Consider the following 114477-nt stretch of genomic DNA (forward strand, 5'->3'; position numbering starts at 1 on the left):
TATTCGGACTCATGATCACGGTTCGTGATGCGTCAACTACGAGTATGACTCATAATTGACAGGAGGAATGGGCGATATCTGGTTAATTGCACCGCTCCAGCAGCTGGATCGCGCGCCACCTGGCCACCAACCGGTCGTACGCCGCCGACGCCTCGTCGGTCTCGCCCCGGGAGAGCCCGGCCAGGCCGCCTGCCACCAACTCCGGCGAATCGTCAGCGGCGAGCGTCTCGTCGGAGAGCAACTGCACCAGGCCGCCGTAGTCCAGCTCGACCACGGAGCGGGGATGGAACTCCTCCAGCCAGCGGGCGGCCTCCTCGACCGCCTCGGTGATCGGCGCGGCCCCGACCGACTTCTTGAGCACCGACAGCGCCCGCGAGGCCCGCCGCCGGGCCTTGGAGATCTCCGTGCGGTAGCGCAGCGTCCGCCGCTCCGGCCGGGTGACCAGCTCCCGCTCGCCCGCCTCGACGAGCACGAACCACCGCAGCGGCACGCCCCAGGTCGCGATCTGCTCGTGCAGCCGGGGCACCCCGTGCTCCAGCACCCGGGCGCCGCTGCGCCAGTCCTCCACCACCGTCTTGGCCTGCCCGGCCAGAATCGGTGGGACGAACGCGTCGGCGATCACCGACGGCACCCCCTCCCGGGCGCTCAGGGCCGCCTCGGCCACCCGGACCCGCAGGTTCCACGGGCAGACCAGCAGCGCGTCGTCGACCTCCAGCACGTACGCCTCGTCAGGCAGGTCGGGCAGCCGGGTCCAGCCCGCGCCGAGGGCCGCGATGACCGCGGTCCGTTGCCGGCCCGGCCCCTCCAACGGGGCCACCGCCCGCCCCTCCCGAACGTAGCGTCGCCAGTACGACTGACGGTCCCGGTCGAAGGCGGTCAGCGGCTCGTACACGCGCAGGTAAGAAGCGAAGAGCGACGGCACCGCGCGATCCTTTCACGAAACCCGGTACCGGTGCCGCTGCCGTCGTGCGCGACCGGAACACCCGGCGGGCGGCTCCCGGCCGGCCCGGTGGCGCACGACGTGGACGACGGCCCGGTTCCCGACCGATATTAGGCTGACCAGCGCCGGCAGCATCCCCGCCGGCGACCGGGTCCACGCCCCACAAGGGCGTACACCGACACAGGAGCGAGCCATGGGCGTATTCGTGAGCACCGACGACCCCGGACCGGCCGGCCACGAGCAGGTCGTCTTCTGTCAGGACAGGCAGAGCGGCCTCAAGGCGATCATCGGCATCTACTCGACCGCGCTGGGGCCCGCGCTCGGCGGCACCCGGTTCTACCCGTACGCCAGCGAGGAGGCGGCGCTGGCCGACGTGCTGGACCTGTCGCGCGGGATGGCGTACAAGAACGCACTGGCGGGGCTGGACCTGGGCGGTGGCAAGGCGGTCATCTGGGGCGATCCGAACCAGGTCAAGAGCGAGGCGCTGCTGCGCGCGTACGGACGGTTCGTGCAGTCCCTGGCCGGGCGCTACTACACCGCCTGTGACGTGGGCACCTACGTGGCCGACATGGACGTGATCGCGCGGGAGACCCGGTACGTCACCGGGCGCAGCGTGGAGCACGGCGGGGCGGGCGACTCCTCGGTCCTCACCGCCTGGGGCGTCTTCCAGGGGATGCGGGCCGCCGCCGAGCACGTCTGGGGCACCCCGAGCCTGCGCGGACGCCGGGTCGGGGTGGCCGGGCTGGGCAAGGTCGGCAGGCACCTGACCGGGCACCTGGTCGACGACGGGGCCGAGGTGGTGGCGACCGACGTCGACCCGCGGGCGCTGGAGTGGGCGCGGACCAACCACCCCGGGGTCGCCCTGGTCGCCGACGCCTCCGCGCTGGTCGCCGCCGACATCGACGTGTACGCCCCGTGCGCGCTCGGCGGCGCCCTGAACGACGACACCGTGCCGGCCCTGCGGGCCCGGGTGGTCGCCGGCGCGGCCAACAACCAGCTCGCCCATCCCGGCATCGAGAAGCTCCTCGCCGACCGGGGCATCCTCTATGCCCCCGACTACGTGGTCAACGCCGGTGGGGTCATCCAGGTCGCGGACGAGATCGAGGGCTTCAACTTCGACCGGGCCAAGCTGCGGGCCACCCGGATCTTCGACACCACCCGGCAGATCCTCCGGCTGGCCGACGACGAGGGGGTGCCGCCGGCGGTGGCCGCCGACCGGCTGGCCGAGCGCCGGATGGCCGACGTGGGTCGGCTGCGCGCCATCCACCTGGGCTGAGCCCACGTCCCGGGTGCGGTGACGGTCCGCGCCCGGGACGCGACCACCCGTACCGGCCCGGTTTCCGTGCGGCTGTCGGCCCCGGCGGGTGGACCACGCGCTAGCATGGCGTTTCGCGGCTTTTGGGGCTGCTTGACCGGCGTCATGGGCGGTTCGCCACTGACCCCTTACCGGGTACACTCGGTGACGGGTGGGTGACTGCGACGCGCAGGGCCGGCAGACGGTAACCCGAGGTGCCGAACGGTGGCATCCCCATGTACCGTAAGAGCCACGAGAGATGCCTGACGTCATCGGGGCCCGCCTTCGGGCTGCCCCGCATTCTGTGCGAGGGGGTCGAGCCATGGGGCGCGGCCGTGCTAAGGCCAAGCAGACGAAGGTGGCGCGGGAGTTGAAGTACCACTCCCCGAACACCGACCTCACCGCCTTGCAGCGCGAACTGGCGGGTGCTGGTGGGAAGTCTGAGCAGCACTTCGACGACGACTACAAAGAGTATGTCGACGACGACGATGAGGATCATGCGGACGACGACCCGGACCCCTGGGCTCCTCCGACCCGCTGACCTCCGGTCACACTGAGCACGCGGCAACTTTCCGCGTGCTCACGCATGTGCCCGACCAGAGCAGCGTCACCACCGACGATCAGGGACCCGCCACCCCCGGAACACGCTCCGGCAGGTAGGCGCGGTCCCTGATCGGGGTGGCCGGGGCCCGCCGCCGTACGACGAGGCCGTCACCACCGCTCAGCGCGGCCGGTTGTTCCAGTTGTAGAAGGTCGGGATGTTCTCGAAGTGGTTCCAGGCGCAGACCGCGCCGGCACCCTCCGGGTCCGACACCTCCGCCCGGTGGCGACGCGCGGCCTCGGCCTCGTGGAGCAGGGCGGAGAGCCCCGAAGCGGCCTCCCGCACCCGGTCGGCGACCTGGTCCGGGCCGACCCCGACCCGCTCAGCCGGCTGGTGACTCGTGGTCTCGGGCATGCTCCAACACTCCCTCCAATAGGCGGATCTTGCTGTTGCGGCAGTGCTCGGTCTCCGTACCGTCGAACCGCCCCTGCTCGAAGTAGCGGTTGGCCGCGTGGCCACCGCCGCAGAAGCCGAAGTACGGGCAGGACGACCGGCACGCCTCGACGCCGGTGAGGAACTCACCCACCCAGCCCGTTCCCGCCGCCCCGGCCAGGATCTCGGCCAGCGGGGTGGCCAGCACGTTACCGCTGCTGAAGTCGCCGTACCGGGCGTCGGTGAAGCCGGCCAGCTCGGGGGAGAGCACGGTCACCGAGCCGTCGTGGCCGATCGTCGGGATCGGGTCGAGCTGCCGGGGCAGCAGGTCGCCCTCCGCGCCGGCCAGCACCGCCGCCGCGTACCGCAGCGACCACTCGACCTCACGCAGGTGCACCCTCGGTGCCCGCCGCCAGGCCGCCACCAGCTCCGCCCAGAACGCGGTCACCGCCGCCGCGTCGTGCGCATTGCTGCGGGTGTTGACCCCCTCGGTCTCCTCGATGTTCAGCCCGAGCACGTCGCACCCCAGGTCGAGAAAGTAGTCGTACAGCTCGGTGGCGAGCCCCGGCGTCGGCCGGCTCACCACCGCCAGCGCCGAGAACGGCAGACCGTACCGGCGCAGCGCCGCGACCCCCCGGACGATCCGGTCGTACGCCGGCCGGCCGGCCCGGGTCACCCGGTCGCCGTTGCGGGCGACCGGACCGTCCACGCTCACGCTCACCCGCACCCCGTGCGCGGCGAAGAACGCGCACCAGGCGTCGTCGATCAGGGTGGCGTTGGTCTGCACGTGGTGCTCCACCCCGGCGGGGAACGCGGCGATCAGCGCCGCCAGGTGCTCCCGGCCGGCGGCGAGCGGCTCACCACCGTGCCAGACCACCGAGAACCGCCCCCGCGCCAGCCACGGGGTCACTGCGGCGGCGACCGCCTCGGCCACCGCGAGCGGCATCCGCCGGTCGGCCGACCGGTGCGGCAGATAGCAGTACGCGCAGTCGAGGTTGCACAGCGTCGTCGGCTGCATCACCACGTACGACGGGATCGCCGCGATCCCCTGCATGCCCGTCACGGACCGGCACCGAGCAGCCATCGACCCTCCTCCCCCATGCCCGAAGTGTCCTTCAGGCTAGGCGGCGACGGCCGCTCGGGTGAACCCCCGACCAGGCGTCCGGCCGAGCAGCCCCGCCGGTCAGCCCCGGGTGTGCTGGCCGATCATCTGCACGTTGCCGGTGCCCTCGATGATCTCGCCGGCCTGCCAGGCGTCCACACCCCGGCCGGCCAGGGTGGCCAGCGCGCGGTCGGCGTCCTCGGCGGAGACGATGGCGAACATGCCGACGCCCATGTTGAACGTCGACTCCATCTCCGGGTCGTCGATCCGGCCCTTGGACTGGATCAGGTCGAAGATCGGCTGCGGCTTCCAGGTGGCCCGGTTGACCACCGCGTCGACGTGCTCGGGCAGCACCCGGACCAGGTTGCCGGGGATACCGCCGCCGGTGACGTGGGCGATCGAGCGCACCTCCGCCTCGGTGATCAGCTTCAGGCAGTCCTGCGCGTAGATCTTGGTCGGGGTGAGCAGCTCCTCGCCGAGGGTGCGCTGCCGGCCGAAGTCGTCGATCACCACGTCCAGCCGCATCCGGCCGGCACCGAGCAGCACGTGCCGGACCAGGGAGTAGCCGTTGGAGTGCAGGCCGGACGAGCGCATCGCGATCACCACGTCGCCCACCTCGACCCGGTCCGGGCTGAGGATCTCGCTCTCCTCGACCACACCCACCCCGGTGGCGGAGACGTCGTACTCGTCGGGACGCAGCACACCCGGGTGCTCGGCGGTCTCGCCACCGAGCAGAGCGCAGCCGGCGTACCGGCAGCCGTCGGCGATACCCGCGCCGATCTCGGCGACCCGGTCCGGCACGACCTCGCCGGTGGCGATGTAGTCGAGCAGGAACAGCGGCTCGGCCCCGCACGCCACCAGGTCGTCCACGACCATCGCGACCAGGTCGATGCCGATCGTGTCGTGGATGTCGAGCTGCTGGGCGATGACCAGCTTCGTGCCCACCCCGTCGGTGGAGGACGCCAGGATCGGGTTCTTGTACTTCTTGGTGTCCAGCCGGAACAGGCCGGCGAAGCCGCCCAGGTCACCCATGACCTCCGGCCGCCGGGTCTCCTTCACCTTCGACTTGAGCAGCTCGACCGCCCGGTCGCCCGCCTCGATCGACACCCCGGCGTCGGCGTACGAGACCGAGCGTTTGCGGGTGGTGCGGCCGGTCCCCGCCGTCCAGGGCTGGCGGTCGCCACCGGCACCGCTCGGGCTGCTTCCTGCGCCGCTGCGCTCGGACACGTAGGTCACGGTTCTCCCCTTTGTGGTTCTCGGTGCCGCGCCGACGGTGGCCGGGCGACCCCGGTGTACTACGGGCGGTGGGCGGTCGCGCCGCCCGGAGTGGCGACGAGCGGTGTGTGGTGCTCCGGAGCGTCAGGGGCGTCGGCGACCCGCCGGCCCACCCCTTCGAGCACGTGCTTGCCGATCAGGTTCCCGGCCGGCAGGTCGATCGGGTACTCCCCGTCGAAGCAGGCCCGGCAGAGCCTGCTCCTGGGCTGTTCGGTCGCGGCGATGAGACCGGGGAGCGAGACGTAACCGAGGGTGTCGGCGCCGATCGAGCGTCGGATGCCCTCGTTGTCCAGCCCGTTGGCCAGCAGTTCGGCCCGGGTGGCGAAGTCGATGCCGTAGAAGCACGGCCAGTTCACCGGCGGGGAGGAGATCCGGACGTGGACCTCCAGCGCGCCCGCCTCGCGGAGCATCCGGACGATCGCCCGCTGGGTGTTGCCGCGCACGATCGAGTCGTCGACCACGACCAGCCGCTTGCCCCGCACGTTCTCCCGAAGCGGGTTGAGCTTGAGTCGTACGCCGAGCTGGCGCAGGGTCTGCGACGGCTGGATGAAGGTCCGCCCCACGTACGGGTTCTTCATCAGGCCGGCGCCGTAGGTGATGCCGGACGCCTCGGCGTAACCGATGGCGGCCGGCGTGCCCGATTCGGGCACCGGGATCACCAGGTCGGCCTCGACCGGGTGCTCCTTGGCGAGTTGCCGGCCGATCTGCACCCGCGCGGCGTGCACGTTGCGGCCGGCGATGGTGGCGTCCGGGCGGGCGATGTAGACGTACTCGAAGAGGCAGCCCTTGGGCTCCGGCGCGGCGAACCGGCTGGACCGCAGGCCCTCCTCGTCGATCGCGATCAGCTCGCCCGGCTCGACCTCCCGGACCACGCTCGCGCCGACGATGTCCAGCGCGGCGGTCTCGCTGGCCACCACCCAGCCGCGTTCCAGCCGGCCGAGCACCAGCGGGCGGACGCCGTGCGGGTCGCGGGCGGCGTAGAGGGTCGACTCGTCCATGAAGACGAAGCTGAACGCGCCGCGTAGCTGCGGCAGCACCTCCAGCGCGGCGGCCTCCACCGACAGGTCGGGGCGGCTGGCCAGCAGCATGGTCACCAGGGAGGTGTCGTTGGTGGCCCCGTCGTCGAGCAGGCCGCGCTCGGCGACCTCCTTCTGCAACTCGGCGGTGTTGACCAGGTTGCCGTTGTGCGCCAGGGCGATCGTGGTGCCGGAGGTCGTCGACCGGATGGTCGGCTGGGCATTTTCCCAGGTCGAGCCGCCGGTGGTGGAGTAACGCGCGTGCCCGATCGCCAGGTGGCCGCGCAGGCTCTTCAGGGTCGGCTCGTCGAACACCTGGGCCACCAGGCCCAGGTCCTTGTAGACCACCACACCCGAGCCGTCGCTCACCGCGATGCCGGCGGCCTCCTGGCCCCGGTGCTGGAGTGCGTAGAGACCGAAATAAGTGAGATTGGCGACCTCTTCACCCGGGGCCCAGACGCCGAAGACGCCACACGCGTCCTGGGGGCCGGGTCGCTGGGGGTCAAGGTCGTGGCTCAGCCGGCCATCGCCTCGGGGCACTGCCGCTCCCTCATGCTGGTCTGGACTGGCCTGGCGGAGCCGGGGGCTGCTCCGCGCCTTTCGGCCCTGGACCACTGTCGTCGCCTGACAGTGTACGCGAACACGAGTCGATACAGAAAGTCACGATCCACCTCCACCCCGTCACCTCATCCGGCGGAACGGCGCAGCTAGAGCGGCAGATGGTCGGAGAGATCCGCCCGGTTTCCGCTCACCTGTATGCGACCGTCCGTGACCGCCTGCCCCCACGACAGCCGTCCGGTTGCCAGCGCCAGCCAGGTGTCCGCCGCCATCTCCACCACGTTGGGCGGGGTGCCCCGGGTGTGTCGGGGCCCAGGAACGCATTGAACTGCACCGTAAGGTGGGACACGCACCTCCACCGATCGGCCGGGGGCACGCTCCGCGAGGGCGGTCAGAAGGGTACGGACCGCCTCGCGGTACATCTGACGTTCGGGCGTACGCCCCTCATCGAGCGCCGTCAGCGCCGCCAGCACCACGGCGGACTTAATGTGCGGAGAGGACACGACGGGACGATACGACCCGAGGTCGAAGTGGGTGACGCTGGCCCCTGGGTCGCGCCGATCCGGTCAGACAAGGCATAGTTGCCGACGGCGTATTCGTACCGTGATGATCCCCGGCCCCCGCCGGGGAAGTCAGACCGGAAGGCGGTGGACGTGTCAACACACCGACGTGCCTGGACGCAGCGGGCCGGTGTGGTCGTAGCGCTGGTGGCCGGCGCCCTGCTCACCGTCCCCGCCACACCCGCTTTCGCCGCTCCGAGCGTCAACAACGTGTCGGCGTCCCCGAGTTCCGTCGAAGCAGGGAAGACCACCCAGGTCAACTTCTCGGTCACCGTCAGTGATGATGCTTCGGTTGACATCTCGGTGACCTCCAGCAATGGCAAGCTGCGCTGCGTGAACGGCTGCAACCGCAGCAAGGTCAACCAGAGCGGCAACTTCAGCGCCGGCTTCACCCTCGCCGACGACGCGTCCAACGGCTCCGCCCAAATCACTGTCCGAGCCGTCGATGCCAACGGCGAAGATTCGGGCAGCACCACCGTGACCCTGGTGGCCAAGGCCGCGCCGCAGACCACCCCGCCGCAGGACAAGCCGACTGTGAAGTCGATCTCCGGCAAGGTGGTCGTGGCGGCCACCGGCGACGCGGTGCCCAACGCGGTGGTGGGCCTGGAGGACTCGACAGGCAAGCAGTTCAACACCACCAGCGACGGCAGCGGCAACTTCCGGATCACCGGGTCGAGCGCCAACCCGATCGCGCCCGGCTCGATGGTGCTCGGGGCCAGCAAGGACGGCGTCGTCGCCACCAAGCCGATCAGCGCGGGGGCCGGGCAGAGCCTGAGCAACCAGCGGATCAGCCTGGCGTTGAAGGTCGAGGTGAGCCCGAGCGCCACCCCGTCGACCACCGTCGAGGCGACCCCCTCGGAGGAGACGACCGAGGAGACCACCGAGGAGTCCACCGAACCGACAGGCGGGCAGCAGCAGGCCGCGTCGCAGGACGACGACAGCGGATTCGGCTCCTTCCTGATCATCCTGCTCGGCGGTCTGCTGGTGGCGGCCGGCGTCGGCACCATCGTGCTGCTCTGGATCCGCCGCAAGAACGCCGACGACGACGGCAACGGACCGGTCGGTGCCGCTGCGGCGGGCGACGTCCCCGGCCCCCGGAGCCCACGCGGCACCGACGACCAGACCCGGGTGGTCAACCGGGTCGGCGGCGGCCCCGACCCGACGATGGTCGGCAGTTCCGCGCTCAGCGACGCGCCGACGATGTTGCAGCGGCCGGTCGTCGACGACGTCCCGCCGGACCCGTACGGCGCGCCACCGCAGCCCTACGGCGCACCGCAGGACAACTGGGCCGGCGCCGGCGGCTACGGCGACGAGCCCGGCGGCTACGGCGGCCAGCCGGGCGGCTACGGTGCCGCACCCGCCTCCGGTGGCGGCTACGGTGCGGCCGGCGCGGCGGGTGCCGCCGCAGGCGCGTACGGCGCGGCGAACCCCCCGGCCGGTGGCTACGGCAACGCGCCGTCCTCCGGGAGTGGCTACGGTGCCGCCCCCGCCTCGGGCGGCGGCTTCGACAACGCCCCCGCCTCCGGGGGTGGCTACGGCAACGCGCCCGCGTCGGGCGGCGGTTACGGCAACGCGCCCGCCTCCGGGGGTGGCTACGGCAACGCCCCCGCCTCCGGCGGCGGTTACGGCGGTCGGGACTACGGGGCGACGGCCGGTGCCGGCTACCCGGCGCAGGCGCAGGCCGGCGGCTACGGCGGCGACCAGCGTTACGACGAGCCCACCGGCCGGTACACCGGCGACAGCACCGCGTACGCGCCGGCTGCCGACCCGTACCCGACGAGCACCTACCAGCCGGAGCCCGACGCGTACGGCCAGCCGGGCGCGGGTGGTGGCTACGGCCAATCCGAGCAGGGCGGCTACGGGCGGGGTGCCGAACCGACAGGTGGTTACCCCGGCGGCGGCTACGGTCAGCAGGCCGGTTACGACACCGGCCCGGCCCAGGGTTACGGCGGCGGCCAGCGCGGCGGCTACGACCAGCCGACCGGTGCCCACCAGGGCGGCCAGCACGGTGGCTACGACCAGCCGACCGGGTACGACCAGCCGACGGGCGCCCACCAGGGTGGCTACGACCAGCGCGGCGGCGGGTACGACCAGCGCGGCGGCGCCCACCAGGGCGGGTACGACCAGCAGGGCGGCTACGACCAGCGCGGCGGGGGCTACGACCAGCAGCCCGGCTACGGCTCCCCGCAGGGCGGCGGCTACGGCCAGGCCGGCGGCTACGGTGCCGAGCAGCAGCAGGGCGGCTACGGCCAGGAACCCCCGCAGCAGCGCGGCGGCGGGTACGACCAGCAGGGCTACGACCAGCAGCAGGCCGGCTACTACGGCGAGCAGGGCCAGCCGGGTCGTGACCAGCCGCCGTCAGGTCGGGCCCGGCCGGACGGCCCGCCCCCGGAGCGGGGCGGACGCCGCCTCGACTGGCTGGACGACTGACCCACAGGCGACAACGGTGACAGTGGGCCGCCCCGACACGGATCGGGGCGGCCCACTGTCGTTTCCGGTCGGGGTCAGCCGGCCGAGAAGACACCCTGGCGGAGCACCGGCACCACGGTCGAGACGTCCCGCTGGACGGCCGCCTCGACGTCCCCGGCGAAGCCGCTCTCGATCAGCTCCCGGCCGGAGACGCAGCCACGTACCGCCGCCGGCACGTCCGGGGTGCTGGCCAGGGCGGCGAGCGTCATCGCCGCCTCCACGGACAACCCACCGGGCACCCCGGAGACGGCATCCAGCACACTGGCCGCACCCAGCAGGTCCTCCACCGAGGGGCGCAGGGTGCCGTCCGGCCAGCGTTCACCGGCGGCGATCACCCCGACCGGGGCGTCCGTCGTGCCGTACCCCCGGTGGTGCAGCCACCGTCCGACGGCGCGGGCGTTGCGCAGGCAGGCCGCGACCACCGGTCGGCCGGTGGCGCTGGCGGCGGCGCTGATCGCGGAGCCGTTCGGCGACGGCAGCACCAGGTCGGCGACGGCGGGCGCGCTACCCAGGGCCGCCGGGGACAGCGACCACGGGTGCGCGCTGGTGGTCTGCCGACGGCCCACCGCCGCCACCGCGCCGACCCGTCGCGCGTAGTCGGCCGCCTGCTCGCCCCAGGGGAACGGGTGGACCCGCACCCCCCGGGCGACCGCGACCTCGACGGCGGTGGTGAACGACAGGACGTCCACCACCACCAGTACGGCACAGACCCGGCCGAGTTCCGCCGCCCCGGTCAGCCCCCAGTCGAAGCGGGCACCCGACCCGGGTTGGACGTGGACGGCCGAGGCCACCGCCTCAGCGCTGATCGGGCGTCGGGCGCTGCCCGTCGCCGGCCTCGGAGGTCGCCGCGTCGGCCTGCGGGGTGGACCCGGTCGTCGGGGCGGCGGGAGCGTCCGACGTCGGCGCGGTGCCCGCCGGGGCATCCGGTGCCGGCACGGAGCCCGCGACGTCGTCCGACGAGGCGGCGTCGTCCGCCGGGTCGTCCGACACCGGGTCGGTCGACGTCGGCCCGCCCGACACCGGGGCGTCGGTCGTCGGAGCGGCCACCACCTCGGCGGCCGGGTCGTCCGCGTCCGCCGGCTGCTGCCGCTGCGGCACGTCCACCGGCTGCGTGGCGGTGGCCGGCGCGATCGTGGTGGTGCCCGTGCGGACCGCCTCGACCTGCACCTGGGCCGCCTCCGGGCCGCCGAAGAGCCGGGGCAGGGTCGCGGTGTGCGCCGCCCGCAGCTCGTCCAGGCCGATCCGGAACTGGCCGTGCACGTCCAGGACACCGCCCGCCGGGTCGGTCACGCCGATCTGCTCCCACGGCACGCCCCGCTCGTCGCAGAGGGCGGTGAACGCCTTCTCGTGCCCCCGGGGCACGGTCACCAGCGCCCGGCCGGCCGACTCGCTGAACAGGAAGACGAACGGCAGCGAACCGTCGGCGAACCGCTCCGGCACGCCGATCCGGACCCCGACGCCCCGACGCAGGCTCGACTCGACCAGGCTCTGCGCCAGGCCGCCGTCGGACAGGTCGTGCGCGGAGCTGAGGTGACCCACCCGGGCCGCCTCGGCCATCAGCTCGGCGAGCTGGCGCTCCCGGCCCAGGTCGACCTGCGGCGGCATGCCGCCGAGGTGCTCGTGCGTCACCCAGGCCCACTCCGAGCCGGACAGCTCCACGTGCGTGTCACCGAGCAGGTAGACCTGGTCGTGGTCGCCGTTGGCCCGGGGCACGAAGCCCATCGGCACCCGGTCGGCCACGTTGTCCAGCACACCCAGCACGCCGACCACCGGGGTCGGGTGGATCGCGGCGGCACCTGTCTGGTTGTAGAAGCTGACGTTGCCGCCGGTCACCGGGATACCCAGCTCCAGGCAGCCGTCCGCCAAGCCGCGGACGGCCTCGGCGAACTGCCACATCACGCCCGGGTCCTCCGGGGAGCCGAAGTTGAGGCAGTTGGTCACGGCGATCGGCTTCGCGCCGGTCACCGCCACGTTCCGGTACGCCTCGGCGAGCGCCAGCTTCGTCCCCTGGTAGGGGTCGAGGCGGGCGTACCGGCCGTTGCCGTCGACCGAGAGGGCGACCCCGAGGCCGGTGCTCTCGTCGATCCGGATCACGCCGGAGTCCTCCGGCTGGGCCAGCACGGTGTTGCCCAGCACGTACCTGTCGTACTGCTCGGTGACCCAGGTCTTGTCGGCCAGGTTCGGCGAGGCGATCATGCGCAGCAGGGTCTCCCGCAGCGCGTCGGGGTTGCTCGGCCGGGGCAGCGTCTCGGCCCGGTCGGCCTGGAGCAGGATCAGGTCGGCCGGCTCCCGCATCGGGCGGGCGTAGACCGGGCCGTCGTCGACCAGCGAGCCCGGCGGCACGTCGACCACCACGTGGTCGTTCCAGGTGACCAGCAGCCGGCCCGGCCGGCCGTCGGGCGCGGGCGGGGTGACCTCGCCGATCGCGGTGGCGAGCACGCCCCACTTGTCGGCGGTCTTGAGCACCGCCTCCAGCTTGTCCGGGGTGACCACCAGCAGCATCCGCTCCTGGGACTCGCTGGCCAGGATCTCGTGCGGCTCCATCGACGGCTCGCGCAGCGGGACCCGCTCCAACCAGACCCGCATGCCGGTGCCGGCGGACGCGGCGGTCTCGGTGAGCGCGCAGGTCAGGCCCGCGCCGCCGAGGTCCTGGATGCCGACGACCAGCTCGGCGTCGTACAGCTCCAGGCACGCCTCGATCAGCAGCTTCTCGATGAACGGGTCACCGACCTGCACCGACGGGCGGCGCTGCTCACTGCCCTCGTCGAAGGTGGCGCTGGCCAGCACCGACACGCCGCCGATGCCGTCGCGACCGGTCTTCGCGCCGAGCAGCACCACGACGTTGCCGGGGCCGGCGGCGTCCTTCTTCTGCAACCGGTCGACCGGCAGCACGCCGAGGCAGAGCGCGTTGAGCAGCGGGTTGCCCTGGTAGCAGGGGTCGAAGACCAGCTCACCGCCGATGTTGGGCAGGCCGAGGCAGTTGCCGTAGCCGCCGACGCCGGCGACCACGCCGGGCAGCACCCGGGCGGTGTCCGGGTGGTCGGCCGCGCCGAACCGCAGCGGGTCCATCACCGCGACCGGGCGGGCACCCATCGCGAGGATGTCCCGGACGATGCCACCGACACCGGTCGCCGCGCCCTGGTAGGGCTCGACGAAGCTCGGGTGGTTGTGCGACTCGACCTTGAAGGTGACGGCCAGCGTGTCGGAGACCCGGACGACGCCCGCGTTCTCCCCGATGCCGGCGAGCAGCCGGTCGCTGGGCGGGGCCTTCTCGCCGAACTGGCGCAGGTGCACCTTGCTCGACTTGTAGGAGCAGTGCTCGCTCCACATGATCGAGTACATGGCCAACTCGGCCTGGGTGGGGCGGCGGCCGAGGATGTGCCGGATCCGGTCGTACTCGTCGTCACGCAGGCCCAGCTCGGCGTACGGCTGGAGCTCGTCGCCGGTACCGGCGGCCCGCTGCACGGTGTCCACGCCGTCGGCCCAGTCGGTGGCCGGCGTCGGACCGCTGTGCCGGCCGGCGTCGGCCGGCGGCGCGACGGCCGCGTGCGGTTCCGCCGGGGCGACGCCCGCGGCTGCCCGAACGGCCGGGTCCTGGTGGGTGGTCATGACCTCTCCTCGCTGCGCTCGTACCCGCCGGTGGGGCGGTGGAGCCGACCGATGTTGCCGCCGAGCACCGTCACGCCGGTGTCCCCACCAGGTGCTTGAGCACCGAGGTGAAGAAGCCGAGGCCGTCCAGGGAGGGGCCGGTGAGCGCCTCGACCGCGTGCTCCGGGTGGGGCATGATGCCGACCACGTTGCCGGCGGCGTTGGTGATCGCGGCGATGTCCCGCTGCGAGCCGTTGGGGTTGCCGCCGACGTAGCGGGCGACGATCCGCCCCTCGGCCTCCAGCGCGTCGAGGGTGGCGGTATCGGCCACGTAGCAGCCCTCGCCGTTCTTGACCGGGATGAGGATCTCCTGGCCGGGCTGGAAGGTGTTCGTCCAGGCGGTGCCGACCGACTCGATGCGCAGGACCTGGTCGCGGTTGCGGAAGTGCAGGTGCTGGTTGCGGGTGAGCGCGCCGGGCAGCAGGTGGGCCTCGCAGAGGATCTGGAAGCCGTTGCAGATGCCGAGCACCGGCAGGCCGCCCCGGGCGGCGTCGACCAGGGTCTCCATCACCGGGGCGAACCGGGCGATGGCCCCGCAGCGCAGGTAGTCGCCGTAGGAGAAACCACCGGGGAGGACGACGGCGTCCACCCCGTGCAGCTCGGGGTCACCGTGCCAGAGCCGGACCGGCTCCGCGCCGGCGATCCGCACGGCGCGGGCGGCGTCCCCGTCGTCCAACGAGCCGGGGAAGGTCACCACTCCGACGCGGGCGGTCACGAGTTCGCGTCCGCGGTCTCGTCGGCCTCGACCCGGACCGTGAAGTCCTCGATGACGGGGTTGGCGAGCAGCTTGTCGGCGATCTCCCGGGCCCGGTCCAGGTCCGGTTCGCCGGTGAACTCGATCTCGATCCGCCTGCCGATGCGGACGGAGGCGACGTCACCGACGCCGAGCCGCGGCAGCGCGTTTGCGACGGCCTGGCCCTGAGGATCGAGGATCTCGGGCTTGAGCATGACGTCGACGACGACGCGAGGCACTGGGCACTCCTGACTGTGTACGCAGTTGGGTGCCGGCCCACTACGGGCGAGCGCAGCCAGCGTACCTGGCAGATTCCGGTCCGGACGCACCGGCCGGGCGCAGTTCAGGCAGTGATCGACATTACCGGACGCCGGGACGTGTGGTCGAGATCCGTTCGTTGCCGCTCTGATACGGGATTGTTGCCGATCGTCGTCGCGTCGCCCCGACACACCCTACCTGAGCAGGCAATACGCGGCTCAACGCCAGATTTGCGACCGGTATCCGACAAACAGGGACGAGCACATCCCGGGTCATTCCTGTCACATTGGTCGATCTCGATGACAGTCTTGTGAAGCCGCTCACCGCCCCCTAGCCTCAATCGCCAGATATCGATGCCTGGTCGACGTCAACGAGGGGCCACCCCCGCCCCGACGCCCGACCCCGCCCGGTGATCCCGGGCCCGACCCGAAGGAGTCCCCCCGATGCGTCTCCGCTCCACGCTCGCGGTGCTCACCACCGCCCTCGCCGGCGTCCTCGTCGCCGCCTCCGGGGCCACCGCCGCCCCGGCCGGCCCGCAGCCGATCATCGGCGGCAGCACCGTCTCCTCCGCCCCCTGGGCCGCCGCGGTCTTCAGCAACGGGTCGTTCACCTGCTCCGGCAGCGTCATCTCCGCCCAGTGGGTGCTCACCGCCCGGCACTGCGTCAGCGGCACCATGTCCGTCCGGGTCGGCAGCGTCTACTACGCCTCCGGCGGCACCACCCGCACCGTCAGCGCCTCCTACACCCGCAACGACCTCGCCCTGCTCCGGCTGTCCAGCACCGTCACCAACACCCCGGTCAGCCTGGCCAGCAGCAACCCGCCCGTCGGCTCCACCAACACCATCTACGGCTGGGGCATGACCTGCTACAGCGGCTGCGGGGCGTCCAGCCAGCTCAAGACCGCCTCGGTGCAGGTGACCAGCACCAACGCCACCGACGCGTACGGCGGCCAGGCGATCCGCAGCACCCGGATCAACGGCAACGCCTGGCGCGGCGACTCCGGCGGCCCGCAGTTCTACAACGGCCGGCAGGTCGGCGTCGCCTCCACCGCCGACGGGTCGAGCATCCAGAACTACGGCAGCGTCGCGTACAACCGGGCCTGGATCACCTCCACGGCCGGTGTCTGACGGTTACCACCCCGGGCGGTGCGGATGGCCGGTCGCGTGCCGGCCGTCCGCGCCGACTCGTTTTGCAGCATCCGACCAGGTGCCCACGGCACGCTTCGACACCGCACGGCTACTGACAGCATCGAACCGTGCTGGTCGTGACGACGGATCAACTGCCCGGCTACGAGATCCGCCAGATCCTCGGCGAAGTGGTGTCGTCGATGGCGCGGACCCGGAACCCGTACCGCGAGGGGGTCAAGAACCTGCGCGGCGGCGCGTACGACCCGATGGCCCCGGACAACCTCACCCGCTGGCGTACCGACTCGGTGGCCCGGCTCGGCGAGGAGGCCCTGCGCATCGGTGCGAACGCCGTGGTGGGGATGCGCTTCGACAGCCGGGACTGCGGCGAGATGTGGATGGAGATCTGCGCCTACGGCACGGCGGTGATCGTGGTGCCCAAGGTCCCCGACGTCATGCCGCACGACCAGCCCCTAGTCGCCGCCGAGACCGCCCACGACCCGGGGTTCGCCGAGGCCCCCGGAGGCATCGCCGAACCGGCGAGCGCCCCCAACCTCTCCTCCGCCGCCGAAACCCCCACCCGAGACTCCTGACCCACCCGCTCCACCTCGAGTGTCCCGCGGTCCCCCGCCCCGGCCCGGCCCGGCCCCGGTGATCAAGAGGTTTACGCCAATTCGATCTTCAATGCTGACGCAAACTTCTTGATCACCGGCCAGAGCCGACGGCCGCCCAGGCTGGAGTGACGTGATCAAGAGGTTTGGGGCAGGTTCAGCGCTGGCAGTGACGCAAACCTCTTGATCACCGGTGAGAACACCCGCCCCTCCGGGCTTGGGGGCGTGATCAAGAGGTTTACGCCAATTCGATCTCCAGCGGTGGCGTAAAGCTCTTGATCACCGGGGAGAGGCGACAACCGCCCGGGGCTTGGGGGCGTGATCAAGAGGTTTGGGGCTGGTTGGGCTTGGGTGGTGACGTAAAGCTCTTGATCACGGGAGAGGTCGGGTGGGGGAGGGAGTGGCGGGAGGGGGGAGGGCGGGAGGGGGGGAGGGCGGAAGGGGGGGAGGGCGGAAGGGAGGGGTTAGAGGATGGGGGGTGGGGAGTAGGTGGCGGCTTCGGGGTGGGCGGTGACGACCGTGGTGATGCGTCGGGTGATCGCGTCCACCTGGGCCTGGGCGGCACCGGTGAAGGTGGCGGGATCGGCGACCAGGGTGTCGATCTCGCTGCGGGTGAGGCCGAGGCGGGAGTCGGCGGCCAGCCTGTCGAACAGGTCGTTGTCGGGGGCGCCCTTCTCCCGCATCGCGAGCGCCACGGCGACCGCGTGCTCCTTGATCACCTCGTGGGCGACCTCCCGGCCGACGCCCCGGCGTACCGCAGCGACCAGGATTTTGGTGGTGGCCAGGAAGGGCAGGAAGCGCTCCAGCTCGCGGCTGATCACCGCCGGGTACGCCCCGAACTCGTCGAGCACGGTGAGGAAGGTCTGGAACAGCCCGTCGGCGGCGAAGAAGGCGTCCGGCAGGGCCACCCGGCGGACCACCGAGCAGGAGACGTCCCCCTCGTTCCACTGGTCGCCGGCCAGCTCGCCGACCATCGACAGGTAACCGCGGATGATCACCGCGAAGCCGTTCACCCGCTCCGACGACCGGGTGTTCATCTTGTGCGGCATCGCGCTGGAGCCGACCTGGCCCGGCTTGAAGCCCTCGGTCGCCAGCTCCTGACCGACCATCAGCCGGATCGTGGTGGCCAGCGACGACGGCGCGGCGGCCACCTGCGCGAGCGCGGAGAGCACGTCGAAGTCCAGCGAACGCGGGTAGACCTGCCCGACGCTGTCCAGCACCCGGGCGAAACCGAGGTGACCGGCGACCCGACGCTCCAGCTCGGCGACCTTCTCCGCGTCCCCGTCGAAGAGGTCGAGCTGGTCGGCGGCGGTGCCGACCGGGCCCTTGATGCCGCGCAGCGGGTAGCGGCCGATCAGGTCTTCCAGCCGCTCGTACGCGATGAGCAGTTCCTCGGCCGCCGAGGCGAAGCGCTTGCCCAGCGTGGTGGCCTGCGCGGCGACGTTGTGCGACCGGCCGGTCAGCACCAGGCCGGAGTGCTCGTGGGCGAGCCAGGCCAGCCGGGCCAGCGCGGCGACCACCCGGTCCCGGATCAGCTCCAGCGAGGCGCGCACCTGGAGCTGCTCGACGTTCTCGGTGAGGTCGCGTGAGGTCATCCCCTTGTGCACGTGCTCGTGCCCGGCGAGCGCGCTGAACTCCTCGATCCGGGCCTTCACGTCGTGCCGGGTGACCCGCTCCCGCCCGGCGATCGACGCCAGGTCGACCTGGTCGACCACCCGCTCGTACGCCTCGACCACGCCGTCGGGGACCGCCACGCCGAGGTCCCGCTGGGCGCGGAGCACGGCGAGCCAGAGCCGCCGTTCCATCCGGACCTTCTCCTCCGGGGACCAGAGGGCGACCAGTTCGGGTGAGGCGTACCGGTGGGCGAGCACGTTCGGGATCGTCGTCACGTACCTCATTCTCGCCTACCCGACGACCGTCGACCTGGGCGGGCCGACCAGGGGCGGAGCAGGCCCGCCCGGCGGGGGTCGGCCGGACCGCTCGGGCCACGGAGTTCGGCGTCAGACCTTCGGGATGTCGTGCACCGGGGCGGTGACCACGATCGTCTTCGTCTGCTTGCCGTGCGCGTTGCGCGCCGTCAACGTGTACGTGTGCCGCTGGACGTCACCGTCGCCACCCGAGCACGGGAAGGTGAGCTCCTCACTGCCGGTCGACGGGTAGTCGTCGCGGTAGACGCCAGGGCCGTCGACCGACAGGGCCACCGAGGTCGCGTTGCCGACCTGCCACTCCATCCGCACTCCGCTGCCGGGGATCGGGTTGACGGTGGTGCCGGCCGGACAGCTCGGCTTGCGGGTGACCCGGAAGGAGCTGATGGTGGGGCCGTTCGCCTTCGTACCGGATTTGTCCCCGCCGCTGTCCCCGCCACCGCCGGCCGTGGGGCTGCCGGTGGGGTCGGCCTCCTGGATCCCCACGCCCGGGGCCCCGCCGTCGGTGACCGTGCCGGTGTCGCCGGAGCCGGTCCTCGCGTGGCCGGACCCCGCCGGACCGCCAGCCGTCCCGACCCCCGGGGGTCCCTCGACGCGCGGCGTGGTGGCGGCGCAACCGCCGGCCGCGAGCACGCCGGCAAGGGCAACGGCAGCGGTACGCAGCAGGGCACGACCAGGCATGACACTCCTCCACGGGGCACCGCCACCGGGACGTCCGGGCCGGCTGACACCACCGTAGGAAGCCCCGGCAACACCGCCCTGAGCTGCGCGAGCGCCGAGTGTCCGACCACAGTGGTCAGCAGACGCACGGGCCCTGCGCACGTACCCCGGCGAGTATCGAGGACCGTCAGATACGGAACCCGTAACGAAGCTCGTGCAGATGACTTCCCTTGATCAGCACCGACGCCTCGACGGGCTGTGTGGTCGCGGTACGGACCACCCGCAGTTGGCGCAACACAGGTACGTACGGCGGCAGCGCCAGCCTCTCCACTTCCTCGGAGGTCGGCATGCGGGCCGACACGTGATCGACCACCTCGTACTCCGGATGGCCGAGGTCCGCCAGGACCCGGGCGGCTCCACCGCTGATCTTGCGGCGTTCGGCGAGTTCGGTGCCCCGCGCGATCGAGGCCGGATAGTACGACCAGCACAACTCCGTCGGCTCCCCGCCGTGCAGCATCAGCCGCTGTCGGAGCACCACCGTGTCGTCGCTGTCCAGCGCCAGTAGCCGCACCACCTCCGGGGAGGGCTCCACCTCCTCGACGGCGAGCAGACGGTAGTTGATCCCGCTCGGCCGCGGCACCAGGTACGCCGAAGCCTCCATGACAAGAGGCTGGCGGTCACGTACGTAGACGCCTCTGCCCATCTCACTGCGCACCGATCCCTCCGCCTTCAATGCGGCAAGCGCCCGTTGGACAGTTGCCGTGGCAGCGGCATACCGCGTCGTCAAGGTGGGGATCGACGGCAGTTGAGAGCCGGCAGGAAGATCGCCAGACATGATGCGGGCCCGAAGGTCGGCCGCGATCTGTTCATGCCGAGGACGGCCGTCGCCTTCGCTGGCCATGTGCCGCTCCCTCGATCCGCTATTCGACGATCAGTTCGTACCGTAGGCGCCGGCCCTGCGGCACCATCGTCATGACGCTCAACTCGATAGGCACGCCCTCGGCGGTGCTGAGTAGCCGGGTCAGCCCGAGCACCCACTCTCCGGCCGCCAGCCCGAGGGCGCTCCGCTGGGATTCGGTGGGCTGCCGGGTGTAGACGTCCTCTGTGACCCGCCCGGGACGATAGCCCAGCTCGGCGAGCAGGCTGACCGCTCCTCCCCGAATTTTGCGGGGCTCGCTCAAGGCAGTGCCACGAGCGATCGAGGCCGGGTAGTAAGAGTCGGTCAACTCGACGGGTTGCCCGTCGAACATCATGAGCCGCCGTCGAACGATGACCGGCGTGTCGGCATCCACCAGCAGCGCTTCCGCCACTTCAGCCGCTGGCGGCATCTCCGCCACCTCCAGCAGTTTCTGGGTGCCGAGCCCGCCCTGCTGCGCCGCCTCGGCAGCCCACGCGTCCCCACCTTCGCGCGATCGAGGCGTCACGTAGGGCATCGAGACACTGATCCACTCGGGGTGACTCACCTTCGGCTCCTCTGCACCAGCACTGGCCAAGGGTAGTTCAGCAGAAACGATCCACCCACCCATCCTTGTTGCCTTATTGGATAGGCAGTAAGGTTGTCGACGCCAGTGAAGCTGCCCTGCGTGCATCCGCGAACGACAGGAGTGGAAGTTGGGCGTCTATCGGTCGACGAACAGCCACGTGTGGCACCGAGACGAGGCGGCGGCGGTTGCCGCACACCACATCCTCGACAGCCACGTGCCCGATCCGGACGAACACCTCTGCCTGGTCTGCCTGGTACCAGGGCCGTGTCAACCGGCGAATGCGGCGGCGAACCGTCTGGTCGAGCTGGGGCGGCCGGTGCTGTCGCCCGATCAGCCTCGTCGGCGAGCCGGCTGGCGGGGCTGGTTCGGGCCACCGCGACAGGGCACGCCCCGGCAGGCACCACTACTGACCTTCGCCTGGGTGCTCCGCCTGTGCGCAGCCGCCAATGGGCCGCACTGCTCGGTGTCATCATGACCGCCCGGCCGGTGGTCCCGTTCGGGATCGGCGACGTGGTGACGGTGGCCGAGCAGCACTACTGCTACGGGCTCGGCACCCTGACCCTACGGATCGTGGAGGTGGGCCGCCGGGAAGAACACAGCGACGGCCTGTGGATCCGACTGCGTGGCGTCGAACTACGTCATCCGTCCGGGGCACGGCAGCGGCGGGTGCTCGCCCGCCTGGGGGCGATCCGGATCCTGCCGGTGCCCGCACTGGGTGCTCACGTACCGGCCCGTCCCAGCTGGCAGTGCACCGGATGCGGCGAGCCCTGGCCCTGCCGGGTCCGGCGCGACCGGCTACTCGGCGAGTACGCGGACGATCGCGCCGCCCTCGGCGTCTACCTCGGCCTGCAACTGGTCGAGGCGTTGACGGGCCTGAGCCGGCAGCCGGCGGGCGACCTGCACACCCGATTCCTCGGCTGGCTGCGAACGAGGTGAGCCGGTACGGCAGCGGGCAGCGCCCACTCAGCGTTCCAGGATGGCGGTGACGCCCTGCCCGCCGGCCGCGCAGATCGAGATCAACCCCCGGCCGCTGCCCTTCTCGGCGAGCAGCTTCGCCAGGGTCGCCACGATCCGGCCACCCGTGGCGGCGAACGGGTGCCCGGCGGCCAGCGACGAGCCGGTGACGTTGAGCCGGTCCCGGTCGATCGCGCCCAGCGGGACGTCCCGCCCCAGCCGGTCCTTGCCGAACTCCGGCGACTCCCAGGCCGCCAGGGTGGCCAGTACCTGCGACGCGAACGCCTCGTGGATCTCGTAGAAGTCGAAGTCCTGGAGGGTCAACCCGGCCCGGTCCAGCATCCGGGGCACCGCGTAGGCGGGGGCCATCAGCAGCCCCTCGTCGCCGTGCACGAAGTCGACCGCCGCCGTCTCCGACCAGGAGAACCAGGCCAGTACGGGCAGCTGGTGCTCGCGCGCCCACTGCTCGGAGGCGAGCAGCACGGTGGACGCGCCGTCGGTCAGCGGGGAGGAGTTGCCGGCGGTCATGGTGGCCTGCTCGGCGTCCGGGCCCCGGGTGCCGAAGACCGGCCGCAGCGCGCCGAGCTTGTCCAGGCTGGTGTCGGGGCGGAGGTTCTGGTCCCGGGTCAGCCCCAGGTAGGGCGTCATCAGGTCGTCGAAGAACCCCCGCTCGTACGCGGCGGCGAGGCGCTGGTGCGAGCGCAGCGCCAGCTCGTCCTGGGCCTGCCTGTCGATCTGCCAGCGCAGCGCCGTACGGGCGGCGTGCTCACCCATCGACAGTCCGGTACGGGGCTCGGCGTTGCGCGGCAACTCGGGTCGGAACGGCTGGTGCGGACGGAGCTTGGCGGCGATCTTCAACCGCTCGCCGAGGGTCCGGGCGCTGTTGAGCTTCAGCAGGGTGCGGCGCATGTCCTCGTTGATCGCCAGCGGCGCGTCGGAGGTGGTGTCGACGCCACCGGCGATGCCCACGTCGAGCTGCCCGAGGGCGATCTTGTTGGCGACCAGGATCGCCGCTTCCAGGCCGGTGCCGCAGGCCTGCTGGATGTCGTACGCGGGGGTGTGCGGGTCGAGCTTCGAGCCGAGCACCACCTCCCGGGTCAGGTTGAAGTCCTTCGCGTGCTTGAGCACCGCCCCGGCCACCACCTCGCCGACCCGCTGCCCGGCCAGCCCGAACCGGGCGACCAGCCCGTCCAGCGCCGCGCCGAGCAGGTCGGCGTTGGATGCGCTGGCGTAGCGGGAGTTGGACCGGGCGAAGGGGATGCGGTTGCCGCCGATGACCGCGACCCGCCGGATGCTCTGCACGATCCCGCCTCCGTTTCAGGACTTGCCCACAACCTACTGACCAGTAGGCTACGCCCATGACCGACAGGTACGCGAGCTTCGTCCAATCGGGGGCCGGCCGCGCGCTGGTCAAGCGCCTCGGGCTGCCCGACCCGCCGCGACTGCGCCGGCACACCCCCGGCGACCCGTTGCTGCCCGGCCCGGTCCTGCTCGGCGCGGCCACCGGCGGACGGCTCACCGAGCCGGTCACCGCCATCCTCACCGCCGCCGGGGTCGACGTGCGCACCGGCACCGGCACCACGCCACCCACCGCCGGGCACGACGACGCCGCAGCCGACGGACCCGCCGGCCGGAACGAGCGGGCGGGGAACGGCGGCGCACCGGCCGGCCGGTTCGGCGCGCTGGTCTACGACGCCACCGGCATCACCGACTCCACCGGCCTGCGTCAGCTCTACGACTTCTTCCACCCGCAGGCCCGCTCGGTGCTGCCCAGCGGTCGGGTGATCGTGCTGGGCACCCCGCCGGCCGGGTGCGGCTCGCCCCGGGAGGCCACCGCCCAGCGGGCCCTGGAGGGGTTGACCCGCAGCATCGGCAAGGAGTTCGGTCGCGGCGTCACCGCCCAACTGGTGTACGTCACCCCGGACGGGGACGCCGGCACCCCGACCAGCCTGGAGGCGACCCTGCGGTTCCTGCTCTCCGGCCGTTCCGCGTACGTCTCGGGGCAGGTGGTCCGGGTCGGCACCGGGCCGGCCGCCGTACCGGCGGACTGGGACCGGCCGCTGGCCGGGCAGGTGGTGCTGGTCACCGGCGCAGCCCGGGGCATCGGCGCGGCGGTGGCCCGGGTGCTGGCCCGCGACGGCGCGCAGGTCGTCGCGCTGGACGTCCCGGCGGCCGGCGACGCCCTCGCGGCGGTCGCCAACGAGATCGGCGGCACCGCCGTACAGCTCGACCTGACCGGCGCGGACGCCCCCACCCGGCTCGCCGACCACCTGGCCGACCGGCACGGCCGGGTCGACGTGGTGGTGCACAACGCCGGCATCACCCGGGACCGGACGCTGGGTCGGATGGACGCCGACCGGTGGGACGCGGTGCTCGACGTCAACCTCTCCAGCCAGGAACGGATCAACGACGTGCTGCTGGAGCGGGGGCTGATCCCCGGGGGCGGACGGCTGGTCGCCGTCTCGTCGATCGCCGGGATCGCCGGTAACCGGGGGCAGACCAACTACGCGACCAGCAAGGCCGGGGTGATCGGCTTGGTCGACGCGCTCGCCCCGGCGCTGGCCGGGCGGGGAATCAGCGTCAACGCGGTCGCCCCCGGGTTCATCGAGACCCGGCTGACCGCCCGCATTCCGCTGGTGATCCGGGAGGCGGGCCGCCGGATGAACAGCCTCGCGCAGGGCGGCCTGCCGGTGGACGTCGCCGAGACGATCGGCTGGTTGGCCTGGCCGGCCTCGGCGGCGGTCAGCGGTAACGTGGTCCGGGTTTGCGGCCAGAGTCTGCTGGGGGCGTGATGGCACGGCGCAGGAACCGACCCGGGGACCCCGACGACGGCGAGCTGTCGGTCAACGACCTGATCGACGGGCCGACCGAGGTCATCTCACCGGCCGCGCTGGCCGCCGCCCGCGCCGCCGGCCCGGACCGCAGCGTCGACGAGACCCACGACCTGTCGGCGTACGCCACCGGAGGGCCGGGGGCGTCCGAGGATCCGCCGTCAGCCGCCACCACCGACCTGTCGGCGTACGCCACCGGGGGTCCGGCGGGCCCGACCGGCGGGGACCCGGCGGCGCGGACCGGGCGGGCCCGGGTGGAGTTGCCCGGTCTGCCCAGGCCCGGCGTGCTCTACCGGCGGGCGTTGCGCGACGCGCTGCCCGGCATCGGCCGGTCCCGCCGGCCGGACGCCGCACCCCCGGTCGAGCTGGCCGTCGCCGGCGTCGCCGTCGATCGGGCCCACCTGGCCGAGTACGACCGGGTGTGTGGTTTCCGGTTGGCCGACGCGCTGCCGGCGACCTACCCGCACGTGCTGGGGTTCCCACTGGCGTTGCGGTTGATGACCCTGCCGGAGTTCCCGTTCCCGCTGGCCGGGGTGGTGCACGTGGGCAACCGGATCACCGTGCGCCGGCCGGTTCCGGCCGACGTGCCGTGGGACTTCGTCGCGTACGCCGAGAATCTGCGGCCGCACGCCCGGGGTCGGCAGGTCGACGTCGTCCTGGTCGGCTCGGTCGGCGGTGCGGAGGTGTGGCGCGGGGTGTCGACGTACCTGGGTCGGGAGCGCGGGGCCGGAGGCGTCGGGCGGGATCCGGGTGAGCGGCCCGCGCCGCCGGCCGCCACCGCGCACTGGCGGCTCACCCCCCGGGTGGGTACGGACTACGCCCGGGTCTCCGGGGACCACAACCCGATCCACACCTCCCGGTGGGGGGCGCGGCTGTTCGGGTTCCCCCGGCCGATCGCGCACGGCATGTGGAGCAAGGCCCGTTGTCTGGCCGCGGTGGAGAGCCGGCTGCCGGAGGCGTACACGGTGGAGGTGGCGTTCAAGCTGCCGGTGCCGTTGCCCTCGACGGTGGCGTTCAGCGCCGTCCCGGGCTGGGACTTCGCCCTGCACGATGCCCGGACCGGCCGCCCGCACCTGGTGGGCACCGTCCGCTGAACGACGCACGGCGGTTGCCCACCGCCGCTTCGTGGGCTAAGTTGTTCTCAGATCGAGTAATTCTCAACCTGAGAGGGACGCCGTGAACGAGCAGGAATTCCTCGCCGGATACGACCCCAGCGCCTACCCCGCGACCGCGATCACCGTGGACGTGGTGGCGCTGACCATCCGCGAGGGCGCGCTGCACCTGCTGCTGATCCGGCGTGCCCAGCCCCCCTTCCAGGGGCACTGGGCGCTGCCCGGCGGGTTCGTCCAGCCCGACGAGGACCTCGCCACCGGGGCCCGCCGCGAGCTCGCCGAGGAGACCGGCCTCGGCGGCGACCGGCTGCGCCGCGTCCACCTGGAACAGCTCGCCAGCTACGGCGCGCCGGAGCGGGACCCCCGGATGCGGATCGTCTCCGTCGCCCACCTCGCCTTCGCCCCCGACCTACCCGACCCGGTCGCCGACAGCGACGCCGACGAGGCCGGCTGGCTGCCGGTCACCGCCCTGCCCAGCCGGCAGCTCGCCTTCGACCACGCCCGGATCGTCGACGACGGGCTGGAACGGGCCCGCTCCAAGCTGGAGTACACCCCGCTGGCCACCCGCTTCCTCGGCCCCGAGTTCACCATCGCCGAGCTGCGCGGCGTCTACGAGACGGTCTGGGGCCACCCGCTGCACGCCGGCAACTTCCACCGCAAGGTGCTCTCCGTCCCCGGCTTCGTCGAGAGCACCGGCGTCAACACCGAACGCGGCGGTGCCCGGGGCGGTCCGCGCGCCCGGCTCTACCGGGCCGGCGACGCCCGGCTGCTGCACCCGGCGCTGCTGCGCCCCGCCCGGGAGGAGACCATCAGGTGAGGACCGACGAGGCGATCCGACTGGTCGCCGCAGCCCGCACCGACGCCGACCTGTTCGGCGTCGACACCCCGGCCCGGCGCTACCGCGAGCTGGTCGCGGCCCTGCACCCCGACCGGCTGGGCACGCTCGACCATCGGGTACGCGCCGCCGCCACCGACGCGTTCGTCCAGGTCACCACCCGCTGGCAGGCCACCCGTACCCCCACCCCCGGCGACCCGACGACCACCGCCGGTCGGCCGGCACCGGACGGCGGCACCGACCCCGCCACCGTCGTGCTCGGCGGGTACCGGCTCGGGGCGCTCGCCCACGCCGGTGACCTCGCCGACCTCTACGACGTCGGGGCGGACCGGCTGCTCAAGCTGCCCCGCGACCCGGCCGACAACGACCTGATGGCCCGCGAGGCGTACGCGCTGCGGCAGATCGAGGACCGGGGCGACCCGCGCCACCTGCCGTACGTGCCCCGGCTGGTGGACAGCTTCCGGCACCGCGACGCCGTCAGCGGGGCGGAACGTCGGATCAGCGTGCTCGCCGCCGTACCCGGGCTGCACGACCTCGACGCGGTACGCCGGGCGTACCCCGACGGGTTGGACGCCCGGGACGCGGCCTGGATGTGGCGGCGGCTGCTGGTCGCCCTCGGCCTGGCCCACCGGGCCGGCGTGGTGCACGGCGCGGTGCTCCCCCGGCACGTGCTGATCGAGCCGGACGCGCACGGCGTGGTGCTCGTCGACTGGTGCTTCTCCGCCGTCGACGGCGGCACCGTGCCGGCGCTGGTCCCCGGCCACGAGGACTGGTACCCGCCGGAGGTCACCGCGCGGCGACCCGCCGGCCCCGGCACCGACCTGGCGATGGCCGCGACGTGCATGAGCTGGCTGATGGGCGACCGTGCCCCCCGTGAACTGCGCGCCTTCGCCGACGGCTGCCGCCGCCCGGCGCTGGCCGCCCGACCCGACGACGCCTGGCGACTGCTCGGCGAACTCGACGAGGTGCTCGACCGGCTCTACGGGCCGCGCACCTTCCGACCGTTCACCCTCAACCCCTAGGAGGCTGCCATGGGCAGCGGAATCTGGTCCACCGACGTGTACGACGCCGCCGACCGCTACCGGAAGAAGAAGGGCAAGAGCGCGTTCTCCTACAGCGACAGCGGGGCGCGGACCGTGCACCCGGCGCTCGACCCGCGCGGCGCGGTGCGGGAGAGCCGGGACTCGGCCGAGCACCCGCAGTCGACACCCATCGCGGTGCTGTTCGACGTGACCGGCTCGATGGGGCACGTGCCCCGCACCCTCCAGGCCAAGCTGCCGCAACTGCTCGGGCTGCTGCTGCGCCAGGGCTACGCCCGCGACCCGCAGGTGCTGTTCGGCGCGATCGGCGACGCCACCTGCGACCGGGTGCCGTTGCAGGTGGGGCAGTTCGAGTCGGACAACCGGATGGACGACGACCTCGGCCGGATCGTGCTGGAGGGCGGCGGCGGCGGTCAGATGACCGAGTCGTACGAGCTGGCGATGTACTTCATGGCCCGGCACACGGTCACCGACAGCTGGGAGAAGCGCGGGCGGCGCGGCTACCTGTTCATCATCGGCGACGAGCTGGCGTACCCCCGGGTGAACCGGCGGGAGGTGAGCCGGCTGATCGGCGACGACCTCGGCGAGGACGTGCCGCTGCGGCAGATCGTCGACGAGGTGACCCGCCGCTGGGACACCTACTACCTGCTCCCCGCCGGCAGCCACTACGCCGGCAACGCCACGGTGCTCGACTTCTGGCGGGACCTGCTCGGGCAGCGCGCCGTCGTGCTCGACGACCTGGACGCGGTCTGCGAGACCATCGCGCTCACCGTCGGCCTCGGCGAGCAGGCCATCGACCTGGACGAGGGGCTGCGCGACCTGGACCGGGCCGGTTCCACCGCCGGCCGTACCGTGTCCAAGGCGCTGGCCCCGCTGGGCGGCGGCCGGCGGGCCGAGGTCTCCACGCTGCCGGCCACGTCGCGCCGGGCCGGTGGGGTGACCCGGCTGTGACCGCCCTCCCCGACCCCGGACAGGCCGGCCGGCACGTGATCGTGGTCGACCTCGGTTACGGCGACGCCGGCAAGGGCACCGTCGTGGACTGGCTCTGCGCGACCCGCCACGTGCACACCGTGGTGCGGTTCAACGGGGGTGCGCAGGCCGCCCACAACGTGCTGCTGCCCGACGGCAGGCACCACACGTTCGCCCAGTTCGGGGCGGGGACGTTCCGTCCGGGGGTGCGTACCCACCTGGCCCGGCAGCAGGTGGTGGACCCGCTGGCGCTGGCCGCCGAGGCCGACCACCTCGCCTCGGTCGGGGTGCCCGACGCCCTCGACCGGCTGACCGTCGACGGGGAGGCGCTGCTGGCCACGCCGTACCACCGGGCCGCGAACCGGCTCCGGGAGATCGCCCGGGGGGCCGCCCGGCACGGCTCCTGCGGGCTGGGGGTGGGCGAGTCCGTCCGGTACGGGCTCGCCCACCCCGACGAGGCCCCCCGGGTGGCCGACTGCCGGGACCGGGAGCTGCTGCGCCGCCGGCTCACCGCGCTGCGGGACCGGTTGACCGCCGAACTCGGCCCGCTGGACGCCCCACCGGTGGCGGACTGCCTGCCGGCGTTCACCGGCTTCGCCGACCGGGTGGCGATCGTCGACCGGTCGTACCTGGCCGGGGTGTTGCGGGCGGGGACCTGCGTCTTCGAGGGGGCGCAGGGGGTGCTGCTGGACGAGTGGCACGGCTTCCACCCGTACACCACGTGGAGCACCACCACCTTCGCCAACGCCGAGACGCTGCTCGCCGGGGCGGGGGCGGCCGGGTCGGCGTACCGGCTGGGGGTGGTGCGGACGGTGACCACCCGGCACGGGCCCGGTCCGCTGGTCACCGAGGACCGGACGCTGCCGTTGACCGACCCGCGCAACCCGACCAACCCGTGGCAGGGCCGGTTCCGGTTCGGCCACTTCGACGCCGTCGCCCACCGGTACGCCCTGGACGTGGCCGGCGGGGTGGACGGCCTCGCCCTCACCCACCTCGACCTGACCCGCCCCGACCCGGCCCGACCGGCGCTGAAGCTGTGCCGCCGCTACGAGGGCGTCGACCGGTTGCGTCCCGGCCCACCCGGTGACCTGGACCGGCAGGCGGCCCTCACCGCCCGCCTGCTGACCACCCGGCCGGTGTACGACGCCCCGCCGACCGACTGGCCGGCGGCGGTGTCCGAGGCGCTGGCCGCCCCGGTGGTGCTCACCTCGCACGGCCCCACCGCCGCCGACAAGCGGGAGCACCGCCGGTCGGCCGCCGGTCCGCTGCCGGTTCCCCGGCGGGTGGCCTGATCCGGCGACTGGGCCCCCCGCCGGGGGCCCAGCGTCGAGCATGAGGGCATGCAGTCGGTGCTCGACCTGCTCCACCACACCGTCACCTCGCCCTGGGTGTACCTGGTGATCTTCGTGGTGACCGCGGTCGACGCGTTCTTCCCGGCGGTGCCGGGCGAAACCGTCCTGATCACCGCCGGGGTGTTCGCGGCCAGCGGCCACCCGAACCTGGTGGCCGTGATCGCGGTGGCGGCCCTCGGCGCGCTCGCCGGCGACCACGTGTCGTACGGCATCGGCCGGGGCGGCGGCGCGGAGCGGCTGGCCCGGCTGCCCGACGGCAGCCGCCGCCGCAGCGGCTCGGACTGGGCCCGGCGGGCGGTGGACCGGCGGGGCGGCTCGATCCTCACCACCTCCCGCTTCGTGCCCGGCGGCCGGACCGCCGTCACCCTGACCATGGGTGCCGTCCGGTATCCGCTCCTGCGCTTCCTGGTGTTCGACGCGGTCGCCGCCACCGTCTGGAGCCTGTACTGCGGGCTGCTCGGCTACTTCGGTGGGCTGGCCTTCGAACGCGATCCGCTCCGGGGGCTGCTCGTCGGCGTCGGGCTCTCGCTGGCCGTCACCGGGGTGTTGGAGCTGGTCCGCTGGTGGCGTCTGCGGGCCCGTCGCCGCGCCGCCGCCCACCGCTGACCCCTCGGAGCCGGGACCGGCGGGCGGGGGCGGTCAGTCCGCCGGGGGTCGCCAGGTGACGCCGTCGAGGAGCTGGGCCGCGCCGAGCCAGGCGACGTTCATCATCCGGGTGGCGGTTTTCTCCGGCTCGGCCTCCGGGTGGTCGGCGAGCCAGTCGGCCAGCGACTCGCTCGCGCCGACCAGGGCGTACGCGACGACCTCCAGTTCGGTGCCGGCGACCTCCCGGCCCCGGGCGCGCAGCGCGTGGTCGAGCATCCCGGCGACGACGTCGACGAGCCGGGCGCGCATCGCGGCCAGCTCGGCGGCGAACGGTTGGGAGCCCCGGGCCTGCCGGTAGAGCACGGCCCAGCCGTCGCGGTGCGCCCCGACGAAGCCGAAGAAGGCCCGCAGGCCACGCCAGAGCCGCTGGTCGGGTGGGAGGTCGGGGGCGGCGGCCCCGGCGATGGCCAGCATCATCCGGGCGGTCTCCCGGTGCAGGCAGGCGACGAAGAGTTCCTCCTTGGTGCCGAGGTAGGCGTAGACCATCGGCTTGGAGATGCCCGCGTCCTCGGCGATCTCGTCCATGCTGGCGGCGTGGAAGCCGCGTCGGGAGAAGACCTTGACCGCCGCGTCGAGCATCTGCTGCTCGCGTACGGCCCGGGGGAGGCGCTTGAAGCTCGGCGTGCTGGACACCCTTGCGAGCATACCTACTCGTGCGTAGGGTTACGCGGGAGTAACCAGAACCGGCCCGTCCCGAGAGGTGCAACTTCCATGACTGACTTCGACCCGGCCAACTTCGCCAACTACGGCCCGAAGGAGTTCGCCCAGCTGGTCAAGTCCACCCCGGATGACAAGATCGCCGAGGTGATGTCCGGAGACCTGCGCGGCAAGGTGCTCAGCGAGGTCTTCGGTCGGATGCCGCAGATCTTCCGCGCCGACCGCGCCGGTGCCACCAGCGCCGTCATCCACTGGAACATCACCGGCCGGCCCGACGGTGGCAGCGACACCTACGAGATCGTCATCGAGAACGGCACCTGCACCGTCTCGGAGACCCCCACCCGCGACCCGAAGCTCGCCCTCACCATGGGCCCGGTCGAGTTCCTGAGGATCGTCTCCGGCGGGGCCAACCCGGTGATGATGTTCATGACCGGCAAGCTCAAGGCCAAGGGCGACCTGGGCCTGGCCGCCAACATCGCCAACCTGTTCGACATCCCCAAGGCCTGACGATGGCCGAGTTCTCGCTCGACCTGAACGAGGAACAGCGGGACCTGCGGGACTGGGTGCACGGCTTCGCCGCCGAGGTCGTGCGCCCGGCCGCCGCCGAGTGGGACGCCCGGGAGGAGACCCCCTGGCCGGTCATCCAGGAGGCGGCGAAGATCGGCCTGTACGGCTTCGAGTTCCTCGCCACCTGCTGGGCCGACCCCACCGGGCTGTCCCTGCCGATCGCCAGTGAGGAACTCTTCTGGGGCGACGCCGGCATCGGGCTCAGCATCTTCGGCAGCTCCCTCGCCGTCGCCGCCATCTACGGCACCGGCACCCCCGACCAGATGGTCGAATGGGTGCCGCAGTGCTTCGGCACGGCCGACGAACCCGCAGTCGCCGCGTTCTGCACCACCGAACCGGAGGCCGGCTCCGACGTCTCGGCCATGCGCAGCAGAGCCGTCTACGACGAGGCCACCGACGAGTGGGTGCTGCGCGGGCAGAAGGCGTACGCCACCAACGGCGGGATCGCCGGCGTGCACGTGGTCACCGCCTCCGTCGACCCCGAACTGGGCTCCCGTGGGCAGGCCGCGTTCGTCGTACCGCCGGGGACGGCCGGGCTGCACGCGACCCGCAAGCTGAAGAAACTCGGACTGCGCGCCTCGCACACCGCCGACGTCTTCCTCGACGACGTCCGGGTGCCCGGACGCTGCCTGCTCGGCGGCAAGGACGCGCTGGACGAGCGGCTGGCCCGCGCCCGGTCCGGGCAACGGGCCAGCGGCCAGGCCGCGATGCGCACCTTCGAGCTGTCCCGGCCGACCGTCGGCGCACAGGCGCTCGGCGTCGCCCGCGCCGCCTACGAGTACGCCCTCGACTACGCCAAGGACCGGGTCCAGTTCGGCCGGCCGATCATCGAAAACCAGGCCGTCGCGTTCGCCCTGGCCGACATGAAGATGGAGATCGACGCCGCCCGGCTGCTGGTCTGGCGGGCCGCCTGGATGGGCCGCAACAACCGGCCGTTCACCGCCGGCGAGGGCTCGATGTCCAAGCTCAAGGCGGGCGAGGTGGCCGTCGCGGTGACCGACCGCGCCGTGCAGCTCCTCGGCGGGGCCGGCTTCCTGCGCGACCACCCGGTCGAACGCTGGTACCGGGACGCCAAGATCTACACCATCTTCGAGGGCACCTCCGAGATCCAACGGCTGGTCATCTCCCGCGCCATCTCCGGCGTCCAGATCCGCTGACCGTCGCCACCGGTCGACCGCCCGGTCACCGCCCGTCCATCACGGGCGACGTCGACTGGGCGGACGGCCGGCGACAGCGCATGATCGGAAAGGAATCCCTGGTGAGGGCCCCGGCTGGGCCCCACGTCGTACCCCGAAGGAGGTCGCCGGATGGACCTGCCGTTCATCGTGGCCACACTGACCAGGCGGGGACTGCTCACCCCCGGACGCCCCGTCCGGGTCGCCTCGCAACTCGCCGCGCTGCGCCGGTGGGGCTGGGGCATGGCCGGCGAACTGCGGCAGGCCGCCGCCCGGGACCCGGGTCGCATCGCCGTCGTCGACGAACACGGCCACGAACTCACCTACCGGCAACTGCTCGACCGGGCCGAACGGCTCGCCCGGTCGATGCGCAGCGTGCTCGGCGTACAGACCGGGGACCGGGTCGGGCTGCTGTGCCGCAACCACCACGGGCTCGTCGAGGGCATCGTCGCCGCCACCCTGATCGGCGCCGACGCGGTGCTGGTCAACGCCGGACTGTCCACCGCACAACTCGCCACCGTCGCCGAGGAGCAACGGCTGCGGGTGCTGGTGCACGACACCGAGTTCGCCGAGCGGGTCCTCGGCGTCCCCGCCGAGGTGCAGCGGGTCGACGAACCCGGCCTCGACGCCCTGATCGCCGCCGCGCTCCCCGCCGACCGGCTCACCCCGCCCGCCCACGACGGCCGGACCATCGTGCTGACCTCCGGCACCACCGGCACACCCAAGGGCGCCCGCCGGCCCGTCCCGAACGGTTTCGGCCCACTGGTGTCCATCATCGACCGCATCCCGCTGCACACCCACGACACCGTGCTGATCGCCGCCCCGATCTTCCACACCTGGGGATACGCGGCACTCCAGGTCGCCTTCGCGCTGCGCGCCACGATCGTGCTGCACCGCCGGTTCGACCCGGCCGCCACGCTGGACGCGCTCGTGACCCACCGGTGTCAGGCGCTGTTCGCCGTACCGGTGATGGTGCAGCGCCTGCTCGACGTGCCGCCGCCGGAGCCCCGACCACCGCTGAAGGTGGTCGCGGTCAGCGGCTCGGCGCTGCCCGGCGGCCTCACCACCCGGTTCATGGACACCTACGGCGACGTCCTCTACAACCTGTACGGCTCCACGGAGGTCTCCTGGGCCGCCATCGCCGGCCCCGCCGAGCTGCGCCAGGCCCCCACCACCGCCGGTCGCCCCCCGCACGGCACCCGCCTGGAGATCGTCGACGACGACGGGAAGCCGGTGCCGGCCGGGCGGGTCGGCCGGATCCTCGTCGGCAACGAGATGCTGTTCGAGGGCTACACCTCGGGGGCCCGCCGGGAGACCCACGACGGGCTGCTCGACACCGGTGACCTCGGCCGGGTCAACGCCGACGGGCTGCTCTTCGTCGACGGCCGGGCCGACGACATGATCGTCTCGGGTGGGGAGAACGTGTTCCCGTCCGAGCTGGAGGACCTGCTCGCCCGGCTGCCGCAGGTCCGCGAGGCCGCCGTGCTCGGCGTGCCCGACCCACAGTACGGGCAACGGCTCGCCGCGTTCCTCGCCCTGCACCCCGGCGAGACCCTCGACCCCGAGGCGGTACGCGAGTACGTCCGGCGCTACCTGGCCCGGTTCTCCGTACCCAGGGATGTGATCTTCGTGAAGTACCTGCCGCGCAACGCCACAGGCAAGGTGCTCACCCGCGAACTCCGCCGCTACTACGGCTGACCTGTGCCTGACCGTGTCGGGCGACGGTCCGCGGTGGGCCGACCACTGCGCCGGGAACGATCCGCCGCGCTCAGCGTCGGTGACTCCCCGGCCATTACACCGACGGCGGTCAGTCCGGAACGGTGATCCGGCCGTCGATCGCGGTGGCGGCGATGTCGTTGCGGTGGTGCGAACCGGCCAGCTCGATGCCGCGTACCAGGGCGTAGGCGGCGTCGCGGGCGGCGGTGAGGTCCGGGCCGGTGGCCGTACCGCAGAGCACCCGGCCGCCGGCGGAGAGCAACGCGCCGTCGGCGGTCCGGCGGGCGGTGCCGGAGTGGATGACACCCGGGTGATCGGCGCCGGTGATCACGTCACCGGTACGCGGAGTGGCCGGGTAGCCCTCGGCGGCGACCACGACGGTCACCGCCGCGCCGTCGCGCCAGCGCAGCGGCGGGTGCGCGGCCAGCGTGCCGGTCGCGGCGGCGTGCAGCAGCCCGGCCAACGGGGTCTCCAGCAGCGCCAGCACCACCTGGGTCTCCGGGTCGCCGAAGCGGGCATTGAACTCGATCACCCGGGGGCCGGCGGCGGTGAGCGCCAGCCCGACGTAGAGCAACCCGGAGAACGGGGTGCCCCGGCGGCGCATCTCGACCAGCGTCGGGTGGACCACGTCGGCCAGCACCTCGTCGACCAGGCCCGGCGGCGCCCACGGCAGCGGCGCGTACGCCCCCATGCCGCCGGTGTTCGGGCCGCTGTCGCCGTCGCCGGCCCGCTTGAAGTCCTGCGCCGGCAGCAGCGGCAGGGCCGCCTCACCGTCGGTCACCACGAACAGGGACACCTCGGGGCCGGACAGGTACTCCTCGATCACCACCCGGCCGCACTCCTGCGCGTGCCGCAGCGCGACGTCCCGGTCGTCGGTGACCACCACACCCTTGCCGGCGGCCAGCCCGTCGTTCTTCACCACGTACGGCGTGCCGAACTCGTCCAACGCCCGCCCGACACTGTCGGCATCGGTGCAGGTGTACGCGCGGGCGGTCGGCACCCCGGCCGCCGTCATGACCTCCTTGGCGAAGGTCTTGGAACCCTCCAGCCGGGCCGCCGCGGCCGACGGGCCGAAGACGGGGACGCCCTTGGCGCGTACCGCGTCGGCGACCCCGGCGACCAGCGGCGCCTCCGGCCCGATCACCACCAGGTCGGCACCAACCTCCACGGCCAGGCCGGCGACCCCGGCCGGATCGACCGGATCGACCTGCCGCAGCTCCGCCACACCCGCGATCCCCGGGTTACCGGGCGCCGCGAACAGGACCTCGACAGCCGGATCCTCGACCAACCCCAGCGCGAGCGCATGCTCCCGCCCGCCACCACCCAGAAGAAGTACGCGCACGGCGACGAATCCTACCCACCACCCCGCCCCCGCCCCCGCGCCGTCCCGCCCTGCCCCGCCCCGCCCCGCCCCGCCCTGCCCCGCCTCGCCCTGCCCCGCCCTGCCCCGCTGATCAAGAGGTTTGCGTCACGTTGAAGATCGACTTTGACGCAAACCTCTTGATCAGCTGACGCAAACCTCTTGATCACCGTCCGAGGGGTCAGGGGTCAGGGGTGAGGCGAGGTGGAGGCGGGTTGAGCTGGGGCGGGGCGGCATGCCGGGGCGGTGCCGGGCCGGGCTATGCCGAGACGGGGTAGAGCGGGATGGGATGGGGCAATGCCGAGACGGAGCGGTGCCGGGACGGGGCGGTGCCGGGACGGGGCGGGGCGGGGCGGGCCTAGGGGCGGGAGCGGCCGAAGGCCATCGCCTGACGGACGGTGTGCGGGATGTAGTCCGGGCGCAGGGCGTCGGACCAGGTGAACCGGAGCACCCGCCAACCCGCGTTGACCAGGCGATTCTGCCGGCGTCGGTCGGCGAACAACGCCTCCGGGGTGCCGTGTGGGCCGACCCCGTCGGCCTCGGCGATCAACCGTGCCGCCCGCCACCCGAGGTCACCGATGCCGAGCAGGTGACCGTCCCCGTCCCGGACCTCCTGTTGGAGCACGTCGGGCGGGACACCGCCGTCGACGCAGCGCAACCGCGACCAGGTCTCCAGCGGTGACTGGGCGCGACCGTCAACTTCGGCGAGGTGGCTGCGGGCCGCGGGGGCACCCCGGCGACCTCGGACGAGCGACGGCACGGTGGCCAGGTCTTCCGGGGTGACGAGCCCCCGGTTCAACGCCGAGTCGAGCACGGACACCGCCGGGTACCGGTCGAGCCGGAGAATCATGTCCGTCACGGTGCGCAAGGGTGAGGTCGTGGGGATGCCTGCCACGTCGACGAGGTCACCCGGGGCGACGGTGAACTGGTGGACGACGAGCGTGGGGTCGGTGTGCCGTTGCGGCCGGGGCTGGTCCACCGGCACCGACACGTGGACGGCGGGTCGGCGCGGCCCGGCGATGTCGTGCAGCGCGAGGGCGCTGTCGAGGACGGCGAAGGCTCCGGTGCCGAGGCTCGTCACCGTCGCCCGGATGCGGGCCCGCCAGGCGACCGGGTCCGGTTGTTGCCCGGCGGGGGCGTAGCAGCCACGGGACAGTCGCGTCCACCGCCCGGAGCGGCAGAGTTGCCGGACATGGTCCCGGGTCAGCCCGGCCGCGAGGGCCTGCGTCATGGTGACCATGCCGTCCTGCCCGAGGGCGATCCGACGGAGAATGTCGAGCGGCATCACCCCACCACCCTCACGCCCCACCCACTCCCACTTCCACCCCTGTGGATAACCCTGTGGACAACCCTCGGGTTTCCACAGCTGATCAAGAGGTTTGCGTCACCGGAAGGCGAATCCGTGACGCAAACCTCTTGATCACCGGGGCACAGCGGGACCGGGCACAGCGGGACCGCGCGCAGCGCAGCGCGGGGCAGCGCGGGGAAGCGGGGACCGTCAGGGGAGGAGGGGGTGGCGGACGACGTTCTCCTCGCGGCCGGGGCCCACACCGACCACGCTGACCCGGGTACCGGTGATCTCCTCGATGCGGGCGATGTAGCGGCGGGCGTTCTCCGGCAGCTCGTCCTCGGTGCGGGCCTTGCTGATGTCCTCCCACCAACCGTCGTGCTCTTCGTAGATCGGGGTGGCGTGGTGGAAGTCGGTCTGCGTCATCGGCATGTCGTCGAAGCGCTCACCGTTGATCTCGTACCCGATGCAAAGCGGGACCTTGGGCAGGCCGGTGAGCACGTCCAGCTTGGTGATGACCAGGTCGGTGACGCCGTTGAGCCGGCAGGCGTACCGGGCCACCACGGCGTCGAACCAGCCGCAGCGGCGTTCCCGGCCGGTGGTGGTGCCGTACTCGTGGCCGACCTTGCGCAGGTGCTGGCCGTTGTCGTCGAACAGCTCGGTCGGGAACGGGCCCGACCCGACCCGGGTGGTGTACGCCTTGCTCACCGCGATCACCTTGTTGATCGCGGTGGGCGGGATGCCGGCACCCACGCACGCCCCACCGGCCGTCGGGTTCGACGAGGTCACGAAGGGGTACGTGCCGTGGTCCATGTCGAGCATGGTGGCCTGGGCGCCCTCCAGCAGCACCGTCTCGCCCCGGTCCAGGGCGTCCCAGAGCATCACCCGGGTCTCGGCGATGTACGGCCGCAGCCGCTCCGCGTACCGCAGGTACTCCTCGACGGTCTCCTCGACGTCGATCGCCTTGCGGTTGTAGACCTTGAACAGCAGCTGGTTCTTCTCGCGCAGCGCGAGTTCCAGCTTCTTACGCAGGATGCCCGGGTCGAGCAGGTCCTGGAGCCGGATGCCCATCCGGGCGACCTTGTCGCCGTACGCCGGGCCGATGCCGCGCCCGGTGGTGCCGATCCGGGCCGAGCCGAGGTAGCGCTCCACCACCCGGTCCAGCGCCCGGTGGTGCGGCATGATCAGGTGCGCGTCGCCGGAGATCCGCAGCCGGGACACGTCCACCCCGCGCTCGGCGAGCCCGTCGATCTCGGCGAGCAGCACCTTCGGGTCGACCACCACCCCGTTGCCGATGACGATCATCGCGCTCGGGGAGAGCGCGCCTGACGGCATCAGGTGCAGCGCGTACTTCTGCCCGTCCGGCGTGATCACCGTGTGGCCGGCGTTGTTGCCGCCGGAGTAGCGCACGACGTAGTCGACCCGCTCACCCAGCAGGTCGGTAACCTTGCCCTTGCCCTCGTCGCCCCACTGAGCACCGATGAGCACGATCGCTGGCATCTTGTCCGCCTCCAGAAGGCTCGGGTGCCAGGTGGCGACCGGTTGGCGAGCCCGGGGTGTCAGGCTAACAAGTAGAAACGGCGTGGCCGGCAGGGGTTCACGTCGCAAGGCAGGAGGCCCGGAGTGTACGACGTGGTGCTGCTCACCCTCGGCTCCGAGCGGGACGCTCCCGGCGGGGGCTGCGGCAGCGGCGACGCCTGCTGCGGCGGTGCTCCGGAGGCCACCGGGAAACCGGCCGCGCCGCCGGACGGACAGCGCTGCGAGACGCCGCGCGTACCGGTGCTGGCCTGCGCGGACGCGCTGACCGCGCGGGGTGCCCGGGTGGAGACCGTCGTCGCCCGCTCCGACGCCGAGGTCGACGAGGTGCTGGTCCGGCTGGACGCCCCGGCCCGCCCCGACGGCCTCGCCTGGCCCGATCCGGACAGCAAGACCAGGCTGGTCGTCGCCGTCGCCAGCGACGCCCAGTTGCGCGCCGTCGTGCGTCGGCTCGTCCGCCGGTACGCCCCACCGCCGAGCCGTCGTCCCGCCGAGTTGGCCGGCAACCGTACGGTGCCCGACCTGCCGCCGATCGGCGTACTCCCGCTCGATCCGGCCCGGGGTGGCCCGCACCGGGACCTGGCCGCGCAACTCGGCCTGCCCCGGGACCCGGCGGCGGTGGCTGCGGCCGTGCTCGACGACGGGGTACGCCGGCTCGACCTGCTGCGCAACGACGGTGGTTCGGTGACCCTGGACGGGGCGCTGCTCGGTGCCACCGACGAGGCGGGCCGGCCGCTGCACTGGCGGGGCCGGGTCGAGGTGGACGACGCGGTGCTCTCCGACGGTGCGGACCCGATCCTGGCCTGCGCGATCGGCAACGCCGGCGGTTACGCCACCCTCGACTCGCTGCCGCTGCTCACCGCCGGCGACCCGGCCGACGGTCGGGTGGAGGTCGCGGTGGCCGTTCCCGTGCCGACCCGCCCGACGTTGGGTAGGAAGAAGAAGATCCGGTACGAGGTCCGACGGGCCCGGGGCCGGGCGGTGGCGGTGATCCCCCGGGACGAGCGGGTGCCCTTCCTCGACGACGGCGTCGAGGGTGAGCTGAGCCGCAAGCGGTCCTGGTGGACCGAGCCCGGGGCCTGGGCGGTCTTCACCGGCTGACTGTTCCCCGCATCCGTCACCCGGCGTAACGGGAACGGGACGGCCTATCCTCGGCGGGAGGAGTGGGGAGGATCCGTGGTGGACGACAACACCGGCCGGGCCGGACAGCCAGGCCAACAGCCGGGGCCGGAGCGGGACGTCGAACCTCTCTGGCCGCCCGACCCCCCGGTGCCGCACTGGGCCGCCGAGCCCACACCTGTCTACCCGCCGACGGCGTACCCGTCGCTCGCGGCGGAGGTCGCGCCGCTGCCGACCGACGGCGGCTGGGCCCCGACGGGTGACGGCTGGGTGCCCGACCTGCCCGAGCCGACCCTCCCGACCGGTCTCCCTCCGAGGGACGACGGTTTCCCGGAGTACAACGGCTCCCCCGGTTACGACCCCCTGCCCGGCTATCCCGCTGCCGGGGACGCCGTCCCGGCGGATCGTGGCGGTACGCGTCGGCCGCCAGCACCGGCCGGTGGAGCAGGTCCGGGCCGGACCGGACGGGTGGATCTCGACCTGCCCTTCACGTTGGACCCGTCGCTCGCCGGTCCACCGGCCTCCGTCGAACCGCCGACCCCTGTCGCTCCACCGACCTATGTCGCACCGCCGACCTATGTCGCAGCGCCGACCGGGGCCGGTCACGGGGCCGGACCGTCCACGTCGGCTGCTGCGACGCCCCCGCCGAACAGCCCGTCCCACCCCGCCCCACCGTCCCCGCCGCGCAACGGGAGCGTCGTGGCGCACGGAGACGACCCGACCGAGTTGAATCTCGGAAAGTTCGGGCCCTCCGGGGGGCCGAAATCCTCCAAGATCCAGGAGGTCGGCCCGGCAGTCGTGGCGGCGGTGCCGGCACAGTCCACGGGGCGGGGCGATTCACCCTGGGCGTTGCCGCCCCAGCGGCTCTCGACCGTAACCGACGAGCCCGACCGGGCCACCGGTCCGATGCACGGGGTCTCCCACCCACAGGCAGCCGCACCCGGACCCGGCGGGCCGGAGCACCCGCCCAGCGGGTCAGGGCACGTGCCCGACGGGCAGCAGGTGCCTGTGGACCGCGCCACCGTCGGCCCGCAGCCGCCCCCGCAGCATCCGACCGCAGCCGACGGGGCTCCCCACCCGGCCCCTGCCGGACCGCCACCGTTCCCGCCCGCCGTCACCGACCCCGCTGTCACCGGAGAGTTCCGGCCCGCCACCGGGGACAGCGGCCCGGACCGGCCGGACCCCACTGCGAGCTGGACCGAGTCGCGGGAAGCCGGCCCGCCACCGCCCGAACAGCCGACGCCCCAGCTCTCACGGTCCGAACCGCCGGATCCGCCGGAGCCCGGGCTGTCGCTGCCCCAGCCGTGGAACCCTGACCTGCCGCTGCCCGAGCAACAGGTGCACGGGTACCGGGCACCGGGGCTGCAACCCGGGCCGGACCAGCCGTCCCCCGAACCCCAGCCGGTCGTGGGGCAGCAGGCCGGACCACACCAGACGCCTGGGCAGCAGACCGGACCACAGCAGACGCCGGAACAGCACGCCGTAGCGCACCAGACGCCGGGGCAGTCGGTTCCGGGGCCGCAGCCGGCGGCGGAGCAGCCCGTACCAGGGCAGCAGGTGACCGGCGGGTGGTATCGGCCGTCCTGGCCGGAGCCGTCGACCTCCGGCGGGACGCTCCCGGCGGTCCCGTCCGCGCCGGCCTATCCCGACCCGCTCTCCCCGGCCGGCTACCCCGAGATGGGGTGGTCGCCGGAGAGCGGGATCGCGCCGACCGCCGAGGACTTCGCCCGTCGTCGGCAGATCCGGCCGGCCGAGCCGATCGCCACGATGGGCGTCCGGGCCATGGTCAACAGGATCGGCCTGGTGAAGCTCCCACCGGGACAGCACGAGCAGGAGGTGAAGCGGGACATCGAGATGGTGCGCCGCAACTTCGGCGGGCTGCGCCAGGTGACAGTGGTCAATCCCAAGGGTGGGGCCGGCAAGACGGTGGCCATCCTGCTGCTCGCGATGACCTTCGGGCAGAAGCGTGGGGGTTACGTGCTGGCCTGGGACAACAACGAGACCCAGGGCACCCTCGGGATGCGGGCGCAGCAGGACTTCCACTCCCGTACGGTGCGCGACATGCTGCGGGACCTGGGGCAGTTCCAGGGCCCGCACGGCCGGATCGGCGACCTGTCGCAGTACGTCCGCTCGCAGGGCGAGGGGATGTTCGACGTGCTCGCCTCGGACGAGTCGGCCACCGGGGGCGAGATGCTGACGGCGGCGGCGTTCGCCGAGATCCGCGAGGTGGTGAGCCGGTTCTACAAGTTGATCTTCGTGGACACCGGGAACAACGTCCGGGCGCAGAACTGGCAGGCCGCGATGGACGCCACCGACCAGTTGGTGGTCACCATGTCGGCCCGTAACGACTCGGCGGAGACGGCCGCCCGGATGCTCGACCACCTGGAGCAGAGCGGCCGGCACCGGCTGGTCCGGCAGGCCGTCACGGTGGTGTCGATGCCCCCGTCGCGCAAGGAGATCGACCTGCCCGCCATCCAGGAGCACTTCGCCGCCCGGACGAGGGCGGTGCTGCTCGCGCCGTACGAGCGGCTGATCGACACCGGCGAGCCGATCCGGTACGGCGGGCTCTCCTCGGCCACCCGGGACGCCTGGCTGAAGATCGCAGCGGCGGTCGCCGAAGGGCTCTGACCGGCGCAGGAAACGGCGACGCGGGAAACGGCGACGCAGGGAACGGCGACGCAGGGAACGGCGACGCAGGGAATGGCGACGCAGGGAATGGCGACGCAGGGAATGGCGACGCCGGCCCACCCGTACGAACTGTCGGGGCGGGCCGGCGTCGACCGGCCGGTCAGGCGCTGGCGAGGGCGTCCCCGGCCGCCGGGTCGCAGTCGCGCAGGAACTGGGCGCAGCGGGCGGCCTCGTCCGCCTCGCCGATCTCCCCGGCTGCCCGGGACAGTACATAGAGGCAGCGCAGGAAGCCCCGGTTCGGGGTGTGCGACCAGGGGACCGGGCCGTGCCCCTTCCAGCCGTTGCGCCGCAGCTGGTCCAGGCCGCGGTGGTAGCCGGTGCGGGCGTACGCGTACGCCGCGACCACCTGGCCATCGTCCAGGGCCCGGGTGGCCAGCGCCGCCCAGGCCGCGCTGTGGGTCGGGAAGCGGGCCGCGACCTCGGCGTACGCCTCGTCGGTGCCCTGTTCTGCGGCGGCGGCCAGCGCGGCGTCCGCGTCGTCGTGCGCGGGCAGGAGGGTGGCCGGAGGCTCAGGCAACAGGTTCTGCATCGCCCCATTCAACCCGCTTCGCCCTGCGGGGCGCGAGGGGGTCGGGTGGGTACGCTGGCTGAACGGTGGAGGTCTACGTCACGTCGGGACCCTACCGGGTGAACCGTCGGCCCCGTCGGGTGAACCCTCGGCCGACCGTACCGGCCCTGCGGCCCATGCCACCCGAAGATATTTTCCACTACAACTATTGGTCCGGAGCCTCCCCAGGACCCGGTTACGCAGGAGCCCGGCGGCCTCGGTCGCCGGGCTCCTGTCGTCGGTACCCCTGCCCCGGCGCGCGGTGGCGGGGTGGGGGCAGGATGGCGGGGTGCCCACCCCACCTCCCGCGGACGTCATCGCGCCGCACGACACCAGTCATGACGAGATCGAGACCCGTGCCGAGTTCGACAGGCACCTCGCCGCCGACAGCCTCGCCGGGCTGACCGTGCAGGGGCTCCGCCTCGACCTCGACCCCGTCCCCGACCTGACCGCCACCGACGTGGCCGGCACCCTCTTCGTCGGCTGCCGGTTCGCCGGCCGGGAGGTCGGCGCGGACCTGGTCCGGCGCGGCGCGAACGTGGTGCCGCCCTTCTCCGGCCTGCCGTACCCGACCCAGCCGGCCCATCTCTACACCCCGACCGACCTGGCCGAGGGGTTCGCCGATGCCGGGTTCGCCGGGATGTACGATACCCGGGTCTACGACCACTTCCGCACCCACGGTGGCGCGCTGCCGGACGTGAAGGAGGCACTCGGCCAGCGGCTGCACGACCACGGGGTGGACAACGCCCTGGCCGACGCCACCCGGACCTGGCTCGCCACCCACGGGCCACAGTCGGTGGTGGGGGTGATGGGCGGGCACGCGGTGCCGCGCGGCAGTGTGCCGTACCGGATGGCGGCGGTGCTGGGCTGGGAGCTGGCGCGGGCCGACCGGCTGGTGGTGACCGGCGGCGGTCCCGGGGTGATGGAGGCGGCCAACCTGGGCGCGTTCCTGTCCGCCTGGCCGGTGCAGGAGCTGAACACGGCGATCGACCTGCTGGCGGTGGCCCCCGACTTCACCGACCACGACCGGTACACGGCCGCCGCGCTGACCGTGCGGGACCGCTACACGGCGACCGTGCCGCAGCAGCGCGGCCCCGGGCTGGACTGGGCCCGTTCCGGTGGGCTGGCCATCCCCACCTGGCTGTACGGGCACGAACCGGCGAACCTGTTCGCCGGGCGGATCGCCAAGTACTTCTCCAACGCCATCCGGGAGGACACCATCCTGCGGCTGGCCCGGGGTGGGATCGTCTTCGCACCCGGCCGGGCCGGCACCGTGCAGGAGGTGTTCCAGGCGGCGACGAAGACGTACTACGGCACGGACGGGGCGAGCGGGGCGTACGTCTTCCTCGACCGGGCGTACTGGACCCGGGAGTTGCCGATCGAGTCGCTGCTGCGGCCGTTGTTCGCCGGGTCGCCGGCCGGTGACCTGTCCGGCAGCATCCACCTCACCGACGACGTACGGGAGGCCGTCCGGGTGCTCACCGCGACCGCCTGACGTGCGGCCCGGCTGGCCGGGCTCCGACGGCGACGGCCGGCCCCCGGGTGGGGAGCCGGCCGTCGACGGGGTACGTCAGGGTCACTTCATCCGGGTACCGGTGGAGCGCAGGTGCTCGCACGCCTCGACGACCCGGGCGGCGAGACCGGCCTCGGCCAGCTTGCCCCAGGCACGCGGGTCGTACTGCTTCTTGTTGCCGACCTCGCCGTCGATCTTGAGGACGCCGTCGTAGTTGCGGAGCATGTGGTCCGCGACCGGCCGGGTGAAGGCGTACTGGGTGTCGGTGTCGATGTTCATCTTCACCACGCCGTAGTCGAGCGCCTCCCGGATCTCCTCCAGCAGCGAGCCGGACCCGCCGTGGAAGACCAGGCTGAGCGGCTTGTCCTTGCCGTACTTGGCGCCGACCGCCTCCTGGATCTGGTTGAGGATCTCCGGCTTGAGCTTGACGTTGCCCGGCTTGTAGACGCCGTGCACGTTGCCGAAGGTCAGCGCCGCCATGTAGCGGCCCTTCTCGCCCAGGCCGAGCGCCTCGACCATGGCCAGGCCGTCCTCGACGGTGGTGTAGAGCTTGTCGTTGATGGCGTTCTCGACGCCGTCCTCCTCGCCACCGACGACGCCGACCTCGATCTCCAGGACGATCTTGCCCTTGGCGGCCTCGTCGAGCAGCTGCGCGGCGATCTGCAGGTTCTCCGCCACCGGCACGGCCGAGCCGTCCCACATGTGCGACTGGAACAGCGGCTCCTGGCCGCCCTTGACCCGCTCCTGGGAGATGGCCATCAGCGGCCGGACGAAGCCGTCCAGCTTGTCCTTCGGGCAGTGGTCGGTGTGCAGCGCGATGTTGACCGGGTACTTCTTGGCCACCTCGTGCGCGTACGCGGCGAACGCCACCGCACCGGTCACCATGTCCTTGACGGACGGCCCGGACAGGTACTCGGCACCACCGGTGGAGACCTGGATGATGCCGTCGCTCTCCGCGTCGGCGAAGCCCTTCAGCGCCGCGTTCAGGGTCTGCGACGAGGTCACGTTGATCGCGGGGTACGCGTACCGGCCGGCCTTGGCCCGGTCCAGCATCTCCGCGTAAGCCTCGGGGGAAGCGATGGGCATGTGAAACGCTCCTTACTTACCGCTCTCGGCCGCGCTGGCCGCTGTCTTCCATGGGTGCGCCGGACCGCGCTGTCCACCGTCGGCAGTATCCCGTAGGAGGCGACGGCGGACACAACCGCCCCGGTGACCGTCCACCCGTCGGCCTCACCGACGCTCCCACCGGTCCGGTACGGCGACGCTGATCAACCAGGTGACCACGGCCATCACGATGGCCCCCCAGAAGGCGGCCCAGAAACCGTCCACCCGGAACGGCAGGTCGACCGCCCGCGCGAGCCAATCGGTCAGCATGAACAGCAGGGCGTTCACCACCAGCGCGAACAACCCGAGGGTGAGCAGGTAGAACACGCAGCCGACCACCTTGATCACCGGTTTGAGGACCGCGTTGACCACACCGAAGATCAACGCCACCAGCAGCAGGGTGAGAGCGGTGTTCGCGCCGTTGCGCCCGGTGACGTCGACCCCGGGCACGACCAGCGTGGTGACCCACAGCGCGATCGCCGTGATCACCAGTCGGATCAGGAAGCCCACCGATCCATCCTGACACCGGCGGTCGTCCCGGGAGGGGCGTTCCCACGTTCCCGCGCCCACCGGGCGACCCGCGCCACCAGCCCGTACGGTGGGGTGGACAGGCCGCCGCAACCAGGGAGGGACGATGGGTCAGCCCGACGAGGACTTCACCCCGAGCGACCACCTCGACCCGCAGGAACGCGACCTGGAGGCCGAGCCGGCCGACGCGGTCGAGCAGGCCGCCGTGATCGGCCCGGACGAGACCGACGCCGAGCCGCACCGGGGCCTGGAGGTCGCCGACTGGGACGCCATGGAGCAGGCCCGGGTGGTCACCGCCGACGAGGACGACTACCGCTGACGGTGCGGTCCGAGCGACCACGTCCCGGCGCGGCGGGGCGACGCGGAACGCGGTCAGCGTGAGAGGCTGACCACGCTCCGTCACCCGCCGGAAGGTAGTCCTCATGCTTCGGCACCACCTGCGGCGCTGGTTCGCCTCATCCGTCGCCGTCGGCGCGTTCGTCGGCACCGCCGCCGCACCCGCCGTGGCCGCTGGCGCGTTCGTCCCCACCGCCGCCGCGCCGGCCGCAGCCGGCGGGGTGAGGATCGAGGCGCGGGACCTGCTGGTCGCCCCCGGGCACAGCACCTCGGGCCAGGTCCGCATCGACATCTCTCACATCGCCGAGGGCGAGCCGTTCCACCTCGACATGGACCTGTCCGAGCTGGACAAGGTCGGCCGCCTCACCACCTCGGGCGACGGCTGGAGTTGCGCCCAACCCGCCAGGCACCTGAGCTGCACCGCCAAAAGAGGCAAGGCGGCCATGTCGAACGAGTTCCCCACCCTGTTCTTCCAGATCGACGCCCGGTCGGACGCGCCGTTGGACACCCGGGTCGAGCTTCGCTTCCACGTGACGTCGCCCGAGGCCGACGGCACCCGGACCACCACGGTGACCGTCGTCGAGGGAGTCGACCTGCAGACCGCACCGAAGGCGGAGCTGAGCGTCGAGCCCGGCGATCTGCTCGACGTCACCGGCACCGTGCGCAACGCCGGCCCCGGGCCCGAACGCGGTGTCGTGCTCACCATGGATCCGGACTGGCTGTTGACGTACCGCGACAACTTCCGGAACTGCCGATGGCAGGAGGGCACCCCGCTCGTCTGCCACTTCGACACGGAACTCGAACCGGGCGTCACCTACCGCCTCTCGGATCCGCTGCCGTTCAGGGTGAACAGGATCGCCCGCAGCGGCCTGGTGGTGACCAACCGGCTGCATTGGTGGACCACCGACGACTGGGCGCTGGTCGAGAAGGACCCGACTGCACCGAAACCACCCGACACTCCCGGCAACGGCATCGAGCTGCGCCTGGTCGCCCAGCCGTCCACAGCGCGGACCGATCCCACCGTCCGCAACAACTGGACCGACGTCCGGGTGACCATCACCGGTGACCGGAAGGCGGACGCCGCCGCCGTGGGCGACGAGGCCCGGGTGCGGGTCGGTGACCGGGTGAGGATGACGATCGGCTTCCGCAACCTGGGGCCGACGATCGTGGAGACGTGGCGGGAACAACCCCTGATACAGGTCGATATCCCGGACGGCATGACGGTGGTCGACATCGTCGACAACTGCTACCCGGTCACCGACGGGAAGTGGAACGGCGGCGCCCCAGGCGAGCCCGGTGCCCGGTCCTACGGGTGCGGTGGTCCCGGAGACCTCGCCAGCCCCGGGGAGACCTTCTCGTACGAACTGACGCTACGCGTCGACCGGCTGACCCGGCGGACCGCCGGGACGGTGACCACCGCCCTCGACGGTGACACCGATCACCGCAACGACCGGGCGGAGATCGTGTTCCTGCCGGCCGCCGACGGCACCGGTGGTGGGGAACCGGACGGGGACGGTTCACTGCCGATCACCGGCAGCGCCGCCGCATCTCTCGCCGCGCTGGGTGGAGGGCTGCTCGTTGCCGGCCTCGGCGGCTACCTGGTGGCCCGCCGTCACAGGACCCGCTTCGTCGCCTGATCCTCCTCCACCATCCGAGTCCCGTCGGCGACCCGGTCCGGCTGGTCGTGGCAACCGTCGACGGACCCGACCCGGCCGTTGTGTCGGTTCAGCCGGCCGTTCGGCCCATCTCTGGGCCCACGCGGCAGCACGGGCAGCACGGGAAGCGCGAGATCCATAGGATTCGCAGGCTTCGCTGCTCATCCACGGGAGGAAATCCATGATGCTCAAGCACTCGACCCGGCGCTGGCTCGCCGGGCTGAGCGTGGCCGGAGCATTCGTCGCCGCCTCGGCCACCCCGGCATCGGCCGAGAGCGCAAAGGTCGATCTTGGCATCTACTTCGATGACACGACCGTCGCACTCGGCTCCGAAGGCAAGACGAACTCGCCCACGCTGCACAGCTCCGTGCCGGTCGTCCTGCGCGGCCTGAGCGTGCGTTACGACTTCGCCGGGCTGAGCGGCAAGGTGACGGTCAAGCCGGAGAGCGGGGCGAGCGGTGACTGCACCTCCCCGCAGCAGGGCGTCCTGGTCTGCACCGACCCGTTCGAGGTCGAGCTGGCCGAGTGGGGCATCGGCGGCTACTTCAGCGTCGTCATCGCACCGACCGCTGACGCGCAGGACGGCGACAGCGGCGAACTGAAGGTGACGGTCAGCGCGGACGGTGCCAAGTCGGCCAGCCACACCGCCAAGGTCCGGGTCGGCGAGGGTGTCGACCTCGCCGGCGGCACCGAGGTGACGCGGTCCACCGCCCCCGGTGGGAGTTTCACCGCCCCGCTGACGGTGCAGAACGTCGGGCAGAGCACCGTCAAGGGTGCCGTGGCGGTCTTCGACCACGACCGGGCCATCCGCCCCGGCAAGAAGTACCGCAACTGCACCTACGAGGGTGACCAGCTGCGCACGTGCAGCTTCACCGACCTGGTCGCGGCTCCCGGTGAGAGCTGGACCGCTGACGTCCCGTACCTGCTCGGCAAGGACGCCTACGCCCCGGGCCGCAGCTACGGCTACCACAACTGGATGACGGTGGCGGAGTTCGAGGACTTCACGACGTACCTGACGCATCTGGGCATCTCGATCGGCAAGCCCGGCGACGGCGGTGACCTCAGCCTGGGCAAGGGTGGCAACCGGCGGGGTCTCCAGTCCGACACCGACCCGTACAACAACTGGTCCGGCGTGGTGGTCAAGGCCACCGGCACGAACGGGACGGACCTGGCCGCGCTCGGCGATTCGGTGAAGGGCAAGGCCGGTGCGGTGGTCGGGGCCACCGTCGGCGTCCGTAACGACGGACCGGCGTCGCTGGACTTCAGCCGTAGCGGCAGCCCCGTCACGAAGGTGGACGTCGTCGTGCCGACCGGCACCACCGCCGTCGAGGTGCCCGACACCTGCGTGCCCTTCGACGACGGCGACGCGGACTGGTCGGAGGCCGGCACGCCTGGCGCCAAGGCGTACCGCTGCCTCCCGGACATCTACCTCGCCGTGGACGAGAAGCAGACCTTCCCGTTCGGCCTGCGGATCGACAAGGTCGTCCCGGACGCCGCAGGCAGCGTGACCATCAACGCCAAGTGCGAGTGCGACGGCTTCACCGAGGACACCAACGCGGCCAACGACGTCACGAAGCTGCTCGTCAACGCGACCGGCACCGACGGCGGCACGGACGGCCCCGGCGGGGGTGACGGTGGCACGGGCGCCGGTGACGGTGGCCCGCTCCCGATCACCGGTAGCTCGACGGCCCTGGTCGGTGGGGTCGGCGCACTGTTGCTCGTCGCCGGTGCCGCCGGCTACCTGGTGGCCCGCCGCCGCCGGACCCGCTTCGTGGCCTGATCACCGCCGCATCTCCGACGCCCCGCCGACCCGCCCGGGTCGGCGGGGCGTCGCGTTGCACCGCCCGCGCACCCGGACCGCTGAGGCCCCGAGGTGCGGCGGCACCGGGGGAGAAATGAGGACGACGCCGGATCGACCACGCTGGGATCATGGGCGCGTGCTGCTCACCCTGACCACCACCCACGAACCGGCGACCGACCTCGGTTACCTGCTGGTCAAGCACCCCGACCGGGTGCAGGAGTTCGACCTGCCCACAGGTACCGCGCACGTGTTCTACCCGGAGGCGACGGAGCGTCGGTGCACGGCCGCCCTGCTGGTCGAGGTCGATCCGCAGCGCCTCGGGGTGGGCCGGCGGCGGGCGGCGTCCACCCCGGAGACCTTCACCCTCGGGCAGTACGTCAACGACCGTGCCTACGCCGCGTCGAGTCTGCTCTCCTCGGCGCTGTCCACGGTGTTCCGTTCCGCGCTGCGCGGGGTGTCCCGGGACCGCCCGGAGCTGGCCGGCGTGGCGATCCCGCTGAGCGTCCGGGTGCCGGTGCTGCGCTGCCGGGGCGGCGCGGAGCTGGCGGTACGGCTGTTCGCCCCGCTCGGCTGGGTGGTGACCGCAGCCCCGCTCCCGCTCGACGAGCAGCACCCCGAATGGGGTGACAGCCGGTACGTCGACCTCCGCCTGACCGGCACGGTCCGGCTCGCCGACGCCCTCAACCACCTGTACGTCCTGCTGCCGGTGCTGGACGACGCCAAGCACTACTGGGTCGCCCCGGACGAGATCGACAAGTTGCTGCGGGCCGGGGCGGGCTGGTTGGCCGACCACCCGGAACGGGCGTTGATCACCCGCCGCTACCTGGCGCACCGGCGGGCGCTGGCCGGGCGGGCGATGGCCCGGCTGGCCGAGTTGCGGCTGGCCGACGTACCCGTGCCGGACGACAGTGTCGACGAGGCCACCGGCCCGGCGGAAGGCGCGGCGGCGGCCGATCCCCGGCGGGCGTCCCTGGCGGCCCGACGGCGCGAGGCGGTGCTCGCCGCGCTGGCGGCCAGCGGCGCGAGGCGGGTGGTGGATCTGGGGTGTGGCGGCGGCGCGCTGCTCACCGGGCTGCTCGTCGACCGGCGTTACACCGAGGTGGTGGGGGTGGACGTCTCCGCGCAGGCGCTGACGACGGCCGCCCGCCGGCTGCGGCTGGACCGGCTGCCCCAGCGGCAGCAGGACCGGGTCCGGCTGTGGCAGTCGGCGTTGACCTACCGGGACGACCGGTTGCGTGGCTTCGACGCGGCAGTGCTGATGGAGGTCGTCGAGCACCTGGACCCGGCCCGGCTGCCCGCGTTGGAGGACGCCGTGCTGGGTCACGCCCGGCCGGGCACACTCGTGGTGACCACCCCGAACGCGGAGTACAACGTGCGGTACGAGGGGCTGCCGGCGGGGCGGTTCCGGCATCCCGACCACCGGTTCGAGTGGACCCGTGCCGAGTTCGCGGCGTGGGTCGACCGGGTGGCCGCCGAGCACGGCTACACGGCCACCGTCAGCGGGGTCGGCGACCACGACCCCGAGCTGGGCCATCCCACCCAGCTCGCCGTCCTCACCGCCGTGGCCAGCCGGGAGACGACCCGATGAGCATTCTCGACATTCCCGAACTCGCCCTGGTGGCGCTGGTCGGCGTCTCCGGCTCGGGCAAGTCCACCTTCGCCGCCCGGCACTTCGCGCCCAGTCAGGTGCTCGCCTCGGACGCGTTCCGGGCGATGGTCGCCGACGACGAGAACGACCAGTCCGCCTCCGCCGACGCGTTCGGGGCGCTGCACCACGTGGCGGGGGTCCGGCTGCGGCGGGGCCGGCTCACCGTGGTCGACGCGACGAACCTCCAGCCGCACGCCCGCGCCGGGCTGGTCAGGGTGGCCCGGGAGCACGACGTGCTCCCGGTGGCGATCGTGCTGGACGTGCCGGAGGCGTTGGCCTGGGAACGGACCCTGTCCCGCGCCGACCGCACACACGGCCGGCAGGTGCTGGCCCGGATGCAGCGGGACCTGCGCCGGTCGTACGGGCAGTTGGCCCGGGAGGGGTTCCGCAAGGTGCACGTGTTGCGCGGGGTCGAGGAGATCGACGCCGCGCGGATCCGGCTGGAGAAGCTGTTCAACGACCGGCGGGAGCTGACCGGGCCGTTCGACATCGTCGGTGACGTGCACGGGTGCCGGGCGGAACTGGAGGAGCTGCTGGGGCGGCTGGGTTTCGTGCTGCACCGCGACGACGCGGGTCGCCCGGTGGACGCGGTGCACCCGGCTGGTCGTACCGCGGTCTTCGTGGGTGACCTGGTGGACCGCGGCCCGGACTCGCCCGGCGTGCTGCGCCTGGTGATGGGCATGGTGGCGGCCGGGCACGCGATCTGCGTGCCGGGCAACCACGAGCACAAGCTGCTGCGCAAGCTGCGTGGCCAGGACGTCAAGCTCACCCACGGCCTGGCCGAGACGATGGCACAGCTCGACGCGGAGGACCCGGCGTTCGTGGCCGGGGTGGCGACCTTCATCGACGGCCTGGTCAGCCACTTCGTGCTCGACGGCGGCCGGCTGGTGGTGGCGCACGCCGGCCTGAAGGAGGCGTACCACGGCCGCGCGTCGGGCCGGGTCCGTTCGTTCGCGCTCTGGGGCGAGACCACCGGCGAAACCGACGAGTACGGCCTGCCGGTGCGCTACCCGTGGGCGCGCGACTACCGGGGTGCGGCGACGGTCGTGTACGGGCACACCCCGACGCCGGTGCCGGAGTGGATCAACAACACGATCTGCGTCGACACCGGTTGCGTCTTCGGCGGGAAGCTCACCGCGCTGCGCTACCCCGAGCGGGAGCTGGTCGCGGTCGACGCCCGGCGGGAGTGGTACGCCCCGGCCCGGTCGCTGTTCGCCCCGACCCGCCCGGACACGGTGCTCGACCTAGCCGATGTGACCGGGCGGCGGCACCTGGAGCACGCCTACGGCACGCTGACCGTGCCGGCGGAGAACGCCGCCGCCGCGCTGGAGGTGATGAGCCGGTTCGCGGTGGACCCGGGCCGGCTGGTCTGGTTGCCGCCGACCATGGCCCCGTGTTCGACGTCGACCGTGCCGGGGTTCCTGGAGCACCCGACGCAGGCGTTCGAGGACTACCGGTCGGCCGGCGTGCAGCGGGTGGTGTGCCAGGAGAAGCACATGGGTTCCCGGGCGGTGGTGCTGGTCGAGCGGGAACCCGGCCGGTTCGGCGGTGGGGTGGTGCACACCCGGACCGGTCGGCCGTTCTTCGGCCCGCCGCTGGACGGGGAGCTGCTGGACCGGGTCCGGGCGGCGGTCGGCGCGGCCGGGCTGTGGGAGGAGTTGGGCACCGACCGGCTGCTGCTGGACTGTGAGCTGCTGCCCTGGTCGGCAAAGGCGGACGGGTTGATCCGCGAGCAGTACGCCGGGGTCGGGGCGGCCGGGCGGGCGGCGCTGCCGGCGGCTCTCGCCGCGCTGGACTCGGCGGCGGCCCGGGGACTGCCGGTGGCCGCGCTGCGGGAGCGGATGGCGGCCCGTCGGGCGGAGGTCGACGGCTACTCGGCGGCCTACCGGGCGTACGTGGCACCCACCGAAGGGCTGCGCGGGGTGACCCTGGCGCCGTTCGCGGTGCTGGCCGGGGCGACGGTGACCTTCACCGACCGGGACCACGGCTGGCACCTGGCGTTGGCCGACCGGCTCTGCGCCGCCGATCCGGAGTTCTTCACCCCGACCCGACGACAGGTGGTGGAGCTGTCCGACGAGGCGGCGGTGGCGGCGGCCACCGAGTGGTGGTCGGCGCTGACCGGGGCCGGCGGCGAGGGGATGGTGGTCAAGCCGTACGACGGCCCGGCGGCCCGCTCGGCCCGGGGCTCGCTGCTCCAGCCGGGGATCAAGTGCCGGGGCCGGGAGTACCTGCGGATCATCTACGGTCCCGGCTACACCGACCCGGCCCAGCTCGCCGCGCTGCGTCGCCGCTCGCTGGGCCGCAAGCGGGGGCTGGCGCTGCGTGAACACGCGCTCGGCCTGGCCGCCCTGGACGGGTACGCCGCCGACGTCCCGCTGTGGCGGCGGCACGAGCTGGTCTTCGCGATCCTCGCCTGCGAGTCCGAGCCGGTCGACCCCCGGCTCTGACCCTCCCCGGGGTGGGGCGGTCCACGGCGGCCCGGGTGGGTGGGGTGGGCCGTCCGGGGGGATTCGTCGGCTGTTCGGCCCATTCTGTCGCCACCCGTCGGCGCGGGGCACTCGGACGGGGACGAACTCCCTAGGCTGCGACGACCGTCGTAGCACCTCCTCAGGACAGGATCCGCTGATGCGCAAGCACGCGACGCGTCGTTGGCTGGCCGGACTTGCGGTGGTGGGCGCGTGTGTCGCCGCCTCCGCCACTCCCGCCCCGGCCGCCCCCGCGAACCCCGGGGCCTCCCCCGGCCAGGTGGTGACGGCCGGGTTCACCACGTCCGCCAACAACGTCACCCTGGCTCCGGGTGGGCCCGGTAGGACGGTGGTGCTCCGGGTGCCGGGCGAGAAACTCCAGGACAGCTACACCATCACCGTCGACTACGGCGCGGTCGACGCCTTCGTCGAGGTGAGCGGTTCCGCCGCCTCGGCCTGCACCCGTACCGGCACCGTGCTGACCTGCCTGGCCTACCAGGAGGACGCACCGGACCTGCTCTCGTTGTCGGTACGCCCGCGCGCGGGTGCAACGGTGGGTCGACAGGGTCTGCTCCGGTTCACCGTCACCACCGGCAGGTCGGGTACGAGCACCACCACGTCGACGGTCCTCGTCGGCGAGGGGGTCGACCTGGTGGCGGGTCCCGCGGTGACGCTGACCGGCGGCCCCGGTGCCACGGTGCCGGTGGGCCTGTCGGTCGCCAACCGGGGGCAGGAGACCGTGCGGGGCGTGGTGCTCCTCGTCTCGGCCGCGTACGGGCTCACCCCGTCGAAGCGCTACCGGAACTGCCGATACGGCAGCAAGGGTGGGTTGGTGCACTTCACGCCGAACCTGTTCGCCTGCACCTTCGACGACGAGATCGCGCCGGGCCGGGCGTTCCGGGTCGACGGCGGCTTCGGTGTCACCGTGCCCCGGGACGTCTCGGCACCGAACGTCCAGCCCGGCACCGCCACCTGGTTCACCCCGCAGGACTGGGCGGACGCGCAGCCCAGCTACACGCTCGACCAGCAGGGCAGCGGCGGTGTGCTGCGGCTGGAGCAGGTCGGCACCCGACTGCCCGGCGGCACGTCCCGGGCGGCGCAGACCGACGTCAGGCCGAACGACAACGAAACGCCCGTCGAGTTGACCGTCACCGGCAACCAGCGGGCCGACCTGGCGGCCGACGAGGTACGCATCACCGCCAAGGTGGGCGAGACCGTGCCGGTCACGATCGGTTACACCAACCGGGGGCCGGCCTCGTCGTCCAACGGCGGCCGCGACTTCTACACGATCGTCGAGATGACCGTGCCGAAGGGCGTCACCGCCGTCAAGGTGCCCAAGAACTGCCTCGACGCCGACATCCAGGACGAGGAGGGCGGCCGGCCGGGTGCCCGCGCCTACCTCTGCTACCAGTACGACGTCATCCACAAGGGCGGGAGGGTCGCCCTGCCGTTCTCGTTCCGCATCGATCGGGCAGGCCCCCTGACGGGCACGGTCCAGCTGAGAAGCGGCCCGGTGGGCACGAAGGACCTCGACCCGAGCAACGACACCGCGAAGATCCTGGTGAATCACGCCTCGGGCGGTCAGGGCGGCGACGACGGCTCGTTGCCGATCACCGGTTCCCCGTCCGGCCTGGTGGCCACCGTCGGCGGCCTGCTCCTGGCGGCCGGGATCGGCAGCTACCTGGCGGCCCGCCGCCGCCGGTCGCACTTCGTGGCCTGATCGGGCCCGCCCGGCCGGGCCATGGAGCGCGGGGCCGGGCGGGCCCGGACCCGCCCGGCCCCGCGCCCGGCGGTCCGGCCGGGCGGGTCCGGTGGGGTGAGTTGCCGGTCGGAGGGACGCGTGCCGCGACCGTGCGTTCGTGGGCTCGGTATGGTGTGTGGCCGTGGACACAGGTGAGAAGACGCGGGTGGTCGCGGAGACGGTCGCGCTGAACCCGCTCGACCCCAAGGATCTGCTCCAGACCTTCGGGCTGGTCGGCGTGTGGGTGATCCTCTTCGCCGAGACCGGCCTGCTGGTGGGGTTCTTCTTCCCCGGCGACTCGTTGCTGTTCCTGGCCGGGGTGGCCGCGTCGCCGGTGGCCGACGCGATCTTCGGCAGCGGCACCCGGCTCTCCCTGGCCGGGCTGCTGATCGGCGGTCCGCTCTGCGCGATCGCCGGTGCCCAGCTCGGGCACTGGCTCGGCGCCCGGTACGGCCGCAAGATGTTCGAGCGCCCCAACTCCCGGCTCTTCAAGAAGGAGTACGTGGAGAAGGCGGAGTTCTACTTCCAGAAGTTCGGCCCGGCCAAGGCCGTGGTGCTGGCCCGGTTCATCCCGATCGTGCGGACGTTCCTCAACCCGGTGGCGGGCGCGCTCGGCATGCCGGCGAAGCAGTTCCTCCTCTGGAACGTCGTCGGCGCGGTCCTCTGGGTGGACGGCATCCTGCTGATCGGCTACCTGCTCGCCGACCAGATCTACAGCGCCATCGGCGACAAGATCGACAGGTACATCCTGCCGGTGGTCGCACTGATCATCCTGATCTCGGTGCTGCCGATCTTCTTCGAGTTCCTCCGCGACCGTAAGGCACGTCGGCGCGGTGAGGCCGTCGCCGTGATCGCCGCCGCGAGCGCGGTCGGGGCGGTCGAGGCCGTCCGGGACGCCGTCGAGCACCACCACCACGACCAGCCCCCGCAGCCGCACCCCGGGCAGCCCGCAGGCGGCGCGCAGCCGTACGGCGGGCAGCCCGGCCCCGACCAGCGGTTCCCCCCGCAGACGTACGGGCAGCGCCCACCGTCGGACGGCGGGCGGTACCCGGAACACGGGCAGGGCCACTGACCGGCGGACGACCAACGGCCGGCCCTCGGGGAGAGGACCGGCCGTTGCGTACGCGTACGCCACCGCGGGCACGGTGGTGGATCAGCAAACTGACCGGTGACGGGCAGCCGTCACCACCCGATGACGCCACCCCTGGTCCGTCATCGGACGTCGCCCCTGGACGGGACGAACGGGTTCAGTCAGCGGGCCTTCTTGGTGGCCCGCTTGCGCGGCGGCGTGAGCAGGTCGGCGATCGTGGCGATCGCCGACGGCACCAGCCGGTAGTAGGCCCACACACCACGCTTCTCCCGCTCCAGCAAGCCGGCCTCGGTGAGGATGCGGAGGTGGTGGCTGACCGTCGGCTGCGAGAGGCCGAGCGGCGCGGTGAGGTCACACACGCACGCTTCGCCCTCGGGCGCCGACTGGATCAGGCTGAGCAGCCGCAGCCGGGCGGGGTCGGCGAGGGCCTTGAGGACCCCCGCCAGCCGCTCGGCGTCGGCACGTTCGATCGGCTCGCCGGCAAGCGGCGAGATCTGAGGCATGGTCATTTCAGCCAACGCAGTTCCCACGTATTCCATCCTTCCACCAGCAGCATCGATCCGCCTGCATATCAGCAGATCCGAATCGGCAAATTTTTACGCCACAAGGCCGAGGTCAGCCAACGTATAGGCCGCCCGATACGGCAGTCCGGCGGCACGTACCACGTCGCTGGCGCCACGGTCGACGATCACCGCCACGCCCACGACCTCCGCCCCGGCCTCGCGTAGAGCTTCGACGGCCGTCAACACGCTGCCGCCCGTCGTCGAGGTGTCCTCCACCGCCAGTACCCGCCGGCCGGCCACCTCAGGACCCTCGATCCGCCGTTGGAGACCGTGCGCCTTGCCGGCCTTGCGGACGACGAAGGCGTCCAGGGGTCGATCGGTCTCTGCGGCGGCGTGCAACATCGAGATGCCGATCGGATCGGCACCCAGGGTCAACCCACCGACCGCGTCGTAATTCCAGTCGGCGGTCAGCTCCCGCATCACCCGACCGACCAGGGGAGCGGCCCGGTGATGGAGAGTCACGCGACGCAGATCGACGTACCACTCCGCCTCCCGCCCCGAGGAGAGCACGACCCGGCCATGGACCACAGCCAGGTCAGTGATGAATTTACGCAGGTCGTCGTGGTCCCCCATGGCGATAGAGGGTACTGCTCAAGTCTGTGGGTCGTGTGTGCGGCCCACCCGGAGCGGCCATCCGGGTGCTCGATGACTGGCGATGGACGGCTACGCTGCGCGACCACACCGGTAGGGTTTCGCTGCCACGCCAGGCCACCGGCGGGTCGACCGGCACCGCCTGTCGGTCACTGCCCGGCCGGGTCGGCCTGCCCGCGCCGGTCCCGGAAGGCACCGCGCAGCAGCCGACGCGGCACGTGCCGCAAGCTCGCCACGGCCAGCTTGTACTTCCAGTCGGGCACGCTCACGGTTTTGCCTTTTCGCAGGTCACGCAGGGCCTCGGCAACCACGTCGTCGGCTTCGAGCCAGATCCACCGCGGCATTCCTGACATGTCGATGCCGGTACGTTCGTGGTAGCCGGTACGGGTGTAGCCGGGGCAGAGCGCCATCACGTGCACCCCGGCTGAGCGGGCCGTCTGCCCGATCGATTCACTGAAGCTGGTCACCCATGCCTTGCTGGCCGGATAGGTGGAGCCGGGCATCACCGGGCCGAAGCCAGCGACCGAAGAGACATTTATCACTGTCCCATTACCGCGCCTCGTCATGGGCCCGAGCGCCGCATGGGTGAGGCGCAGCACCGCGTGCACGTTCAACCGGAGCAACCGTGTCTCGTCGGCGACGGTGGATCGCATAAACGGCTGGTTCAGGCTCAGTCCGGCATTGTTGACCAGCAAATCCACCGGGTCACCGGTGGCCAGTCGCCGTTCCACCAGCGCGCAACCGTCGTCGGTGGACAGGTCGGCGGAGACGACCTCCGTCCGGTTGCCGTACCGGCCGGTCAGCTCGGCGGCGGCGGCGTCGAGCCGGGCGGTGTCCCGGGCCACCAGGACCAGGTCCCAGCCCTCGGCGGCGAGTTGCCTGGCGAACGCCGCGCCGATCCCTGCGGTGGCACCCGTGATCAACGCGCACCGGCCGGACCCGGATCGGTCGACTGTCACGGTTGCTCCTCGGTGGGACGTCGGATCACGTCGGGCCCGGACGCGGACCCGGGCTCAGGCTGGGGCGGTACCGGTGTGGCGGCGGCGGGGCCGGGCTTCGGCGCGGACACCGGGGACTGGTAGGGCGCGGCGGTGAACGAGGAGGGCCCGTATCCGGGTCGCACCGGCCACCTGCCGGTGAACCAACTGTTCGCCGGCCGCAGGGCCAGCAGCACGGCCACCACGAGGTAGCCGAGGCCCTGGGCCACCGAGACGCCCGCGTTCACCGGCACCCACCACGAGGGATAGGCGTCGTCCAGGGTGGCGAAGAGGTCGGCCACCCCCTGGTCACCGCTGCCCAGCCGCAGTGGCCTGACCCGCTGGCCGACCAGCACGGCCAGGGCGCACCCTCCGGCGAGCAGACCCAGCCCGCAGACCACCCAGACGCCGACCCGGGCCCCCCGACGCCTGGCGAGCAGCCCACCGGCGAGGCCGACCAGCAGCAGCGCCACCAGCACCGTCACCACCGCCGAGCCGATCGTGCTGAGCCGCAGCAGCCGGACCACCCCGTCGACGTCGCCCGGGTCGGCTGCGGTGTCGGCGGCGGCCCCCCGGAACCTGTCGACCGTGCCGCCCAGGGCGAGCAGGCTGGTGACGGCGTAGACCCCGGCGGCGAGCGCCATCAGCCCGAGCAGCGCCGCCGCCACGGTGACGACCGGCGGGCGGCGGTCCGGCACCTGATCCGGGTACGACACGACGATTCCCTCCGGTAGGCGTCGGTGTGCAACCTACTCGGAGGGAATCGTCGGTGTCGCTGTTACGCGCCCGTCAGCTGCCGGCGGGACGCTGCGGGTCGTCCGGGCCGCTGCCTCCGGTGGGCCGGTCGGGCTCGCCGCCCGACGGCGGCGACCAGGACGGGCCGTCGGACGACTGCGGCTGGTCCGGCACGCCGGGGGCGGCCGGCGACGGGCCGGGCTGGCCCGGGGTCGACGACGGGCCGGGGGCACCGGGTTGCAGGTAGTCCGGGGTGGCCGGGTAGCCGGGGGTGGGCGGGTAGCCGGGCGCGGCCGGGTAGGTGGCACCCGGAACCGGCGGCTCCCAGCCCGCCTTGGGCTTGCGGAAGAACTCGTTGGACTGCGGCAGGGCGAGCAGGATCAGCGCCGCCAGCAGGGCGAGCAGGCTGACCACCCCGAGCAGGGTGCTGACCGGGTTGTACCAGGACGGCAGCACGGCGTTCATGCTGCGTTCCAGTTCCTCGGCGCTCGGCGCGTCCCCGGAGGTGGAGCCGGTGGAGCCGCTGAACCCGGCGGCACCGTTGATCAGCCCGCCGCCGACGCAGCAGACCATGATGCCGCCGACCACCCAGGTGGCGATCCGGCTGCCGTTCTTGCCCCGGTTGTTGAAGATCGCCAGGACGACGAGGGCGAGCGCGATCAGCAGCAGGACGGCGGACGCGCCGACGGCGAAGACCACGACGGCGGTGCCGAGGCCCTCGACCTCGCTCGCGGTCCCCTCGAAGGCGTCCTCGAACGCCTGACGCAGCTTCCCGCTGATCGCGAGGGTCAGGATCAGCCCGATCAGTTGGAGCACCGCGAAGAACATCAGCAGGTAGCTGGAGAGCGTCACCAGACCCGGACGGGTCCGGGCGGGCGTGCTGTGGGAATCGACCATGATTCTCCTTCCTAGATCACCGCACCACGGTAACGTCCGCAGTCCCGTCGCACCGGGTACGACGGAGCCGTACCCGCTGGTCGAACCGCCGAATCACCGGCCGCGGTCACGACTGGCGGACCAGTCGGCGGTGTTCGGCGGTCACCACGGCGAGCAGGAGCAGGTCCACCGCGAGCCCGGTCACCGCGTCGAACTGGTTGACCGTGAAGTTGAAGATCTGCCCGAACAGCAGGTCGACCAGGAGCGCCAGCTTGAACAGCCGGAACGCGGCCCGCCGGTCGTTGCGGAGCAGGAACGCGGCGCGGATGCTCAGCACCCCGGCGACCACCGCCGAGGCGGACACCCCGAGCACCGCCCCCCACTCACCGAGCTGGTCCAACTCGCCGGTCACCCCCTCGGTGGTCACCACCACCACCGTCGCCACCGGCTCGACGACCAGGTAGGCCACCACCAGCAGGACCACCCAGCGCTGGGCGGTCAGCCGGACCAACGCGTCGCGCAGCCGGGCCACCCAGGGCTGCCAGAACCGTCGCGGCGGTGGCTCCCGGCGCGGCACCACGTCCAGCAGCGCGGACACCCCCGACTCGACCTCCGGCCCGGCACCCCGGACCAGCCGCAGGGTGGCCGCCCGCTGCCGGTCGGTGAGCCCCCGGCCGACACCGCCGACGATCACGTCCAACGCGTTGGCCACCCGTTCGCCGGGGGTCGGGCGCAGCCGTTCGCGCAACGCCTGGGTGATCACCACCAGCAGGGCGAAGACCGCGTAGATGATGCCGGCGGCGGGCCGGTAGAAGTAGTCGGTGCCGGCGGTGACGAACTTGCCCACCTCGTCGATGAAGAGCCCGAAGCCGATCCCGGCGAGCACCGCGCCGGTCATCCGGGCAGCCCCGCCGAGGAACACCAGCGCCACACCCAGCCCGACGGTCATCAGCAGGCCGCCCCAGAGCACGTGCGCGATGTGCAGGCCGCCGCCGCCGAGCTGCGGGTAGCCGGTGGCGTGCAGGAACGCCCGGGTGACCAGCACCGTCGCCACCCCGGACAGCACGAACGCCTGGAGGTACGCGGCAGCGTCCACCGCGCGCGGTGGCAGCCGGCGGCGCAGCGACGGTGACATCGCCTCCGAGGCTAGTAGCCGCGCCACTCGCTGCGGGCGTAGTCGAGCACCCTGGGCCGCAACAGGGTGGAGGCGGGCACGTCGAGGCGGCCCCGGTCGGCGGGGAAGGCCGCCGCCGCCCGCAGCACCGCCGGGTCGAGGAAACGCAGCCGGGGCGCGTCGGCCGGCAACTCCAGCGGCGGCGGGGTCCCGCTCGGGGCGGCGAGCACGAAGCCCCAGTCACCGAACGAGGGCACGTCGACGTGGTACGGCACGGTGGCGAAGCCGGCCTCCCGTACCGACGCCTCGATCGACCAGTACGACCGGGGCGCGAAGTACGGCGACCCGGACTGCACCACCAGCCGGGCCCCCTCGGCGAGCACCGAACGGATCAACGCGTAGAACTCGACGGTGTAGAGCTTGGCGGTGGCCGTCTCGTCCGGGTCGGGCAGGTCGGCGACGACCACGTCGAAGCGTTCGCCGGCGGTCCGCAACCAGCCGAAGGCGTCGGTGTTGAGCACCCGGACCCGGGGGTCGTCGAGGGAGCCGCCGTTGAGCGCGCGCAGCTGCGGCTCGGAGCGGGCCAGCGCCACCACCGCCGGGTCGAGGTCGACCACGGTCACCCGGCGCACGTCCGGATAACGCAGGATCTCGCGGACGGCGAGACCGTCGCCGGCACCGAGGACCAGCACCTCACCGCGCGGGCCGCGCATCGCCGGGTGCACCAGCGCCTCGTGGTAGCGGTACTCGTCGATCGAGCTGAACTGGAGGTCGCCGTTGAGGAACAGCCGCAGATCGGTGTCGGGGTGGCCGATCTCGCGTACCGACCTGGTCAGCACGATCTCCTGGTAGCGGGAGCGTTCGGCGTGCACCACCGGGTCCCGGTAGAGCTGCTGGCGGCTGGTCACCTCGAAGTCGGCGGCGGTGACCCAGGCGTACCCCAGGCAGAGGGCGACCACGACGGAGCCGACGCCCAGCACGAGCCGGGCCCGGCGGCTCAGCTCGGCGCGGAACACCGTGCAGACCAGGGCCAGGCCGGCCACCGCGTTCACCGCGCCGACCACCAGCGCGCCCTTGAGCTGGCCGAAGACGGGGATCAGCAGGAACGGGAAGGCCAGCCCGCCGAGCAGCGCCCCGACGTAGTCGGCGGCGAACAGGTCGGCGACCGCGCTGCCGGCCGCCTGCTCGCGGATACGTTGCAGCATCACCATCAGCAGCGGGATCTCCGCGCCGATCAGCAGACCCAGCACGAACGCGGTGCCGACCAGCGCCGGGCCGTACAGGTCGAGCCAGGCGAACGCGGCGTAGAGGCCGAGCACCGACAGGCCACCGAGCAGGGCCAGGGTCAACTCGATCACCGCGAACGCGGCGGCGGCCCGGGGCTGCAACGGTTTGGCGACCAGCGCGCCGACCCCCATCGCGAAGACCATCACGCCGAGCACGATCGACGCCTGCCCGACCGTGTCACCGATCAGGTAGCTGCCGAGCGCGACCAGGGCCAGTTCGTACACCAGGCCGCAGGCGGCGCAGACGAAGACCGCGAGCAGCACCGACGCGCGGGCCCACCGCCAGCGCGGCCCGACCGCCGGGGTGTCGTCGACAGTGGTCACCGTGTCCCCCGGGGACGCCCGGCCGACGCCGCCGCCCGCTGCCGGCCACGCTGGACGAACCCGACGGTGATCAGCAGCACGGCGACCAGCAGCAGGCCGGCGGCGGCCAGCACCGTACCCCAGCGGTCCCGCCAGAAGTCGCTGCCGGTGTCCGGCAGCGGGGCCACCGCCGCGCCGGGGTCGGCGGTCGGGGTGGCCGCCGGTGGTGCCGCACCCGTCTCGGCGACCAGCAGCGGCAACGCCACGGCGGCGCGGCAGATCGCCCAGCCCGGGTCGTCCACGAACACGTCCTCGTGCAGGCCGAACCGGGTCAGGCCGGTATCGACGGCGTAGAGGTCGGCGCGGGAGAAGTCGCCCGAGCCGGAGACGGTGACCGTCGCCCAGTCGTTGCTCTCACTGCTCTCCGCGGTGTACATGACCCGGGCCCGGACCTCCACCCACCGGGGGCAGCGGGCGTCCTCGGTCACCGGCACCCCGTCGCCGAGGTTGGAGCCGACGCTCACCTCCGCGCCGGACGACCTCTCCAGCCGCCAGCCGTAGCAGATGCCCTGGCTGTCGGCCGCCTGCACGAGCAGCGGCACGGTGTCGGCGCGCTCGTCGGCCGCCGGGGCGGGCACGGTGGTGCCCCCGGAGTCCCGGTTGAAGATGCTGCTGCCCACGCAGACCACCACGACCAGGCCGAGGACGATCCAGACGACCCAGGCGCCCGCGTTCTGTTTCGGCTTCGCCGGCTGCTTCGCCGTGGTCATCAGCTGATGGCGGCGGCGATGATCGCGCCGGTGGCGAGGTGCACCACCGCCGACACCCAGACCGCCGGATGCGGCTGCGGGTCGACCAGCAGCGTGCCCAACTTGCCCGGGGTCAGCGCGTCGAGCAGCACGAACGCCAGGGCCATGATGACCAGACCGACGATCCCGTACGCGGCGGCACCGACCAGGCCGAGCAGGAAGTCGTCCTCGCTCGCGGCGATGGCGGCCACCACGATGGTGCCGACGCCGGCCAGGTTCGAGGCGAGCAGCAGCGCGGCGTTACGGTTGCGTTCGGTCCAGATCAGCTCGTGGAGCTTGCCCGGGGTGGCCACGTCGACCAGCACGTAGCCGACGGCCATCAGGACGACGCCGACCACCCCGTAGGCGAGGGTGACCAGCAGATCGGTGACCAGGTTCTGCACAGCGTGCTCCAGGGGTTCGTTCGGTCGGGGTCGGTACGCGTCACTTGCCGGAGCCGGGGCCGCCGCCGCGTACCGTGCTGCCCCGCCCCCAGCCCCAGTGGTTGCCCACCGTCGAGTGGTAACGCGGGTACGCGGTGCGCATCCGTTCCAGCAGGATCACCGAGCCGGCGGCGATCGGCAGGATCACCAGCGAGTCGTCGTCGTAGCGCAGGTAGACGCCGCTACCGTCGACGTACTGGTCGGCCGGCTTCCAGGCGCCGGTGACGTCGTCCGCCACCTGGCTCGGGGTCCGGTTCGAGGTGTACGCGATGGCGTCCCGCCCGATGTCCCGGCTCGCCGCCCGGGTGTAGCGGTCCTCGATGTAGCCCCGGGGCGAGAAGTTGCCGTAGAAGATCGCGAAGGCGGCGACCAACGCGCCGACGACCGCGAAGGCCACCCCCACCACGAACCAGCGCCGGTACGTCACTGTGTCTCCTTAGCTCGCGGCTGCGGGGCTCGCGGAAGGGCCACCGCCGTCTCGGTCAGGACCAGTTCGTTGGTCTGCGGGTACGCGTGCCAGGTACGCCAGCGCACCGACCCGCCCGGCGCGTCGGGGCGGACGGCCAGCGCGGTGACCGCGTCCGGGTCCCCGGGAAAGACCCCCACCAGGGCGTACGGGTCGTCGGCCAGGTCGGCGCGGAGCGCGGCGATCCGGGTGTGCAGCTCCCCCTCGGCGGGGCGCAGCACGGTGGCGGTGAACCGGTAGCCGCCCGCCTCGTCGTGCAGGTCACCGGGTAGGTGCGGGGGCCGGCCGGGCAGGCAGGCAACCGTCTCGACCAGCCCGCCAGCCCCGCCGGACCGGTCGGGGGCGGGCGCGTCGGCACCGGCGGCCGGGACGGTGAGGACGACCTGGTGGGACGCACCGAGCAGGCGTAGCCGCAGCCGGACGCCACCGGGCAGGGTCAGGTCACGGACGTGCAGGGCGGGACGTTCCGGTCCGCCGAGCGCCAGGCTCAGGTCGGCGGCGCAGGTGTCGACGTACGGGGTGTTCAGGCTGACCAGCACGATCAGGACCCCACCGGGCCGGACTGCGGATACACCATCACGTCCGTACGGTGCAGCCGCTCGCCCCGGCCCACCTCCCAGCCGGCATCCCCGTACGCCTCGAAGGAGAGCCGCTCACCGCCCTGCCCCCGGTAGTCCTGGTAGCGGACGGTGCCGTACGGGTCGAGGCCGGTGCTGCCGGTGGCCGAGTAGCGGGCCTGGCCGGACTCCTCCCAGGAGTAGCGGCGGCCGGCGAAGTCGAGGGTGGGTGCGCCGGGGGTGACCGTCGCGGCCGGCTCGGCCGTCCAGAGCACCAGTTCCAGGTCCGGGTCCTCCTCGACGGAGAGCCAGCGCTTGTCGCCCTCGACGGTGTCCAGCAGATGTTCGGCCCAGCTCCAGCCGCCCTCGACCAGGTGCACCGAGCCGCGGACCGCGTACGACACGCCACGGATCTCGACGATGTCGCCGGGCTTGAGCTTGCGGGGGTCACCGCGCAGGGCGTCGGAGTCGGTGTCACGGAACGGGTCCTTTACCGGCGTCGGCCGGGCCGGTTTGCGGCTCCGACTGAAAGCCACCGCCGCCACCACGATCCCGGCGACCCCGATCAGACATCCCAACGCCGCCACGACGTACGCGACTGAACCATTCACCCCGACCACCTCCCCAAGTGCGTCGGCGGAGACGGTAACAACCCCGCGCACCCCACGCACCTGGGGAAACTCAGCGAATTCTGAGTGAGTGGTCAGCTACCGAGCGTCGTCGTCGGTGCGGTTGCCGGCCAGCCGGTCGGCCGCGTACCCACGCAGCGTGGTGGCGCCCATCGTGCAGCCGGCGAACGTGGTGAACTCGGCGTCGTCGTCGACCAGCGCCGTCCAGGCCGCCCGGGCCGCCGCCGGGTCGACCTGCTCCAGCAGCGTCGCCGCGTACGCCCGGCCGGCCGGCGACCCGTGCCGCAGCAGCCAGTCGACCTGCTCGCGGGCCTGCCGGGGGCGCTGCGCGAACGCCTCCCCGACCCGCCGGTACGCCTCGGTCGCCGGCAGCAGCGTGCCGGCGAACCCCACCCCGCCGAAGGCGACGGTGTCCGCCCCGGCGAGTTCCCGCACGGCGGCGTCCAGCTCCGGATCGCCACTCTTCTTCCGCATCCCGAACATGCCCCTCTCCTTTCCCCGCCCCGCCCCTAACCACCCACCGCACCCCCACTCAACCCCCGCCAACCGCCCCACCACTGCCCCACCGACCGCCCCGCCGACCGCCCCGGTGACGGCCCCGGTGATCAAGAGGTTTGCGTCGCCGGGAGCGCTCTCCGATGACGTAAACCTCTTGATCACGGGGCGGAAAGTGCCCGCGCGGGGTCGATCAAGAGCTTTGCGTCACGGGGAGTGCTGTCCGGTGACGCCAACCTCTTGATCGCCGGGCGCGGTAGGGCCCGCGCGGGGTCGATCAAGAGGTTTGCGGACGGGGAAAGCGCTCTCGTGACGTAAACCTCTTGATCACCGCGGCGGTCTCCCGGGGGCCGTCGCCCGGGGCGGTCGCCGGGGGCGGTCGGCGGGGCCGTCGGTCGGGCGGTCGGCAGGGCAGCGGGGGACGGGCCGATCCCGCCGGGGGTGGCGGGATCGGCCCGTCGGGGTCAGGAGGCGGTTACGGTGAGGGCGTTCTTGTCGTCGGACAGGTCGACCCGGACCGTGTCGCCGTCCCGGACCACGCCGCCCAGCAGGGCCTTGGCGAGTTGGTCGCCGATGGCCGACTGGACCAGCCGGCGCAGCGGCCGGGCACCGTAGATCGGGTCGTATCCGTGCTCGGCGAGCCAGGTCCGGGCGGTTTCGCTGACGTCCAGCGCCAACCGGCGGTCGCCGAGCCGACGACGTAGCCGGTCGAGCTGGATGTCGACGATCGACCGCAGGTCGTCCCCGCGCAGCGCGGCGAAGACCACGATGTCGTCGAGCCGGTTGAGGAACTCCGGCTTGAAGTGCGAGCGGACCACCGCGAGCACCCCCTCGCGGCGCTGCTCGTCGGCGAGCGTCAGATCGCTGATCACCGACGACCCCAGGTTGGAGGTCAGGATCAGGATCGCGTTGCGGAAGTCGACGGTACGCCCCTGGCCGTCGGTGAGCCGACCGTCGTCGAGCACCTGGAGCAGGATGTCGAAGACGTCCGGGTGGGCCTTCTCCACCTCGTCGAGCAGGATCACCGAGTAGGGGCGGCGACGCACCGCCTCGGTGAGCTGACCGCCCTCCTCGTAGCCGACGTAGCCGGGCGGGGCACCGACCAGGCGGGCGACGGAGTGCTTCTCGCCGTACTCGCTCATGTCGATGCGGACCATGGCCCGCTCGTCGTCGAAGAGGAACTCGGCGAGCGCCTTGGCCAGCTCGGTCTTGCCGACGCCGGTGGGGCCGAGGAACAGGAAGCTGCCGGTGGGGCGGTCCGGGTCGGCGACGCCGGCCCGCGCCCGGCGTACCGCGTCGGAGACGGCGCCGACGGCCTCGGCCTGGCCGACGACCCGGCCGCCCAGCGACTCCTCCATCCGCAGCAGCTTGGCCGTCTCGCCCTCCAGCAGCCGGCCGGCCGGGATGCCCGTCCAGGAGGCGACGACGGCGGCGATGTCGTCCGCGCCGACCTCCTCCTTGAGCATCGCGCCGTCGGCCTGGAGCCGGGCCAGTTCCTCCTCCGCCGTCGCCAGGTCGGCCTTGAGCGCCGGAATCCGGCCGTAGCGCAGCTCGGCGGCGCGTTCCAGCTCGCCGTCGCGTTCGGCCCGCTCGGCCTCACCGCCGAGGCGTTCCAGCTCCTCCTTGGCGGTGGAGAGCTTGGTGATGTGGCTCTTCTCGGTCTGCCAGCGCTCGGACAGCGCGGTGAGCTGCTCGCGCTTGTCGGCCAACTCCTTGCGCAGCCGCTCCAGCCGCTCGGCGGAGGCGGCGTCGGGCTCCTTGGCCAGCGCCATCTCCTCGATCTCCAGCCGGCGTACCGCCCGCTCAATCTCGTCCACCTCGACCGGCCGGGAGTCGATCTCCATCCGGAGCCGGGACGCGGACTCGTCGACCAGGTCGATCGCCTTGTCCGGCAGGAACCGGTCGGTGATGTACCGGTCGGACAGCGACGCGGCGGCGACCAGGGCGGCGTCGGTGATCCGGACGCCGTGGTGCACCTCGTAGCGTTCCTTGAGGCCGCGCAGGATGCCGATGGTGTCCTCGATGGTCGGCTCGCCGACCAGCACCGGCTGGAAGCGACGCTCCAGCGCCGGGTCCTTCTCGATGTGCTCGCGGTACTCGTCGAGCGTCGTCGCGCCGACCATCCGCAGCTCACCGCGCGCCAGCATCGGCTTGAGCATGTTGCCGGCGTCCATCGAGCCTTCGCCCTTGCCCGCGCCGACCACGGTGTGCAGCTCATCGAGGAAGGTGATGACCTGGCCGTTCGAGTTCTTGATCTCCTCCAGGACGGACTTGAGCCGCTCCTCGAACTGGCCCCGGTACTGCGCCCCGGCGACCATCGCACCGAGGTCGAGCGAGACCAGCTTCTTGTCCCGCAGCGACTCGGGCACGTCGCCGGCCACGATCCGCTGGGCCAGGCCCTCGACGATCGCGGTCTTGCCGACGCCGGGCTCGCCGATCAGCACCGGGTTGTTCTTGGTACGCCGGGAGAGCACCTGGATCACCCGACGGATCTCCGAATCCCGGCCGATCACCGGGTCGATCTTGCCGTCCCGGGCGCTGGCGGTGAGGTCGACGCCGTACTTGGCCAGCGCCTGGTAGGTCTGCTCCGGGTCGGCGGTGGTGACCCGCCGGTCGCCGCCGCGCACCGTCGGGAACGCGGCGACCAGGTTCTCCTCGGTGGCCCCGGCGGTCTTCAGCGCGTTGGACACCGCGCCGCCCACCCGGGCCAGGCCGGCGAGCAGGTGCTCGGTGGAGGTGTACTCATCGCCGAGCGGCCGGGCGATCTGCTCGGCGGCGCCGATGGCGTTGACGAACTCGCGGGCCAGGGTGGGCTCGGCAATGCTGGAACCCCGGGCGGCGGGCAGCGCGTCGACCGAGCGCTGCGCGACCCGGCGCAGCTCGGCGGGGTCGGCACCCACGGCGCGCAGCAGGCCGGCGGCGGTGGAGCCGTCGGTGTCGAGCAGGGCCAGCAGCAGGTGCCAGGGTTCCACGGTGGCGTGACCACGCTGGTTGGCCAGCGCGACCGCACCGGTGATGGTTTCGCGGCTCTTGGTGGTGAGTCGTTCCGTGTTCATGGGCTCCCCCGGGATCGGCGTGTCCACTAGTAAGAGACACCATCAGAGTTGAGCCTATTCCACTCAACTCTGCCAACGTGGCGTGGGTCACATCCAGCCGGACCGGACACGCCGACCCGGCCCGGCGAAGTACCCAAGGAAACTAATAAACTAAATAATCTGCTTCTTCATTAGGCACTTTCCGGGAGTCTGCCGTGCTCAGCTTCGCCGACCTGGACCGTTGCATCGGTCATGTTCCCGGCCCGGTCGTAACGGCACTCGGCACGGTGGACGTCGGCCGAGGATCGGAGGATCTCTACCGCGACCAGCTACCTGGGCTGCTCAAGCAGTTGGCCGACCGCGCCCGGGTAGCGAGCATCACCGCCTCGTCGGCCATCGAGGGGATCGTCGTCAACGACAGCGCCCGGGCTGATCGCATCCTCGCCGGACGGGTAACCAACCTGAGAAGTCGCAGCGAGCAGGAGTTGGCCGGCTACCGGGACGCGCAGGACTACCTCTTCCAGGGTGCCTGGCGACCGCTGAATCCCGGCCTCCTGCTCCATCTGCACAAGTTGCTCTTCGCCCACACCGCCGCGCCAGGCGGTCAGTTCAAAACTGAGGACAACGTCGTCGTCGACCGCACCGCCACCGGCGAAGTGACTGTCCGCATCCGCCCCGTACGAGCGTCGGACACGCCCTACTTCGTGGCCGAACTGATCGAGCGTTACACCGCCGAGAGGACAGCGCGACGTCACCATCCGGTGCTCCTCGTCGGCCTCTTCGTGCTCGATCTCCTCGTCGTGCACCCCTTCGAGGACGGCAACGGCCGGGTGACCCGGGCACTCACCAACGCGCTGCTGATGGATGCCGGCTACTCGGTGTCGAGGTACGTCAGCCTGGAGCACCAGATCGCCGTGAGCGCGGACGGCTACTACCAGGCACTGCTGGACTCGACCCACGGCTGGCATGACGGCGAGGCCGATCCCTGGCCGTGGCTCACCTACTTCGTCAACATCCTGGCGAACGCCTACCGCACGTTCGCCGAACGAGCTGCATCGGATCGGGCGGACGGTTCGAAGCAGGACCGGGTGCTCGACTACGTGCTCCACCACGCTCCGCGCATCTTCCGGGTCGCCGACATCCGCACGGCGCTGCCCGGCATCAGTGATCCGACGATCCGCGTCGTGCTGGACCGCCTACGTCGTGAGGGCGCGATCGCTTCGGAGGGGCTGGGCCGGGCGGCAGCTTGGCGGCGCCTGCCGTCCTGATACGGCGGAAGGCGCCCGCCGGTCGAGAGGCAGACAGGGGCTCACAGTCAGCTCAGGTCAACGGGGCGGGCGGGCGGCGTTCGGTGGCCAACGGGGCAGGCGAGAGGTGCAGGGGGTCTCGTGGTCGGCCCGGAGCACGCACCGCCGACCACTGTCCAGCCGGTTGTCGCAGAAGACGCGGTGGCGTACCCCCTGATCGTCCTCGGCGGAGACGGTGGTCTCGCCGGGGTCGACGTGGGCGAGGAAGGCCAGCGAGCGGGCCGCCGTCCGGGCCAGCACCTTGGCCCGCGCCAGGTCCGCAGCGACCACCGGCAGGTGTACGACATACCGCCCGGTCATGCCTCCCCACCCGCCCGACCCGGCTCACGCCACCCCGGACGGGCCGAAGCAATATCGGCCCAATGGCGGTATAGCGATGGCTCGGACACCGCACTATCGCCCCAACTGAGTTGACCATGGTCGAGCTTCGACGGTGGGTGCGGCGACTCGTACGCCATGGCGCTCCTTCGCTGGACAGTTCGGTGTCGCGGTGCTGGATGGGCAGCCCGGCCGCGCTGTCGGCTCGGCCGGACTGCCCGCCCTGCCGCCGTCGCAGCCCACTTCGGCATTACGACGACAGGGCCGCTTTCGCATGGACGCCGCCGACGCGGCCCATGTCGATCTCAGGGCTGGCACGACTGACGCATCTTCTGGCCCAGTCGTGCCAGCCCACGGAGCCAACCGGAGGCCGGTTTGCCTACCAGGCTTTCCGCCGAAGGACCCGCCGAAGCAACATACAATGCAAAGCATCGGAAGACAACTACTCACCATGCAAAGCACGCGAAGTGTTGGCGGGTCGCGTGCCGCCATGGGAGGATCTTGGGGCCTACCAGGAGTTGCCGCCATGCCCCGAGTTTCCGACCGTCAGCGCATCGCCCAGGACATCCGCGACAAGATCGCCTCCGGCGAGTACTCGCCGGGCGACAAGTTGCCATCCCTACGTGAGTTGATCGCGCACTACGAGGTTTCCGCCGAACCCGTGCGCTCCGCACTGCTGATCCTTCAGGCGGAGGGCCTCATCGAAGGCCACCAGGGCAAGGGAACCTACGTCACACCGCGCCGAACCTCCCCCTGATCCCTCAGCGCGGGTCGGGGTTACCGACCGGCGAGCCGGCGACCACAGGCGGTGCCGGCCGGAAAGCGCTCACCAGCAGCACAGACGTCCAGCAGGCCCAGCTTGGGCGCAGGGTATAGCCTCTCGTCCGTGCGAGTACGTGTCGAACAGACCGCCCTTCCGGGAATCGGCGTCCGTCATGACCTGATGACGGAGTCCGGCCGCCGGCTCGGTGTGGTCTCCCACCGCAATGGCCGCCGCGACCTGGTCCTCTACGACCCGGACGACCCCGACTCCTGTCAGCACGACATCCCGCTGACCGACGACGAGGCCGAGGCGCTTGCCGACATCCTCGGCGCGTCGCTGATGCTGGGTCAGCTCTCCGGTCTGCGCGAGCAGGCGGCCGGGCTGCTCACCGAGCAGATCGCCATCCCGGCGGGGTCGAAGTACGTCAACAAGCGGCTCGGTGACACCAAGGCACGCACCCGGACCAGCGCCTCGATCGTGGCGGTGCTGCGGCAGGGCGAGGTCAACGTCTCGCCCGATCCCACCTTCCGCTTCGCGGCCGGTGACGTGGTGGTCGTGGTCGGCACCCGGCAGGGTCTCGACGGGGTGACCGCCATTCTCGCCGACAGTGACCCGGACGGCTGAGGCGGATGCACGAAACCACAACTCTACTGGTCGAGGTCGGCGCTCTCCTGCTGCTGCTCGGGCTGCTCGGTCGGCTCAGCCGCCGGTTCGGTGTCTCCCCCATCCCGCTCTACCTGCTCGCCGGCCTCGCGTTCGGCCACGGCGGTCTGCTGCCGCTGGCCGCGAGCGAGGAGTTCTTCGCCGTCGGCGCCGAGATCGGCGTCATCCTGCTGCTGGTCATGCTCGGCCTGGAATACAGCGCAAACGAGCTGGTCGGCAACCTGCGCTCGGCGGCCCCGGCCGGCCTGATCGACGCGGTCCTCAACGCCCTGCCCGGGTTCGGCTTCGCGCTGCTGCTCGGCTGGGGCTGGGTGGCGGCCGTGGTGCTCGGCGGCATCACCTGGATCTCGTCCTCCGGGGTGATCGCCAAGGTGCTCGGCGACCTTGGCCGGGTCGGTAACCGGGAAACCCCGGTCATCCTCTCCGTGCTGGTCATCGAGGATCTCGCGATGGCGCTCTACCTGCCGCTGGTGACCGCGCTGCTGGCCGGCGTGGGCCTGGTCAAGGGCGGCGTGGCGCTGGGCATCGCGGTGCTCACCGTGGTGGTCGTGCTGGTCGTCGCCATCCGCTTCGGTCACCTGATCTCCGCCGCCCTGTCGGCGAAGGACCCGGAGGCGCTGCTGCTCGGGGTGCTCGGCCTGACCCTGCTGGTGGCCGGGATCGCCGCCCGGCTCCAGGTCTCCGCCGCCGTCGGGGCGTTCCTGGTCGGCATCGCCCTGTCCGGGCCGGTGGCGCACCACGCCACCGAACTGCTCTCCCCGCTGCGGGACCTGTTCGCCGCCGTCTTCTTCGTCTTCTTCGGCCTGGTCACCGACCCCCGGGACATGCCGCCGGTGCTGCTGCCCGCGTTGCTGCTGGCCGTGGTCACCATGGGGACGAAGCTGGTCACCGGCTACCTGGCGGCCCGGCGGGCCGGGATCGCCGAGCCCGGCCGGTGGCGGGCCGGTTTCGCCCTGATGCCCCGTGGTGAGTTCTCCATCGTCATCGCCGGTCTGGCGGTCGCCGCCGGCACCGTCGAACCCAAGCTGGCCGCGCTCGCCACGGCGTACGTGCTGATCACCGTGGTCACCGGCCCGATGCTCGCCCGGCTGCCCGACATGCCCTGGTTCAAGCAGCGGGTCCGGCGGCGGATCGCCGCCCGCCAGGCCCGGCCGGTGCCGGCCACGGACTGAGTTTCGCCTGGCCAGGTCGACCGCGCGGGTCGGCCTGGCCAGGGCGTCCGTTGCCGAATTGCTTCCCGGCAGGTCTTCCGCCGGCCGGGGGCGGCGGCTAGCGTTGCGCCCCAGCAGGCCAGGGGCTCGTGGGCGGACGGAGGCATCCCGCGGGCGTGAGCGGGAAGGTTGCCGGGTGAGCGCGCACGGTCCGACGTTCCGCGGCTTCGCCAACCCTGTCGACCCGTCACCGGCGGAGTTGCGGGCCTGGGCGTACCAGCCCGACTCGGTGCCGTTGACCTCACTGCCCCAGGACTGGGACCTGCTGGTGGCGGGTGACCACCTGGTGCTCACCCTCTTCGAGCTGGCCCGGGACCCGGCCTGCCCGGCCCGCCGGTTCGCCCTGCACTGCCTCTACATCTACGCCGCCGACGGAATCCGGACGAAGTTCCGCGCCCACCCCCGGCGTCGGTTCCGCAAGCTGGTCGAGCAGGCCGAACGCGACGGCGACGAGTTGGTACGCAACTGGGCGCACAACAGCCGGATGCTGCTGGCCCGGGAGGAACTCTTCACCTACCACGACTGGTGCGAGGGCGGCCTGGTCCGGGACAACCGCCGCCTCGGCTGACGTCGCGGTCCGCCGGGCCCGACCCGCCCGTACGGCGAACGGGCCGGGACCCCCCGTGGGTCCCGGCCCGCACGTCGGCGGATCGTCAGTGTTGCGATCCGCCCTGGTCACGGCGTTTCGGCCCGGCCTTTTCCCGGTCCTTGCCGGGGGCGGGCCGGTCATCGAACCTGCCGTTCTTCACCGTGTCGGAGAACTTGCCCTGGGTGACCCGGTCGAACTTCTCCCGTACGTTCTCGGCCACCCGGTTGAGCCGTTCCTCCGCCTGCCGGGCCACCTTCTTCGCCGATTCCGCCACGATTCCCCCGCCGTCGGAGTCCGGATTGACCTGGTTGGGACTGATCACAGGCTAGCCGGAACGACAACCCCGCCGCCGGAAAACCCCGACCCCCGACCGGCGATCACCGCCGACCGTGAGGGAAACCCCTGCCCGGAGGGCCAGGCGGGGCGGGCCGGGCAGGCCGGGCCCGCCCCGAGCGACGGGACGGAACGGAAGGGATCAGCGGCCGGGGGCACGGCGGGGACGCCAGACCACCAGCGCCGTCGAGGTGCGGTTCGTGGGCACCAGGTCGCCCCGGGAGAACCCGCTGGCCAGCGTCTCCAGCTCGGCGATCCGCCGGTACGCGGCATCCAGTTCCGCCTCCAGCCGGGCCACCCGCTGCTGGGCCTGCTCCACCAGGCGTTCCAACCCGATGATCCGCTTCACCCCGGCCAGGTTGACGCCCTCGTCCTGGCTGAGCCGCTGCACCTCGCGCAGCAGGACGACGTCCCGCACGCTGTAGCGGCGACCGCCACCGGCCGCCCGGCCGGCCTGCACCAGGCCGAGCCGGTCGTACTGGCGCAGCGTCTGCGGGTGCATCCCCGCCATCCGTGCCGCAACCGAGATCATCAGCACCTTGGCCTCGTAGGCAGGGTCACCCGAACCGACGAACCCGTCCGACATCCCACTCACCTCCGCACCCGTCCACCGGTCAACCGACCCGACGCACCCGCGCGTCGAGATGTTCCCGGGCCGCCGGCGGCGTCGCCCCGGCGAACGACTCCAGCGCCGCCCGGGCCTCGTCCGACACCGTCGCCGGCACCACCACGTCCAGCGTGACCAGCAGGTCGCCGGCCCGCCCGTCCCGTCGTACGACACCCTTGCCCCGGGCCCGCAGCACCCGCCCGGACGGGGTGCCCGGCGGGACGCGCAGGGTCACCGCGCCGTCCAGCGTGGGTACCCGCAGGTCGGTGCCGAGCACCGCCTCGGCGAAGGTGATCGGCACGGCCAGCGTCAGGTCGTCACCGGTACGCCCGAACAGGTCGTCGGGGCGGACCTTCACCTGCACGAACAGGTCGCCCGCCGGCCCGCCGCGCTGCCCCGGCTCGCCCCGCCCGGCCAGTCTGATCCGCTGGCCGTCGGCCACCCCGGCGGGGAACCGGACGTTGAGCGTGCGGGCCTTGGTGACCCCGCCGGTGCCCTGGCACTCGGGGCACTTCTCCTCGACGACCGTCCCGACACCCTGGCAGTTGCGGCACGGCTCGGAGAAGCTGAACGAGCCCTGGTCCCGGGTGGTCACCCCGGCACCGTGGCAGACCGGGCAGGCGGTCGGCTGGGTGCCCGGCTTCGCGCCGTTGCCGTGGCAGGTGTCGCAGACCCCCGGCGCGCGCAACGTCAACGGCAGGGTGACACCCCGGACGGCGTCGCCGAAGTCGAGGGCAACCTCGGTCTCCACGTCCCGGCCCCGGGCCGGACCACGCGCCCGGGTCGGGCCGGCACCACCGCCACCGCCGGAGAAGATCGAACTGAACAGGTCGGTGAAGCCGCCGCCACCGAACCGGTTGTCCCCGCCACCGCCGCCGAACAGGTCGGAGACGTCGAACGGGGCCCCGCCGGGCTGACCCGGGCCGCGCGCGCCCCGCCGGAACGCGCCCGAGCCGAACAGCGAGCGCATCTCGTCGTACTCGCGGCGTTTGGCGTCGTCGCCGAGCACCGCGTACGCCTCGGAGACGCCCTTGAACCGTTCCTCGGCCCTGGGGTCACCGGGGTTGTGGTCCGGGTGCGACTCCCGGGCCAGTTTCCGGTACGACTTCTTGATCTCGTCCGAGGAGGCGGACTTCTCCACGCCCAACGTGGCGTAGAAGTCCTTCTCGATCCAGTCCTTGGAACTCACCGGTCCACCCCCTTCCGTGAGATGTGGCCCGGTCGCCCCGTCCACCGTTGGGGGTGGGCGGGGCGACCGGATGGCCGTGCACTATTCCGGGTCGGCGACCGCGACCATGGCCGGCCGCAGCAGCCGCTCACCGAGCAGGTAACCCCGACGCATCACCTGCACGCAGGTGGGCTCGTCGACGTCCGGTGAGGTCTGGTGCGCGACCGCCTCGTGCCGGGTCGGGTCGAACGGGTCGCCCTGCTCACCGAAGGGCGTCAGGCCGAACTTGCCGAGCGCCGTGGTGAGCTGCTCGGCCACCGTGCCGAACGGCCCGACCAGGTCACCGTGTTCCCGGGCCCGGTCCAGGTCGTCCAGGATGGGCAGCAGCGCGGCGAGCACCGAGCCGGTCGCCTGCTCCTGGACCACGCCCCGGTCCCGGTCCACCCGCTTGCGGTAGTTGGCGTACTCCGCCGACACCCGTTGCAGGTCCCGGGTCCGCTCGTCCAGCTCGGCCCGGAGGGCTTCCAACTCGGCGCCGAGCGGGGAACCGGTCGGGCTGCCGTCGACCGGCTGCGCGGGGGCGTCCACCACCGGCGGACCGGTCGGTGCCGGGCCGTCGAGGGCGGTGGCCTCGGCCTCGATCTCGTCGACCACCACCTCGGACTCCTCGACCAGCCCCTCGGCCGGGACGTCGGCCCCGGCGTCGGCGGCGGCGGGCGTCTCCTCGGTCCTGCCGAGCTTGCGGTTGTCCCGGATGACGACCCGCGGCCCGTCGTCGGTGGGCGCGGAGCCACCCGGCGTCGACCCGGAGGTGCCCGGGTCGGCGGCTCGTGGCTTCTCCGTCATACGACTACCTCGTTCCCTGTGCGGTGGCGTGGACCGTCACTTCTTGTCCTCGTCCACGATCTCCGCGTCGACCACGTCGTCCGGGCCGCCCGCCTTCGGTGCACCGGCGGCACCGGCGGCACCGGCACCCGCACCGGCCGCGCCCGGCTGCTCAGCCTGCTCGGCCTGCTGCGCGTAGAGCAGCGAACCAGCCTGCTGGGAGACCTGGGCGAGCTTCTCGTGGGCCGCCTTGATCTTGTCGATGTCCTGGCCGCCGAGCGCGCCACGCAGCTCGCCCAGGGCCTCGTTGAGCTGCTCCCGGTTTTCCGTGGGCAGCTTGTCGCCGCTCTCGGCGAGGAACTTCTCGGTCTGCCACTGGAGCGCCTCGGCCACGTTGCGGGCCTCGGCCTCCTCCCGGCGACGCTTGTCGTCGTCGGCGTGCTCCTCGGCGTCGCGGCGCATCCGCTCGATGTCGTCCTTCGGCAGCGAGGAGCCGCCGGTGATCGTCATCTTCTGTTCCTTGCCGGTGCCCAGGTCCTTGGCGTGCACGTTGACGATGCCGTTGGCGTCGATGTCGAAGGTGACCTCGACCTGCGGCACGCCGCGCGGCGCCGGCGGGAGGCCGGTCAGCTCGAAGGTGCCGAGCTTCTTGTTGTACGCCGCGATCTCCCGCTCGCCCTGGAACACCTGGATCAGCACCGACGGCTGGTTGTCGTCGGCCGTGGTGAAGACCTCGGAGCGCTTGGTCGGGATGGTGGTGTTGCGCTCGATGAGCTTGGTGAAGATGCCGCCCTTGGTCTCGATGCCCAGGCTCAGCGGGGTCACGTCGAGCAGCAGGACGTCCTTGACCTCGCCCTTGAGCACACCGGCCTGCAGGGCCGCGCCGACGGCGACGACCTCGTCCGGGTTGACGCCCTTGTTCGGGTCGCGGCCGGTGAGCTGCTTGACCAGGTCGGTCACGGCCGGCATCCGGGTGGAGCCGCCGACCAGGATCACGTGGTCGACGTCGGCGACCTTGATGCCGGCGTCCTTCACGGCCTGCTCGAACGGGCCCTTGCAGCGGTCCAGCAGGTCCTGCGTCATCCGCTGGAACTCGGCGCGGCTGAGCGTCACGTCCAGGTGCAGCGGGCCGGCCGAACCGGCGGTGATGTACGGCAGGTTGATGTTGGTGGTGGTGGCCGCCGACAGCTCGATCTTGGCCTTCTCGGCCGCCTCGCGGAGCCGCTGGAGCGCCATCTTGTCCTGGCCCAGGTCGATGCCGTGCTCGCCCCGGAACGTCTTCACCAGGTGGTCGATGATGCGCTGGTCCCAGTCGTCGCCGCCGAGCTGGTTGTCACCGCTGGTCGACTTGACCTCGACGACGCCCTCGGCCAGCTCCAGCAGGGACACGTCGAAGGTGCCGCCACCGAGGTCGAAGACCAGGACGGTCTGCTCCTTGGAGCCCTTGTCCAGCCCGTACGCCAGGGCCGCCGCGGTCGGCTCGTTGACGATCCGCAGCACGTTGAAGCCGGCGATCTCGCCGGCCTCCTTGGTGGCCTGGCGCTGGCCGTCGTTGAAGTAGGCGGGCACGGTGATCACCGCGTCGGTGATCTGCTCACCCAGGTAGGCCTCGGCGTCCCGCTTGAGCTTCATCAGCGTGCGCGCCGAGATCTCCTGCGGGGTGTACTTCTTGCCGTCGATGTCGACGGTCCAGTTGGTGCCGATCTCCCGCTTGACCGAGCGTATGGTCCGGTCCGGGTTGGTCACCGCCTGGCGCTTGGCGACCTCACCGACGAGCACCTCGCCGTTGCGGGCGAACGCGACGATCGACGGGGTCGTCCGCGAGCCCTCAGCGTTGGCGATGACGGTGGGCTCACCGCCCTCCAGAACGCTGACGCAGGAGTTCGTCGTGCCGAGGTCGATACCGACCGCACGTGCCATCTTCGCTTCCTCGCTTCGTAACGGGTGGGCAGGTCAGAGGGCCTGCCCGGTGGGCCGCCCGCAGCGACCACACCACAAGTTGAGTGAACTTGACTCAATAGTGCCACGCGATCGCCAAAGCGCAAGTCGAGTTGAGCCGACCCGACGCAACCTGACCGTTACTACCCTCCGGTTGTCTCTGTTGCATCGGTCGGGCACGCTTTAGCGGTGACGACGCACGGCGATCCCGCCACCCGGTCCGGCGCGCCCACCGTCGCCGCCCGCACCGGGTCGTCGGAGACCGACGAGACGCCGCCCGGCCCCACCGGGGACGGCCTGCCCGCCGCCCTCACCGGCCTGCGGGCCGCGATCGGCGCGGCCCGGTTCCCGCTGGCGCTGCCCTCGGCCGAGCCGGCACGGCACACCGGCCGGGCGCTGACCGACCAGCTCGACGACTACCTGCTGCCCCGGCTGGCCCGGCTCGACGCCCCGCTGCTCGTGGTCGTCGGCGGCTCCACCGGCGCGGGCAAGTCCACACTGGTCAACAGCCTGGTCCAGGCCCGGGTGAGCGCCGCCGGGGTGCTGCGCCCCACCACCCGTTCCCCGGTGCTGGTCTGCAACCCCGCCGACGCCGCCTGGTTCCGTCAGGGCGACCTGCTGCCCGGCCTGACCCGCACCAACGAGCCCAGCGAGGACCCGGGCACCCTGCACCTGGTCACCGCCCCCGCGCTCGCACCGGGGCTGGCCTTCCTCGACGCCCCCGACATCGACTCGGTGGTCGACGCCAACCGCGCCCTCGCCGGCCAGTTGCTTGCCGCCGCCGACCTCTGGCTCTTCGTCACCACCGCCGCCCGGTACGCCGACGCCGTCCCGTGGGAGCTGCTGCGCTCCGCCCGCTCCCGGGGGGCCTCGATCGCCATGGTGCTCGACCGGGTGCCCCCCGAGGCCGCCGACGAGATCGCCGCCCACCTGTCCGAGATGCTCGCCGCCCAGGAGCTGGGCGCGGCGCCGCTGTTCGTCCTGCCCGAGACCTGGGTCGACGGCCAGGGCCTGCTGCCCGACCGGGTGACCGCGCCGCTGGGTGGCTGGTTCGCCCGGCTCGCCGCCGACGCCGAGGCCCGCGCCGCCGTGGTCCGGCAGACCCTGGACGGCGCGCTCGCCTCGCTGCACCCCACGGTCGAGGCCCTCGCCGACGCCGCCGACGAGCAGGTGGCCGCCGCCGACGCGCTGGACGACCGGGTCCGGGCCGCCTACCAGGGCGCGCACCGCACCGTGAGCGAGGGGCTGAAGGACGGCCGGCTGCTGCGCGGCGAGGTGCTCGCCCGCTGGCAGGAGTTCGTCGGCACCGGGGAGTTCTTCCGGACGCTGGAGGCCCGGATCGGCCGGCTGCGCGACCGGCTCGTCGCCGCGGTCACCGGCCGGCCCGCCACGCCCGCCACCGACCTGCGCAACGCCATCGAGTCGCAACTGGTCACCCTGCTACGCGGGGTCGCCGCCGAGGCGGCGGAGCACACGTACACCGCCTGGAAGGCGCACCCGGCCGGGGCCGCACTGCTCGAACCGCCGCTGGCGCACGCCGCGACCGACCTGCCCGAACGGGCCGAACGGCTGGTCCGGGACTGGCAGCGGGCCGTGCTGGAGCTGGTCCGCGACGAGGGCGGCGACAGGCGGTTCGTGGCCCGTACGGCCGCGTACGCGGTCAACGCCACCGGGCTGGCCGTGATGATCGCCGTCTTCGCCTCCACCGCGTTCATCCCCACCGGTCTGGAGGTGGCCACCGGGGCGGGCACCACCGTCGCCGCGCAGGCCGTGCTCCAGGCGATCTTCGGCGACCAGGCGGTGCGTACCCTCGCCGCGAAGGCCCGCGGCGACCTGCTGGAGCGGGTCCGCGCGCTGCTCGACGAGGAGGCGGCCCGCTACCTGGGCCGCACCGACGCCGCCCGGCCCGGCCCGGAGGCCGCCGCCGGCCTGCGCCGGGCCGCCGCCCGGGTCGAGGTGGCCCGGCACCGCAGCGGGCTCGCCGACCAGGCCGGCCCGGCGCTACCGACCCCGACCCCGACCCCCGAGGACGGCATCCGGTGACCAACATCGTCGGCCGGATGCGCGAGGCGCTCCGGGGTGACAAGCGTGTCGACGCCGACGCCCTGGTGGCCCGGCTCGACGCGGTGCGCCGCTTCCTCGACGCGGTCGACGGCGAGGTGCCCGACACCCGGCTGGTCGGCGCGCACACCCTGGTCGAGCGGGCCGGCACCCGGTTGTCGCTGTCCCGGGACCACACCGTGGTCGCGCTGGCCGGGGCCACCGGCAGCGGCAAGTCCAGCCTGTTCAACGCCCTGGCCCAGTTGGAGCTCTCCCCGGTCGGGGTGCGCCGGCCCACCACCGGCGTCGCGCACGCCTGCGTGTGGGGGCCACTGGACGGCGGCACCCGGCTGCTCGACTGGGTCGGCGTCCTGCCCCGGCACCGGTTCGTCCGGGAGAGCGCGCTCGACGGCGACGACGAGTCCGCCCTGCACGGGTTGATCCTGCTCGACCTGCCCGACTTCGACTCGGTGCAGCGGTCCCACCGGCTGGAGGTGGACCGCCTGCTCGGCCTGGTCGACCTGGTGGTCTGGGTGGTCGACCCGCAGAAGTACGCCGACCGGGTGATCCACACCAGCTACCTGCGCGAGTTCCACAGGCACCGGGACGTGACGGTGGTGGTGCTCAACCAGGCCGACCGGCTGCCCCCGGCCGAGCTGCCCCGGGTGCTGGCCGACCTGCGTCGGCTGCTCGACGTCGACGGGCTCGACGGGGTGCCGCTGCTGGCCACCACGGCGGTCGAGCCGAACGGGATGACCGGGCTGCGGGAGGCGTTGGAACGGGCCGTGTCGGACCGGCAGGCCGCGCTGCGCCGGCTCTGGGGTGACGCCGACACGGTGACGGCCGCGCTGGGGGAACTGGTCGCCGTCGAGGCCCCCGGGCACACCCCGGACGCGGCGACGATCCGCACCCTGGACCGCGCGCTGGCCGACGCGGCCGGGGTGCCCACCGTGACGGGCGCGGTCGAGGGGGCGTACCGGCAGCGGGCCGGTGCCGCGACGGGCTGGCCGCTGGTCCGCGGCTGGCGGCGGCTGCGCCCCGACCCGCTGCGCCGGCTGCACCTGCCCGGTCCGGCGGCCGACCCGCAGCAGCCGGTGCCGGCCCCGCTCGCGGCGACCTCGGTGCCCGAACCGACGGCCGCCCAGCAGTCCGCCCTCGGGCTGGCCATCCGCGCGGTCGGCGACCGCTCCGGCGATGGCCTGCCCGCCCCCTGGCCGGCCGCGGTGACCGCCGCCGCCCGGTCCCGCCTGGCCGACCTGCCGGACGCGCTGGACGCGGCGGTCGCCGGCACCGACCTGGGCATGGAACGCCGGCCGCTGTGGTGGCGGCTGGTGGGCGGCGTCCAGTGGCTGGTCACCCTCGCCGCCGTGGTCGGGCTGGGTTGGCTGGTGCTCGGGTACGCGCTGCGCGCCCTCGGGCTGCCCGCGCTCGACTACCCCCGGGTGGGCCAGACACCGTTGCCCACCGTGCTGCTGCTCGGCGGGTTGCTCGCCGGCCTGCTGGTTGCGGCGGTGACCGGGCCGGTGATCAGATGGGCGGCCCGGCGGGCCCGGCAGCGGGCCGAGGGGCGGCTCACCGAGGAGGTCGCCCGGGTCGGCGCGGAGTACGTCCTCACCCCCGTGCGCGATCTCGTCGACCGGTACGCCCTGGCCCGCCGGGCCTGGCAGGACGCCGCCGGCTGAATCCCGGCGGGGAAGGCCCGGCGTCCATCGACGGACGCCCGGGCCCCGGCCGGTGAACGCGGACGTCGGCACGGGTGTCCGGGGCGGCGCGGCGGCGTAGGGTCGTGCCATGGCCACGCCACAGACCCCCTACGACGCGGTGCTGTCCGCCGCCCGCGACGTGACCAGGCTGGACTGCGCGCTCGACGCCGAGATGCTCGGCACGGCGCTGCTGGGCAGCGTCTACGCGATCGCCGAGACCGACCGGGAAACGGCGGTCCGGGAATTCGTCTCCGGTTTCCTCGCCGCCACCTCCCGCCGCCGCACGGCCGCCGCCACCACCATCCGGCAGGTCTTCGCCGCGCTGGTCCCGACCGCCGAGGGCGCGGCGAAGGTCCGCCCCGGCGCGCAGGCGCCGGCCTGGGCCGGCCAGCTCGGCCGGGTCCACCTCACCGGCACCTGGTCCTACGGCGACGTGTACGGCGACCAGACCTCCTACCTGGCCACCTTCGCCTACGACGACGAGTCGGGTGGCCCGGAGCACGCCCTGGTCGCGCTGGTCGACCACAACATCGGCATCACCAAGGACGTCTTCGTCGGCGGTCCGGCCGAACGCATCCTCGCGCAGGTTCGGCAGATGTGCGCCGACGACGACCTGACCTGGTTCCGGGAGGAGGACCCGGCCCGGATGCGCGGCGAGGTGGGCCGTCACCTGGAGATCACCGACGACCTCGGCGACCTGCCGGCCGAGGGTTCACTCGCCACCGACCGGGCGCTGGTCGGGGCGCGGTTGGCGGTGTTGCCGCAGGCGGGCGTCGACACCACCGGCTGGCCCGCCGAACCGCTCTCCAGCGACGAACGTACCGAGCTGGTCCGGGCCTTCCTCGCCGCCCCCGAGGCGGCCCGGTACGGCCTGAACACCCTCGACGGCGACGCCGAGTTGGCCTCGCTGCACTTCTGCCTCGGCCTGCTCTTCGACCACGCGGCGAGTTTCCCGGACGCCGACCCGCTGCGCTGGAGCCCGGCGGTGGCCGGGCTGTTCCTGCTCGACTGGGTGCACCGGCGGGCCGTGCTGGACATGGACGACGCGGCGCTGCTGCCCCGGGTGCTGCGCGCCTGGACGGCGTTCGCGGCCCGGCGACGCGGGCTGCCCGAGCGGGCCGTCACCCAGACCGACGAGGCGATCGAGGAACTGGTGCCGGAGTTCGCCAGGCTCTACTCGACTGGTGAGCGGCGCAGCCCGGCGACGGCGGCGGTGGCCCAGTTGATGGCCGACGGCGTCGACCCGGACGACCCGGTCGCGTTGGACGCCTGGATCGAGGCCAACCGGCAGCGCCTCGGCGACGACACCCCCTGACCGGCCGGACCACCGGTCAGGGTTCGACCAGGGCCAGCCGGCCCGGGGCGACGTCGAGGCGGATGCGCTGACCCCAGCGCAACGTCAACCGGTCGGTCTCCAGGCCGTCGGCAAAGGCCACCAGGCCGTCGGACTCGGCGGTCAGCTCCAGCGTGCCGGTGCCGTCGAGTCGGCCGGCGACCAGGTCGGCCCCGGTGACCGGGGACGGCCACGCCTCCCGGACGAACCAGCACAGCGCCGGCTCCTGCGGAGCGGGGAGCACGACGGCGGCCGGTCGGCCCCGGGCGATCGAGGCGCACCAGCCGGTGGCCCCGGTGCCGGTGCCGACGACCACCCCGGAGGACGACTGCCGTTCCCGGCGGGGTCGGCCGTCGGAGGTCACGTCGAGCAGGTAGCGGGCCGACTGGTGGGAGGGGTGCCCGACGTACACCTCGTTGAGGCCGACCAGTTCCTGACCGTCGTCGAGGGTGGCCCGGACCATGGCCCGGTGCCGCAGCGGCGCGGTTCCGGCCACCACCGCCGGCAGCAGGGCGGCCACCTGGTCGCCGGTGCACCGGACCAGCACCCCGGCGTTGCGGCCCGGCTCCGGGTCGACGCCGAGGACGGGTTGCCCGTCGAGGTACTTCGCCACGTTGGCGACCAGTCCGTCCGGCCCGACGGCGACGACGATGTCCTCCGGCCCGAACAGGAACCGGGGCAGATCGTCCCGGTTCACCGTGCCGCGTCGCCAGTCGGCAGGGACGGCGGCCCCGACGGCGGTCAGCGCCGCCTGGAGTGCCTCGTGCCGGTCCACCACCTCGGCCAGGTCCCGCCCCCGGGCGCGCAGGTACCACTGGGCCGCCGCCCGGGTGCCGTGCCGGGCGAGCAGTTCGTCCAGCTCGCTGGGGCGGCGGACGACCACCACCCGGGGGGCCAGGGTGGCGCTCACCGGTCGACCGTCCCGGTCGGGCCGGTGGGCGTCCCGGTCGGGCCGGTGAGTCGGCCGAGCAGGTCGGCGAGCAGGTCCGGGGTGACCGTGAGCTGGCCGATCGGGGGGAGCTGACCGGCGAGTTCCCGCACGGTGAGGGCCTGGAGCACCGCCGGCGGCAGTTCGGCGTACGTGGTCAGCTTCGCCGCCTCCGCCTCGGCCTCGGCGGCCCCGACGGCGCGTACCGTCTCGGCCTTGGCCAGGGCGAGCACCCGTTCCTTGTCGGCGGCGCCGGCGGCGAGCAGGCGTTCCTTCTCGGCCTCGGCGGTGGCGAGCACCCGGGCCCGGTCAGCGGCGGCGGTGTTGGCGACCTGTTCCCGTTCCGCCTTGCCGTGGGCGGCGGCCAGTTCGGCGGCGGCGTCGAGTTCGGCCCGGCGACGGGCGTTCGCGCCGTGCTGCTCGACGAGCTGCTGTTCCCGGCGGGCCAGCTCGATCTTGTTCTGGAGTTCGTTCTCGGCGATGCCGCGTTCCTGCTCGACGGCCTGGGCCCGGCGGGCGTACGTGGCCCGGTCGGCCTGCACCTGCACGGCCTCCCGGGTGGGGGTCTGCAGGGCGCGTTCCAGTTCGGGTTCGGGTCGGACGGCGACCACCCGGGCGCTGACCACGGCGACGCCGATGTCGGCGAGCCGGGGTTCGGCACCGAGCGCTGCGGAGACCGCCTCCCGTACGGGTGCCACGGTGGTCAGCGCCTCGGCCAGCGGGACCCGGGCGAGCAGGTCGAGGGCGGGTTGCTGGGCCAGCTCGGCCAGCAGCGTGGCGACCTGGTCGAGGGGGCGGGAGCGGGCCCGGCCGGTGCGCGGGTCGACCGAGAAGTCGAGCCGGGCGGCGGCCAGCGCCGGGTCGGCCACCCGGTAGGTCACGGTGGCCTGGACGGTGATGTCGGCGAAGTCGCCGGTACGGGCGTGGAAGAGCAGCGGCAGTTCCCTGTCGTCCACCGGCACCTCGCTCAGGACGGCGGTCAGCGGCCGGTACCAGAACGACTGGCCGGTGCCCTCCCGCCGGACCCGCCCGGCGACGTGCAGCCGCACCCAGTTGGTAGGTGTCCCGCGCAGGTGGCGCAGGAAGAGTCGTCGTGTCACGTCGGCCATGGCTTCACCCCCCCCTTTTTCGTCTTCTCGACGATAACCACTCTGCTATCTTATCGTCAAGGTGGTGATAAAAACGTGACCGACTACCCGTCCATCGCCGTGACCGTCGACCTGGTGGTGCTCACCGTGCGTGCCGACGCGCTGCACCTGCTGCTCGTCCGCCGGGGCATCCCGCCGGACCGGGGCCGGTGGGCGCTGCCGGGCGGCTTCGTCGGCGTCGACGAGGACCTGCCCGACGCCGCCGCCCGGGAACTGACCGAGGAGACCGGGCTGCCGGAGCCGGTCGGTCACCTGGAACAGCTCGGCACGTACGGCCGGCCCGGCCGGGACCCGCGCGGGCGGGTGGTCACCGTGGCCTGGCTGGCGCTGCTACCCGACCTGCCCACCCCGGTCGCCGGGTCGGACGCCGCCTCGGCCGAGTGGGTGCCGGTCACCCGGCTCGCCCCCGGCCAGCTCGCCTTCGACCACGACCTGATCGTCACCGACGGCCTGGAGCGGGCCCGCGCGAAGCTGGAGTACACCCCGCTGGCCGGGGCGTTCTGCCCACCCGAGTTCACCGTGGCGCAACTGCGGGCGGTCTACGAGACGGTCTGGGGGACCCGGCTGGACCCGCGCAACTTCCACCGCAAGGTCACCGGCACCCCCGGCTTCGTCAGCCCCGTCGGCCGCGCCACCGAGGGCGACCGGGGGCGACCCGCCCAACTGTTCCGCCGGGGCCCGGCGACCCGGCTCCACCCGCCCATGCTCCGCCCCGGGTCCTGACCGCCCCCGCCGGCCGGGGGTCAGGAGAGTGCCGCGAAGACCAGCCCGGCCACCAGGGCACCCACCAGCCCGCCGGCCACGACCTGCGCGACGGTGTGGTCGCGCAGCCGGACCCGGGACCAGCCGACCAGGCCGAGCAGCGCAACGGCCGGTAGCAGCCGGGGGCCGAAGGTGAGCACCAGCACCACGAGCGTGCCGGCGGCCACCGCCGAGTGGATCGACATCTTCCACAGGTGGCTGACCGACACCGCCACCACCAGGCCGACCACCCCGGTGGCGACCAGGGCCAGCACCGGACGCGGCGCACCGAGCGCCGCGAGCAGGGCCAGCCCGGCGGCGGCCGACACCAACCCGAACAACAGCGGCACCCGGCGCTGCTCGCGCCGCCCGATGTGGTGGTCGGTGAGCCGGCCCCGCCGCACCCCGCGCAGGACGTACACGAACGGGATGCCGGCGGCGAAGACCGTGGCGAGCAACCCCCAGGCCAGCCCCCGGACGCCACCCGCGCCGTGCCAGCCGATCACCACGGTCAGCCCGGTGACCAGCACGGCCGGTGCGGTCACCTCGGTCACCCACCGGGCCACCCGGGTCGCCGCCCCCGCCGGCCCGACGGGGACCGGGTCGGGGCGGGGCGGGGCGTCGCGGGTCGGGGAGGGTCCGGGGTCGCCCGCCGACCGGTCACCCTCGTCGCGCGTACTCAGCGTTCCGCCCCCGCAGGTCGTGCCGGCCGGTCCGTCGCGCCGGGGTGATCGGCCGGCGGTGTCCGCACCGTGGGCGGTTCAGCTGGCGTCGTTCGTCACCGTACCGTCCGGATCGGTGCCGTCGTGGCTGGTCAGCGCGGGTACCGCGGGCGTCTGCGGCGCGGGGGCCGGGGTCGTCGACGGGCGGGCGGCCGACACCCGGGCGGGGGCCGGCCCGACGCGCGGCACCGGGCGGGCGTCGTCGCGCAGCCGGGCGGGACGGGGGGCGCGGGTCGGGATGGCCGTCACGGTGGGCCGGGGGCGCGGGGTGGGGACCACGGTGACCGTGACGGTGGGGCACGGTCCGACCGTGGGCCCCGGCGTCGGGTCGGGTTCCAGGGTCGCCGTCGGGCCGGGGGTCGGCTCGGGCGTGGGTACCGGCGTGGGGGTGTCCGAGGGGGCCGACGTCGGTGACGGGTCCGGCGGCGGTTCGGAGAAGGTGGCCGTCGGCTCGGCGCTCGGTTCGGCGCTCGGGCTTGGTTCCGCGCTCGGGCTCGGCGCGGTACTCGGGCTCGACGAGGTGGGGGTGGGGTGGGCCGGGGCGGCCGGCGCGTGCGTCCGGGGAACGGGACGGGGGGTCCCGGCGGGGGCCGCCGGGGGCGGCGCGGGACGGTGGGTGGCACCGGTGCCGCCGGTGCCCGCGACGGGGGCCGGCGTGGCTGGCGGGGGTGCGTCGGTCGGGGCGGTCGGCGGCAGGGCCGGTTGGCCGGTGGCGGGCACCGGAACGACGACCGGGCCGACCGACGGGGTGGGCAGGAACGGGGTACCGCCGTCCGGCAGCGCGGTGCTGCCCACGGTGGCGGAGCCGGCGCTGATCGCGGCGAGGACCGGCATGGAGGCGGCCCCGGCGAGCAGGGCGACGGTGAACAGGTAGCCCCGGTGCTGCCCGCCCGGGCCCGGGGCCCGGTGGACGCCGATCATCCGCCGGTAGCTGCCGCCCCCGGCCCGGTGCCGCCCGAGCAGGGGGATCGGAGGACCGTCACCTGGCTCGGACACCGCACACCCCCTCGTCGACCTGCACGTGTTCGTCGGCGGACAGCACGGAGCAGAACGGACATTATTCTCCAAACGCCCACCGGTACCGGTCAGCTTGACCCAGTGACGCCCAGTTCACCAGGCACCACCGCGTGTCGACACACAAAAAGTCCGTCACCCGACCGGTCCGGCGACGACAGTCCGGTGGCAGCGCGGGCGATGCAGGCCCGGTGCCGCGCGGCACCGGGCCGCGCCGCGCGCGGCGACAAAAAAGTCCACGGGTCACCAAGCGGACATGCCACCACCGATGGGAGGGCCATACTGTGGGGCCGCTCACCTCCTCTGCAATCATTCAGGCACGACGGCAACGCAGCCGCCCCTCCGCGCACCCCGTGGCAGGCGTGGCTGGTGGCCGACGCTCCCGAACCGGGTTCGACCCATGGATCCGGCTCAGGTCGTGCGGCAACCCCTACCGGGGCTAGGCACGACAGCCAGGAACCAGTCCGGCAACAGCCGGGCCGGCGCACGTTGTGCGCGGACGGGTGACCCCCCGGCTCGGGCACAGACACGACAGGGAGAGACGGATGGCAAAGGGCGACCCTGCGGTCTCCAGCCGCGGCCGGCGAGCCGCACCCCGGTCCCGACGGGCCGCGACCGGCGAGCCGGAACTCGTACAGCTGCTCACCCCGGCCGGCGAGCGGATCGAGAGCGCGACCGGCCCGGACGGCACCGAGTACCGCGTCGACTTCACCGACGACGAGTACCGCGGCCTCTACCGCGACCTGGTGCTGGTCCGCAAGCTCGACGCCGAGGCGACCGCGTTGCAGCGGCAGGGCGAGCTGGGCCTGTGGGCCTCGCTGCTCGGCCAGGAGGCCGCCCAGGTCGGCTCCGGACGGGCGCTGCGCAGCCAGGACATGGCCTTCCCGACCTACCGGGAACACGGCGTCCTCTACTGCCGGGGCATCGACCCGATCATGCCGCTCGGCCTGTTCCGCGGCGTCGACCAGGGCGGCTGGGACCCGAACGAGTTCAAGTTCAACATGTACACGATCGTCATCGGGGCGCAGACCCTGCACGCCACCGGGTACGCCATGGGCGTCCACATGGACGGCAAGACCGGCACCGAGGACGGCGAGGCGGTGATCGCCTACTTCGGCGACGGCGCCACCAGCCAGGGCGACGTCAACGAGGCTTTCGTCTGGGCCAGCGTCTTCAACGCCCCCCTGGTCTTCTTCTGCCAGAACAACCAGTACGCCATCTCCGAGCCGCTGGAACGCCAGACCCGGGTCCCGCTCTACCGGCGGGCCGGCGGTTTCGGCTTCCCCGGCGTCCGGGTCGACGGCAACGACGTGCTCGCCTCGTACGCGGTGACCCGGCACGCGCTGGACAACGCCCGGCTCGGCCAGGGGCCCAGCCTGATCGAGGCGTACACCTACCGGATGGGCGCGCACACCACCTCCGACGACCCGACCCGTTACCGGATCGCCAGCGAGGTCGAGGCCTGGCAGGCCAAGGACCCGATCGCCCGGATGAAGGCGTTCCTCGAACGGCAGCAGCTCGCCGACGCCGACTTCTTCGCCGAGGTCGACGAGCAGGCCCGCACCGAGGCGGTGCACCTGCGCGAACGGGTGCTGAACATGCCCGACCCGCAGCCGGTCAGCATGTTCGACCACGTATACCCGCACGGCTCGCCCGAGTTGGACGCCCAGCGGGACCAGTTCAGCAGGTACTCGGAGTCGTTCGAGGGGAGCGCGCACTGATGGCCACGGAGACGCTCACCCTCGGCAAGGCCCTCAACACCGGCCTGCGCCGGGCCCTGGAGAACGACCCGAAGGTCGTCATCATGGGCGAGGACGTCGGCAAGCTCGGCGGCGTCTTCCGGATCACCGACGGGTTGCAGAAGGACTTCGGCGACCAGCGGGTGATCGACACCCCGCTGGCCGAGTCCGGCATCATCGGCACCGCCGTCGGCCTGGCCATCCGGGGCTTCCGGCCGATCTGCGAGATCCAGTTCGACGGCTTCGTCTACCCGGCGTACGACCAGATCGTGTCGCAGGTGGCCAAGATGCACTACCGCTCGCAGGGCAAGGTCACCATCCCGATGGTGATCCGGATCCCCTACGGCGGCGGCATCGGTGCGGTGGAGCACCACTCCGAGTCGCCGGAGGCGTACTTCGCGCACACCGCCGGGCTGAAGGTGGTGACCTGCGCCAACCCGCAGGACGCGTACGTGATGATCCAGCAGGCGATCGCCTCGGACGACCCGATCGTCTTCCTGGAGCCCAAGCGCCGCTACTGGGAGAAGGGTCCGGTCGACCTGGACGCCCCGCTGTCCGGGGCGTACCCGTTGCACGCCGCCCGGGTGGTGCGGCCGGGCACCGATGCGACAGTGCTGGCGTACGGCCCGATGGTGCGCACCGCGCTGGACGCGGCGACCGCCGCCGCCGAGGACGGCCGGGAGCTGGAGGTCGTCGACCTGCGTACGCTCTCCCCGCTGGACCTGACCGCCGTCTACGAGTCGGTGCGGCGCACCGGCCGGTGCGTGGTCGTCCACGAGGCCCCGGGCAACCTGGGGCTGGGCTCGGAGATCGCGGCCCGGGTCACCGAGGAGTGCTTCTACTCCCTGGAGTCCCCGGTGCTGCGGGTCACCGGCTTCGACACCCCCTACCCGGCCAGCCGGGTGGAGGAGGAGTACCTGCCCGACCTCGACCGGGTGCTCGACGCCGTCGACCGCACCTTCGGCTGGTGAGCGCGATGTCCCGGATCAAGGAGTTCAACCTGCCCGACCTGGGCGAGGGCCTGACCGAGGGCGAGATCCTCGCCTGGCTGGTCAAGGTGGGTGACGTCATCGAGCTGAACCAGCCGATCGTCGAGGTGGAGACAGCCAAGGCGGCCGTGGAGATCCCGGCGAAGTGGGCCGGTGAGGTGCGCTCGATCTTCCACCCGGAGGGCAGCACCGTCGAGGTCGGCACCCCGATCATCGCGATCGACACCGACCCCGGCGCCGGCCCGGTGCCGGAGTCGACGACCTCCGCCGCCACGTCCGACCTGCCCACCCCCTCGCCCGCCTCCCTGGCCGCAGTCCAGATAGCCCCGCCCGAGGGCATGGTCGAACCCGGCCTGATCGGCGGCGTAACCCCGAGCGGCCGCACCGCCGTCCTCGTCGGCTACGGCCCCCGCACCACCCCCGCCAAACGCCGCCCCCGCCGCCCCCCCACCCCCACCCCCACCCCCACCCCCGCTCCCGCCGATCATGGAGTTGTGGTGGGGGGCAAAAGCGCCCCTGTAGCCACAAATCCGGCACCACGAGTCCATGATCGACCGAGCACGGGTGGTCCGGTGCTGGCGAAGCCGCCGGTACGCAAGCTCGCCAAGGATCTCGGGGTCGATCTGGGTGCGCTGGTGGGGTCGGGGCCGCTGGGGTCGATCACCCGGGAGGACGTCCAGCGGGCGGTGGTGGCGAGCACCGTGGTGGCCGAGCCGCTGACGGTGACCTCGCCGGCCACCTCGGCCGCGAGCTTCGGCGCGGACCGCGAGCAGCGCATCCCGGTCAAGGGGGTCCGCAAGCTCACCGCCGAGAACATGTCCCGTTCGGCGTTCACCGCCCCGCACGTCACGGAGTTCCTGACCGTGGACGTGACCCGGACGATGAAGGCGCTGGACCGGCTGCGCGAACGGCGGGACTGGCGCGACGTGCGGGTCTCGCCGTTGCTGCTGGTCGCCAAGGCGGTGCTGTTGGCGGTCCGGCGGCACCCGATGGTCAACTCGACCTGGGCCGGCGACGAGATCGTCGTCAAGGAGTACGTCAACCTGGGCATCGCGGCGGCCACCGAGCGGGGCCTGATCGTGCCGAACATCAAGGACGCGGGCCGGCTCACGCTGCGTGAGCTGGCGGATGCGCTGACCGGTCTGGTGCAGACGGCCAAGGCGGGGAAGACCTCCCCGGCGGACATGTCCGGCGGCACCCTGACGATCACCAACGTCGGGGTGTTCGGGGTGGACACCGGCACCCCGATCCTGCCGCCCGGCGAGTCGGCGATCCTGGCCTTCGGCGCGGTCCGTGAGCTGCCGTGGGTCCACAAGGGCAAGGTCAGGCCGCGTCAGGTGACCACCCTGGGGCTCTCCTTCGACCACCGGATCATCGACGGCGAGCTGGGGTCGAAGTTCCTGCGGGACATCGGGGACTTCCTCGCCGACCCGGAGGCGGCGTTGCTCGCCTGGACCTGACCTGTGACGTCCGGCGACGGCCGGTGTGCCCTGGGTGAACGCCCGGCACACCGGCCGTTGCCGTTGAGGGAAGAAAGAGTGGCCCAGATCGCTCTTTGACCTACGATCCTTAGGCCCGTGTTGCAGCTCACCTAATAATCGATGGCGATCGCCGCCCGATGGGTGTTGAATGGAGTCATCAAGGGGCTGACAACCGAATAGCCGGAGGAGAGACCACCATGAGCATGATCGAGCGAATCCGCACCCGTCGTGACGCCAACCGTCGGGCCCGTGCCATCGAGCACGCGCTGCGCTCCGCCAACTCGCCGGCGGTCCGCGAGGAGATCCTCGCGATCGCCCAGCGTCACATGAGCTGACCCGGCACCTACTTTCCTCTCCCTCCTCCAGATCGATGACCCGCCCGGGCCCCGGGCGGGTCATCGGCGTTCCGGACCCGTTGAGACCGGGATTCCACCCCGCCACGACGCCCGGTACGGTGGTTCCGGTCGCCACCCGCCGACCCGGACACCGATCGCGCCCAAGGGAAGCTGATCGACACCGTCCGATGACGCGGAGTGACGGCCGGTGCTGCATGGGGGCCGCGCGCGCGTACCGGATACCGTGCGGGGAGACCGCACGGCCGAACCGCCGGGCACCGGCGACACGGCCGACCGGACGGACGGCATCGGCGGCCGACATGTGATGGAGGAGGCGCACCCATGACGTCCGAGGGCCAGCACCGTCCCGGCCAGGAGCCGGGCGAGGCGCCGCCGGGCTCCGGTGGACCGGCGCCGTACGGCGACCGGCAACCGCAGCAGGATCCGGGGTACGGCGTCCCCGCCACCCCCGACCTCGGCTGGGCCCCACCACCCCCCACCGGCCGGGCCAACCCGCCCGGTCCGTCCTGGTCGGCACCCGATCAGCCGGCGGCCTGGGGCGGCGCACAGGTTCCGCAGCAGTCCGAGCCGACCGAGGCGTGGACCCCGCCGCCCGGCGCGGCACCGTCCACCGAGGCGTGGAACCCGCCGGCCGGCCCGCCGCAGCCCGCCTGGGCCGGGCAGCCCGAGCAGCCGGCCTGGGCCACCGCGCCGGCCGCCGGGAAGCCCGACGCCGCGCCGCAGCCCGGCTGGACGCCGTCGCGCGAGCCCGGCTGGCCGCAGGCCGAGCAACCCGCACCCGCCTGGGCGCAACCCGAGGCCGGTGCCCGGGGTGCCGCCCGCGTCCCGCAGCCTGACAACCCGGCCGGCGGCGGTTGGTCCCCGCCGGCCGACCCCGCGCCGACCTCCCCCGCCGGTTGGTCCGGTCAGGACCCGCCGGCCCGGGAAACCGCGCCGGGCGCCAACGGCTGGGGCACCGCCCCCACTCCACAGCAGCAGGACGAGCCGACCCGTTCCGCCGGCTGGCCGGCCGACGACCGGGCCGGGGCGGATCCGGCCCGGGGTGGCTGGCCGGCCAACCCCCAGGACGCCCCGGGCACCTCCGGCGGATGGGCGGCCGGGCAGCCCCGCGCCGACGAGGCGCCCCGCCCCGCCGGCCGCGCCTCGGTGCCCGTACCGGCCCCGGCGGAGCCCACGAACCAGACGGCGGCGTGGCCGCAGCCGGAGGCCGGCCGCCCCGGCGCACCCGTGTCGCCGGCCCCCACCCCGGGAGCCGAGGGCTGGTCCACCGAGGACGATCCGGCCCGCTCGGGTGGCTGGGCCGCCAACCGCCCCGGCCCGGACGATTCCGGCCGGTCCGCCGACCGGCCGAACGGCGCGCCGGGCGACCGGCAGCCACAGTGGGGGGCACCGGACGAGCCTGCCACCGCCCGCTGGGAGGGTCAGCGCGAGCAGGCCACCCCGGACGGCTGGCCGGGCGGCGCGCCCGCCCGGGCCGACCAGTCGCGTCAGGACGACCCGGCGTCGGGTCAGGAGTGGCCGGCACCGGCCGCGCAGCGGGGTGCGGCCTCCGTACCGGCGCCGGAGCGCCCGGAGTCCGGGGCCGGCTGGGCGGCACCGGAGCAGCCCGCGCGCTCGTCCGCACCGGACGGTCCGCCCGCCTGGGCCGGTAACGACCACCAGCAGCCGCCGTGGGCCGGTGCCGAACGCCCGGTCGTGCCGGAGGGCGAGCCGTGGGCACCCGAGCAGGCGTGGGGTCGCGCCGAACCCGCCGGTCAGCCGGCCGAGGGCGGCTGGGAGCCCCGGCGTGGCGACGACCAGCCGATCTACCAGCCGGGGCCGGCTCCCGGCATCTCCCCGGCCAACATGGTCCCGCTCCCGCCGCAAGAGCAGCGCGTTCCGGGGGCCAGCCTGGCCGCTGCGCCGCCGGCCGACTACGTCCCGCCGGCCCCGTTCGGTGGCCCCGGCGAGCAGCAGCCGCACGGCCGGGAGGCGGCCGGTTGGGGCGCGCCGGAGCAGCCGCAGTTGCCGGCCGGCCCGGCACTGCCCGCGCCTCGGCTCTCGCCCGAGTCCGAGGGTGCCGGCCGCGCACCGGTACCGACGGCCGATGCCGGGGAGCCGGGTGCGGTCGGCCGCGCCTCGGCCAGCGCGTCGGTGCCGACGGCCAGCCGGGTCGCCCCCCCGAGCGACCAGGGGGCACATCCGGGTGGCCCGGTCGTCCCGCAACCCCGGGTGTACGGCCGACCGGCCCGTCCGGAGCCGCCGGAGGAGGCCGACGAGCCCGACTCCCGCCGGCCCGAGCACCACGACGCCCGGTTCGCCGACCAGGACCGTGCCCGGTTCGACGGCCCCGAGCAGCCCCGCTTCGACGAGCCGGAGCGGCAACGCTTCGACGACCAGGACCGGACCCGGTTCGACGGTCCCCGCTTCGACGAGCCGGAGCGGCAACACGGCTTCGGCGGTGACGCACCGTCGTCCGCCCCGCCGGCCGCGCCCCCCGCGTTCGGCGGCGGCATCCCCGCCTTCGCCGACCCGGCGGGCAGCAACCGGCCGATGAACGGCACCCGTCCGCACGGGCCGACGGACCGGCCGGCCGAGCCGTTCGGTGCCGGCCCGACCAGCGGCGCGCCGGCCGGTGCGGCACCGGTGCCGGGGTACGGCCACCCGGCGCACGACCCGGCCCACGGTGGGTACGCCTCACCGTTCCCGCCCGCCGGTCAGCAGTACGGGCCGGGCGGTCAGCAGTTCGGGCCGGGTGGCCAGCCGTCCGGTTCCACCGGTTGGCCGGGTGAGCCGGAGCAGGAGCAGGGGCGGTTCGAGGCGTTCAAGCCGGAGGCTGAGCCGGAGCAGAAGGCCGAGCAGCCCACCCCGAAGGTACGCAACGGGCGGGTGTTGGCGCTGGTGCTGATCGTGGCGGTGCTGATCCTGGCCGTCCCGCTGGGCCTGCTGATGCTCCTCGGCAAGATCGGCTCGGACGATGCCGAGCCGGCCTCCTTCAACCCGGCCGTCGGTTCCTGCGTCAAGCAGTCCGGCACCGGCGCGAGCGCGGCGAGCTGCGACGAGCAGGGCGCCTTCACTGTCGTCTCCAAGGTGGACGCCAAGGAGAAGTGCACCGACCCGACCCAGCCGCATGTGGTGTTGCAGGGCGGCGGGGTGGACCGGGTGCTCTGCCTGAAGCCGGCCGGCCAGTAACGACGTACCGACGGCGGGGGCCCGGGTGGACCGGGTCCCCGCCGTCGGTGTTTCGGGCCGTACGGACTGGGCAGTCTATGGGGACATTGACGTAGCCCGAGGAGGTCACCCCATGGCAGGCAACGAGAACGAGGTCAACCGCAGCGCCCGCAGCGGCCGTTTCGTCACGGAGGGCACCACCGAGCGGGACCCCCGGCACACGACCACCGAGCAGGTGGGCGGCGGCGGGGACCAGGAGGTCCACCGCAGCGCGAGCACCGGCCGTTTCGTCACCGGGACCACCGCCGAGCTGCACCCGTCGACGACCGAGACCCAGCACGTCTGACCGACCTGCCGACCACTGCCCTCCGCACCGGCGCGGGGGGCAGTGTCATGTCCGGGCCCCGAGCTGCACGCAGGGGGTACGCGCGCTGGCCAGGACGCTGCTGTTGTCGGCCGCGGTGATGTCGACGGTGACCGACACGCAGCCCTTCGTGGTCCGCAGCACGTTGCCGAACACGCTGTACACCTGACTTTTGATCATGAACGGATAGTCGAACCGGCTGGATGCGCCGTCGGCGGGGCGGGTGGCCGCCAGCCGGATGGTCGCCCCGGTCGGCACCCGCTCGGTGGAGACGAACAGTGGCCAGGCCGCCTGGCAGCGCGGGGAGTAGCGCAGGGTCAGGTTGCCGTAGGAGGGCTGCGTCGGGTCGGGGTCGGGCACCGGGACGGTTTCCGCGCTGACCGCGTCGACCTGGCAGCGTTCCTCCTGCGGGTCCGCCCCGTCGGCGGCCGGCGTGCCGGCGGTGGGTGCGGCGGCGTCGGGTGCCGGGCCGGAGGCGTCGACCGCCCGGTCCGCCGGACGGTTCGTCCGGGTTTCCCGGTCGGCGATCATCGGTACGACCGAGCCGGCGACGACCACGGTGAGCCCGGCTGCGGCGACCAGTGCCCAGCGGGGCACCGGTGGGCGTCGGGCCGGTGACCGCAGGACCTCCGCTGTGGACCGTTGCGGTGGTTCGGCTGCCGGTCCGCCGGGGGCCGGTCCGCTGGCCTGGTCCGGTGCGGCCTCCCGGTGCCACCGGTCCCGCCAGGCCGCCTCGTCGCCGCCGCAGGCCCGGACGAAGGCCAGGGTCAGCTCCAGCGACGGCAGGCGGGTGCCGGAGAGCACCCCCGCCAGCGCGGTGTGTGAGTAGTGGGCGGTCGCCGACATCCTGCGCAGCGACGGTTGCCCGGCATCGCGCCGGAGCCGGGCGAGATCAGCGATGAATTCGTGGTGCCGGGCATCGCCGGCAGCCTGCTCGCCGACTCGTCCGCTTCGACCCGTCATGGACCCTCCCCCTGCGTGTAAACCCTGGTGTCAACGCACGTCAAGCCAGTGCTTTACAGGCGGGTGCCACGACAGGATCGACCCCGGAGCAGCCACCCGCCGGATAGGTGCCGGTGAATATGATCTCACGGCGAGTGTCGGGCCTGACACGCATCCGTTCGGCTCGAAATCGACATTCGCCCCGGGGATACCGCATCGCACGGACCACCGTCCGACGGGTACGCCGCACCACTTCCGGTGCGGCGCCGACCTCTCGACAGGAGAACCGCGTGTACCAGCCGAACGGCTCGAACCCCCCGGGCCGCACACCCCGCCGAGCACTGCCGAGGTTCGTCATACGGGTCCTCGCCGCCTGCGGCGTCACGGCGATGGTCCTGGTGGGCACGGCCGCACCGTCGTTCGCCGGCATCTCCGGCTACAGCGTCGCCGGCACGGGCGGCGCCGGCCTGATGGTGCGCACCAGCCCCTACGACGCCAACGCCGGCTCGGTGGCGCTCCTTGCCGACGGCACCGGGTTCGTCGCCGAGTGCGCGGTACGCGGGCGCAACATCTCCGGCAACTCCGTCTGGCACCGGATCAGCTCCCCGGCCAGCGGCTGGATCAGCGACTACTACACCAACACGCCGGGGTTCAACCAGTACCTGCCCAACGAGCCGGAGTGCTCCACCACCCCGCCGCCCACCGGCACCCGCGAGGACCGGGCGATGGCCTGGGCCCGGTCGGTCATCGGCCAGGCGTACACCAACGGGGACCTGGGTGACTCCAACCACCAGTGGGACGGCTGGTGCGACAACTTCGTCGGGCACGCCTACGGCCGGGCCGCCAGCGGTTACGCCTCGGCGATCGTGCACTACAACGCGCTGCTGTCGCGCGGCATGATCCGCACCACGGGCACCCCGCCGGCCGGTGCGCTGGTCTTCTACGCCGCCGCGTCGATCAACGGCTACTACGGCCACGTGATGCTCTCCGAGGGCAACGGCAACTACATCACCTCGGCGGCCACCGTCCGCCGCGTCTCGCAGACCTGGCCGGGTGCGCCGTACCTCGGCTGGTCCTACGCCGACCCGGAGTGGACCGGGCGCTGACGCCCCCACCCTGCCCGGCTCCCCTCCCGGTCGTCCGTTGAAAGGATCCTGATGCGTCTCCCCCTTCCCACCCGCGCGGCCCGGCGTGCCCTGCGCCTGGCCCTCGGCCTGACGCTGGTCGCCGCCGTCGGCGTCGGTGTCATGCCCACCCCCGCCACCGCAGCACCCGCCACCACCGGCCCGGCCGCCCACGCCGCGTCGGCCCCCCGCCCGGCCGACCAGGCCAGGCCGGCCAGTGTCGGTGGCCCCGCCATCGGCGCGAAGGCGAACCGGGTCGGCGTCAACGCGGTCGGTATCGACCTGTGCGCCCAGGTGGCGTACGCCGCCGGCTTCCGCAACAACCCGCTGGTCACCGCCGTGGCCGTGGCGATGGCCGAGTCCTCCTGCAACCCGTCGGCGGTCGGCAGCAACGGCCCCACCGCCGGTTGCTCGAACGGTTCGCTGGACCGGGGGCTGTGGCAGATCAACAACTGCTACCACCCCACCGTCACCGACAGTTGCGCCTACAACGCCCAGTGCAACGCCAACGCCGCCTACAGCATCTCCAGCGGCGGCAGCAACTGGCAGCCCTGGTCGACGTACAACAACGGGGCGTACGCCGCGTACCTGTCTGCCGCGCAGGCGGCGGTGGCCCGCCTGGGTGGCACCGGCGACCCGCCGGCGGTGACGGGCACGATCCTGGCCAACCCGTCGCTCAACATCCGCACCGGGCCGGGCACCACCTACGGCATCGCCGGCTCCGTCGCCTACGGCACCACCGTGCGGATCGCCTGCTACACCTTCGGCGAGTACGTCAGTGGCGGCTACTGGCCGTCGTCCACCTGGGACCGGATCACCAACCCGGCGACGGGCGTGACCGGCTACGTGGCCGACACCTGGGTCAACACCACCTACGACGTGAAGACGATGGTCGGTCGCTGCTGACCGTCCCGTCCGGGGGCCGCGCGGGTGGGGTTCGTACCCTGCCCGCGCGGCTCAGCCGTGACCGCCCTCTTGCCCTTCCCGCTGGCGTGGCGGCGGCACCCCGCCGGGCGTGGCGGCGGCGACCCATGCCTCACCTGGAGACCGGTATTCCTGACAGGCATAGATATGACTGACAGGCATACCGGTGTACGCCGGTATCACTCCCCCCGGCCCCTGCGGCGGCCGGCAATCGCGGCCCGCACTCACGTTCGGCGGGACCGGGCAGTGTTACGGTCGGCGTGAAGCTTTCATGTCGACCGATGGAGGGCCCGAATGGGTCGCGGATCGTTTCCTTCGGGACTGGCGCGGTCGTTCAACGCGCGGATCATGGCGCTGCGGTCGTCGCCACGCTGGGGGCGGTTCCTCCGGCGGCACCTGGCCGTGGTCACCTACACCGGTCGCCGTTCCGGGCGGACGTTCAGCACGCCCGTCGCCTACCGGCAGACCGGCGACGCGGTGGTCATCCAGGTCGCGATGCCCGACGCCAAGCAGTGGTGGCGGAACTTCCTGGGCGAGGGCGGCCCGATCTCGCTGAACCTCGACGGGGCCGACCGGGCCGGGCACGCGGTGGCCCGCCGCGACGACCGGGGCCGGGTCACCGTCACCGTCGACCTGAACCGCTGACGCTGGCGGCCGTCGTCCGGGTCACGATGCCCGGTCGGCCAGGGCGACGTGTGGCCGGTCGATCAGACTCGATCAGGGACTCGGGCGACGAATGCCCGCCAAGCTTCGGGAGTGAAGGCGAGAGCAGGGCCGTTCGGGTCCTTGCTGTCCCGTACGCCGACCACAACGCGCAGATTGTCGGCCACCTCGACGCAGTTGCCGCCGTTGGTGCCGGACCTCGTGGACTTGCGCCATCGCGCGCCGGTCATGTCCATTTCTCCGCCATTTCCTTGATCAGACTCAGAGACGGCCTACGGGGAAGCGCATCCCGCAGAACCGCCTCCCAGGTCTTCTGGAGCGTAGCAATCTCGGTTTTTCCGCTGACGGTCTGCGATCTCACCTGATGATCGATGTGGCCGACGGTGGTCTCATCAGGCATCGTGGCGAGGATGAAGCCGCCTTGCAAGCCAGGGTAGAGCCCGGCATCGTCCGCGACGATGTGAATTTGGACGTGCGGGAGTTCGGCGACAGAAGCAAGGTGATCAACTTGCTCGCGCATCAGGGGCCGGTCGCCGTTGACCGTCCGGCGAAGCACAGCCACGTCAAGAACGACCACCACGTGCGGCGGGTCCTCCCTACTCAGGATCGACTGGCGCTCCATCCTGGACCGGACTCGGTGAGAGACTTCCTCAGCGCCGAGTAGGCCGCTGGCCCGAAGCGTCGCCTGCGCGTACGTCTCCGTCTGAAGGATGCCGGGGACGAATGCTGGCTCGTACCATCGCAGGGCCTTGGCCTGATCTTCGAAGTTGATCCACTCACGTAGCCATACCGGAGCCATGTCGAGCGCTGCGAGTCTTTCCAGAAGTCGCCCGAACATGCCACCCGTCCTGAGCGCCTTGTCGATCGCCGCCACGTAGTGCTCTGTGGGCGGACGAGTGCCCGTCTCTACCGCGCTGACGTGTGTGCCCGAGTAGCGGATGAACTTGCCGAACTCACCTTGGTTCATTCCCCGCGACGTCCGAGCATGGCGCAACTCGTCGAGCAGGATCTCCGCCGCCGACATGCTCACATTCCCCAAGCCTCCCCCAATACCCGACGGACTTACGTCAATCGGCCTTCAGTAGCGGTGTCGCATCCTGTCGGTGGCTCTCCATGTTGGCCGATTTGCTTCCGAGACTAGGGCTTCGCCGACGAGAGTTCCACCAACGAAACCGCTGTTGACGCCCGCTGCGACGAAACGGTTTCGGCGGAGGGGGGCACTGGCCTCCTCCCATTGACATCGGACAGAGGGGACCACCGTGCCGACGGACGACAAGCCGAAGCCCGCTCCGAAGCCCCAACCCCAACCAACCCCGCCGCCCCCACCACCACCGCCCGCGCCACCGATCGTCCCCGGCCCGATCGGGCCGTTCATCCCGCCCTACCGGGGACCGGGCCGGATGACGAACGTCGTCTTGGCGGGTCGCTGGACGGAGAGCCGGAACCGAGGGCCGGGGCGATGAGGGAACCGAGACTAAGGGGCGGCGACCTGGTCCACCTGACCCGCGAGGCCAGCCCGCAGTTCGTCAGGCCGATCACGGTGCGGGTGATCCGCGAGCTGACCGACCGCCACACGTACGACGGCTGGACCTGGATCGAGGCGTACGAGCTGGGGCCGGACGGCCTGGCCCGACGACGGCGCGAGCTGTACGTCCGCCGCGCCGGGGTGCGTTGGCTTCCCTCCCCGCCTCCGGCAGCGGCCCGGCCGCCCGCCCCACGGGCAGCGACCAGGTCGGCAGCTCGCGGCTCGGCGGTGCCGGCGTGACGCCGCTCGACGGGCTCGCCCATCGGCCGCTGCGCCCGATCTGGCTGTGCCGCCTCGACGCGAACCCGTGGCCGTGCGGGGAGGCGAAACTCGCCCTGCTCACCGTGTTCGCCGACGACCGGCCGGCTCTGCTGGCCCTGCTGTCGACGCTGCAACGGGAGGCGGAGGATCACCTCACCCAGCTCGACAGCGGCCGGTCGAACAATCTCACCGACCGTTTCCTGTCCTGGGCACAGCCACCCGACCACTGAGCCCTTCGTGCGACTCTTCGGCAGGCGGTGCGGCACGATGGGGGCATGAGCGCACGGGTACGGGCACCAGAGTTGCGTGGTCGGGGTTGGTTGAACACCGGTGGGCGGGAGCTGAGGCTCGCCGACCTGCGGGGAAAGATCGCCTTGTTAGATTTTTGGACCTTCTGCTGCATCAACTGCCTGCACGTGCTCGACGAGTTGCGCCCGCTGGAGGAGAAGTACGCCGACGTGCTGGTCGTCGTCGGGGTGCACTCGCCGAAGTTCGAGCACGAGAAGGATCCGGCCGCGTTGGCCGCCGCCGTCGAACGGTACGGCGTGCACCACCCGGTGCTCGACGACCCCGAGCTGGACATGTGGCAGCAGTACGCGGCGAAGGCATGGCCCACCCTGGCGGTGGTCGACCCGGAGGGTTACGTGGTCGCCACGATGGCCGGCGAGGGGCACGCCGAGGGGCTGATCCGGCTGGTCGACGACCTGATCGCCACCCACGAGGCCAAGGGCACCCTGCACCGGGGCGACGGGCCGTACGTGCCGCCGACGCCACCCGAGACGACGCTGCGCTTCCCCGGCAAGGCCGTGCTGCTCGACGGCGGCAACCTGCTGGTCTCCGACTCGGCCCGGCACAGCCTGGTCGAGCTGGCCCCGGACGGCGAGACGCTGATCCGGCGGATCGGTTCCGGTGAGCGGGGTCGGGTCGACGGCCCCGCCGGGTCGGCCAGTTTCGCCGAGCCGCAGGGGCTCTGCCTGCTGCCCGCGCACGTCGCCGAGGTCGCCGGCTACGACCTGCTGGTCGCCGACACCGTCAACCACCTGCTGCGCGGCGTACGCCTGGACACCGGCGAGGTGACCACGGTGGCCGGCACCGGCCGGCAGTGGCGCTCCACTGTCGACGACCACGCCCACGACGCGCGCTCCGTCGACCTCTCCTCCCCCTGGGACCTGGCCTGGTACGACGACACGGTCATCGTGGCGATGGCCGGCATCCACCAGCTCTGGTGGTTCGACCCGGTCAAGCGGACCGCCGGCATGTGGGCGGGCACCACGGTCGAGGCGCTGCGCGACGGTCCACTGACCGAGGCGTGGCTGGCCCAGCCGTCCGGCCTGTCCGTCTCGGCCGACGGCGCGCGGCTGTGGGTGGCCGACAGTGAGACCAGCGCCATCCGGTACGTGCAGAACGGCGTGCTCGGCACCGCCGTCGGGCAGGGGCTGTTCGACTTCGGGCACGTGGACGGGCCGGCCGACCGGGCGTTGCTCCAGCATCCGTTGGGGGTGTGTGCGCTGCCCGACGGCTCGGTGCTGATCGCCGACACCTACAACGGCGCGGTCCGCCGCTTCGACCCGGCGACCGGCCTGGTCGCCACGGTGGCCGACGGGCTGGCCGAGCCGAGTGACCTGGTGCTCACCGCCGACGGCGGGGTGCTGGTGGTGGAGTCGGCGGCGCACCGGTTGACCCGGCTCGCCCCGGGCGCGTTGACCGCTGCCGGGGCGGACACCGTGGACGGTCCCCGGCACCGGCTGGAGCGTAAACCCACCGACGTCGCGGCCGGCGAGGTGACCCTGGAGGTGATCTTCACGCCGGCGCCGGGGCAGAAGCTGGATGAGACGTACGGGCCGTCGACCCGGCTGGTCGTCTCGGCCTCACCGCCGGAGCTGCTCATTGAGGGGGCGGGCACCGGCACCGAGCTGTCCCGCCGGCTGGTGGTCGACCCGGCCGTGCCGCAGGGGGTGCTCCAGGTGACCGCGCAGGCCGCCACCTGCGACGCCGACGTCGAGCACGCCGCCTGCCACCTGACCCGCCAGGACTGGGGCGTCCCGGTACGGGTCGTCGACGACGGCGCGACCCGCGTCCCGTTGGTGCTGCGCGGCCTGGACACCTGAACGGGGACGGTCAGGCGAACGGGGTCGGGGTGACCCCGGCGTCGATCAACGCGGCCCGCACCAGGGCGGCCGAGGCGACCGCGCCGGGGCTGTCCCCGTGCAGGCAGATCGAGGCGACCGGGCAGGGCACCACGGTCCCGTCGACCGCCACCACGGTGTGCTCGGTGGCCATCCGGACCGCCCGCAGCGCCACCTCCTCCGGGTCGGTGACCAGCGCGCCAGGCGCGGTACGCGGCACCAGCGCCCCGGTGGGCAGGTAGCCCCGGTCGGCGAAGCCCTCGGCGACCACCCGCAGTCCCGCGCCGACGGCGAGCTGGGCGAGGGTGGAGCCGGGGGCGCACAGGATCGGCAGCTCGTGGTCGTACCCGGTGACGGCGGCGACCACGGCGGCGGCCTGCACCTCGTCGGTGGCCGCCGCGTGGTAGAGCGCGCCGTGCGGCTTGAGGTAGCGCACCCGGGTCCGGTACGGCCGGCAGAACGCGTCGAGCGCCCCGATCTGGTAGGTGACGTCGTCGCGCAGCTCGTCGAAGCTGTACGCGATGTGCCGGCGGCCGAAGCCGGCCAGGTCCCGGTAGCCGACCTGCGCGCCGACGGTGACACCGCGTTCGGCGGCGGCGGCGCAGACCCGTCGCATGGTCGACGGGTCGCCGCCGTGGAAGCCGCACGCCACGTTGGCGGAGGTGACCAGGTCGAGCAGCGCCTCGTCGTCGCCGAGCCGCCAGATGCCGAATCCCTCGCCGAGGTCAGCGTTGAGGTCCATGGAACCTCACCGTAGTCCCCGGCCGGGCCTGCGCGAGCCCGGTCACGTCGTCCACCACGCCGATCACCGGGTAGCCGCCGGTGGTCGGATGGTCGGCCAGGAAGATCAACGGTTGGCCGTCGGCGGGCACCTGCACCGCCCCGAGCACCACGCCCTCGCTGGGCAGTTCCCCGGCCACCACGCGGGGCAGCGCCGCGCCGACCAGTCGCGTACCGACCCGGTCACTGACCGGGCTCACCGCGTACGCCGTGCCGAGCAGCAGCGCCATCGCCCCGGCGGTGAACCAGTCGGCACGCGGGCCGGGGCGCAGGGTCAGCCACAACTCCGCCGGCACCGGTCGGCCGACGGTGAAGTCCACCGGTGCGGGCGGCCCGGCCGGTCGGCCGAGCGGGAGCAGGTCGCCGTCGCGGACCGGGGGCGGGCCGAGGCCGGCGAGGGTGTCGGTGGACCGGCTGCCGAGCACGGGCGGGACGGCGATCCCGCCGTCGACCGCCAGCCAGTTGCGCAGCCCGTTCCGGGGCGTGCCGATCCGCAGCACCGCGCCCGCCGGCACCGCCAGCGGCCGGCCCACGTCACCGGGCCGACCGTCGACCCGGACGTCGACGTCGGCCCCGGTCACCGCCACCGTGCCGGCCCGGGTCAGCCGCAGCTCACCACCGCCGAGGGTCAGCTCCAGACCGGCGGCGTCCGCCTGGTTGCCGACCAGCCGGTTCGCCAGCGCCAGCGCCGCCGGATCCAACGCCCCCGACCGGGGTACGCCGAGATGCGCCCACCCGGGCCGCCCCAGGTCCTGCACGGTGGTACGCGCTCCCGCCCGCCGCACCTCGATCGCGCCTGCGGTTTTCTGCGGTGCGGTCATCCGGTCACCAGCCGGACCCGGGTGCCGGGGGTGAGGGTGGCCGGCGGATCGGCGGACACGTCGAACAGGGTCAGCATGGTCCGCCCCACCAGCAGCCAGCCGCCCGGCGACGCGGTCGGGTAGATCCCCGCGTACGGCCCGGCCAGGGCCACCGAGCCGGCCGGCACCCGGGGGCGCGGGGTGGGCAGTCGGGGCACCGCGTACTGCGGGGGCAGCCCGGTCAGGTAGGCGAAGCCGGGGGCGAACCCGCAGAACGCCACCCGGAACTCGGTGTCCGCCAGGCGGCGCACCACCTGGGGCACGGTCAGCTTCCAGTGCTCGGCGACCCGGGGGAGGTCGTCCCCGTCGTACACGGTGGGCACCTCGACCAGGCGGGCGGCGGCCGTGGTGGTGGCCGGGCCGGGGGTCCAGCGGGTGATCCGGGCGGCTGTCGACTCCGGGTCGGGCACCCCGTCGAGCAGGACGGTGCCGGCGGCCGGGACGATCTCGGCGGCGCTCAGCTCGCCGGCTTCCCGGCGTCGCCACAGCTCGGCCCGCCACTGCTCCACCTGGGCGGGGTCGTCGCAGTCGAGCAGGAGGGCGTGCCGGCCCACGGGTCGGATCCGCATTCCGCCATACTCTCCGATCGATGGGCCGTCCAGGGCAGGTGGACCCGATCCGGGTCGTGACGGGTCGCACTACCTAGAAGTAACCTACGGTGCCGTAACCTGTTTGCGTGACCACCTCCGCACCGCTTCGACTCAAGCCTGTCGACATCGGTAAGCCCCGGATGCGCGGCTGGCTGCACACCTACGCGTTCTTCGTCGCGCTCGTCTGCGGCATCGTGCTCAGTGCGATCGCGGCCACCCGACCCGGCTGGACACCCCTGGTCAGCTGCCTGATCTACAGCGTCACGGTCTGCGGGCTGTTCGGCACCAGCGCCCTCTACCACCGCCGGGTGTGGTCGGAGCGCGGCTACCAGATCATGCGCCGGATGGACCACTCGATGATCTTCGTGTTCATCGCCGGGACGTACACCCCGCTCTGTGTCCTGCTGCTCGACCGGCGTACGGCCGTCCTGATGCTCGCCCTGGTCTGGGGTGGGGCGTTGGCCGGCGTCGCCGTCAAGCTGATCTGGCCGCACGCCCCGCGCTGGGTCTCCGCGCCGCTCTACCTGGCCCTCGGCTGGGTGTCGGTGGCGATCCTCCCGCAGATCCTGCGCCAGGGCGGGGTCACCGTGCTGGTCCTGCTCGCCGCAGGTGGGGCGGTCTACAGCATCGGGGCGGTCTTCTACGCGCTGCGCCGGCCGAACCCGTGGCCCACCGTCTTCGGCCACCACGAGTTCTTCCACGCCTGCACCCTGATCGCCGCCCTCTGTCACCACATCGCGATCTACTTCGCCCTCTTCGCCTGACAGCGGAGAGGAACCGCAGACAGTTCGAGGGCCCCGCGCCGTTGCGGGGCCCTCGAGATCGTGGGGTGCGGGACGCTCAGACCGGGTAACCCGAGCCGCGCGTCTCGCGGTACTCCTCGCGCACCACCTGGCCGCCCTGCACCGGCGCGACCCGGTCGGCGACGACCTGGTCCTGCCGCACCGCGGTGGTGACGACGGCCCGGCGGCGGCCGTTCCAGAAGTAGAGGGTGGTCAGCAGCCCGACGACACCGGCGAGCATCAGCACCCAGCCGACCACGTCGAGGTTGAGCCATCCCAGATTGGCGTCGACGGCGAACGCGAAGATCGCGCCCACCGCGATGAGGAAGATGCTGGCACCGATGCCCATGACGTCGCCTCCTTGGCTGTCAGCTGGCGTTACCCACCCGGCCACGGCCATCGAGGGCATCGATGAGCGAGTGGCATCCATCGACTTACCCAGGCGGCACCCGCGCCAATCAGGCAAGCTGGTGCAATGACGGACGGCGAGGCCGCGACACGGACCCTGGTGCTGCTCCGGCACGCCAAGGCCGAACAGCCCACCACCGGCCCGGACGTGGAGCGCAGGCTGACCGCCCGGGGGCACGCGGACGCCGCCGCCGCCGGTGCGTGGCTCGCCCGGCAGGGTCTGCTCCCCGACGTGGTGATCTGTTCGGCGGCCCGCCGGACCAGGCAGACCTGGCACGACGTGGCGCTGGGCATGACCGGGTCCCCGCCGGAGGGTGGCCCGGCGGGGACGGCTCCGGTGGTGCGGTACGCCGCCGCCGCGTACGAAGCGCACCCGGACGACCTGCTCGACCTGGTGCGGACGGTCGAACCGGAGGCGGGCACGGTGCTGCTCGTCGCACACAATCCGGGTGTCTCGCTGCTGTCGGCGCTACTCGACCCGCAACGGGCCGACCGGGAGGGGCTGCGCACCACCGACCTGGTGGTGCACCGGGTGGCGACGCCGTGGGCGGAGCTGACCCCCGGCGACGCCCCGATCACCGCCCGGCACACCGCCCGCGGCTGACCCTCCCAGCCAGCCACCGGGACGGCCGCGCGGTCAGGACGGAGGTGCGGTGGGCGGCGGCGGGTCGGGCGGCGGCGGCATCATCGCGGTCGGGTGGGAGAGCCGGTTCTCCTCCACGATGAGCGTGCGGGCCCGCTTGCGCCGGTCCTGCCAGAACCACAGCGTGGTGAGCAGTATGGCCAGCCCGGCCAGGATGAACACCCAGCCGACTGCGCGCAGGTCGATCCACCAGACGTTGGCCCGGATCGCGAACGTCATGATCGCGCCGAGCGCGATGAGAAAGATGGCGCTACCAATACCCATGTGCGCTGCACTCCCCCGTGCGGTGGCCGTTGGGCGTGCCCTGACGACGTGGTCCGCGCGGCTTACCCGCCCAGCCCCCCGCCTACCGGGATGGGGGCGGGCAATCCGGGGGGCGGTCAGCGCAGAAAGGCCGATGTTGCGGTATCCGGACGATCGGATACCGCAACATCGGCCCATGCTGAATCAGCTCGGCGGGATCAGAACGCCTCCTCCGGGAGGTCCATGATGTCCAGGTCGGCGCCCTCGATGATCCGCCGGTCGGCGCCGATGCGGGGCAGCACCTCACGGGCGAAGAACCGGGCGGCGGCCACCTTGCCGGTGTAGAACGCCCGGTCGGTGGCGGAAACCTCACCGGCCAGCGCCTTGAGGGCCACGTCGGCCTGCTTCTGGAGCAGCCAGCCGACCACCAGGTCGCCCAGGGCGAGCAGGAAGCGGCGGCTGCTCAGACCGACCTTGTAGAGGCTGCGCGCGTCGCCGCCCTGGGCCTCGCCGAGCCAGCCGGTCAGCACGCCGATGATGTTCTGGATCTCGCCGAGCGCCCGGCCGAGCGCCAGCCGCTCCTCCTTGAGCTGCCCGTTGCCGGCCTCGCTGGTGATGAACTCCTGGATCTCACCGGCGACGGCGGTCAGCGCCCGGCCGTTGTCCCGGACGATCTTGCGGAAGATCAGGTCGAGGCTCTGGATCGCGGTGGTGCCCTCGTACAGGGTGTCGATCTTGGCGTCCCGGACGTACTGCTCCAGCGGGTAGTCCTGGAGGAAGCCCGAGCCGCCGTAGGTCTGGAGCGACTCGTGGCCGAGCAGCTCGTACGCCCGCTCCGAGCCGACGCCCTTGACCAGCGGCAGGAGCAGGTCGTTGACCCGCTTGGCCAGCTTGGTCGCCTTCTCGTCGCCGGCCGCCTCGGCGACGGCGACCCGGTCCTGCCAGCCGGCGGTGTAGCAGACCAGCGCGCGCAGGCCCTCGGCGTACGACTTCTGCATCAGCAGCGAACGGCGCACGTCCGGGTGGTGGGTGATGGTGATCCGGGGGGCGGTCTTGTCGGCCTGCTGGATCAGATCGGCCCCCTGCACCCGGTTCTTCGCGTACTCCAGGGCGTTGAGGTAGCCGGTGGACAGGGTGGCGATCGCCTTGGTGCCGACCATCATCCGGGCGTACTCAATGATCATGAACATCTGCCGGATGCCGTCGTGCCTGTCGCCCAGCAGCCAGCCCTTGGCCGGTACGCCGTGCTCGCCGAAGGTCAGCTCGCAGGTGTTGGAGACCTTGATGCCCATCTTGTGCTCGACGTTGGTGGCGTAGACGCCGTTGCGCTCGCCCAGCTCACCGGTCTCGGCGTCGAAGTGGAACTTCGGCACGACGAACAGCGACAGCCCCTTGGTGCCGGGCCCACCGACGCCCTCCACACCGACCGGGCGGGCCAGCACGTAGTGCACGATGTTCTCGCTCAGGTCGTGCTCACCGGAGGTGATGAAGCGCTTCACGCCCTCGATGTGCCAGGAGCCGTCCGGCTGCGGGATCGCGCGGGCGCGGCCGGCCCCGACGTCCGAGCCGGCGTCCGGCTCGGTCAGCACCATCGTGGAGGCCCACTGCTTGTCGATGAAGAGCTTGGCCCACTTCTGCTGCTCCTCGGTGCCCTCGACGTGCAGCACGTGGGCGAAGGACGGACCGGAGGCGTACATCCAGACCGGGGCGTTGGCGCCGAGGACGAGCTCGGCGAGCGACCACCAGAGGGCGCGCGGGGCGCTGCTGCCGCCGAGGGCCTCGGGGAGGTCCAGCCGCCAGAACTCGGAGTCCATGAACGCCTGGTACGACTTCTTGAACGACTCCGGCAGCGGCGCGGTGTGCGTGGCGGGGTCGAAGACCGGCGGGTTGCGGTCGCTGTCGGTGTAGCTGGCCGCGAGATCCTCACGGGCCATTCGGTCGACCTCGGAGAGGAAGCTGCGGGCGGTGTCGACGTCCAGGTCCGTGTACGGCGCCTGGCCGAACGTCTGGTCCGCCCCGAAGACCTCGAACAGATTGAACTCAAGGTCCCGAAGGTTGCTCTTGTAGTGGGTCATGTTCGCGGCCCCGCTTCCGGACAGGTGTTACCGATCAGTAACTCACACTGTATTACTCACGGGTAGGCAGCGACAACCCGGTCGCGGAAGTGACGGCGATTACACACCCGGCGCTCAGCTCTCGGCCGCGCCGACCTCCCACGAGGGCACCGCCACCGTGACCCCGCTGCGCGGGCCGGTGTACTCCATCAGGACCAGGGCGATGTCGTCGTCGAGCCGGCCGTGCACCCACTCGACCAGCGCGGTCTCCAGCGAGGCCAGGCCGTCGCCGACCGTCCCGTGGCCGAGCAGCCGCCAGGCCCGGTCGGCGGTCGGGAAGAACTCGCCGTCGCGCCGCGCCTCGCCGAGACCGTCGGTGAACAACAGCAGCCGGTCCCCCGGCTCCAGCCGCTCGACCCGGGGCCGGACCACCGGCATGAACCCCAACGGCGGGGCGGGGGCGGGCGGTTCCAGCGGGATCACCGCACCCCGGCGCAGCAGCAGCGGGGCCGGATGGCCGCAGTTGACGATGGTCAGCGTGCCGCCGCGTTCCTCGACCACGGCGGCGGTGACGAAGTCCTCGTCCCCCACGTTGCGGGCCACCGCCCGGTCCAGGTCGGCCACCACCGCCCGCAGGTCGGGCCGCTCGTACGCCACGTGCCGGTAGGAGCCGAGCACGATGCTGGCGAGCCGGACCGCGTCCAGCCCCTTGCCCCGCACGTCCCCGATGATCATGCGCACGCCGTACGGGGTGTCGATCGCCTCGTACAGGTCGCCGCCGATCTCGGCGGTGGCCGTGGGGGAGATGTACCGCGCCGCCACCGCCAGGGTGCCCACCTGCGGGCCGAGCGGACGCAGCACGGCCTGCTGGGCCACCGAGGCCAACCTGGACAACTCGCCGATCCGCTCCACCTGCCCCTGCCGGACCGCCGCCACGCTCGCCGCCACCACCGTGGCGACGGCGATCCCGACCAGAGACACCGCCGTGGGTAGTTCCATCGCCGGATCGGCCACCGCGAAACCGACCCCGACCAGCAGCGCGAGGAAACCCACCCCGGCCACCGCACGCCAGGAGGCGAAGCCGGCGGCCAGGATCGGTGCCACCGTCATCAGCGCGACGTAGTGCACCGCACGGCCGTCGGCCGACTCGATCGCCGAGACGAGCGCGAGCAGCCCGACAGCCGCGCCGACGCCGGCGCGGGACCCGGGACTCAGTGGGCCTCGGCCCAACTGGAAGGCATGTTTACGTACGTGGGACAGCATGCCTGATGGAACCGGGCCGGAGAATGAACCTAGCCCCACGATTGAGGGTGTTCTACCCGGCCGTCCCGCCGACGCCACCGTTCGCCGTCAGCCCAGCACCTCGTACCTGACGGTCAGTTCCCCCAGGTCGACCGAGGCGATCGCGGCGAAGGCGGCCCGGGACAGGTCGATGCAACGCCCGTCGATGAACGGGCCACGGTCGTTGATCCGTACGGTGACGGACTTGCCGTTGGCCGGGTTGGTCACCCGGACCTTCGTGTTGAACGGCAGGGTCTTGTGGGCGGCGGTCAACGCGCCCGGGTCGAAGTTCTCCCCGTTGGCGGTCAACTGACCCTCGTCGTAGAAGGACGCGCCACAGGAGCCGCTGTCGACGACGTTGCTCTTCGCGGCCGCCTTCTTGGTGGTGGCGGACGGCTTGGGCGCGGCCGTGCGCGGCTTGCTCCGGGAGGCGGCCTGGGTCCGGGTCGGCTTCGGGCTGGCCGTGGCGGTGGGCGACGGGCTGGCGCTCGGGGAGGCGGTGGCGCTCGGGCTCGGGGTCGGGGTCGGCGCGTCGGTGGTGGCGACGGCACCGGGGGCGACCGTGTCCACGATCACGGGGGCCGGCGCGTCGTCGGCGGTCAGCTGCACCGCGCCGACGGTGCCGCCGACGGCGAGCGCGACGCCGAGCGCGGCGGTGGCGGCGATGCCGGCGGGTGAGGAGAAGATCCGGGTACGGGTATGCCTGCCAACCACCGGCTCGGTCCTTTCGTATGCCTGCATAACGGCTCGGACCGTAACGAGAGAAGCACTTCCGAAGTCAACGTGATCATGGTGGTATGCCCGGAATTACAGTGATACGTGTGACCGATCAGCCGAGGACCGCTGGGCCGCACGGGCCAGAATGCCACCGATGGCATTCACCGCCGAGGATGTGGACATGACCGTGACACTGCGTGACCGCCTGGCCGAGCTGTTCGCCTGGGTCGATCCAGGCCCCGGCAGCAGCCACCTGGTCAGCGACGTCTCGGCCTGGTGGCGGGACCCGCAGGTGCTGGCCAGGCTCGGTCCGGCCCTGGTCACGCCGTTCCGCACCGACCGGCCCACCGTCGTCGTCGCCCCCGCGGTGACCGGGCTGATGCTCGGGCCGCTCGCCGCGACCGCCCTGGGCGTCGGCTTCGTCCCGGCCCACAAGCCGGGCGACGGACGCCTCCCCGCCGGCCCGCTGACCTGGGCGCAGAGCCCACCCGACTTCCGGGGCCGGCAGGTCGACCTCGCGGTACGCGACGACCGGCTCGGCGCGCACGACCGGGTACTCATGGTCGACGACTGGGTCGCCACCGGCGCCCAGGTGCGGGCCGTCCGGGACCTGTGCGCCGCCCGGGGCGCGCACTGGGTCGGCGTCGCCGCCGTGGTCGTCGACCTGCCCGAACCGGTCGCCGCCGAACTGGGCGTACGCGGGCTGCTCACCCCCGCCGACCTGCCCTGACCACGGCCCGGTCAGTGGCCGGCACCCGGGCGACAGGAGATCGACGCGGCGGTAGCCTCGGCCGCATGTGGCCACGGATCGGCGGACTCCGCACGCTCGCCCTCGGCACCCCCGGCGAGGTGCGCACCACGCTCAACACGCTGGTGCTGGCCGGGGTGAAGACGGCCACCGCCGGCCTGCTCACCGAGTACGCCGACGAGAACGAGGAGTTGGAGCACGTCGGCGAACGGCTGGCCCTGGTCGACGACCGGGACGCCCTCGTCGGGGTGGTCGAGGTAACCGGGATCGAGATCGTCCCCTTCGCCGAGGTCTCCTGGGACTTCGCCCGCTCCGAGGGGGAGGGCGACCGGTCCATCGAGGACTGGCGGGCCGGGCACGCCGGGTACTGGGCGCGGGTCGGCACCCCGGTCACCGACGACACCGCAATCGTCTGTATCCGGTTCCGGCTGGTCTCGGCCGGCGACGGCGGGACGCCCACCGGCGACCTCGGCACCTGAACCGCCCCGGGAGGGGCCGCCCGTCAGGGCGTACGCAGCTCCGGCAGCAGCCGGGTCGCGACGTCGACCAGCACCGCCTCGTCGCCGGCGTACCAACTGTCGGCCCGGGGCCAGTGAGTGATCACGTCGGTGAAGCC

At 72.8% G+C, this 114477-nt stretch carries 108 protein-coding genes and 2 pseudogenes (1 of these 110 running past the window's edge); 52 read left to right on the forward strand and 58 right to left on the reverse strand.

Annotated elements, in window-relative coordinates:
- Positions 1-82 precede the first annotated feature (82 nt).
- Positions 83-922: a hypothetical protein gene (locus tag ACN267_RS23800; protein WP_204958532.1), complete on the reverse strand. Its 840-nt coding sequence runs from the start codon at positions 920-922 to the stop codon at positions 83-85.
- Positions 923-1133: 211 nt separating this feature from the next.
- Here ACN267_RS23800 and ACN267_RS23805 point away from each other — a divergent pair, with 211 nt between their 5' ends.
- Positions 1134-2216: a Glu/Leu/Phe/Val family dehydrogenase gene (locus tag ACN267_RS23805; RefSeq protein ID WP_204958531.1), complete on the forward strand. Its 1083-nt coding sequence runs from the start codon at positions 1134-1136 to the stop codon at positions 2214-2216.
- 340 nt (positions 2217-2556) lie between these two features.
- Positions 2557-2775, forward strand: coding sequence for a DUF3073 domain-containing protein (locus ACN267_RS23810; RefSeq protein WP_088641959.1), 219 nt, complete (start codon positions 2557-2559; stop codon positions 2773-2775).
- Positions 2776-2955: 180 nt separating this feature from the next.
- On the opposite strand, the gene amcA is transcribed toward ACN267_RS23810, so the two are convergent.
- The 5 genes from amcA to ACN267_RS23835 form a co-directional block, all read right to left on the reverse strand.
- Complete coding sequence (gene amcA, locus ACN267_RS23815; RefSeq protein WP_204958530.1) at positions 2956-3189, reverse strand: multiple cyclophane-containing RiPP AmcA; 234 nt, start codon at positions 3187-3189, stop codon at positions 2956-2958.
- Positions 3158-4261, reverse strand: coding sequence for a cyclophane-forming radical SAM peptide maturase AmcB (gene amcB / locus ACN267_RS23820; protein WP_308447897.1), 1104 nt, complete (start codon positions 4259-4261; stop codon positions 3158-3160). The genes amcA and amcB overlap by 32 nt, the downstream gene beginning before the upstream one ends.
- A gap of 129 nt (positions 4262-4390) precedes the next feature.
- Positions 4391-5545 carry a phosphoribosylformylglycinamidine cyclo-ligase gene (gene purM, locus ACN267_RS23825; protein ID WP_204958528.1) on the reverse strand — a complete coding sequence of 385 codons (1155 nt, stop codon included), beginning with the start codon at positions 5543-5545 and terminating at the stop codon, positions 4391-4393.
- Positions 5546-5604: 59 nt separating this feature from the next.
- On the reverse strand, positions 5605-7140 hold the full coding sequence (gene purF, locus ACN267_RS23830) for an amidophosphoribosyltransferase (RefSeq protein WP_204958527.1): 1536 nt from the start codon (positions 7138-7140) through the stop codon (positions 5605-5607).
- 167 nt (positions 7141-7307) lie between these two features.
- The gene (locus ACN267_RS23835) at positions 7308-7580 is read right to left on the reverse strand and encodes a sterol carrier family protein (RefSeq protein WP_239485382.1); all 273 of its coding nucleotides are present in this window, start codon (positions 7578-7580) and stop codon (positions 7308-7310) included.
- Between the two features lie 231 nt (positions 7581-7811).
- Between ACN267_RS23835 and ACN267_RS23840 the strand changes: the two genes are divergently transcribed.
- The gene (locus ACN267_RS23840; RefSeq protein WP_421489690.1) at positions 7812-10148 is read left to right on the forward strand and encodes a carboxypeptidase regulatory-like domain-containing protein; all 2337 of its coding nucleotides are present in this window, start codon (positions 7812-7814) and stop codon (positions 10146-10148) included.
- A gap of 74 nt (positions 10149-10222) precedes the next feature.
- Here ACN267_RS23840 and ACN267_RS23845 read toward each other — a convergent pair whose 3' ends face one another.
- The 4 genes from ACN267_RS23845 to purS all read right to left on the reverse strand — a co-directional run bounded on the left by ACN267_RS23845 (position 10223) and on the right by purS (position 14807).
- Positions 10223-10978, reverse strand: a complete 756-nt coding sequence (locus ACN267_RS23845) for a 2-phosphosulfolactate phosphatase (protein ID WP_421489691.1) — start codon at positions 10976-10978, stop codon at positions 10223-10225.
- A gap of 4 nt (positions 10979-10982) precedes the next feature.
- A complete protein-coding gene (gene purL, locus ACN267_RS23850) occupies positions 10983-13796 on the reverse strand; it encodes a phosphoribosylformylglycinamidine synthase subunit PurL (RefSeq protein WP_421489692.1) in 2814 nt (937 codons plus the stop codon).
- Positions 13797-13866: 70 nt separating this feature from the next.
- Complete coding sequence (gene purQ / locus ACN267_RS23855) at positions 13867-14550, reverse strand: phosphoribosylformylglycinamidine synthase subunit PurQ (protein ID WP_088641952.1); 684 nt, start codon at positions 14548-14550, stop codon at positions 13867-13869.
- Positions 14547-14807: a phosphoribosylformylglycinamidine synthase subunit PurS gene (purS, locus tag ACN267_RS23860; protein WP_088641951.1), complete on the reverse strand. Its 261-nt coding sequence runs from the start codon at positions 14805-14807 to the stop codon at positions 14547-14549. Before purS ends, purQ begins: the two co-directional genes overlap by 4 nt.
- 462 nt (positions 14808-15269) lie before the next feature.
- Between purS and ACN267_RS23865 the strand changes: the two genes are divergently transcribed.
- Together ACN267_RS23865 and ACN267_RS23870 are read left to right on the forward strand one after the other, a co-directional pair.
- Positions 15270-15953, forward strand: a complete 684-nt coding sequence (locus ACN267_RS23865; protein WP_204958522.1) for a S1 family peptidase — start codon at positions 15270-15272, stop codon at positions 15951-15953.
- A 24-nt stretch (positions 15954-15977) separates the two neighbouring features.
- Positions 15978-16543: pseudogene (locus ACN267_RS23870) on the forward strand (YbjQ family protein).
- Between the two features lie 482 nt (positions 16544-17025).
- Here the strand turns inward: ACN267_RS23870 and purB are convergent.
- The 4 genes from purB to ACN267_RS23890 form a co-directional block, all read right to left on the reverse strand.
- Entirely contained in the window at positions 17026-18450 is a 1425-nt protein-coding gene (gene purB, locus ACN267_RS23875; protein WP_421489693.1) for an adenylosuccinate lyase, read from the reverse strand.
- 111 nt (positions 18451-18561) lie between these two features.
- Positions 18562-19167, reverse strand: a complete 606-nt coding sequence (locus tag ACN267_RS23880) for a hypothetical protein (RefSeq protein WP_204958519.1) — start codon at positions 19165-19167, stop codon at positions 18562-18564.
- 166 nt (positions 19168-19333) lie between these two features.
- Positions 19334-20047: a GntR family transcriptional regulator gene (locus ACN267_RS23885; protein WP_421489694.1), complete on the reverse strand. Its 714-nt coding sequence runs from the start codon at positions 20045-20047 to the stop codon at positions 19334-19336.
- A 19-nt stretch (positions 20048-20066) separates the two neighbouring features.
- On the reverse strand, positions 20067-20579 hold the full coding sequence (locus tag ACN267_RS23890) for a GntR family transcriptional regulator (RefSeq protein WP_421490484.1): 513 nt from the start codon (positions 20577-20579) through the stop codon (positions 20067-20069).
- Between the two features lie 178 nt (positions 20580-20757).
- Here ACN267_RS23890 and ACN267_RS23895 point away from each other — a divergent pair, with 178 nt between their 5' ends.
- Both ACN267_RS23895 and ACN267_RS23900 read left to right on the forward strand, forming a co-directional pair.
- On the forward strand, positions 20758-21105 hold the full coding sequence (locus ACN267_RS23895) for a hypothetical protein (protein ID WP_307821179.1): 348 nt from the start codon (positions 20758-20760) through the stop codon (positions 21103-21105).
- On the forward strand, positions 21063-21566 hold the full coding sequence (locus ACN267_RS23900; RefSeq protein ID WP_421489695.1) for a hypothetical protein: 504 nt from the start codon (positions 21063-21065) through the stop codon (positions 21564-21566). Before ACN267_RS23895 ends, ACN267_RS23900 begins: the two co-directional genes overlap by 43 nt.
- A 27-nt stretch (positions 21567-21593) precedes the next feature.
- On the opposite strand, the gene ACN267_RS23905 is transcribed toward ACN267_RS23900, so the two are convergent.
- Positions 21594-22886: an acetyl-CoA C-acetyltransferase gene (locus ACN267_RS23905; protein WP_204958515.1), complete on the reverse strand. Its 1293-nt coding sequence runs from the start codon at positions 22884-22886 to the stop codon at positions 21594-21596.
- Between the two features lie 56 nt (positions 22887-22942).
- Between ACN267_RS23905 and ACN267_RS23910 the strand changes: the two genes are divergently transcribed.
- From ACN267_RS23910 to ACN267_RS23940, 7 genes are all read left to right on the forward strand, one after another.
- Positions 22943-24376 (forward strand): 3-oxoacyl-ACP reductase, encoded by a 1434-nt coding sequence (locus ACN267_RS23910; RefSeq protein ID WP_281901410.1) that lies wholly within the window; start codon positions 22943-22945, stop codon positions 24374-24376.
- A gap of 218 nt (positions 24377-24594) precedes the next feature.
- On the forward strand, positions 24595-25509 hold the full coding sequence (locus ACN267_RS23915; RefSeq protein ID WP_421490485.1) for a MaoC/PaaZ C-terminal domain-containing protein: 915 nt from the start codon (positions 24595-24597) through the stop codon (positions 25507-25509).
- 82 nt (positions 25510-25591) lie between these two features.
- The gene (locus ACN267_RS23920; protein ID WP_421489696.1) at positions 25592-26344 is read left to right on the forward strand and encodes an NUDIX hydrolase; all 753 of its coding nucleotides are present in this window, start codon (positions 25592-25594) and stop codon (positions 26342-26344) included.
- Complete coding sequence (locus ACN267_RS23925; RefSeq protein ID WP_421489697.1) at positions 26341-27384, forward strand: serine/threonine protein kinase; 1044 nt, start codon at positions 26341-26343, stop codon at positions 27382-27384. The genes ACN267_RS23920 and ACN267_RS23925 overlap by 4 nt, the downstream gene beginning before the upstream one ends.
- Positions 27385-27393: 9 nt before the next feature.
- Entirely contained in the window at positions 27394-28353 is a 960-nt protein-coding gene (locus ACN267_RS23930) for a hypothetical protein (RefSeq protein ID WP_421484966.1), read from the forward strand.
- A complete protein-coding gene (locus ACN267_RS23935) occupies positions 28350-29663 on the forward strand; it encodes an adenylosuccinate synthetase (protein WP_421489698.1) in 1314 nt (437 codons plus the stop codon). Before ACN267_RS23930 ends, ACN267_RS23935 begins: the two co-directional genes overlap by 4 nt.
- Positions 29664-29711: 48 nt before the next feature.
- Entirely contained in the window at positions 29712-30329 is a 618-nt protein-coding gene (locus ACN267_RS23940; protein WP_204958509.1) for a DedA family protein, read from the forward strand.
- Positions 30330-30362: 33 nt separating this feature from the next.
- Here the strand turns inward: ACN267_RS23940 and ACN267_RS23945 are convergent, their stop codons facing one another.
- Entirely contained in the window at positions 30363-31001 is a 639-nt protein-coding gene (locus ACN267_RS23945; RefSeq protein ID WP_204958508.1) for a TetR/AcrR family transcriptional regulator, read from the reverse strand.
- Positions 31002-31079: 78 nt separating this feature from the next.
- Here ACN267_RS23945 and ACN267_RS23950 point away from each other — a divergent pair, with 78 nt between their 5' ends.
- The 3 genes from ACN267_RS23950 (at position 31080) to ACN267_RS23960 (ending at position 34465) form a co-directional block, all read left to right on the forward strand.
- The gene (locus tag ACN267_RS23950; RefSeq protein WP_204958507.1) at positions 31080-31532 is read left to right on the forward strand and encodes an SCP2 sterol-binding domain-containing protein; all 453 of its coding nucleotides are present in this window, start codon (positions 31080-31082) and stop codon (positions 31530-31532) included.
- Between the two features lie 2 nt (positions 31533-31534).
- On the forward strand, positions 31535-32749 hold the full coding sequence (locus ACN267_RS23955) for an acyl-CoA dehydrogenase family protein (RefSeq protein ID WP_421489699.1): 1215 nt from the start codon (positions 31535-31537) through the stop codon (positions 32747-32749).
- Positions 32750-32899: 150 nt separating this feature from the next.
- Positions 32900-34465, forward strand: a complete 1566-nt coding sequence (locus tag ACN267_RS23960; protein ID WP_421489700.1) for an AMP-binding protein — start codon at positions 32900-32902, stop codon at positions 34463-34465.
- A gap of 109 nt (positions 34466-34574) precedes the next feature.
- Here ACN267_RS23960 and purD read toward each other — a convergent pair whose 3' ends face one another.
- The 3 genes from purD to ACN267_RS23975 form a co-directional block, all read right to left on the reverse strand.
- Positions 34575-35825: a phosphoribosylamine--glycine ligase gene (purD, locus tag ACN267_RS23965; protein ID WP_421489701.1), complete on the reverse strand. Its 1251-nt coding sequence runs from the start codon at positions 35823-35825 to the stop codon at positions 34575-34577.
- Positions 35826-36201: 376 nt separating this feature from the next.
- Positions 36202-37128: a type IV toxin-antitoxin system AbiEi family antitoxin domain-containing protein gene (locus ACN267_RS23970; RefSeq protein WP_421489702.1), complete on the reverse strand. Its 927-nt coding sequence runs from the start codon at positions 37126-37128 to the stop codon at positions 36202-36204.
- A gap of 213 nt (positions 37129-37341) precedes the next feature.
- Positions 37342-38631: an adenylosuccinate synthase gene (locus tag ACN267_RS23975; RefSeq protein ID WP_204958502.1), complete on the reverse strand. Its 1290-nt coding sequence runs from the start codon at positions 38629-38631 to the stop codon at positions 37342-37344.
- A gap of 123 nt (positions 38632-38754) precedes the next feature.
- Here ACN267_RS23975 and ACN267_RS23980 point away from each other — a divergent pair, with 123 nt between their 5' ends.
- Positions 38755-39768 carry a hypothetical protein gene (locus tag ACN267_RS23980; RefSeq protein ID WP_421489703.1) on the forward strand — a complete coding sequence of 338 codons (1014 nt, stop codon included), beginning with the start codon at positions 38755-38757 and terminating at the stop codon, positions 39766-39768.
- Between the two features lie 957 nt (positions 39769-40725).
- A pseudogene (locus ACN267_RS23985) lies at positions 40726-42414 on the forward strand (chromosome partitioning protein); the annotation flags it as partial.
- A 160-nt stretch (positions 42415-42574) separates the two neighbouring features.
- Here ACN267_RS23985 and ACN267_RS23990 read toward each other — a convergent pair.
- The gene (locus ACN267_RS23990; RefSeq protein ID WP_204958500.1) at positions 42575-43003 is read right to left on the reverse strand and encodes a DUF3151 domain-containing protein; all 429 of its coding nucleotides are present in this window, start codon (positions 43001-43003) and stop codon (positions 42575-42577) included.
- 307 nt (positions 43004-43310) lie between these two features.
- Here ACN267_RS23990 and ACN267_RS23995 point away from each other — a divergent pair, with 307 nt between their 5' ends.
- A complete protein-coding gene (locus ACN267_RS23995) occupies positions 43311-44516 on the forward strand; it encodes an LOG family protein (protein ID WP_204958499.1) in 1206 nt (401 codons plus the stop codon).
- Between the two features lie 81 nt (positions 44517-44597).
- On the opposite strand, the gene fbaA is transcribed toward ACN267_RS23995, so the two are convergent.
- Together fbaA and ACN267_RS24005 are read right to left on the reverse strand one after the other, a co-directional pair.
- Entirely contained in the window at positions 44598-45620 is a 1023-nt protein-coding gene (gene fbaA / locus ACN267_RS24000; RefSeq protein WP_204958498.1) for a class II fructose-bisphosphate aldolase, read from the reverse strand.
- Positions 45621-45764: 144 nt separating this feature from the next.
- Entirely contained in the window at positions 45765-46148 is a 384-nt protein-coding gene (locus tag ACN267_RS24005) for a phage holin family protein (RefSeq protein ID WP_281901436.1), read from the reverse strand.
- A gap of 124 nt (positions 46149-46272) precedes the next feature.
- Between ACN267_RS24005 and ACN267_RS24010 the strand changes: the two genes are divergently transcribed.
- From ACN267_RS24010 to ACN267_RS24040, 7 genes are all read left to right on the forward strand, one after another.
- The gene (locus ACN267_RS24010; RefSeq protein ID WP_204928469.1) at positions 46273-46485 is read left to right on the forward strand and encodes a hypothetical protein; all 213 of its coding nucleotides are present in this window, start codon (positions 46273-46275) and stop codon (positions 46483-46485) included.
- 103 nt (positions 46486-46588) lie between these two features.
- Positions 46589-48139: an LPXTG cell wall anchor domain-containing protein gene (locus tag ACN267_RS24015; protein ID WP_421489704.1), complete on the forward strand. Its 1551-nt coding sequence runs from the start codon at positions 46589-46591 to the stop codon at positions 48137-48139.
- Between the two features lie 202 nt (positions 48140-48341).
- Positions 48342-49937, forward strand: coding sequence for an LPXTG cell wall anchor domain-containing protein (locus ACN267_RS24020; protein WP_421489705.1), 1596 nt, complete (start codon positions 48342-48344; stop codon positions 49935-49937).
- 157 nt (positions 49938-50094) lie between these two features.
- Positions 50095-51546: a 3' terminal RNA ribose 2'-O-methyltransferase Hen1 gene (locus ACN267_RS24025; protein ID WP_421489706.1), complete on the forward strand. Its 1452-nt coding sequence runs from the start codon at positions 50095-50097 to the stop codon at positions 51544-51546.
- Complete coding sequence (locus tag ACN267_RS24030) at positions 51543-54053, forward strand: polynucleotide kinase-phosphatase (RefSeq protein WP_421489707.1); 2511 nt, start codon at positions 51543-51545, stop codon at positions 54051-54053. The genes ACN267_RS24025 and ACN267_RS24030 overlap by 4 nt, the downstream gene beginning before the upstream one ends.
- Positions 54054-54231: 178 nt before the next feature.
- On the forward strand, positions 54232-55791 hold the full coding sequence (locus tag ACN267_RS24035) for an LPXTG cell wall anchor domain-containing protein (protein ID WP_421489708.1): 1560 nt from the start codon (positions 54232-54234) through the stop codon (positions 55789-55791).
- A 163-nt stretch (positions 55792-55954) separates the two neighbouring features.
- On the forward strand, positions 55955-56884 hold the full coding sequence (locus tag ACN267_RS24040) for a DedA family protein (RefSeq protein WP_372445972.1): 930 nt from the start codon (positions 55955-55957) through the stop codon (positions 56882-56884).
- 179 nt (positions 56885-57063) lie between these two features.
- On the opposite strand, the gene ACN267_RS24045 is transcribed toward ACN267_RS24040, so the two are convergent.
- The 14 genes from ACN267_RS24045 to clpB all read right to left on the reverse strand — a co-directional run bounded on the left by ACN267_RS24045 (position 57064) and on the right by clpB (position 69781).
- Positions 57064-57441 carry an ArsR/SmtB family transcription factor gene (locus ACN267_RS24045; protein ID WP_007454255.1) on the reverse strand — a complete coding sequence of 126 codons (378 nt, stop codon included), beginning with the start codon at positions 57439-57441 and terminating at the stop codon, positions 57064-57066.
- A 57-nt stretch (positions 57442-57498) separates the two neighbouring features.
- Complete coding sequence (gene pyrE / locus ACN267_RS24050) at positions 57499-58038, reverse strand: orotate phosphoribosyltransferase (protein ID WP_088641922.1); 540 nt, start codon at positions 58036-58038, stop codon at positions 57499-57501.
- Between the two features lie 167 nt (positions 58039-58205).
- Entirely contained in the window at positions 58206-59015 is an 810-nt protein-coding gene (locus ACN267_RS24055) for an SDR family NAD(P)-dependent oxidoreductase (protein ID WP_281901443.1), read from the reverse strand.
- Positions 59012-59749 (reverse strand): hypothetical protein, encoded by a 738-nt coding sequence (locus ACN267_RS24060; RefSeq protein WP_421489709.1) that lies wholly within the window; start codon positions 59747-59749, stop codon positions 59012-59014. Before ACN267_RS24060 ends, ACN267_RS24055 begins: the two co-directional genes overlap by 4 nt.
- Positions 59750-59822: 73 nt before the next feature.
- Entirely contained in the window at positions 59823-60665 is an 843-nt protein-coding gene (locus ACN267_RS24065; RefSeq protein WP_281901447.1) for a hypothetical protein, read from the reverse strand.
- A gap of 106 nt (positions 60666-60771) precedes the next feature.
- Positions 60772-61755 carry a hypothetical protein gene (locus ACN267_RS24070; protein WP_204958943.1) on the reverse strand — a complete coding sequence of 328 codons (984 nt, stop codon included), beginning with the start codon at positions 61753-61755 and terminating at the stop codon, positions 60772-60774.
- Positions 61756-61790: 35 nt separating this feature from the next.
- Entirely contained in the window at positions 61791-63368 is a 1578-nt protein-coding gene (locus ACN267_RS24075; protein ID WP_281901449.1) for a polyamine aminopropyltransferase, read from the reverse strand.
- A complete protein-coding gene (locus ACN267_RS24080; protein ID WP_421489710.1) occupies positions 63365-64117 on the reverse strand; it encodes a hypothetical protein in 753 nt (250 codons plus the stop codon). Before ACN267_RS24080 ends, ACN267_RS24075 begins: the two co-directional genes overlap by 4 nt.
- The gene (locus ACN267_RS24085) at positions 64117-64539 is read right to left on the reverse strand and encodes a DUF350 domain-containing protein (protein ID WP_204958487.1); all 423 of its coding nucleotides are present in this window, start codon (positions 64537-64539) and stop codon (positions 64117-64119) included. The genes ACN267_RS24080 and ACN267_RS24085 overlap by 1 nt, the downstream gene beginning before the upstream one ends.
- 40 nt (positions 64540-64579) lie before the next feature.
- The gene (locus ACN267_RS24090) at positions 64580-65005 is read right to left on the reverse strand and encodes a DUF4247 domain-containing protein (protein WP_204958486.1); all 426 of its coding nucleotides are present in this window, start codon (positions 65003-65005) and stop codon (positions 64580-64582) included.
- Positions 65002-65583, reverse strand: a complete 582-nt coding sequence (locus ACN267_RS24095) for a DUF2617 family protein (RefSeq protein WP_204958485.1) — start codon at positions 65581-65583, stop codon at positions 65002-65004. The genes ACN267_RS24090 and ACN267_RS24095 overlap by 4 nt, the downstream gene beginning before the upstream one ends.
- A gap of 2 nt (positions 65584-65585) precedes the next feature.
- Positions 65586-66212, reverse strand: coding sequence for a DUF4178 domain-containing protein (locus ACN267_RS24100; RefSeq protein WP_204958484.1), 627 nt, complete (start codon positions 66210-66212; stop codon positions 65586-65588).
- 96 nt (positions 66213-66308) lie between these two features.
- Positions 66309-66713 carry a hypothetical protein gene (locus ACN267_RS24105; RefSeq protein ID WP_421489711.1) on the reverse strand — a complete coding sequence of 135 codons (405 nt, stop codon included), beginning with the start codon at positions 66711-66713 and terminating at the stop codon, positions 66309-66311.
- 476 nt (positions 66714-67189) lie between these two features.
- Positions 67190-69781, reverse strand: coding sequence for an ATP-dependent chaperone ClpB (clpB, locus tag ACN267_RS24110; protein WP_421489712.1), 2592 nt, complete (start codon positions 69779-69781; stop codon positions 67190-67192).
- Between the two features lie 194 nt (positions 69782-69975).
- Between clpB and ACN267_RS24115 the strand changes: the two genes are divergently transcribed.
- On the forward strand, positions 69976-71028 hold the full coding sequence (locus ACN267_RS24115; RefSeq protein WP_421489713.1) for a Fic family protein: 1053 nt from the start codon (positions 69976-69978) through the stop codon (positions 71026-71028).
- Positions 71029-71085: 57 nt separating this feature from the next.
- Here the strand turns inward: ACN267_RS24115 and ACN267_RS24120 are convergent, their stop codons facing one another.
- Positions 71086-71367 carry a hypothetical protein gene (locus tag ACN267_RS24120; protein ID WP_421489714.1) on the reverse strand — a complete coding sequence of 94 codons (282 nt, stop codon included), beginning with the start codon at positions 71365-71367 and terminating at the stop codon, positions 71086-71088.
- Between the two features lie 544 nt (positions 71368-71911).
- On the opposite strand from ACN267_RS24120, the gene ACN267_RS24125 reads away from it, so the two are divergent.
- The 4 genes from ACN267_RS24125 to ACN267_RS24140 all read left to right on the forward strand — a co-directional run bounded on the left by ACN267_RS24125 (position 71912) and on the right by ACN267_RS24140 (position 74590).
- Positions 71912-72142, forward strand: a complete 231-nt coding sequence (locus tag ACN267_RS24125) for a winged helix-turn-helix domain-containing protein (protein ID WP_421489715.1) — start codon at positions 71912-71914, stop codon at positions 72140-72142.
- A 129-nt stretch (positions 72143-72271) separates the two neighbouring features.
- Entirely contained in the window at positions 72272-72772 is a 501-nt protein-coding gene (locus ACN267_RS24130) for a cation:proton antiporter regulatory subunit (RefSeq protein ID WP_088641912.1), read from the forward strand.
- 5 nt (positions 72773-72777) lie between these two features.
- Positions 72778-73983: a cation:proton antiporter gene (locus tag ACN267_RS24135; protein ID WP_421489716.1), complete on the forward strand. Its 1206-nt coding sequence runs from the start codon at positions 72778-72780 to the stop codon at positions 73981-73983.
- Between the two features lie 175 nt (positions 73984-74158).
- Positions 74159-74590 (forward strand): hypothetical protein, encoded by a 432-nt coding sequence (locus tag ACN267_RS24140; protein WP_204958476.1) that lies wholly within the window; start codon positions 74159-74161, stop codon positions 74588-74590.
- Between the two features lie 85 nt (positions 74591-74675).
- Here ACN267_RS24140 and ACN267_RS24145 read toward each other — a convergent pair whose 3' ends face one another.
- The 5 genes from ACN267_RS24145 to dnaK all read right to left on the reverse strand — a co-directional run bounded on the left by ACN267_RS24145 (position 74676) and on the right by dnaK (position 79464).
- Positions 74676-74933 carry a hypothetical protein gene (locus ACN267_RS24145; protein WP_372445971.1) on the reverse strand — a complete coding sequence of 86 codons (258 nt, stop codon included), beginning with the start codon at positions 74931-74933 and terminating at the stop codon, positions 74676-74678.
- A 153-nt stretch (positions 74934-75086) separates the two neighbouring features.
- Complete coding sequence (locus ACN267_RS24150) at positions 75087-75530, reverse strand: heat shock protein transcriptional repressor HspR (protein ID WP_204958475.1); 444 nt, start codon at positions 75528-75530, stop codon at positions 75087-75089.
- A 28-nt stretch (positions 75531-75558) separates the two neighbouring features.
- A complete protein-coding gene (gene dnaJ, locus ACN267_RS24155) occupies positions 75559-76740 on the reverse strand; it encodes a molecular chaperone DnaJ (RefSeq protein ID WP_281901466.1) in 1182 nt (393 codons plus the stop codon).
- A gap of 81 nt (positions 76741-76821) precedes the next feature.
- Positions 76822-77565 (reverse strand): nucleotide exchange factor GrpE, encoded by a 744-nt coding sequence (gene grpE / locus ACN267_RS24160; RefSeq protein ID WP_281901468.1) that lies wholly within the window; start codon positions 77563-77565, stop codon positions 76822-76824.
- A 36-nt stretch (positions 77566-77601) separates the two neighbouring features.
- Positions 77602-79464 carry a molecular chaperone DnaK gene (gene dnaK, locus ACN267_RS24165; RefSeq protein ID WP_204958472.1) on the reverse strand — a complete coding sequence of 621 codons (1863 nt, stop codon included), beginning with the start codon at positions 79462-79464 and terminating at the stop codon, positions 77602-77604.
- A gap of 207 nt (positions 79465-79671) precedes the next feature.
- Here dnaK and ACN267_RS24170 point away from each other — a divergent pair, with 207 nt between their 5' ends.
- The 3 genes from ACN267_RS24170 to ACN267_RS24180 all read left to right on the forward strand — a co-directional run bounded on the left by ACN267_RS24170 (position 79672) and on the right by ACN267_RS24180 (position 84540).
- A complete protein-coding gene (locus tag ACN267_RS24170; RefSeq protein ID WP_421489717.1) occupies positions 79672-81525 on the forward strand; it encodes an ABC transporter in 1854 nt (617 codons plus the stop codon).
- 17 nt (positions 81526-81542) lie between these two features.
- Positions 81543-83204, forward strand: coding sequence for a GTPase (locus ACN267_RS24175; RefSeq protein WP_421490486.1), 1662 nt, complete (start codon positions 81543-81545; stop codon positions 83202-83204).
- Between the two features lie 109 nt (positions 83205-83313).
- Complete coding sequence (locus ACN267_RS24180; RefSeq protein ID WP_204958470.1) at positions 83314-84540, forward strand: hypothetical protein; 1227 nt, start codon at positions 83314-83316, stop codon at positions 84538-84540.
- A gap of 16 nt (positions 84541-84556) precedes the next feature.
- Here ACN267_RS24180 and ACN267_RS24185 read toward each other — a convergent pair whose 3' ends face one another.
- Together ACN267_RS24185 and ACN267_RS24190 are read right to left on the reverse strand one after the other, a co-directional pair.
- Positions 84557-85468: an NAD(+)/NADH kinase gene (locus tag ACN267_RS24185; RefSeq protein ID WP_204958469.1), complete on the reverse strand. Its 912-nt coding sequence runs from the start codon at positions 85466-85468 to the stop codon at positions 84557-84559.
- Positions 85465-86595, reverse strand: coding sequence for an SPFH domain-containing protein (locus tag ACN267_RS24190; protein WP_421489718.1), 1131 nt, complete (start codon positions 86593-86595; stop codon positions 85465-85467). The genes ACN267_RS24185 and ACN267_RS24190 overlap by 4 nt, the downstream gene beginning before the upstream one ends.
- A 75-nt stretch (positions 86596-86670) precedes the next feature.
- Between ACN267_RS24190 and ACN267_RS24195 the strand changes: the two genes are divergently transcribed.
- Complete coding sequence (locus ACN267_RS24195) at positions 86671-87357, forward strand: NUDIX hydrolase (RefSeq protein ID WP_421489719.1); 687 nt, start codon at positions 86671-86673, stop codon at positions 87355-87357.
- Positions 87358-87377: 20 nt separating this feature from the next.
- Here the strand turns inward: ACN267_RS24195 and ACN267_RS24200 are convergent, their stop codons facing one another.
- Positions 87378-87920: a phosphatase PAP2 family protein gene (locus tag ACN267_RS24200; protein WP_281901479.1), complete on the reverse strand. Its 543-nt coding sequence runs from the start codon at positions 87918-87920 to the stop codon at positions 87378-87380.
- A 216-nt stretch (positions 87921-88136) separates the two neighbouring features.
- Complete coding sequence (locus ACN267_RS24205; RefSeq protein ID WP_421489720.1) at positions 88137-89093, reverse strand: hypothetical protein; 957 nt, start codon at positions 89091-89093, stop codon at positions 88137-88139.
- Between the two features lie 563 nt (positions 89094-89656).
- On the opposite strand from ACN267_RS24205, the gene pdhA reads away from it, so the two are divergent.
- From pdhA to ACN267_RS24235, 6 genes are all read left to right on the forward strand, one after another.
- Positions 89657-90832, forward strand: a complete 1176-nt coding sequence (pdhA, locus tag ACN267_RS24210) for a pyruvate dehydrogenase (acetyl-transferring) E1 component subunit alpha (RefSeq protein WP_421489721.1) — start codon at positions 89657-89659, stop codon at positions 90830-90832.
- Positions 90832-91821 carry an alpha-ketoacid dehydrogenase subunit beta gene (locus tag ACN267_RS24215; RefSeq protein ID WP_219465503.1) on the forward strand — a complete coding sequence of 330 codons (990 nt, stop codon included), beginning with the start codon at positions 90832-90834 and terminating at the stop codon, positions 91819-91821. Before pdhA ends, ACN267_RS24215 begins: the two co-directional genes overlap by 1 nt.
- 5 nt (positions 91822-91826) lie before the next feature.
- Positions 91827-93299 carry a dihydrolipoamide acetyltransferase family protein gene (locus ACN267_RS24220; RefSeq protein ID WP_421490487.1) on the forward strand — a complete coding sequence of 491 codons (1473 nt, stop codon included), beginning with the start codon at positions 91827-91829 and terminating at the stop codon, positions 93297-93299.
- A 218-nt stretch (positions 93300-93517) separates the two neighbouring features.
- Positions 93518-93655, forward strand: a complete 138-nt coding sequence (locus ACN267_RS24225) for a hypothetical protein (protein ID WP_168222356.1) — start codon at positions 93518-93520, stop codon at positions 93653-93655.
- A 342-nt stretch (positions 93656-93997) separates the two neighbouring features.
- Positions 93998-96847 carry a hypothetical protein gene (locus ACN267_RS24230; protein WP_421489722.1) on the forward strand — a complete coding sequence of 950 codons (2850 nt, stop codon included), beginning with the start codon at positions 93998-94000 and terminating at the stop codon, positions 96845-96847.
- Between the two features lie 112 nt (positions 96848-96959).
- Positions 96960-97172 (forward strand): hypothetical protein, encoded by a 213-nt coding sequence (locus tag ACN267_RS24235; RefSeq protein WP_204958462.1) that lies wholly within the window; start codon positions 96960-96962, stop codon positions 97170-97172.
- A gap of 45 nt (positions 97173-97217) precedes the next feature.
- On the opposite strand, the gene ACN267_RS24240 is transcribed toward ACN267_RS24235, so the two are convergent.
- On the reverse strand, positions 97218-98153 hold the full coding sequence (locus tag ACN267_RS24240) for a DUF2690 domain-containing protein (protein WP_281901490.1): 936 nt from the start codon (positions 98151-98153) through the stop codon (positions 97218-97220).
- A gap of 269 nt (positions 98154-98422) precedes the next feature.
- Between ACN267_RS24240 and ACN267_RS24245 the strand changes: the two genes are divergently transcribed.
- From ACN267_RS24245 to ACN267_RS24255, 3 genes are all read left to right on the forward strand, one after another.
- A complete protein-coding gene (locus tag ACN267_RS24245) occupies positions 98423-99238 on the forward strand; it encodes a hypothetical protein (RefSeq protein WP_281901492.1) in 816 nt (271 codons plus the stop codon).
- Positions 99239-99289: 51 nt separating this feature from the next.
- Positions 99290-100162 (forward strand): transglycosylase SLT domain-containing protein, encoded by an 873-nt coding sequence (locus ACN267_RS24250; protein WP_204958459.1) that lies wholly within the window; start codon positions 99290-99292, stop codon positions 100160-100162.
- 312 nt (positions 100163-100474) lie between these two features.
- Positions 100475-100825 (forward strand): hypothetical protein, encoded by a 351-nt coding sequence (locus tag ACN267_RS24255; protein WP_421489723.1) that lies wholly within the window; start codon positions 100475-100477, stop codon positions 100823-100825.
- A gap of 62 nt (positions 100826-100887) precedes the next feature.
- On the opposite strand, the gene ACN267_RS24260 is transcribed toward ACN267_RS24255, so the two are convergent.
- Positions 100888-101079: a DUF397 domain-containing protein gene (locus ACN267_RS24260; protein WP_204925605.1), complete on the reverse strand. Its 192-nt coding sequence runs from the start codon at positions 101077-101079 to the stop codon at positions 100888-100890.
- Positions 101070-101867, reverse strand: coding sequence for a helix-turn-helix domain-containing protein (locus ACN267_RS24265; protein WP_421489724.1), 798 nt, complete (start codon positions 101865-101867; stop codon positions 101070-101072). The genes ACN267_RS24260 and ACN267_RS24265 overlap by 10 nt, the downstream gene beginning before the upstream one ends.
- A 435-nt stretch (positions 101868-102302) precedes the next feature.
- Between ACN267_RS24265 and ACN267_RS24270 the strand changes: the two genes are divergently transcribed.
- From ACN267_RS24270 to ACN267_RS24280, 3 genes are read left to right on the forward strand one after another with little or no spacing between them, the layout of a single operon-like run.
- The gene (locus ACN267_RS24270) at positions 102303-102608 is read left to right on the forward strand and encodes a hypothetical protein (RefSeq protein ID WP_421489725.1); all 306 of its coding nucleotides are present in this window, start codon (positions 102303-102305) and stop codon (positions 102606-102608) included.
- Positions 102605-102859 (forward strand): flavin reductase, encoded by a 255-nt coding sequence (locus tag ACN267_RS24275; RefSeq protein ID WP_204958454.1) that lies wholly within the window; start codon positions 102605-102607, stop codon positions 102857-102859. Before ACN267_RS24270 ends, ACN267_RS24275 begins: the two co-directional genes overlap by 4 nt.
- A 45-nt stretch (positions 102860-102904) precedes the next feature.
- Entirely contained in the window at positions 102905-104737 is a 1833-nt protein-coding gene (locus ACN267_RS24280; protein ID WP_421489726.1) for an NHL domain-containing thioredoxin family protein, read from the forward strand.
- Positions 104738-104747: 10 nt separating this feature from the next.
- On the opposite strand, the gene ACN267_RS24285 is transcribed toward ACN267_RS24280, so the two are convergent.
- Genes ACN267_RS24285 through ACN267_RS24295 form a run of 3 tightly spaced genes read right to left on the reverse strand, consistent with a single transcriptional unit; the run spans position 104748 to position 106964 of the window.
- Positions 104748-105497, reverse strand: coding sequence for a LamB/YcsF family protein (locus ACN267_RS24285; protein WP_204958452.1), 750 nt, complete (start codon positions 105495-105497; stop codon positions 104748-104750).
- Positions 105481-106356: a biotin-dependent carboxyltransferase family protein gene (locus tag ACN267_RS24290; protein ID WP_421489727.1), complete on the reverse strand. Its 876-nt coding sequence runs from the start codon at positions 106354-106356 to the stop codon at positions 105481-105483. The genes ACN267_RS24285 and ACN267_RS24290 overlap by 17 nt, the downstream gene beginning before the upstream one ends.
- Positions 106353-106964, reverse strand: a complete 612-nt coding sequence (locus ACN267_RS24295) for a 5-oxoprolinase subunit B family protein (RefSeq protein ID WP_421489728.1) — start codon at positions 106962-106964, stop codon at positions 106353-106355. Before ACN267_RS24295 ends, ACN267_RS24290 begins: the two co-directional genes overlap by 4 nt.
- A gap of 107 nt (positions 106965-107071) precedes the next feature.
- Here ACN267_RS24295 and trhA point away from each other — a divergent pair, with 107 nt between their 5' ends.
- Positions 107072-107749: a PAQR family membrane homeostasis protein TrhA gene (gene trhA / locus ACN267_RS24300; RefSeq protein ID WP_204958449.1), complete on the forward strand. Its 678-nt coding sequence runs from the start codon at positions 107072-107074 to the stop codon at positions 107747-107749.
- A gap of 76 nt (positions 107750-107825) precedes the next feature.
- Here the strand turns inward: trhA and ACN267_RS24305 are convergent, their stop codons facing one another.
- Positions 107826-108116, reverse strand: a complete 291-nt coding sequence (locus ACN267_RS24305) for a DUF6458 family protein (RefSeq protein ID WP_204958448.1) — start codon at positions 108114-108116, stop codon at positions 107826-107828.
- Between the two features lie 126 nt (positions 108117-108242).
- Here ACN267_RS24305 and ACN267_RS24310 point away from each other — a divergent pair, with 126 nt between their 5' ends.
- A complete protein-coding gene (locus ACN267_RS24310) occupies positions 108243-108779 on the forward strand; it encodes a SixA phosphatase family protein (protein ID WP_204958447.1) in 537 nt (178 codons plus the stop codon).
- 33 nt (positions 108780-108812) lie between these two features.
- Here the strand turns inward: ACN267_RS24310 and ACN267_RS24315 are convergent, their stop codons facing one another.
- The 4 genes from ACN267_RS24315 to ACN267_RS24330 all read right to left on the reverse strand — a co-directional run bounded on the left by ACN267_RS24315 (position 108813) and on the right by ACN267_RS24330 (position 113110).
- Complete coding sequence (locus tag ACN267_RS24315) at positions 108813-109082, reverse strand: DUF6458 family protein (RefSeq protein WP_204958446.1); 270 nt, start codon at positions 109080-109082, stop codon at positions 108813-108815.
- A 197-nt stretch (positions 109083-109279) separates the two neighbouring features.
- The gene (locus ACN267_RS24320) at positions 109280-111136 is read right to left on the reverse strand and encodes an acyl-CoA dehydrogenase (protein WP_421489729.1); all 1857 of its coding nucleotides are present in this window, start codon (positions 111134-111136) and stop codon (positions 109280-109282) included.
- A 114-nt stretch (positions 111137-111250) separates the two neighbouring features.
- A complete protein-coding gene (locus ACN267_RS24325; protein WP_204958444.1) occupies positions 111251-112378 on the reverse strand; it encodes a PP2C family protein-serine/threonine phosphatase in 1128 nt (375 codons plus the stop codon).
- A gap of 87 nt (positions 112379-112465) precedes the next feature.
- Positions 112466-113110: a septal ring lytic transglycosylase RlpA family protein gene (locus ACN267_RS24330; protein ID WP_421489730.1), complete on the reverse strand. Its 645-nt coding sequence runs from the start codon at positions 113108-113110 to the stop codon at positions 112466-112468.
- A gap of 184 nt (positions 113111-113294) precedes the next feature.
- Between ACN267_RS24330 and ACN267_RS24335 the strand changes: the two genes are divergently transcribed.
- Together ACN267_RS24335 and ACN267_RS24340 are read left to right on the forward strand one after the other, a co-directional pair.
- Positions 113295-113843, forward strand: a complete 549-nt coding sequence (locus ACN267_RS24335; RefSeq protein ID WP_421490488.1) for a phosphoribosyltransferase — start codon at positions 113295-113297, stop codon at positions 113841-113843.
- Positions 113844-113908: 65 nt separating this feature from the next.
- Entirely contained in the window at positions 113909-114340 is a 432-nt protein-coding gene (locus ACN267_RS24340) for an ASCH domain-containing protein (protein ID WP_204958442.1), read from the forward strand.
- Between the two features lie 23 nt (positions 114341-114363).
- Here ACN267_RS24340 and ACN267_RS24345 read toward each other — a convergent pair whose 3' ends face one another.
- A protein-coding gene (locus ACN267_RS24345; protein ID WP_204958441.1) for an LLM class flavin-dependent oxidoreductase crosses the window boundary here: on the reverse strand, positions 114364-114477 show its 3' end. 768 nt of this gene lie beyond the right edge of the window; the window shows 114 of its 882 coding nt (coding positions 769-882); its start codon lies off the right edge, out of view — the gene reads right to left on this strand; its stop codon occupies positions 114364-114366.

It is taken from the genome of Micromonospora sp. WMMD734 (assembly GCF_049178975.1).
GTDB lineage: Bacteria > Actinomycetota > Actinomycetes > Mycobacteriales > Micromonosporaceae > Micromonospora > Micromonospora wenchangensis.

Bases quoted from the DNA above. Each gene is read 5' to 3' on its own strand.
- ACN267_RS23805 (WP_204958531.1), top strand. From the start codon at position 1,134: ATGGGCGTATTCGTGAGCACCGACGACCCCGGACCGGCCGGCCACGAG.
- ACN267_RS23810 (WP_088641959.1), top strand. From the start codon at position 2,557: ATGGGGCGCGGCCGTGCTAAGGCCAAGCAGACGAAGGTGGCGCGGGAG.
- amcA (WP_204958530.1), bottom strand. From the start codon at position 3,189: ATGCCCGAGACCACGAGTCACCAGCCGGCTGAGCGGGTCGGGGTCGGC.
- amcB (WP_308447897.1), bottom strand. From the start codon at position 4,261: ATGCAGGGGATCGCGGCGATCCCGTCGTACGTGGTGATGCAGCCGACG.
- ACN267_RS23835 (WP_239485382.1), bottom strand. From the start codon at position 7,580: ATGTACCGCGAGGCGGTCCGTACCCTTCTGACCGCCCTCGCGGAGCGT.
- purL (WP_421489692.1), bottom strand. From the start codon at position 13,796: ATGACCACCCACCAGGACCCGGCCGTTCGGGCAGCCGCGGGCGTCGCC.
- ACN267_RS23865 (WP_204958522.1), top strand. From the start codon at position 15,270: ATGCGTCTCCGCTCCACGCTCGCGGTGCTCACCACCGCCCTCGCCGGC.
- ACN267_RS23880 (WP_204958519.1), bottom strand. From the start codon at position 19,167: ATGCCTGGTCGTGCCCTGCTGCGTACCGCTGCCGTTGCCCTTGCCGGC.
- ACN267_RS23885 (WP_421489694.1), bottom strand. From the start codon at position 20,047: ATGGCCAGCGAAGGCGACGGCCGTCCTCGGCATGAACAGATCGCGGCC.
- ACN267_RS23890 (WP_421490484.1), bottom strand. From the start codon at position 20,579: ATGCCCTACGTGACGCCTCGATCGCGCGAAGGTGGGGACGCGTGGGCT.
- ACN267_RS23910 (WP_281901410.1), top strand. From the start codon at position 22,943: ATGACCGACAGGTACGCGAGCTTCGTCCAATCGGGGGCCGGCCGCGCG.
- ACN267_RS23930 (WP_421484966.1), top strand. From the start codon at position 27,394: ATGGGCAGCGGAATCTGGTCCACCGACGTGTACGACGCCGCCGACCGC.
- ACN267_RS23940 (WP_204958509.1), top strand. From the start codon at position 29,712: ATGCAGTCGGTGCTCGACCTGCTCCACCACACCGTCACCTCGCCCTGG.
- ACN267_RS23950 (WP_204958507.1), top strand. From the start codon at position 31,080: ATGACTGACTTCGACCCGGCCAACTTCGCCAACTACGGCCCGAAGGAG.
- ACN267_RS23955 (WP_421489699.1), top strand. From the start codon at position 31,535: ATGGCCGAGTTCTCGCTCGACCTGAACGAGGAACAGCGGGACCTGCGG.
- ACN267_RS23960 (WP_421489700.1), top strand. From the start codon at position 32,900: ATGGACCTGCCGTTCATCGTGGCCACACTGACCAGGCGGGGACTGCTC.
- ACN267_RS23970 (WP_421489702.1), bottom strand. From the start codon at position 37,128: ATGCCGCTCGACATTCTCCGTCGGATCGCCCTCGGGCAGGACGGCATG.
- ACN267_RS23975 (WP_204958502.1), bottom strand. From the start codon at position 38,631: ATGCCAGCGATCGTGCTCATCGGTGCTCAGTGGGGCGACGAGGGCAAG.
- ACN267_RS23990 (WP_204958500.1), bottom strand. From the start codon at position 43,003: ATGCAGAACCTGTTGCCTGAGCCTCCGGCCACCCTCCTGCCCGCGCAC.
- fbaA (WP_204958498.1), bottom strand. From the start codon at position 45,620: ATGCCCATCGCTTCCCCCGAGGCTTACGCGGAGATGCTGGACCGGGCC.
- ACN267_RS24010 (WP_204928469.1), top strand. From the start codon at position 46,273: ATGGGTCAGCCCGACGAGGACTTCACCCCGAGCGACCACCTCGACCCG.
- ACN267_RS24015 (WP_421489704.1), top strand. From the start codon at position 46,589: ATGCTTCGGCACCACCTGCGGCGCTGGTTCGCCTCATCCGTCGCCGTC.
- ACN267_RS24020 (WP_421489705.1), top strand. From the start codon at position 48,342: ATGCTCAAGCACTCGACCCGGCGCTGGCTCGCCGGGCTGAGCGTGGCC.
- ACN267_RS24030 (WP_421489707.1), top strand. From the start codon at position 51,543: ATGAGCATTCTCGACATTCCCGAACTCGCCCTGGTGGCGCTGGTCGGC.
- ACN267_RS24035 (WP_421489708.1), top strand. From the start codon at position 54,232: ATGCGCAAGCACGCGACGCGTCGTTGGCTGGCCGGACTTGCGGTGGTG.
- ACN267_RS24045 (WP_007454255.1), bottom strand. From the start codon at position 57,441: ATGGAATACGTGGGAACTGCGTTGGCTGAAATGACCATGCCTCAGATC.
- pyrE (WP_088641922.1), bottom strand. From the start codon at position 58,038: ATGGGGGACCACGACGACCTGCGTAAATTCATCACTGACCTGGCTGTG.
- ACN267_RS24065 (WP_281901447.1), bottom strand. From the start codon at position 60,665: ATGGTCGATTCCCACAGCACGCCCGCCCGGACCCGTCCGGGTCTGGTG.
- ACN267_RS24080 (WP_421489710.1), bottom strand. From the start codon at position 64,117: ATGACCACGGCGAAGCAGCCGGCGAAGCCGAAACAGAACGCGGGCGCC.
- ACN267_RS24105 (WP_421489711.1), bottom strand. From the start codon at position 66,713: ATGTTCGGGATGCGGAAGAAGAGTGGCGATCCGGAGCTGGACGCCGCC.
- clpB (WP_421489712.1), bottom strand. From the start codon at position 69,781: ATGAACACGGAACGACTCACCACCAAGAGCCGCGAAACCATCACCGGT.
- ACN267_RS24120 (WP_421489714.1), bottom strand. From the start codon at position 71,367: ATGACCGGGCGGTATGTCGTACACCTGCCGGTGGTCGCTGCGGACCTG.
- ACN267_RS24125 (WP_421489715.1), top strand. From the start codon at position 71,912: ATGCCCCGAGTTTCCGACCGTCAGCGCATCGCCCAGGACATCCGCGAC.
- ACN267_RS24135 (WP_421489716.1), top strand. From the start codon at position 72,778: ATGCACGAAACCACAACTCTACTGGTCGAGGTCGGCGCTCTCCTGCTG.
- ACN267_RS24150 (WP_204958475.1), bottom strand. From the start codon at position 75,530: ATGTCGGACGGGTTCGTCGGTTCGGGTGACCCTGCCTACGAGGCCAAG.
- grpE (WP_281901468.1), bottom strand. From the start codon at position 77,565: ATGACGGAGAAGCCACGAGCCGCCGACCCGGGCACCTCCGGGTCGACG.
- dnaK (WP_204958472.1), bottom strand. From the start codon at position 79,464: ATGGCACGTGCGGTCGGTATCGACCTCGGCACGACGAACTCCTGCGTC.
- ACN267_RS24175 (WP_421490486.1), top strand. From the start codon at position 81,543: ATGCGCGAGGCGCTCCGGGGTGACAAGCGTGTCGACGCCGACGCCCTG.
- ACN267_RS24180 (WP_204958470.1), top strand. From the start codon at position 83,314: ATGGCCACGCCACAGACCCCCTACGACGCGGTGCTGTCCGCCGCCCGC.
- ACN267_RS24190 (WP_421489718.1), bottom strand. From the start codon at position 86,595: ATGGCCGACGTGACACGACGACTCTTCCTGCGCCACCTGCGCGGGACA.
- pdhA (WP_421489721.1), top strand. From the start codon at position 89,657: ATGGCAAAGGGCGACCCTGCGGTCTCCAGCCGCGGCCGGCGAGCCGCA.
- ACN267_RS24215 (WP_219465503.1), top strand. From the start codon at position 90,832: ATGGCCACGGAGACGCTCACCCTCGGCAAGGCCCTCAACACCGGCCTG.
- ACN267_RS24220 (WP_421490487.1), top strand. From the start codon at position 91,827: ATGTCCCGGATCAAGGAGTTCAACCTGCCCGACCTGGGCGAGGGCCTG.
- ACN267_RS24225 (WP_168222356.1), top strand. From the start codon at position 93,518: ATGAGCATGATCGAGCGAATCCGCACCCGTCGTGACGCCAACCGTCGG.
- ACN267_RS24230 (WP_421489722.1), top strand. From the start codon at position 93,998: ATGACGTCCGAGGGCCAGCACCGTCCCGGCCAGGAGCCGGGCGAGGCG.
- ACN267_RS24235 (WP_204958462.1), top strand. From the start codon at position 96,960: ATGGCAGGCAACGAGAACGAGGTCAACCGCAGCGCCCGCAGCGGCCGT.
- ACN267_RS24240 (WP_281901490.1), bottom strand. From the start codon at position 98,153: ATGACGGGTCGAAGCGGACGAGTCGGCGAGCAGGCTGCCGGCGATGCC.
- ACN267_RS24250 (WP_204958459.1), top strand. From the start codon at position 99,290: ATGCGTCTCCCCCTTCCCACCCGCGCGGCCCGGCGTGCCCTGCGCCTG.
- ACN267_RS24255 (WP_421489723.1), top strand. From the start codon at position 100,475: ATGGGTCGCGGATCGTTTCCTTCGGGACTGGCGCGGTCGTTCAACGCG.
- ACN267_RS24260 (WP_204925605.1), bottom strand. From the start codon at position 101,079: ATGGACATGACCGGCGCGCGATGGCGCAAGTCCACGAGGTCCGGCACC.
- ACN267_RS24265 (WP_421489724.1), bottom strand. From the start codon at position 101,867: ATGTCGGCGGCGGAGATCCTGCTCGACGAGTTGCGCCATGCTCGGACG.
- ACN267_RS24270 (WP_421489725.1), top strand. From the start codon at position 102,303: ATGAGGGAACCGAGACTAAGGGGCGGCGACCTGGTCCACCTGACCCGC.
- ACN267_RS24280 (WP_421489726.1), top strand. From the start codon at position 102,905: ATGAGCGCACGGGTACGGGCACCAGAGTTGCGTGGTCGGGGTTGGTTG.
- ACN267_RS24285 (WP_204958452.1), bottom strand. From the start codon at position 105,497: ATGGACCTCAACGCTGACCTCGGCGAGGGATTCGGCATCTGGCGGCTC.
- ACN267_RS24290 (WP_421489727.1), bottom strand. From the start codon at position 106,356: ATGACCGCACCGCAGAAAACCGCAGGCGCGATCGAGGTGCGGCGGGCG.
- ACN267_RS24295 (WP_421489728.1), bottom strand. From the start codon at position 106,964: ATGCGGATCCGACCCGTGGGCCGGCACGCCCTCCTGCTCGACTGCGAC.
- ACN267_RS24305 (WP_204958448.1), bottom strand. From the start codon at position 108,116: ATGGGCATCGGTGCCAGCATCTTCCTCATCGCGGTGGGCGCGATCTTC.
- ACN267_RS24310 (WP_204958447.1), top strand. From the start codon at position 108,243: ATGACGGACGGCGAGGCCGCGACACGGACCCTGGTGCTGCTCCGGCAC.
- ACN267_RS24315 (WP_204958446.1), bottom strand. From the start codon at position 109,082: ATGGGTATTGGTAGCGCCATCTTTCTCATCGCGCTCGGCGCGATCATG.
- ACN267_RS24320 (WP_421489729.1), bottom strand. From the start codon at position 111,136: ATGACCCACTACAAGAGCAACCTTCGGGACCTTGAGTTCAATCTGTTC.
- ACN267_RS24325 (WP_204958444.1), bottom strand. From the start codon at position 112,378: ATGCTGTCCCACGTACGTAAACATGCCTTCCAGTTGGGCCGAGGCCCA.
- ACN267_RS24335 (WP_421490488.1), top strand. From the start codon at position 113,295: ATGACCGTGACACTGCGTGACCGCCTGGCCGAGCTGTTCGCCTGGGTC.
- ACN267_RS24340 (WP_204958442.1), top strand. From the start codon at position 113,909: ATGTGGCCACGGATCGGCGGACTCCGCACGCTCGCCCTCGGCACCCCC.